General features: G+C 72.9%; 97 protein-coding genes, 2 pseudogenes and 1 riboswitch (1 of these 100 cut by a window edge). Of the genes and pseudogenes, 46 read left to right on the top strand and 53 right to left on the bottom strand.

Annotated elements, in window-relative coordinates; all coding sequences use genetic code 11:
* Positions 1-51: 51 nt before the first annotated feature.
* Entirely contained in the window at positions 52-621 is a 570-nt protein-coding gene (locus ACZ4Z4_RS10055; protein WP_468324817.1) for a hypothetical protein, read from the bottom strand.
* A gap of 169 nt (positions 622-790) precedes the next feature.
* On the opposite strand from ACZ4Z4_RS10055, the gene ACZ4Z4_RS10050 reads away from it, so the two are divergent.
* Entirely contained in the window at positions 791-1,423 is a 633-nt protein-coding gene (locus tag ACZ4Z4_RS10050) for a hypothetical protein (protein ID WP_468324814.1), read from the top strand.
* Here the strand turns inward: ACZ4Z4_RS10050 and ACZ4Z4_RS10045 are convergent.
* A complete protein-coding gene (locus tag ACZ4Z4_RS10045; RefSeq protein ID WP_468324812.1) occupies positions 1,401-1,862 on the bottom strand; it encodes an ATP-binding protein in 462 nt (153 codons plus the stop codon). The two genes, ACZ4Z4_RS10050 and ACZ4Z4_RS10045, sit on opposite strands and share 23 nt — an antisense overlap.
* Before the next feature lie 126 nt (positions 1,863-1,988).
* On the opposite strand from ACZ4Z4_RS10045, the gene ACZ4Z4_RS10040 reads away from it, so the two are divergent.
* Together ACZ4Z4_RS10040 and ACZ4Z4_RS10035 are read left to right on the top strand one after the other, a co-directional pair.
* Positions 1,989-2,774 carry a helix-turn-helix domain-containing protein gene (locus ACZ4Z4_RS10040; protein ID WP_468324809.1) on the top strand — a complete coding sequence of 262 codons (786 nt, stop codon included), beginning with the start codon at positions 1,989-1,991 and terminating at the stop codon, positions 2,772-2,774.
* Positions 2,771-3,031: a DUF397 domain-containing protein gene (locus tag ACZ4Z4_RS10035; protein WP_468324806.1), complete on the top strand. Its 261-nt coding sequence runs from the start codon at positions 2,771-2,773 to the stop codon at positions 3,029-3,031. The genes ACZ4Z4_RS10040 and ACZ4Z4_RS10035 overlap by 4 nt, the downstream gene beginning before the upstream one ends.
* Here the strand turns inward: ACZ4Z4_RS10035 and ACZ4Z4_RS10030 are convergent.
* Complete coding sequence (locus tag ACZ4Z4_RS10030; RefSeq protein WP_468324803.1) at positions 3,016-3,474, bottom strand: carboxymuconolactone decarboxylase family protein; 459 nt, start codon at positions 3,472-3,474, stop codon at positions 3,016-3,018. The two genes, ACZ4Z4_RS10035 and ACZ4Z4_RS10030, sit on opposite strands and share 16 nt — an antisense overlap.
* A gap of 86 nt (positions 3,475-3,560) precedes the next feature.
* Here ACZ4Z4_RS10030 and ACZ4Z4_RS10025 point away from each other — a divergent pair, with 86 nt between their 5' ends.
* A complete protein-coding gene (locus ACZ4Z4_RS10025; protein WP_468324800.1) occupies positions 3,561-4,451 on the top strand; it encodes a sigma-70 family RNA polymerase sigma factor in 891 nt (296 codons plus the stop codon).
* A gap of 110 nt (positions 4,452-4,561) precedes the next feature.
* Here ACZ4Z4_RS10025 and ACZ4Z4_RS10020 read toward each other — a convergent pair whose 3' ends face one another.
* Both ACZ4Z4_RS10020 and ACZ4Z4_RS10015 read right to left on the bottom strand, forming a co-directional pair.
* On the bottom strand, positions 4,562-5,725 hold the full coding sequence (locus ACZ4Z4_RS10020) for a S1 family peptidase (protein ID WP_468324798.1): 1,164 nt from the start codon (positions 5,723-5,725) through the stop codon (positions 4,562-4,564).
* Positions 5,726-6,233: 508 nt separating this feature from the next.
* Positions 6,234-7,676 (bottom strand): MFS transporter, encoded by a 1,443-nt coding sequence (locus ACZ4Z4_RS10015; RefSeq protein WP_468324795.1) that lies wholly within the window; start codon positions 7,674-7,676, stop codon positions 6,234-6,236.
* 162 nt (positions 7,677-7,838) lie between these two features.
* Here ACZ4Z4_RS10015 and ACZ4Z4_RS10010 point away from each other — a divergent pair, with 162 nt between their 5' ends.
* From ACZ4Z4_RS10010 to ACZ4Z4_RS10000, 3 genes are all read left to right on the top strand, one after another.
* Positions 7,839-8,156, top strand: coding sequence for an ArsR/SmtB family transcription factor (locus tag ACZ4Z4_RS10010; RefSeq protein WP_468324792.1), 318 nt, complete (start codon positions 7,839-7,841; stop codon positions 8,154-8,156).
* 179 nt (positions 8,157-8,335) lie between these two features.
* Positions 8,336-9,673, top strand: a complete 1,338-nt coding sequence (locus ACZ4Z4_RS10005) for an MFS transporter (protein ID WP_468324790.1) — start codon at positions 8,336-8,338, stop codon at positions 9,671-9,673.
* 79 nt (positions 9,674-9,752) lie between these two features.
* Entirely contained in the window at positions 9,753-10,145 is a 393-nt protein-coding gene (locus ACZ4Z4_RS10000) for a VOC family protein (RefSeq protein ID WP_468324787.1), read from the top strand.
* Between the two features lie 133 nt (positions 10,146-10,278).
* On the opposite strand, the gene acnA is transcribed toward ACZ4Z4_RS10000, so the two are convergent.
* Positions 10,279-12,993 carry an aconitate hydratase AcnA gene (gene acnA / locus ACZ4Z4_RS09995; RefSeq protein ID WP_468324785.1) on the bottom strand — a complete coding sequence of 905 codons (2,715 nt, stop codon included), beginning with the start codon at positions 12,991-12,993 and terminating at the stop codon, positions 10,279-10,281.
* A 148-nt stretch (positions 12,994-13,141) separates the two neighbouring features.
* Complete coding sequence (locus tag ACZ4Z4_RS09990; RefSeq protein WP_468324783.1) at positions 13,142-13,993, bottom strand: class I SAM-dependent methyltransferase; 852 nt, start codon at positions 13,991-13,993, stop codon at positions 13,142-13,144.
* A gap of 78 nt (positions 13,994-14,071) precedes the next feature.
* On the opposite strand from ACZ4Z4_RS09990, the gene ACZ4Z4_RS09985 reads away from it, so the two are divergent.
* Positions 14,072-14,662 carry a TetR/AcrR family transcriptional regulator gene (locus tag ACZ4Z4_RS09985; RefSeq protein ID WP_468324781.1) on the top strand — a complete coding sequence of 197 codons (591 nt, stop codon included), beginning with the start codon at positions 14,072-14,074 and terminating at the stop codon, positions 14,660-14,662.
* Here ACZ4Z4_RS09985 and ACZ4Z4_RS09980 read toward each other — a convergent pair.
* Entirely contained in the window at positions 14,584-15,672 is a 1,089-nt protein-coding gene (locus ACZ4Z4_RS09980; protein WP_468324779.1) for a LacI family DNA-binding transcriptional regulator, read from the bottom strand. The two genes, ACZ4Z4_RS09985 and ACZ4Z4_RS09980, sit on opposite strands and share 79 nt — an antisense overlap.
* A 114-nt stretch (positions 15,673-15,786) precedes the next feature.
* Here ACZ4Z4_RS09980 and ACZ4Z4_RS09975 point away from each other — a divergent pair, with 114 nt between their 5' ends.
* Complete coding sequence (locus ACZ4Z4_RS09975; protein ID WP_468324776.1) at positions 15,787-17,682, top strand: amidohydrolase; 1,896 nt, start codon at positions 15,787-15,789, stop codon at positions 17,680-17,682.
* A 94-nt stretch (positions 17,683-17,776) separates the two neighbouring features.
* Entirely contained in the window at positions 17,777-19,306 is a 1,530-nt protein-coding gene (locus ACZ4Z4_RS09970) for a helix-turn-helix domain-containing protein (protein ID WP_468324773.1), read from the top strand.
* Positions 19,307-19,379: 73 nt separating this feature from the next.
* Here the strand turns inward: ACZ4Z4_RS09970 and ACZ4Z4_RS09965 are convergent, their stop codons facing one another.
* The 4 genes from ACZ4Z4_RS09965 to ACZ4Z4_RS09950 form a co-directional block, all read right to left on the bottom strand.
* Entirely contained in the window at positions 19,380-20,414 is a 1,035-nt protein-coding gene (locus tag ACZ4Z4_RS09965) for a hypothetical protein (protein WP_468324770.1), read from the bottom strand.
* An 86-nt stretch (positions 20,415-20,500) separates the two neighbouring features.
* Positions 20,501-21,208: a hypothetical protein gene (locus ACZ4Z4_RS09960; RefSeq protein WP_468324768.1), complete on the bottom strand. Its 708-nt coding sequence runs from the start codon at positions 21,206-21,208 to the stop codon at positions 20,501-20,503.
* 147 nt (positions 21,209-21,355) lie between these two features.
* A complete protein-coding gene (locus tag ACZ4Z4_RS09955) occupies positions 21,356-21,757 on the bottom strand; it encodes a RidA family protein (RefSeq protein WP_468324765.1) in 402 nt (133 codons plus the stop codon).
* Positions 21,754-23,010, bottom strand: a complete 1,257-nt coding sequence (locus tag ACZ4Z4_RS09950) for an acyl-CoA dehydrogenase family protein (RefSeq protein ID WP_468324762.1) — start codon at positions 23,008-23,010, stop codon at positions 21,754-21,756. The genes ACZ4Z4_RS09955 and ACZ4Z4_RS09950 overlap by 4 nt, the downstream gene beginning before the upstream one ends.
* Positions 23,011-23,118: 108 nt before the next feature.
* Here ACZ4Z4_RS09950 and ACZ4Z4_RS09945 point away from each other — a divergent pair, with 108 nt between their 5' ends.
* The 3 genes from ACZ4Z4_RS09945 (at position 23,119) to ACZ4Z4_RS09935 (ending at position 26,230) form a co-directional block, all read left to right on the top strand.
* Complete coding sequence (locus ACZ4Z4_RS09945) at positions 23,119-24,768, top strand: AMP-binding protein (protein WP_468324759.1); 1,650 nt, start codon at positions 23,119-23,121, stop codon at positions 24,766-24,768.
* Between the two features lie 9 nt (positions 24,769-24,777).
* Positions 24,778-25,593 (top strand): PaaX family transcriptional regulator, encoded by an 816-nt coding sequence (locus ACZ4Z4_RS09940; RefSeq protein WP_468324756.1) that lies wholly within the window; start codon positions 24,778-24,780, stop codon positions 25,591-25,593.
* Positions 25,594-25,666: 73 nt separating this feature from the next.
* Positions 25,667-26,230: a HutD/Ves family protein gene (locus tag ACZ4Z4_RS09935; protein WP_468324753.1), complete on the top strand. Its 564-nt coding sequence runs from the start codon at positions 25,667-25,669 to the stop codon at positions 26,228-26,230.
* Positions 26,231-26,239: 9 nt separating this feature from the next.
* Here the strand turns inward: ACZ4Z4_RS09935 and ACZ4Z4_RS09930 are convergent, their stop codons facing one another.
* Both ACZ4Z4_RS09930 and ACZ4Z4_RS09925 read right to left on the bottom strand, forming a co-directional pair.
* On the bottom strand, positions 26,240-28,543 hold the full coding sequence (locus ACZ4Z4_RS09930; RefSeq protein ID WP_468324750.1) for a bifunctional salicylyl-CoA 5-hydroxylase/oxidoreductase: 2,304 nt from the start codon (positions 28,541-28,543) through the stop codon (positions 26,240-26,242).
* Positions 28,528-29,355, bottom strand: a complete 828-nt coding sequence (locus tag ACZ4Z4_RS09925; protein WP_468324748.1) for an enoyl-CoA hydratase family protein — start codon at positions 29,353-29,355, stop codon at positions 28,528-28,530. The genes ACZ4Z4_RS09930 and ACZ4Z4_RS09925 overlap by 16 nt, the downstream gene beginning before the upstream one ends.
* 226 nt (positions 29,356-29,581) lie before the next feature.
* Here ACZ4Z4_RS09925 and ACZ4Z4_RS09920 point away from each other — a divergent pair, with 226 nt between their 5' ends.
* The gene (locus tag ACZ4Z4_RS09920; protein WP_468325750.1) at positions 29,582-30,031 is read left to right on the top strand and encodes an ATP-binding protein; all 450 of its coding nucleotides are present in this window, start codon (positions 29,582-29,584) and stop codon (positions 30,029-30,031) included.
* Here ACZ4Z4_RS09920 and ACZ4Z4_RS09915 read toward each other — a convergent pair.
* From ACZ4Z4_RS09915 to ACZ4Z4_RS09885, 7 genes are all read right to left on the bottom strand, one after another.
* Positions 29,994-31,451, bottom strand: a complete 1,458-nt coding sequence (locus ACZ4Z4_RS09915; protein ID WP_468324745.1) for an amino acid permease — start codon at positions 31,449-31,451, stop codon at positions 29,994-29,996. The genes ACZ4Z4_RS09920 and ACZ4Z4_RS09915 overlap by 38 nt on opposite strands.
* A 67-nt stretch (positions 31,452-31,518) precedes the next feature.
* On the bottom strand, positions 31,519-32,517 hold the full coding sequence (argF, locus tag ACZ4Z4_RS09910; RefSeq protein WP_468324743.1) for an ornithine carbamoyltransferase: 999 nt from the start codon (positions 32,515-32,517) through the stop codon (positions 31,519-31,521).
* Between the two features lie 148 nt (positions 32,518-32,665).
* A complete protein-coding gene (locus ACZ4Z4_RS09905) occupies positions 32,666-33,898 on the bottom strand; it encodes an arginine deiminase (protein WP_468324741.1) in 1,233 nt (410 codons plus the stop codon).
* Positions 33,899-33,964: 66 nt separating this feature from the next.
* On the bottom strand, positions 33,965-36,556 hold the full coding sequence (locus ACZ4Z4_RS09900; RefSeq protein ID WP_468324738.1) for a polynucleotide kinase-phosphatase: 2,592 nt from the start codon (positions 36,554-36,556) through the stop codon (positions 33,965-33,967).
* A complete protein-coding gene (locus ACZ4Z4_RS09895) occupies positions 36,553-38,028 on the bottom strand; it encodes a 3' terminal RNA ribose 2'-O-methyltransferase Hen1 (protein ID WP_468324736.1) in 1,476 nt (491 codons plus the stop codon). The genes ACZ4Z4_RS09900 and ACZ4Z4_RS09895 overlap by 4 nt, the downstream gene beginning before the upstream one ends.
* A 103-nt stretch (positions 38,029-38,131) precedes the next feature.
* Positions 38,132-39,142, bottom strand: a complete 1,011-nt coding sequence (gene ligD / locus ACZ4Z4_RS09890) for a non-homologous end-joining DNA ligase (protein ID WP_468324734.1) — start codon at positions 39,140-39,142, stop codon at positions 38,132-38,134.
* A complete protein-coding gene (locus ACZ4Z4_RS09885) occupies positions 39,139-39,882 on the bottom strand; it encodes a DNA polymerase ligase N-terminal domain-containing protein (RefSeq protein ID WP_468324731.1) in 744 nt (247 codons plus the stop codon). Before ACZ4Z4_RS09885 ends, ligD begins: the two co-directional genes overlap by 4 nt.
* A 423-nt stretch (positions 39,883-40,305) precedes the next feature.
* Between ACZ4Z4_RS09885 and ACZ4Z4_RS09880 the strand changes: the two genes are divergently transcribed.
* Positions 40,306-41,127, top strand: a complete 822-nt coding sequence (locus tag ACZ4Z4_RS09880) for a hypothetical protein (protein ID WP_468324729.1) — start codon at positions 40,306-40,308, stop codon at positions 41,125-41,127.
* A gap of 31 nt (positions 41,128-41,158) precedes the next feature.
* Here the strand turns inward: ACZ4Z4_RS09880 and ACZ4Z4_RS09875 are convergent, their stop codons facing one another.
* A complete protein-coding gene (locus tag ACZ4Z4_RS09875; RefSeq protein ID WP_468324726.1) occupies positions 41,159-41,425 on the bottom strand; it encodes a helix-turn-helix domain-containing protein in 267 nt (88 codons plus the stop codon).
* A 471-nt stretch (positions 41,426-41,896) separates the two neighbouring features.
* Between ACZ4Z4_RS09875 and ACZ4Z4_RS09870 the strand changes: the two genes are divergently transcribed.
* Genes ACZ4Z4_RS09870 through ACZ4Z4_RS09860 form a run of 3 tightly spaced genes read left to right on the top strand, consistent with a single transcriptional unit; the run spans position 41,897 to position 45,286 of the window.
* Positions 41,897-42,559 (top strand): response regulator transcription factor, encoded by a 663-nt coding sequence (locus ACZ4Z4_RS09870; protein WP_468325747.1) that lies wholly within the window; start codon positions 41,897-41,899, stop codon positions 42,557-42,559.
* Between the two features lie 46 nt (positions 42,560-42,605).
* Positions 42,606-43,253, top strand: coding sequence for a Pvc16 family protein (locus tag ACZ4Z4_RS09865; protein ID WP_468324723.1), 648 nt, complete (start codon positions 42,606-42,608; stop codon positions 43,251-43,253).
* 23 nt (positions 43,254-43,276) lie between these two features.
* On the top strand, positions 43,277-45,286 hold the full coding sequence (locus ACZ4Z4_RS09860) for an ATP-binding protein (RefSeq protein WP_468324721.1): 2,010 nt from the start codon (positions 43,277-43,279) through the stop codon (positions 45,284-45,286).
* A 6-nt stretch (positions 45,287-45,292) separates the two neighbouring features.
* Here the strand turns inward: ACZ4Z4_RS09860 and ACZ4Z4_RS09855 are convergent, their stop codons facing one another.
* Both ACZ4Z4_RS09855 and ACZ4Z4_RS09850 read right to left on the bottom strand, forming a co-directional pair.
* On the bottom strand, positions 45,293-46,279 hold the full coding sequence (locus tag ACZ4Z4_RS09855; RefSeq protein WP_468324718.1) for a GlxA family transcriptional regulator: 987 nt from the start codon (positions 46,277-46,279) through the stop codon (positions 45,293-45,295).
* 79 nt (positions 46,280-46,358) lie between these two features.
* Positions 46,359-47,219, bottom strand: a complete 861-nt coding sequence (locus ACZ4Z4_RS09850; protein ID WP_468324716.1) for a S1 family peptidase — start codon at positions 47,217-47,219, stop codon at positions 46,359-46,361.
* 141 nt (positions 47,220-47,360) lie between these two features.
* On the opposite strand from ACZ4Z4_RS09850, the gene ACZ4Z4_RS09845 reads away from it, so the two are divergent.
* Positions 47,361-48,398 (top strand): GlxA family transcriptional regulator, encoded by a 1,038-nt coding sequence (locus tag ACZ4Z4_RS09845; RefSeq protein ID WP_468324714.1) that lies wholly within the window; start codon positions 47,361-47,363, stop codon positions 48,396-48,398.
* A gap of 37 nt (positions 48,399-48,435) precedes the next feature.
* Here the strand turns inward: ACZ4Z4_RS09845 and ACZ4Z4_RS09840 are convergent, their stop codons facing one another.
* The 3 genes from ACZ4Z4_RS09840 to ACZ4Z4_RS09830 form a co-directional block, all read right to left on the bottom strand.
* On the bottom strand, positions 48,436-49,815 hold the full coding sequence (locus ACZ4Z4_RS09840) for an RICIN domain-containing protein (protein ID WP_468324712.1): 1,380 nt from the start codon (positions 49,813-49,815) through the stop codon (positions 48,436-48,438).
* A 5-nt stretch (positions 49,816-49,820) separates the two neighbouring features.
* Positions 49,821-51,446 carry a peptidoglycan-binding protein gene (locus ACZ4Z4_RS09835; protein ID WP_468324709.1) on the bottom strand — a complete coding sequence of 542 codons (1,626 nt, stop codon included), beginning with the start codon at positions 51,444-51,446 and terminating at the stop codon, positions 49,821-49,823.
* Between the two features lie 104 nt (positions 51,447-51,550).
* Positions 51,551-55,918, bottom strand: a complete 4,368-nt coding sequence (locus ACZ4Z4_RS09830) for a BTAD domain-containing putative transcriptional regulator (RefSeq protein WP_468324707.1) — start codon at positions 55,916-55,918, stop codon at positions 51,551-51,553.
* 470 nt (positions 55,919-56,388) lie between these two features.
* Between ACZ4Z4_RS09830 and ACZ4Z4_RS09825 the strand changes: the two genes are divergently transcribed.
* The 12 genes from ACZ4Z4_RS09825 to ACZ4Z4_RS09770 all read left to right on the top strand — a co-directional run bounded on the left by ACZ4Z4_RS09825 (position 56,389) and on the right by ACZ4Z4_RS09770 (position 70,027).
* A complete protein-coding gene (locus ACZ4Z4_RS09825) occupies positions 56,389-57,975 on the top strand; it encodes a phage tail sheath family protein (protein WP_468324704.1) in 1,587 nt (528 codons plus the stop codon).
* A 57-nt stretch (positions 57,976-58,032) separates the two neighbouring features.
* Positions 58,033-58,476, top strand: coding sequence for a phage tail protein (locus tag ACZ4Z4_RS09820; protein ID WP_468324702.1), 444 nt, complete (start codon positions 58,033-58,035; stop codon positions 58,474-58,476).
* Positions 58,476-58,934, top strand: a complete 459-nt coding sequence (locus ACZ4Z4_RS09815; RefSeq protein WP_468324700.1) for a hypothetical protein — start codon at positions 58,476-58,478, stop codon at positions 58,932-58,934. The genes ACZ4Z4_RS09820 and ACZ4Z4_RS09815 overlap by 1 nt, the downstream gene beginning before the upstream one ends.
* Positions 58,931-59,089 (top strand): DUF6760 family protein, encoded by a 159-nt coding sequence (locus ACZ4Z4_RS09810; RefSeq protein ID WP_468324698.1) that lies wholly within the window; start codon positions 58,931-58,933, stop codon positions 59,087-59,089. Before ACZ4Z4_RS09815 ends, ACZ4Z4_RS09810 begins: the two co-directional genes overlap by 4 nt.
* A gap of 256 nt (positions 59,090-59,345) precedes the next feature.
* Positions 59,346-62,645 (top strand): hypothetical protein, encoded by a 3,300-nt coding sequence (locus tag ACZ4Z4_RS09805; RefSeq protein WP_468324696.1) that lies wholly within the window; start codon positions 59,346-59,348, stop codon positions 62,643-62,645.
* Positions 62,646-62,707: 62 nt separating this feature from the next.
* Entirely contained in the window at positions 62,708-63,145 is a 438-nt protein-coding gene (locus ACZ4Z4_RS09800; protein ID WP_362991594.1) for a phage tail protein, read from the top strand.
* Position 63,146: 1 nt separating this feature from the next.
* Positions 63,147-63,911 carry a CIS tube protein gene (locus tag ACZ4Z4_RS09795; protein ID WP_468324693.1) on the top strand — a complete coding sequence of 255 codons (765 nt, stop codon included), beginning with the start codon at positions 63,147-63,149 and terminating at the stop codon, positions 63,909-63,911.
* Positions 63,908-65,827, top strand: coding sequence for a VgrG-related protein (locus ACZ4Z4_RS09790; protein ID WP_468324690.1), 1,920 nt, complete (start codon positions 63,908-63,910; stop codon positions 65,825-65,827). The genes ACZ4Z4_RS09795 and ACZ4Z4_RS09790 overlap by 4 nt, the downstream gene beginning before the upstream one ends.
* An 11-nt stretch (positions 65,828-65,838) precedes the next feature.
* Complete coding sequence (locus tag ACZ4Z4_RS09785) at positions 65,839-66,252, top strand: GPW/gp25 family protein (protein WP_468324688.1); 414 nt, start codon at positions 65,839-65,841, stop codon at positions 66,250-66,252.
* Between the two features lie 6 nt (positions 66,253-66,258).
* Complete coding sequence (locus ACZ4Z4_RS09780; RefSeq protein ID WP_468324685.1) at positions 66,259-68,220, top strand: putative baseplate assembly protein; 1,962 nt, start codon at positions 66,259-66,261, stop codon at positions 68,218-68,220.
* Positions 68,217-68,813: a phage tail protein gene (locus ACZ4Z4_RS09775; RefSeq protein ID WP_468324683.1), complete on the top strand. Its 597-nt coding sequence runs from the start codon at positions 68,217-68,219 to the stop codon at positions 68,811-68,813. Before ACZ4Z4_RS09780 ends, ACZ4Z4_RS09775 begins: the two co-directional genes overlap by 4 nt.
* Positions 68,814-68,815: 2 nt before the next feature.
* Positions 68,816-70,027, top strand: a complete 1,212-nt coding sequence (locus tag ACZ4Z4_RS09770; RefSeq protein ID WP_468324680.1) for a discoidin domain-containing protein — start codon at positions 68,816-68,818, stop codon at positions 70,025-70,027.
* Between the two features lie 68 nt (positions 70,028-70,095).
* Here ACZ4Z4_RS09770 and ACZ4Z4_RS09765 read toward each other — a convergent pair whose 3' ends face one another.
* The 4 genes and pseudogenes from ACZ4Z4_RS09765 to ACZ4Z4_RS09750 all read right to left on the bottom strand — a co-directional run bounded on the left by ACZ4Z4_RS09765 (position 70,096) and on the right by ACZ4Z4_RS09750 (position 74,746).
* Positions 70,096-70,974, bottom strand: coding sequence for a geranyl diphosphate 2-C-methyltransferase (locus ACZ4Z4_RS09765; protein ID WP_468324677.1), 879 nt, complete (start codon positions 70,972-70,974; stop codon positions 70,096-70,098).
* Positions 70,975-70,990: 16 nt separating this feature from the next.
* Positions 70,991-72,247 (bottom strand): annotated as a pseudogene (locus ACZ4Z4_RS09760) (family 2 encapsulin nanocompartment cargo protein terpene cyclase); the annotation flags it as partial.
* The gene (locus ACZ4Z4_RS09755; protein ID WP_468324674.1) at positions 72,168-73,583 is read right to left on the bottom strand and encodes a family 2B encapsulin nanocompartment shell protein; all 1,416 of its coding nucleotides are present in this window, start codon (positions 73,581-73,583) and stop codon (positions 72,168-72,170) included. The gene ACZ4Z4_RS09755 and the pseudogene ACZ4Z4_RS09760, both read right to left, overlap by 80 nt.
* A 239-nt stretch (positions 73,584-73,822) precedes the next feature.
* The gene (locus ACZ4Z4_RS09750) at positions 73,823-74,746 is read right to left on the bottom strand and encodes an LLM class F420-dependent oxidoreductase (protein ID WP_468324672.1); all 924 of its coding nucleotides are present in this window, start codon (positions 74,744-74,746) and stop codon (positions 73,823-73,825) included.
* Between the two features lie 247 nt (positions 74,747-74,993).
* On the opposite strand from ACZ4Z4_RS09750, the gene ACZ4Z4_RS09745 reads away from it, so the two are divergent.
* A complete protein-coding gene (locus ACZ4Z4_RS09745) occupies positions 74,994-75,260 on the top strand; it encodes a hypothetical protein (RefSeq protein WP_468324669.1) in 267 nt (88 codons plus the stop codon).
* A 71-nt stretch (positions 75,261-75,331) separates the two neighbouring features.
* Here the strand turns inward: ACZ4Z4_RS09745 and ACZ4Z4_RS09740 are convergent, their stop codons facing one another.
* From ACZ4Z4_RS09740 to tsaD, 6 genes are all read right to left on the bottom strand, one after another.
* On the bottom strand, positions 75,332-75,832 hold the full coding sequence (locus tag ACZ4Z4_RS09740; RefSeq protein WP_468324666.1) for a DUF6099 family protein: 501 nt from the start codon (positions 75,830-75,832) through the stop codon (positions 75,332-75,334).
* 174 nt (positions 75,833-76,006) lie between these two features.
* Complete coding sequence (locus ACZ4Z4_RS09735; protein WP_468324663.1) at positions 76,007-76,354, bottom strand: nucleotide pyrophosphohydrolase; 348 nt, start codon at positions 76,352-76,354, stop codon at positions 76,007-76,009.
* Positions 76,355-76,384: 30 nt separating this feature from the next.
* The gene (locus ACZ4Z4_RS09730) at positions 76,385-77,551 is read right to left on the bottom strand and encodes an AAA family ATPase (protein WP_468324660.1); all 1,167 of its coding nucleotides are present in this window, start codon (positions 77,549-77,551) and stop codon (positions 76,385-76,387) included.
* 132 nt (positions 77,552-77,683) lie between these two features.
* The gene (locus ACZ4Z4_RS09725; RefSeq protein WP_398305445.1) at positions 77,684-78,076 is read right to left on the bottom strand and encodes a cell division protein SepF; all 393 of its coding nucleotides are present in this window, start codon (positions 78,074-78,076) and stop codon (positions 77,684-77,686) included.
* Between the two features lie 148 nt (positions 78,077-78,224).
* Positions 78,225-78,848 carry a GNAT family N-acetyltransferase gene (locus ACZ4Z4_RS09720; protein WP_468324657.1) on the bottom strand — a complete coding sequence of 208 codons (624 nt, stop codon included), beginning with the start codon at positions 78,846-78,848 and terminating at the stop codon, positions 78,225-78,227.
* Between the two features lie 41 nt (positions 78,849-78,889).
* A complete protein-coding gene (gene tsaD, locus ACZ4Z4_RS09715; RefSeq protein WP_468324654.1) occupies positions 78,890-79,960 on the bottom strand; it encodes a tRNA (adenosine(37)-N6)-threonylcarbamoyltransferase complex transferase subunit TsaD in 1,071 nt (356 codons plus the stop codon).
* Between the two features lie 156 nt (positions 79,961-80,116).
* Between tsaD and cbiE the strand changes: the two genes are divergently transcribed.
* Positions 80,117-81,376, top strand: coding sequence for a precorrin-6y C5,15-methyltransferase (decarboxylating) subunit CbiE (cbiE, locus tag ACZ4Z4_RS09710; RefSeq protein WP_468324651.1), 1,260 nt, complete (start codon positions 80,117-80,119; stop codon positions 81,374-81,376).
* Between the two features lie 6 nt (positions 81,377-81,382).
* Positions 81,383-82,132, top strand: a complete 750-nt coding sequence (cobM, locus tag ACZ4Z4_RS09705; protein WP_362991562.1) for a precorrin-4 C(11)-methyltransferase — start codon at positions 81,383-81,385, stop codon at positions 82,130-82,132.
* A 14-nt stretch (positions 82,133-82,146) separates the two neighbouring features.
* On the opposite strand, the gene ACZ4Z4_RS09700 is transcribed toward cobM, so the two are convergent.
* Entirely contained in the window at positions 82,147-83,280 is a 1,134-nt protein-coding gene (locus ACZ4Z4_RS09700) for a cobalt-precorrin-5B (C(1))-methyltransferase (protein WP_468324647.1), read from the bottom strand.
* A gap of 30 nt (positions 83,281-83,310) precedes the next feature.
* Here ACZ4Z4_RS09700 and ACZ4Z4_RS09695 point away from each other — a divergent pair, with 30 nt between their 5' ends.
* The gene (locus tag ACZ4Z4_RS09695) at positions 83,311-84,060 is read left to right on the top strand and encodes a cobalt-precorrin-6A reductase (RefSeq protein WP_468324645.1); all 750 of its coding nucleotides are present in this window, start codon (positions 83,311-83,313) and stop codon (positions 84,058-84,060) included.
* Positions 84,061-84,181: 121 nt separating this feature from the next.
* Here ACZ4Z4_RS09695 and ACZ4Z4_RS09690 read toward each other — a convergent pair whose 3' ends face one another.
* The 3 genes from ACZ4Z4_RS09690 to ACZ4Z4_RS09680 are packed head-to-tail and all read right to left on the bottom strand — an operon-like array spanning position 84,182 to position 87,623.
* Entirely contained in the window at positions 84,182-85,708 is a 1,527-nt protein-coding gene (locus ACZ4Z4_RS09690) for a precorrin-2 C(20)-methyltransferase (RefSeq protein ID WP_468324642.1), read from the bottom strand.
* Positions 85,705-86,346 (bottom strand): precorrin-8X methylmutase, encoded by a 642-nt coding sequence (locus ACZ4Z4_RS09685; RefSeq protein ID WP_468324640.1) that lies wholly within the window; start codon positions 86,344-86,346, stop codon positions 85,705-85,707. Before ACZ4Z4_RS09685 ends, ACZ4Z4_RS09690 begins: the two co-directional genes overlap by 4 nt.
* Complete coding sequence (locus ACZ4Z4_RS09680) at positions 86,343-87,623, bottom strand: cobalamin biosynthesis protein CobG (RefSeq protein ID WP_468325746.1); 1,281 nt, start codon at positions 87,621-87,623, stop codon at positions 86,343-86,345. The genes ACZ4Z4_RS09685 and ACZ4Z4_RS09680 overlap by 4 nt, the downstream gene beginning before the upstream one ends.
* Before the next feature lie 108 nt (positions 87,624-87,731).
* A riboswitch (cobalamin riboswitch) is annotated at positions 87,732-87,863 on the top strand.
* A 37-nt stretch (positions 87,864-87,900) separates the two neighbouring features.
* Between ACZ4Z4_RS09680 and cobN the strand changes: the two genes are divergently transcribed.
* Entirely contained in the window at positions 87,901-91,518 is a 3,618-nt protein-coding gene (gene cobN / locus ACZ4Z4_RS09675; protein WP_468324637.1) for a cobaltochelatase subunit CobN, read from the top strand.
* On the opposite strand, the gene ACZ4Z4_RS09670 is transcribed toward cobN, so the two are convergent.
* Positions 91,470-92,774 carry an amidohydrolase gene (locus ACZ4Z4_RS09670; protein ID WP_468324635.1) on the bottom strand — a complete coding sequence of 435 codons (1,305 nt, stop codon included), beginning with the start codon at positions 92,772-92,774 and terminating at the stop codon, positions 91,470-91,472. The two genes, cobN and ACZ4Z4_RS09670, sit on opposite strands and share 49 nt — an antisense overlap.
* 126 nt (positions 92,775-92,900) lie before the next feature.
* On the opposite strand from ACZ4Z4_RS09670, the gene ACZ4Z4_RS09665 reads away from it, so the two are divergent.
* Positions 92,901-93,545, top strand: coding sequence for a histidine phosphatase family protein (locus tag ACZ4Z4_RS09665; protein ID WP_468324632.1), 645 nt, complete (start codon positions 92,901-92,903; stop codon positions 93,543-93,545).
* Between the two features lie 7 nt (positions 93,546-93,552).
* Here the strand turns inward: ACZ4Z4_RS09665 and ACZ4Z4_RS09660 are convergent, their stop codons facing one another.
* The gene (locus ACZ4Z4_RS09660; RefSeq protein WP_468324630.1) at positions 93,553-93,738 is read right to left on the bottom strand and encodes a hypothetical protein; all 186 of its coding nucleotides are present in this window, start codon (positions 93,736-93,738) and stop codon (positions 93,553-93,555) included.
* A 178-nt stretch (positions 93,739-93,916) separates the two neighbouring features.
* On the opposite strand from ACZ4Z4_RS09660, the gene ACZ4Z4_RS09655 reads away from it, so the two are divergent.
* Positions 93,917-94,117 carry a hypothetical protein gene (locus ACZ4Z4_RS09655; protein ID WP_468325744.1) on the top strand — a complete coding sequence of 67 codons (201 nt, stop codon included), beginning with the start codon at positions 93,917-93,919 and terminating at the stop codon, positions 94,115-94,117.
* A gap of 108 nt (positions 94,118-94,225) precedes the next feature.
* Here the strand turns inward: ACZ4Z4_RS09655 and ACZ4Z4_RS09650 are convergent, their stop codons facing one another.
* From ACZ4Z4_RS09650 to ACZ4Z4_RS09640, 3 genes are all read right to left on the bottom strand, one after another.
* Positions 94,226-94,423 carry a hypothetical protein gene (locus tag ACZ4Z4_RS09650; protein WP_468324628.1) on the bottom strand — a complete coding sequence of 66 codons (198 nt, stop codon included), beginning with the start codon at positions 94,421-94,423 and terminating at the stop codon, positions 94,226-94,228.
* 124 nt (positions 94,424-94,547) lie between these two features.
* Positions 94,548-94,925 carry an STAS domain-containing protein gene (locus tag ACZ4Z4_RS09645; protein ID WP_468324626.1) on the bottom strand — a complete coding sequence of 126 codons (378 nt, stop codon included), beginning with the start codon at positions 94,923-94,925 and terminating at the stop codon, positions 94,548-94,550.
* A gap of 158 nt (positions 94,926-95,083) precedes the next feature.
* Positions 95,084-95,824 carry a GAF and ANTAR domain-containing protein gene (locus ACZ4Z4_RS09640; protein WP_468324624.1) on the bottom strand — a complete coding sequence of 247 codons (741 nt, stop codon included), beginning with the start codon at positions 95,822-95,824 and terminating at the stop codon, positions 95,084-95,086.
* Between the two features lie 294 nt (positions 95,825-96,118).
* Between ACZ4Z4_RS09640 and ACZ4Z4_RS09635 the strand changes: the two genes are divergently transcribed.
* From ACZ4Z4_RS09635 to ACZ4Z4_RS09610, 6 genes are all read left to right on the top strand, one after another.
* Positions 96,119-96,865 carry an ANTAR domain-containing protein gene (locus tag ACZ4Z4_RS09635; protein WP_468324622.1) on the top strand — a complete coding sequence of 249 codons (747 nt, stop codon included), beginning with the start codon at positions 96,119-96,121 and terminating at the stop codon, positions 96,863-96,865.
* Positions 96,862-97,590 (top strand): ANTAR domain-containing protein, encoded by a 729-nt coding sequence (locus ACZ4Z4_RS09630; RefSeq protein WP_468324620.1) that lies wholly within the window; start codon positions 96,862-96,864, stop codon positions 97,588-97,590. The genes ACZ4Z4_RS09635 and ACZ4Z4_RS09630 overlap by 4 nt, the downstream gene beginning before the upstream one ends.
* Positions 97,591-97,711: 121 nt before the next feature.
* The gene (locus ACZ4Z4_RS09625) at positions 97,712-98,398 is read left to right on the top strand and encodes a GAF and ANTAR domain-containing protein (RefSeq protein ID WP_468324617.1); all 687 of its coding nucleotides are present in this window, start codon (positions 97,712-97,714) and stop codon (positions 98,396-98,398) included.
* A gap of 162 nt (positions 98,399-98,560) precedes the next feature.
* Positions 98,561-100,405, top strand: coding sequence for a thiamine pyrophosphate-requiring protein (locus ACZ4Z4_RS09620; RefSeq protein ID WP_468324615.1), 1,845 nt, complete (start codon positions 98,561-98,563; stop codon positions 100,403-100,405).
* 208 nt (positions 100,406-100,613) lie between these two features.
* Positions 100,614-100,940, top strand: coding sequence for a plasmid stabilization protein (locus tag ACZ4Z4_RS09615; RefSeq protein WP_468324612.1), 327 nt, complete (start codon positions 100,614-100,616; stop codon positions 100,938-100,940).
* A gap of 14 nt (positions 100,941-100,954) precedes the next feature.
* The gene (locus tag ACZ4Z4_RS09610; protein ID WP_468324610.1) at positions 100,955-101,368 is read left to right on the top strand and encodes an SRPBCC family protein; all 414 of its coding nucleotides are present in this window, start codon (positions 100,955-100,957) and stop codon (positions 101,366-101,368) included.
* A gap of 69 nt (positions 101,369-101,437) precedes the next feature.
* On the opposite strand, the gene ACZ4Z4_RS09605 is transcribed toward ACZ4Z4_RS09610, so the two are convergent.
* The 4 genes from ACZ4Z4_RS09605 to ACZ4Z4_RS09590 form a co-directional block, all read right to left on the bottom strand.
* Positions 101,438-102,412 (bottom strand): TIGR03557 family F420-dependent LLM class oxidoreductase, encoded by a 975-nt coding sequence (locus ACZ4Z4_RS09605; protein WP_468324608.1) that lies wholly within the window; start codon positions 102,410-102,412, stop codon positions 101,438-101,440.
* A 162-nt stretch (positions 102,413-102,574) separates the two neighbouring features.
* On the bottom strand, positions 102,575-104,218 hold the full coding sequence (locus ACZ4Z4_RS09600) for a class I adenylate-forming enzyme family protein (RefSeq protein ID WP_468324606.1): 1,644 nt from the start codon (positions 104,216-104,218) through the stop codon (positions 102,575-102,577).
* Positions 104,219-104,346: 128 nt separating this feature from the next.
* On the bottom strand, positions 104,347-105,864 hold the full coding sequence (locus ACZ4Z4_RS09595; RefSeq protein ID WP_468324604.1) for a vanadium-dependent haloperoxidase: 1,518 nt from the start codon (positions 105,862-105,864) through the stop codon (positions 104,347-104,349).
* A gap of 69 nt (positions 105,865-105,933) precedes the next feature.
* Positions 105,934-106,581, bottom strand: coding sequence for an HD domain-containing protein (locus ACZ4Z4_RS09590; protein WP_468324602.1), 648 nt, complete (start codon positions 106,579-106,581; stop codon positions 105,934-105,936).
* 302 nt (positions 106,582-106,883) lie between these two features.
* On the opposite strand from ACZ4Z4_RS09590, the gene ACZ4Z4_RS09585 reads away from it, so the two are divergent.
* Complete coding sequence (locus tag ACZ4Z4_RS09585) at positions 106,884-107,849, top strand: transaldolase family protein (protein ID WP_468324599.1); 966 nt, start codon at positions 106,884-106,886, stop codon at positions 107,847-107,849.
* Positions 107,850-107,908: 59 nt separating this feature from the next.
* On the opposite strand, the gene pabB is transcribed toward ACZ4Z4_RS09585, so the two are convergent.
* Both pabB and ACZ4Z4_RS09575 read right to left on the bottom strand, forming a co-directional pair.
* The gene (pabB, locus tag ACZ4Z4_RS09580; protein WP_468324596.1) at positions 107,909-110,005 is read right to left on the bottom strand and encodes an aminodeoxychorismate synthase component I; all 2,097 of its coding nucleotides are present in this window, start codon (positions 110,003-110,005) and stop codon (positions 107,909-107,911) included.
* Between the two features lie 18 nt (positions 110,006-110,023).
* Positions 110,024-110,749: a 50S ribosomal protein L11 methyltransferase gene (locus ACZ4Z4_RS09575; protein ID WP_468324594.1), complete on the bottom strand. Its 726-nt coding sequence runs from the start codon at positions 110,747-110,749 to the stop codon at positions 110,024-110,026.
* A 275-nt stretch (positions 110,750-111,024) separates the two neighbouring features.
* Between ACZ4Z4_RS09575 and ACZ4Z4_RS09570 the strand changes: the two are divergent.
* Positions 111,025-112,785, top strand: a pseudogene (locus ACZ4Z4_RS09570) (helix-turn-helix domain-containing protein); the annotation flags it as partial.
* On the opposite strand, the gene ACZ4Z4_RS09565 reads toward ACZ4Z4_RS09570, so the two are convergent.
* A protein-coding gene (locus ACZ4Z4_RS09565) for an IS701 family transposase (RefSeq protein ID WP_468324591.1) crosses the window boundary here: on the bottom strand, positions 112,775-113,435 show its 3' portion. 611 nt of this gene lie beyond the right edge of the window; the window shows 661 of its 1,272 coding nt (coding positions 612-1,272); its start codon lies beyond the right edge, outside the window; the stop codon is at positions 112,775-112,777. The pseudogene ACZ4Z4_RS09570 and the gene ACZ4Z4_RS09565 overlap by 11 nt on opposite strands.

Genomic DNA, 113,435 nt, shown 5'->3' with positions numbered 1-113,435 from the left:
TGACCTCACCCCGCGGGGTTCCACCGGCCCGCCGCCCCGGCAGGGCTGAGCTCAGGACGACGGCGACTTCGTGGCGGAGGTCACCTGGCAGGAGTAGACGAGCCGGTCGTTGGTGCTGTGCGAGGCGTGGACCGTGACGGAGCGGTCGCCGCCCGCGGTGACCGTCACCGTCTCGAACCGGGAGCCGATGCTCCTGCTCGCGACGGTGGAGTTCGGATACTGGCCGACCTTGAAGTCCACCGTGAAGTTGTACCGGTAGGCGAAGTCGGTCGACGCGTTCTGGATGTCGACGTCGAAGCTGATCCGCCCGGCGGAGCGCTCGTACCGGCAGTTCTCGCCGATCACTTCGCTGAGCGCGTCCGCGTTGTACGACGGCTGCGCGGTGGGAGTGGAGGTGCTGCCGCCGTAGCCGCCGCCGGAGGAGGTGCCCGGGGCGCTGGGCAGTCCGCTCGGCGGGCTCAGCGTGAACGACGGGTTCGGAGTCGGCATGGACGGCGCCGCGGGCAAGTCGCCGCCGAGGCCGCCGAAGGCCTTGTCGTTCGGATTGTCGGTGCAGCCGGTGAGCACGGCTATGGCGGCGAGAGCGAGAGTGGCGGCGCCGACGGCGCGACGGACACGCATGTGATGATCCCCCGAAAACAGAATGCGCAGATGGTTCGAATGATGTGGGTGGCTGCTCGAAGGGCGAAGAGCCCGGGGCAGGCTACCGGATCGCGCCATGTTGGTACTTTGGGCGCCGCTCGCGCACACCTGCGCGGGGATCGCATTCACCATCGGGGGAAACGGCAACATGAACCAGCCCTGGCAGCCACAGCCGCCGCAGCAGCCACAGCACAACCCGTACGGGCAGCAGCCCGTGCAGCCGCAGCCGGGGTACGGCTACCCGGCCGCCCCGTACCAGCAGCAGCCGCCGATGCAGCCCATGCAGCAGCCCGGCCACCCCTACCCGTACGCCCCGGGCTTCCCGCCCCCCGGCGGCGCACAGCCGGGCAAGGCCTTCTTCCTCGGCCTGCTCGTCGCGGGGGCCGTGGGCACGGCCTACGCGGGCATCCTGCTCGCCTCCAACGAGGACCTGTCCCAGACGGGCCTCCAGGCGAGCTATCTGGTCGTCGCGGCCGTGCTCGCGCTGGCCGTCGGAGCGGTGGTGGGCCGCACCGGCGGCCGCGGGGCAGGACCGCACGTCTGCGCCGCCGTCCTGGCCGCACTGGGCGCGTACCTCGGCGTCGCCAACGGCTACGTCTTCACCCTGCTCGACGCCGGCGGCACGGACCTGCTCGAAGCGATGCTGGAGCACGAGCCCTCGGCCCCGCACCAGTTTTGGTGGGAGCGTGTGGAGAGCGGTATCGCCCTCGTGGGCCTCGTCCTGGCCGCGGCGGGCGCCTACCTCGTGGCCCACTTGATCAGCAAAAAGCAGCCTCACTAGCACCGGTACCAGTACCAGTACCAGCACTAGTACCGGTACTGATCTCGAACCACACGACCTTGCCCGGGTCGCGCTCCGTCACTCCCCACTTGTCCGTCAGCGCGGCGACGAGCAGCAGGCCCCGCCCCGATTCGTCGGCGTCGTCCACGACGCCGCCGCATCGGGGCCAGCCGCCTCCGCTGTCGTGCACCTCGATGCGGAGCACCCCGTCGGCGTGGTTCATGTGCAGGCGAAATCCCCGCCCCGGCGGGACGCCGTGCAGCAGGGCGTTGGTCGCCAGCTCACTGACGCAGAGCGTCACATCGTCCGCGCGCTCGCCGTCGATCCCCCAGTCGACGAGGGCGGCGGCGGCGAAGGCGCGGGCCGCCGGGATGGACTGGCGTTCGCGCCGGTAGAAACTTTCTCGGTTCACGGGACGATAGTCACCCTCCGTGGCCATGATGGAGCACTGCGTAAACCCGTACAGCTGGTATGTACGGGTTCACTGTGTGAAGGCACGGCTTTTGGTGGGGAGTTGAACCGTATGAGCAGCCCAAAGCGACGGTCACGCAGGAACGCGTCGGCGATGAAGATGGTGGGCGCGCTGCTCGCCGTCCACAGGGAGGCGGCCGGGTACACCCAGCGGGCGCTGGCCCAGCAGTTGCTCATCAGCGAGGAGCTGATCGCGTCCATCGAGCAGGGTCGGCGCCCCCTGAAGATGGACTTGGCGGTGCAGCTGGACGACTTCCTCGGCACGAACCGGACGTTGCAGACGGCGGTCGAGCACATGCCGGAGGTGGACCTGGTCCCGAGGTGGGCGGAGGAGTATCTGGACTGCGAGCGGGAGGCGATTGCGATCTCGTCGTACGAGAACCAAGTCCTCCCGGGGCAGTTGCAGACCGAAGGGTACGCCCGAGCAGTGTTCCGGAGCCGTGTACCGGTCTTCGACGAGGACGAGATCGAGCAGTTTGTTTCGACGCGGGTGGAACGTCAAGTGATCCTGCACCGCAGGGTCCCACCGACCACCAGCTTCGTGATCTGGGAAGCAGTACTACGCGACCGTCTCGGCGGTCCACAGGTCTACGTCGAACAGCTGCGCCGCCTACGCGAGTACGCGGAACTGCCGGGACTTGCCTTGCAGGTCTTGCCTTTCGGACGCTCCACTCACGCGGCCCTCGACGGCCCGTTCGTGCTGCTTGAGACCCCTGAACACCAGCGGCTTGCCTACACCGAAAGCCAGCGTGGGAGCCAACTGATCGCTGATCCGGACGAGGTGGCGATCCTGACGCAGAAATGTGCGATGCTGCGGACGCAGGCCCTAAATCCCGAGGACACCAGGGACTTGCTGGACCGTCTGCTAGGAGAGCAATGAGCGGCACCGCGCTTACGTGGTTCAAGTCGACCTACAGCGGCAGCGAAGGCGGCAATTGCCTCGAAGTCGCGTACAACTGGCGGAAGTCGAGTTACAGCAATGGCGAAGGCGGCGCCTGCGTCGAAATCGCCGCCCACCCCACCGCCGTACACATCCGTGACTCCAAGAACCCGGACGGCCCGCACTTCACGGTCTCGCCCGAGACCTGGACCGCCTTTCTGCCCCTACAGCGTCACGCCGGTCAGCCCCAGGTCTGACCGGCCGGTTCCTTGACCGTGCGGTTGAGGCGGTTGAAGAAGTTGGTCAGCGCGATCTCCAGGTTGATCGCGCCGATCTGCTCCTCGGTGAAGTGGACGTTAACCTCGTCCCAGATCGCGTCGGTGACACCTTCCGCGCCGTCCTGGAGGCGGGTGGCGCCCTCGGTCAGCGCCAAGGCCGCGCGCTCCGCGTCGGTGTAGAAGGGCGCCTCCCGCCACGCGACCACGTTGTGCAGCCGGTCGTCGGTCTCGCCGGCCTTCTTGCCGCCGGTGACACTGGCGTGAACACAGGCCGAGCAGCCGTTGATCTGGCTGGCGCGCAGGTGGACCAGGGTGAGCAGCTTCGGGTCGACGCCTCCGGCGCCGATCGCCTTGTGGAGGTGCTGGATGGCGGTCCACAGGTCGGGGTTGTGCGTGTTCTTGTTCTTGAGACGGTTTTCCATGTGAGCGTGCTCCTCGTCGTCGCGTTACGTTCCCGGGCTCGTGCCCGTCACCCCTATGACGGAGCGGCTTCGAGAGAGGTAACGACATGACCGGCGCCCAGCCCACGGACACCCTGCCCACGGACTCGATCGCCGAGGCCTTCGAGGCGCAGCGCGACCGGCTCCGGGCCGTCGCCCACCGCGTGCTCGGGTCGCATGCCGACGCGGAGGACGTGGTCCAGGAGGCGTGGCTGCGGCTCTCCCGGCAGGACGCCGGCACCATCGACAACCTCGGCGGCTGGCTGACCACCGTGGTCGGCCGCATCAGCCTGGACGTGCTGCGGTCGGGCCGGACCCGCCCGGAAGTCCCGCTCGACGACCAGCTGTCGGAGTACACCGTGACGCTCGACGACGCGCCCGCTCCGGATGACGTCGTGGCGCTCGGGGACTCCGTCGGCCTCGCGCTCCTCACGGTCCTCGACTCGCTGCGTCCGGACGAACGGCTGGCGTTCGTGCTGCACGACGTGTTCGCCGTACCGCACGGAGAGATAGGCACGATTCTCGGCAAGTCCGCCGACGCGACCAAGATGCTCACCAGCCGTGCCCGCAGGAAGGTGCGCGGCGCCCAGCGGTCGGAGAGCGCCGGACCGCGACAGCGCGAGGTGGTACGGGCCTTCCTGGCCGCGGCGGGCGAAGGGCGGTTCGAAGGGCTGCTTCAAGTCCTGCACCCCGAGGTGGAGTTCACCGTCCACACCCCGCAGGGCCGGTTCGTCACGCTCGGTGCCACCGAGGTCGCCACGCGCGCGCGGGTGGCGCGCAGCGTGACACGTGCCCACCCGGTGACCGTCAACGGGTGCCCCGGCGTCATCTCCTGGAGCGCGGAGGGCACGCCTCTCTCCCTTCTCGCCTTCACCGTCGCTGACGGCCTCATCACCGGGATCACCGCCGTGGTCGACCCGGCCGCCCTCGCGGAGATGGACCTTCCCGCCCCGGTGTGACTCCGGTGCGGGTCCCTCACCCAGCGCGGCCGCAAGGCCGGTTCGTCGGCAAGCCCGACTACTACCGCGTGGGTGCGCCCGGCGGTCGTACGCGCCGGGCGCACCTCGGCTCACGCGGTGTGCAGCCTCAGCCCGTACCGCTGAAGGATCTCGTTCACCGGCTGGTACCACGTCTCGCCGCCGCTGGTGCAGTTGCCCCAGCCGCCGGACGTCACGCCCTGGGCCTGGTCGCCGCTGATGAACGAGCCGCCCGAGTCGCCGCCCTCGGCGCAGACGCTGGTCTTGGTCAGCTGGCGGACGACGGCGCCGCCCGAGTAGTTGACCGTCTCGTTCTTGGCGAGGAGAGTGCCGCAGTGCCACTTCGTGGTGGAGCCGGAGCGGCAGATCGACGAGCCGACCGGCGCCTCCGCCGAGCCGCGCACGAGCCGGTCCGGGATGGCGCCCCAGCCGAGCACGACCGGCACGGTCCACCAGCCGTTGCCGACCGACACCCACGCGTAGTCGTTGTCGGGAAACGAGGAGCCCTGGAACGAGCCGATGGCGGAGCCGTCCCAGCCGCGCACGCCCGCGCCCACGCCGCCGCAGTGCCCCGCCGTGACGAAGCCGCCGTGCACCGAGAAGCCGATGGAGCAGCGGACGTTGCCGGTGTAGTACGGGTCGCCGCCCACGGTTCCCGCGGCGAAGGTGCTCGGGCCCTCGGGGACCGTGTCGACGCGGACGGGTGCGAGGGCGCGGGCGCGGCGCAGGAAGGTGGTGACATCGTTGTCGGCGCGGTGGCCCTCGACGACGTCGACGACGACGCGGTTGGCCTTCGGGTCGACACGCCAGCTGGCCACGTGGGCGGGGGCCTTGAGCTTGTCGACCCGCTTCTTCGCCGCGTCGAGGCGTGCGGCGCTGTGCTCGACGAACCGGACGTCGGCGCCGGCTTCGCGCACGCCTGCGGCCGCTTCCCGCCCGGTCACGGCGACGGTGAGCCGGCCGCGCCCGGCGTCGAACCAGGATCCGCCGTACGCCGCGCCCGCCGCCTTCCGCGCGGCGCGCTCGGTCTTGCCTGCCTGCTTCTCGTCGGCGAGCCGCTCGCGCGCGGCGGCGGGGGTGAGCCCGAGGTCGCGCTCCATCGCCCGGAGGAGGCCGTCGGAGGCGGGCGCCCTCTCGGAGCCGGCGGAGGTGGTGCCCGGGTCGGCGGCAGCGGCGGGGACGAGCGCGGTGCCGACACAGGCGGTCGCTAGCAGTAACGCGGACAGGCCGAGACGTGTGCTGGTCTTGCGTCTCACAGGGGGACCTCTCGTCGTTCCAACAGGGGTGGGGTGGGCCGGAGTTGCGAGGGATCGCGCGGGGTGAGAGCGCTCTCACCCTGCGGTGCGGCTGAGCGTAGAGAGCCCGCGCGGACAAGTCCAGGCCCGCCCGGGTCACATATCAGCCGTTCCGCCCCGCCGACGCGCCGCCCCCGCCGGCACCCCGCCCCGACGTCACCGCCTCCGTGCGGGCCTTGAGGCTCGGGGTGCGGAGGCCCGCTGTGACGGCGAGTCTTCGTCGGGGAGGGTGAACGCGCGGCTGCCCGCGCCCAGCGAGGCTCGGGGCGAGGAGGCCCGCTGCGGGTGGTGAAGTCCTCGCCGAGGCGGGCGAAGGCGCGGGTGCGGGCGGGGCGGGAAGCGGTGCGTTGGCGGCGTCCAACGCCTGCGGATGCGGATGCGGGCGAGGCGGGGGCCGGAAGCGGTGGCGTTGAGGGTGGCCGGCGCCTGCTGGATCAGCCCACGGACACGTGGGGCACGGGCACTCCCCCTACGACGTCACCCGCACCCCACCACCACCCCTCCGTCGCCCCGCCCCCAGCAGCGCGGCGACCGTTACGCCGAGTACCGCGCAGGTGGCCGCCAGACCCCACAGCACCAGGTGGAACGCGTCGTCGTACGAGCGTGAGGCGGTGAGTGTCGTGAGTACCGAGCCGTACAGCGCGACCGCGACCGCCTCGCTGCCGAGCCGCAGCGTGTTGAGGAAGCCCGCGGCCATGCCCGCCTTCTCCGGGGCGACCAGCTCCAGGGCCTGGCCGTCGACCAGCCCGGCGGCGAGCGCCATGCCCGCCCCGGTGACGATCATCGGCAGCGCGACCACCCCGACCGGGACGTCGGGGCCGAACACCGTCAGGGCGGCGTCGCCCACCACGAGGGCGCCGAGGCTGACGTAGATGATGGTGAGGGCGGAGACGCCACGGGCCACCAACTGCGCGGCGAGCAGCGGGAAGACGAGCATCGGCGCGGTCAGCAGCACCATCAGCAGGCCCGCGGCGCCCGTGCCGCGCCCGGTCACCTCCGTCAGATAGGTCGGCAGATACGTGAGCATCGTGACGAAGCCGAACGAGCCCGCGACCGGCACCAGGCAGAGCGCGAGGAAGCGGCGGTCGCGGACCAGGCTCAGGTCGAGCAGGGGGTGCGCGCGGCGCTTCTCGACCGCGCCGAAGACGAGCAGCGCGACGACCGCTCCGGCAAAGAGCCCGAGCACGCCGGGGCTCGCCCAGCCCCACTGCGAACCCTGCACGATGGCCGTGGTGAGCAGCACCATCGCGAGGACGAAAACGGCGCTGCCCGGCACGTCGATCCGCGCGCCCGCACGGGGCGTCGGGGGCACCGCACGCGCGATGACCGGCACGGCCAGCAGGACGACGGCGAGCGCCACGGCGTGCAGCCCGAAGACCCAGCGCCAGCTGACCGTCTGGAGCAGCGCCCCGGAGAGGGAGGGCCCGGCCGCGACGCCGACGCCCGCGACGGTCCCGAAGAGCGCGAACGCCTTGGCGCGCGCCGGCCCTTCGTACGCGGTCGACAGGATCGCGGAACCGCAGGAGAAGATCGCGGCGCCGCCGACGCCGGCGAGCGCGCGGGCCGCGTCCAGCAGGAGCACGTCGGAGGCGAGCGCGCTGCCGAGCGAGCCGACGGCGTAGACGGCGGCGCCCGCCGCGAAGGCCCTGGCGCGGCCGACGACGTCGGCGACCGAGCCCCAGACGAGCGTGCAGCAGGCGAACGCGACGTTGAAGGCGTTGACCACCCATTGCAGGGGTGCCGCCCCCGCGTGGGTGTCGGCGCCGATGCCCGGGAGGGCGACTGCGGTGCCGGAGATGGACATCGGGACGACGAAGACCGCGAGCAGGATCGCGGCGAGCGGCAGCAGCGGCGGTTTCGGCGCCGCCGCGCCGGGCGTCGCGGGCGCGGGCAGTGTGCGTGATCCGGGCATGGCTGAGAGACCCCCGAGAGTCGAACGGAGAGAAGGCCGGAAGGTGGAAGGCGGGAGGTTCGGGTTTGATCGAACCTTGGCCCTGACCCTGGCACGCCCAGGAGGTACGATGCAAGTCGAACCTGAAGTCACGGTCCCCGAACCTGGAACCGGAGGAGCCCCATGCCGGACGACGAGGGACACCCGCTCCCCGAGGAGATGGACCTGCGCACGGTCCTGCACGCCCTCGCCGATCCCCTGCGCTTCGGCGTGATCGCCCGGTTCCTGCGCGAACCCGAGGGCGCCGAACGGACCTGCGCCTCCTTCCAGTTGCCCGTGTCGAAGTCCACGACCTCGCACCACTTCAAGGTGATGCGCGAGGCCGGCCTGCTGCGGATGGTCGACCGCGGGAACAGCCGGACGGCCGTCCTGCGCAGGAAGGAACTGGACGAGCGCTTCCCGGGACTGCTCGCCCTGGTCCGCGCCGAACAGGCCGAATAACCGAACAGGCCGAATAATCGCGTGCGTCCCGCCACTCCCGCCCGTTAAGGTCCCCGCGTGTCCGTGACCGAGTAGCTCCAGGTGCCCACCCGCCTCCGCGCGGGTCCGCGGCACGGAAGCGTCCGTCTTCCTCAGCCCCCGCCGCACACCGGCCAGGGGCCGACCTGGAGTGCCCTCCCATGAACACCCGCACCGATCACCGCACGCGTACGCTCAGCCTCGCGCTGCTCTCCCTCCTCCAGTTCCTCATCGCCATCGACGTGACCGTCGTCAACATCGCGCTGCCCGCCATCGGCGACCGTTTCGATGCGGGCCCCGCTCCCCTGTCCTGGGTCGTCACCGGCTACACCCTCGTCGGCGGCGGGCTCCTGCTGCTCGGCGGGCGGCTCACCGATCTGCTCGGCAGGCGGCGGATGTTCCTGCTCGGCGCCGCGCTCTTCGCCCTGGCGTCGCTGGCCGCCGGGCTCGCGCCGAACCTGGAGACACTGGTCGCCGCCCGCTTCGCACAGGGCGCGGGCGAAGCGCTCGCCTCGCCCGCCGCGATGTCACTGATCGCGCTCCTCTACCCGGGCCCGGAGGAGCGCGCCAAGGCCCTCGGCGTCTGGGGCGCGATCTCCGCGAGCGGCCTCGTCGTCGGTGTCCTGCTGTCCGGCGCGATCGTCCAACTCCTCGACTGGCGCTGGATCTTCGGCATCAACGTGCCGCTGGCCGCGGTCGTACTCCTGGCCACCCCCGCCCTCGTACGACCCGACGAACCGCGTCGCGGCCCGCGCGGGCTCGACCTGCCCGGAGCCGCGCTCCTCACAGCAGGCCCCCTGCTGCTCGTCTTCGGCTTGCTGCGCCACTCCGCGCCCGCCGTCGCCGCCGGATGCGCGCTCCTCGGCGCCTTCGTGCTCGTCGAGCGGCGCGCGAAGAGCCCGCTCGTCCCGCTCTCGTTCTTCACGCACCGGACCCGGGCGCTCGCGAACGCGGCGACGGTCCCGCTCAGCGCCGCACTCTCCACCACCTTCTTCCTGGCCACCTTGTACATGCAGGACGTCCTCGAACTCAGCCCCGTGCAGGCCGGGTTGGCGTACCTGCCGTTCTGTGCCGCGCTCCTGATCGCGGTCTCCGCGGTGGGCCGGATCGTCCGGGCGCTCGGCACGGCGTACGCGGCGGTGGCCGGTCTGCTCCTGACGGCCGCGGGGCTCGGCCGGCTCGCCCGGCTGCCCGACCGGGGCAGCCTGTGGGTGGACGTCCTGCCCGGCATGGCCGCCGTCGCCGCCGGCATGGGCATCGGCCTGATCGCCCTCCAGCACGCGGCGCTGTCCGACGTGACGGAGGCCGACGCGGGCACCGCCTCCGGCGTACAGCGCTCCGTCGACCAGCTCGGCGGCTCACTCGGCCTCGCGGTCCTGGTGGGCGGGGTGTTCGGCAGCACGGCCCAAGGAGCCGATTTCCGGGCGGCGTTCGCGTGGGCGGCGCTCGGGGTGCTGGTCGCGGCGGTGGCGGTGGCGCCGGCGGGGCGGCGCACGTAAGATCCACCGCGGCATCGCGTGTCGGTCACCGGCCGGGTGAGACATGGAGGTGCCAGGACATGCCTGTTGGAGGCATTCCTTGTCGGTACAGCTGAATCACACGATCGTCCACGCCCGGGACAACCGGGAGTCCGCCGAGTTCTTCGCGGAGCTGCTGGGCCTCGAAATCACCGCCGAATGGGGCCCGTTCATCGCGGTGGCCCTGAGCAACGACGTCACGCTCGACTTCGCCACCATCCCCGCCGAGCACATCACCCCGCAGCACTACGCCTTCCTCGTCACGGAGGCGGAGTTCGACGCGGCGTACGACAAGATCCGCGCCCGCGGCATCCGGCACTGGGCCGACCCGCACCAGAAGCAGCCGGACGAGATCAACCGCAACGACGGCGGCAAGGGCGTCTACTTCCTGGACCCGTCGAGCCATGCCATGGAGCTCATCACGGTCCCGTACGGGGGCTGGCCGCGGCCCTAGGGAGCGCCCCGGGAGGGGCGCTTTCAGGGGCGCGGGGAACTGCGCGACCAGCCCCCACGGCCCGCGGACAGACGACGAGGGCCGCACCCCGTACAAAACGGGGTGCGGCCCTCAACTACCGCGTACCGTGACCCTACTTGCGGATCAGGCTGCGCAGCACGTACTGCATGATGCCACCGTTGCGGTAGTAGTCCGCCTCACCGGGCGTGTCGATGCGGACGACCGCGTCGAACTCCACACCAGTGTCGGTGGTGACCTTGACCGTGCGCGGGGTCGAGCCGTTGTTCAGCTCGGTCACGCCGGTGAAGGAGAAGGTCTCCTCGCCGGTCAGGCCGAGGGACGAGGCGCTCTGGCCCTCCGGGTACTGGAGCGGCAGGACGCCCATGCCGATGAGGTTCGAGCGGTGGATGCGCTCGTACGACTCGGCGATGACGGCCTTGACGCCGAGGAGCGCGGTGCCCTTGGCGGCCCAGTCGCGGGACGAGCCCGAGCCGTACTCCTTGCCCGCGAGGACGACCAGCGGGATGCCCTGGTCGATGTAGTTGCGCGAGGCGTCGTAGATGAACGAGACCGGCGCGTCCTCCTGCGTGAAGTCACGCGTGAAGCCGCCCTCGGTGCCCGGCGCGATCTGGTTGCGCAGGCGGATGTTGGCGAACGTGCCGCGGATCATCACCTCGTGGTTGCCGCGGCGCGAGCCGTACGAGTTGAAGTCGCGGCGCTGCACGCCGTGCTCCGTCAAGTACTTGCCGGCCGGGGTGTCGGCCTTGATCGCACCGGCCGGGGAGATGTGGTCGGTGGTGACCGAGTCGCCCAGCTTGGCGAGGACGCGGGCGCCCGTGATGTCGGAGACCGGGGTGGTCTCCATCGTCATGCCCTCGAAGTAGGGGGGCTTGCGGACGTACGTCGACTCGGTGTCCCACTCGAAGGTGTTGCCGGTCGGGATGGAGAGGGCCTGCCACTGGGCGTCGCCCGCGAAGACGTCCTGGTAGGACTTGTTGAACATGTCCTCGCCGATGGAGTTGGCGACGACGTCGTTGACCTCGGCCTCGGAGGGCCAGACGTCCTTGAGGTAGACCGGGTTGCCGTCCTGGTCGACGCCGAGGGCCTCGGTGGTGATGTCGATCTTCATCGAGCCGGCGAGGGCGTAGGCGACGACGAGCGGCGGGGACGCCAGGTAGTTCATCTTGACGTCGGGGTTGATGCGGCCCTCGAAGTTCCGGTTGCCGGAGAGGACCGAGGTCACGGCGAGGTCGTGCTCGTTGACGGCCTTCGATACCTCCTCGGGCAGCGGGCCCGAGTTGCCGATGCAGGTGGTGCAGCCGTAGCCGACGAGGTTGAAGCCGACCTTGTCGAGGTACGGGGTGAGGCCAGCCTTGTCGAAGTAGTCGGTGACGACCTTGGAGCCCGGGGCGAGGGTGGTCTTGACCCACGGCTTGCGGGTCAGGCCCTTCTCGACGGCCTTCTTCGCGACGAGCGCGGCGGCGACCATCACGTACGGGTTCGAGGTGTTGGTGCAGGAGGTGATGGCCGCGACCGTCACCGCGCCGTGGTCCAGCTCGTACGTCGAGCCGTCGGGGGCGGTCACGAGGACCGGGTTCGACGGGACGCCGTTCGTGGTGGCCGGGGCGTCGGAGGCCGGGAAGGACTCCTTGCCCGCCTCGTCGACCGAGTCGACGTAGTTGCGGACGTCGGTCTTGAACTGCTCGGCGGCGTTGGCGAGGACGATGCGGTCCTGCGGACGCTTCGGACCGGCGATCGACGGGACGACCGTGGAGAGGTCGAGCTCCAGCTTCTCGGAGAAGTCGGGCTCGGCGGCCGGGTCCAGCCAGAGGCCCTGCTCCTTGGCGTACGCCTCGACGAGCGCGACCTGCTGCTCGTCACGGCCGGTCAGGCGCAGGTACTTCAGCGTCTCGTCGTCGATCGGGAAGATCGCGGCGGTGGAGCCGAACTCGGGCGACATGTTGCCGATGGTGGCGCGGTTCGCGAGGGAGGTGGCGGCGACGCCCTCACCGTAGAACTCGACGAACTTGCCGACGACGCCGTGCTTGCGCAGCATCTCGGTGATGGTCAGCACCAGGTCGGTGGCGGTGGTGCCGGCGGGCAGCTCGCCGGTCAGCTTGAAGCCGACGACGCGCGGGATGAGCATGGAGACCGGCTGGCCCAGCATCGCGGCCTCGGCCTCGATGCCGCCGACGCCCCAGCCGAGGACGCCCAGGCCGTTGACCATCGTGGTGTGCGAGTCGGTGCCGACCAGGGTGTCGGGGTAGGCCTGGCCGTTGCGGACCATGACCGTACGCGCGAGCTTCTCGATGTTGACCTGGTGGACGATGCCGGTGCCCGGGGGGACGACCTTGAACTCGTCGAACGCGGTCTGGCCCCAGCGCAGGAACTGGTAGCGCTCCTTGTTGCGGCCGTACTCCAGCTCGACGTTCTGGCCGAACGCGTCGGCGGTGCCGAACTTGTCGGCGATGACGGAGTGGTCGATGACCAGCTCGGCCGGGGCCAGCGGGTTGATCTTCGCCGGGTCGCCGCCGAGCTCCTTCACGGCCTCACGCATGGTCGCCAGGTCCACGACGCACGGGACGCCGGTGAAGTCCTGCATGATCACGCGGGCCGGGGTGAACTGGATCTCCTGCGACGGCTGGGCCTGGGAGTCCCAGTTGCCGAGCGCGCGGATGTGGTCGGCGGTGATGTTCGCGCCGTCCTCGGTACGGAGCAGGTTCTCCAGCAGCACCTTCAGGCTGTAGGGAAGGCGTGCGGAGCCCTCGACCTTGTCCAGCTTGAAGATCTCGTACGACTCGTCGCCCACGCGCAGCGTGCTGCGGGCGTCGAAGCTGTTCGCCGACACGACAGTCTCCTTCATTTTTGTGCGCGTTCCGTCACATCCTGCCGCCACGACTCCTCGTCGATCCGCTAAGGTAAGGCTTAGTTAGGTAACCCTTACCGAGTGGCGGCTTCTGGTGCGCCTCGGCAGATATCTCGATGTCGAGATAACTCTAGTACATCACCCCTGCGCGCGACGAGGCACTCCCGCCTGCCCGGGCCCGGCGCTCCGCCGCGAGCGCCACCGTCGTGTACCGCATCGGGAAGCCGCCACCCATCGCGTCGACGGCCGCGCCGACCGCGTCGAGGACCCGGGACACATCGTCCGCCGGGAGGCGCGTGAGGGCACCCTGGGTCGGCAGCTGGTCCAGCCAGGCATCCCTTGTGTACGTCGCCTCCCAGGTGAAGCGCCACTGCTCGGGCTCCCCGAACGCGTCCGTCCCGCGGATGCCGTCGGCGGCCTTGGTGAGCAGCGACCAGTAGCCGTCCCCGGCCTGCTGCGGTGTCGCGCGGACGTCGAAGGGTGCGTCGGGAGCCACGCTCTCGTAGGCCGCGGCGAACGCCTCCGCGACGGCGGGCGGGGGCTCCGGCACGTTCCAGAACGCCACGATCCGGCCGCCGGGCCGCAGCACCCGCGCGGCCTTGGCCGCCCCCGCGGCCGGATCGACCCAGTGCCACGACTGGCCCGCGGCCACCACGTCGAACTCCCGGCCCGCCGGGTCCCAGGCCTCGAACGTCGCCACCTCGGCCGGCACACCCGACCGCCGCGCGAACTCCGCCATCCGCTCGTCCGGCTCCACCCCGAGCACGGTGCAGCCCGCCGCGCGGAACTGCCGGGCGGCGATGCCGGTGCCGCAGCCGACGTCGAGGACGGCGGGCCCGGAGCCGGGGCCAGCCGGGACGATCCGGTCCACCAGGGCGTCGGGGTAGCGGGGCCGCGTCCGGTCGTACCGCTCGGCGTCCACGCCGAAGGACTCGGCCGTCCGGCGGTGCCGGTGGGGTTCGTTCCCCTCATGAGTGGGCATGCGCCCACTATGGTGGGCACCTGCCCACTCGTCAACGGGTCGAGGGGTTGCCGGAACCACGCGACAGGGAGGTCCCACGTGCCGACAGGAGTGGCCATCCGCGATGTGCGCGAGCAGCTGTTCGCCGCCGCCGAGCGCGTCCTGCTCCGGGCCGGGCCGAACGCGCTGACCAGCCGTGCGGTCACCACGGAGGCGGGCTGCGCCAAGGGCGTCCTGCACCGGCACTTCGCCGACTTCGACGCGTTCCTCGCCGAGCTGGTGCTCGACCGGCTGCGTGGCGTCGAGAGCCGGGGCGCCGCGCTGCGGGCGGCCGCGGGCACGGGCACCGTCGCCGACAACGTCACCGCCGCGCTCACGGAGCTGTTCGGGCCCCTCGCCCTCGGCATCCTCGGCCTGATCACCGCACGGGACGAGCTCCGCGCCCGGCTGCGGCGGACCACGCCGGCCGGCATCCCCCTCCTCACCGAGGGGGCCGGCGCACTCGCCGGCTACCTCGCCGCGGAGCGCGACCTCGGCCGCATCGCCCGGGACGCCGACGCCGACACGCTCGCATTCACCCTCGTCGGGAGCGGGCACCTGCTCTTCGCCGGTCAGCCGGACGGTGTCCCGCCGGACGCCGTCCGGAAGGTCGTGGACTCGGTCGTCGCGGGGGCCGTACGGGAGCCGTGAGTCCGGGGCCCGCGGCCCGACGACGCGCGGACCAGCAGGCGCGCGGGTACGACCACCGGACCGGGAACCGCCGCGCCGCCGTCCTCCACCAGGTCGACGAGGAGCGTGACGGCGGTGCGGGCGGTCCGCTCCGGGTCGAGGGTCACCGTGGTCACGGGCGGTTCGGTCGCCGCGTACGCGAGGTCCTCGCTCGCGCACACCACGCGCAGGTCGTCCGGGACGCGCAGGCCGTGCCGGGCCGCGGCGGCGAGCAGCTGGCGGCCGCCCGGATCGTAGGCGGCGTAGACGGCGTCGGGGCGGTCCCGGCGGCCGGTGTCGCGCTCCAGCAGCGCGTCGAACGCGTGCCCTTGGGCGTCGGCCGCGTCGAAGGGCACGACCAGCGGGGCCGCCCCGCGCTCGCCGCACCACCGCTCGTACGCCGCCGTCACCGCGTGGGCGTAGTGCTCGTCACCGCTCCCGGACTGGAGGGCGATCCGGCGGGCGCCGGCGGCGGCGAGGTGGTCGAGGACCGTGCGAGTGGTCGCGTCGTGGTCGTTGTCGACCCAGTGGTCGCCCGGGCGCGGGTCGCCGGGCACGCCGTCGAAGACGAGCGGGATGCCGCGGGCGCGCAGCGCGCGGACCATCGGGTCGCCGCGCGGACTGTCCATGATCAGCATGCCGTCGACGGCGAGGCCGTGCCAGGAGTCGTCGGCGGCGCGGTCGGCGGGGAGCGTGGTGAGGGCGTAGCCGCGCGCGTGGGCCGCGGAGGTGGCGGCCGTGACGGCACGTGAGAAGTACGCGATCTCCGTGTAGTTCCAGGCGGTGGCGAACGTGGTGACGGCGATGCCGAGGGTGCGGCGGCGCCGCGGGCCCGGGACGGCGTAGCCGAGCCGTGCCGCGGTCTCGCGGACGCGGCGGCGGGTGGCTTCGCCGACCCTGCCGGTGCCGTTGAGGGCGTGCGAGACCGTCGCCGTCGAGACCTCCGCGGCGCGGGCTATGTCGGCGAGAGTCGGCCCTGGCACGCGGCACATCGTACGGAATCCGTCGTCGGCGGCGGGTTCTGGTTAACGGATTACTCGTCGAGGGTTCCCTGCACACCTAGGGCCTGTGTCCTAGCCGTCACCGCTATGCGTTGGAGTGTGGTCGTGTCCCAGTCGTACGCGTCTTCGTCCTCTGCCCTCCCCCGGCGCGGCCTCTTGGCCGCCGCGGGGGCCGCGGGCGCTGCCGTCGCCGTCGGTGCGCCCGGCGCCGCAGCCTCGTCCCCGCGCCGTTCCGCCGCCCTCGTCGTGCACAACGCCCGTGTGTTCACCGGCACTTCGGGCCGCGCCCGGCACGAGGCGGTGGCCGTCGGGCGGGACGGGCGGATCCTCGCCGTCGGCACGGACGCCGCCGTCAAGCGCTTCGTCGGACGTGACACCGAGGTGGTGGACGCGCAAGGCGGCACCGTCATGAGCGGCATCCACGACGGGCACGCCCACCCGATGGACGCCGCGAGCCGTTCGCTGCGGCCCTCGCTGGCCGGCGCCGAGCAGACGGTGGAGGAGTTGCAGAAGACGCTGACGGGGTTCCTCAAGGACTCGGCGGAACAGGAGCCGGACGGGTGGCTGGTCGTGGAGGACTGGAACCCGGTCGGGCTCCTGCCGCACGGCACCGCCCCGCACCACACCATGCTCGACGCCCTGCCGACGCGGCGCCCCGTCGCGCTGCGCGGCGGCGACGGGCACAACCTGTGGGCCAATCAGCGCGCCCTGGACATCGCGGGGATCACGCCGTCCACCCCGGACCCGGTCGGCGGCAGGATCGTGAAGGGTGCGGACGGCAAGCCGACCGGGGTGCTCAAGGACGACGCCCAGCCGCTCGTCTCCCGGCACATCCCCGAGCCCGACGAGACCCAGTTGGCGCAAGCGGCGGCGAAGACTCTCGCGGAGGCCGCCGCGTCCGGTGTCACCACCTTCATGGAAGCCGTGGTGGGGCGGCCGGAGCTGAGGCTCTATCAGCGGCTGGCCGAGTCGGGGCGGCTGCTCCAGCGCATCGCGCCCGCCCTGCGCGTCGAGACCGACCTGACGAAGGACCCGGCGGCCGCGGTGGCGTACGCGAAGGAGCTGCGCGCGGAGTTCGCGGACGTCCGCGGAGTGCGCTTCGGCACGGTGAAGGTCTTCCTCGACGGCGTCATCGAGCACCCCGCGCAGACCGCCGCGCTCCTGAAGCCCTACCTCGACAAGGACGGCAGGCCGACCGGCCACCGCGGCGACCTGTACGTCTCGGCCGCCGACTACGGACGGCTGAGCGCCGCCTTCAACGCCGAGGGCTGGCAGATGCACGCCCACGCCATCGGCGACCGCGCCGTGCGCACCGCCCTCGACGGATACGCGTACGCCCTGCGGAAGACGGGCCGCCGTGATCTCCGCAACACCGTGGCGCACCTCCAACTCGTCGATCCCGCCGACCTCCCCCGCTTCGCCGCGCTCGGCGTCGTCGCCTGTCTGCAACTCCAGTGGGCCGCCCGCAACACCTGGACCATGGACGCCCTGCTGCCCTACATCGGCGCGGAGCGGCACCGTTGGCAGTACCCGGCGCGCAGCCTTGAGAAGCGGCGCGCGGCGCTCGCGGGTGGCTCGGACTGGCCGGTCGACCCCCTACAGGTCTGGAACCAGATACGCACCGCGATCGACCGCGAGGGCATGGAGGGCGAGGGCGACCTCTACCGCGCGCAGGAAGGCATCAGTCGTACGTCTTCCCTGCTCATGCACACCGCGGGCACCGCACGCCAACTTCGGACGGACCATGTCACCGGGACCGTCGAGAGGGGGAAGGCGGCCGATCTCGTGGTGCTCGACCGTGATGTGACGCGGTGTCCGGTGGCGGATATCAGCTCCGTCGACGTGCGCCTCACGCTCGTCGGGGGCACAGTGGTCCACGACGCGCAGTCGTCGGCAGGGCGCGCGGCCGCCGCCCGGGTGACGCGGGCGGCGGCGGGGCCCCGGCCCACGGCGTACGCGTCGGTGCACGGCGGGCGGCACGCCTCGTGCGGCTGCGGCTGAACTTCCGGGTGAGCTGAGGTCCCCCGGACGGCGGCTCCTCGAATGGCTCACCCCAGCGCGCGCTTCATCTCATATCTGAGATAGCCTGCGACTCATGGCAGACGACTACCTCGTACGCATCGGCAAGCTCATCCGTGACGCCCGGCAGCACCGGGGCTGGACACAGACGCAGCTCGCCGAGGCGCTCTCCACCAGCCAGAGCGCCGTGAACCGCATCGAGCGGGGCAACCAGAACATCAGCCTTGAGATGATCGCCCGAATCGGCGAGGCTCTCGACAGTGAAATCGTCTCGCTCGGGTACGCGGGCCCCATGCATCTGCGAGTCGTCGGCGGCCGCCGGCTCTCCGGCTCCATCGACGTCAAGACGAGCAAGAACGCGTGCGTGGCGCTGCTCTGCGCGTCCCTCCTCAACAAGGGCCGCACGGTGCTGCGCCGCGTCGCCCGCATCGAGGAGGTGTACCGCCTCCTGGAGGTGCTCAACTCCATCGGCGTGCGCACCCGTTGGATCAACGACGGCGTCGACCTGGAGATCGTGCCGCCCGCCACGCTGGAGATGGACGCCATCGACGCGGAGGCGGCGCGCCGCACCCGCTCGATCATCATGTTCCTCGGCCCGCTGCTGCACCGCATGGACCACTTCAAGCTGCCCTACGCGGGCGGCTGCGACCTCGGCACCCGCACGATCGAGCCACACATGATCGCGCTGCGCCGGTTCGGCCTGGACATCGCGGCGACCGAGGGGCTGTACCACGCCGAGGTGGCGCGCGACGTCTCCCCCGACCGCCCCATCGTCCTCACCGAGCGCGGGGACACCGTCACCGAGAACGCCCTGCTCGCCGCCGCGCGCAGCGCCGGCACGACGGTGATCCGCAACGCCTCGTCGAACTACATGGTCCAGGACCTCTGCTTCTTCCTGGAGGCGCTGGGCGTCGAGGTCGAGGGCATCGGCACGACCACGCTGACCGTGCACGGCGTGCCCACCATCGACGTCGACGTCGACTACTGCCCCTCCGAGGACCCGGTCGAGGCGATGAGCCTGCTGGCGGCCGCCGTCGTCACGGAGTCCGAGCTGACGGTGCGCCGGGTGCCGATCGAGTTCCTGGAGATCGAGCTCGCGGTTCTGGAGGAGATGGGCCTCGACCACGACCGGTCGGCGGAGTACGCGGCGGACAACGGCCGCACCCGCCTCATCGATCTCACCGTGCGCCCCTCCAAGCTGGAAGCGCCCATCGACAAGATCCACCCGATGCCGTTCCCCGGCCTGAACATCGACAACGTCCCCTTCTTCGCGGCCATCGCGGCGGCGGCGCAGGGCAAGACGCTGATCCACGACTGGGTCTACGACAACCGGGCGATCTACCTCACGGACCTCAACCGCCTCGGCGGCCGCCTCCAACTCCTCGACCCGCACCGGGTCCTGGTCGAAGGCCCCACCCGCTGGCGCGCCGCCGAAATGATGTGCCCACCGGCGCTGCGCCCCGCAGTGGTCGTCCTGCTCGCCATGATGGCGGCGGAGGGCACCTCGGTCCTGCGCAACGTGTACGTGATCAACCGCGGTTACGAGGACCTGGCGGAGCGGCTGAACTCGGTGGGGGCGCAGATCGAGACGTTCCGGGACATCTGACCGACGGGTGCCGCCGCACTCCTCCGGCCCGCACGGGCGCGGATTCCACGGAGGGTGCGGCGGCTCGCCGGTCTCACCGCTGTCTCTTCGACCAGTACGCGGCCCGCACCTGTCCCTCCGCGAAGTCCTCGCGGGGCAGGCGCAGGCCGAGGGACGTCTCCAAGGCGTGGAAGTACAGCTGGAAGGTGCTGGTCAGTTCGGGGTGGTCGAGCTCGGCGCGGCGCAGGGCGCGGTTGAGGAATTCCAGCTCGCCGCCCCGCCGATAGGGAGCGCGGCCGCGCTCGTACCAGATCAGCTCCATCACGCCCCCGTCGTCGACACGGCGGCCGTCCCGCATGTAGTCGAAGGTGTAGATCGCCTTCGCGGAGGTGGCGGTCAGCCACACGCTCTCCTTGACGCCGAGCGCTTCGTACGCCTCCATGCCCATGAAGGAGCCAGGCGGCGTGTCGTGGTGCAGCAGGAAGGTCCACCCGCCCGCCTGCCCGAAACAGCAGCTCTCCCACTGGCGGTCCCAGTGGGCCCGGCCGCCGTCCACGGCCCGGAGGTCCCGCAGGCGCGTACCGGCCGAGACCTGTGCGGGGTCGGCCCCGAACACCAGGGCCAGCCGCTCGGCATCGATGCTGTGTCCGGGCGCCGCGCGGAAGAAGGCGAGCTTGGTGTACGGGTCCTGTTCGCGCCAGGACTCGGCTATCCAGGCGAGACCCTCCAACGGGTCGCGTCCGCACGCCTCGACCGTCCCCGTGCCGTCCAGAGCGCCGCTGCGAAACCGTCTGCCCCACACCGGATCGATCTGCTCCAGCGCGTCGGCCACCTCCTCGATGGCGCCACCGCGCCCGCGTATCGCGGACTCGGCGATCAGATACAGCACCTGGTCGAGGTCGCGGACGTCGAAGGCGTCCTGGGTGAGAGCGTGCCGTCCGTGCACCGTGCCGTCCTCGTCCAGCAGCAGGCACAGGCCGGGGTCCTCCGTCTCCTCCGCGCGGTCGAGACACTCGTCCAGTTCGTCGTCCGAGAGTGCCACGGGTGGCAGCTCGACCCCCGCGAGCAGGGGGTGTCGCGCGGCCGTCCGCTGCCACGCCTCCGCGAGTCTCCGCTCGGTGATCTCCATGGCGGCAATATAGGAGGGGGCACTGACAATCGGCCGTGCCGATGCCGGTGCCCCCGACCGTGTGAGCGTGGATCTCTGCTGAGCGGCTACTGCCCCGACGCCGCCACTTCCTTGAGGTCCACCGTCTCGTCCTTGGCCGGCGTCTTCGGGCGGACCGGCTTGTCGTAGTCGCCGAACGTCGCGTCGTTCGGGGTGTCGCCGCCCTTGACGGAGATGCGCAGGATGTACGGCTTGCCCTCCGTGGCGACGTACAGCGTGTTCGTCTCGCCGCCGGAGCCCTTCTTCGTCAGGGCGATGGCCTCCTTGCCGTCGACGGTCGTCGTGTCGCCCTTCTTCATGCCCTTGCGTTCGGACTTGTCCTCGTCCATCGAGGCGACCAGGCCCTGCTTGTCGCAGAGGCCGGCGGTGGAGGCGTCGTCGGCGGGCATCTTGACCCACTTGTCGGCGACCTTGGACACCGCCTTCTGCGCGCCGGGCTGGGACTTGAGCGTGGCCTTCCAGTACTGCTCGTTGCCGCGCAGGTACAGCGTCCCGTCCGTGTGCCGCACCTCGGCCTTCGAGCCCTCGGTGCCGATCGTCCCCTCGCAGTTCTTCGCCTGGTCGACCGCGATGTCCAGGCTCACCGGCTTGCCGTCCTGCCGCATGTCGCCCTTGATGCGCATGGAGTCGGCGCCCTTGGTGGCCTTCACCGCCTTGGCGGCGATCTTGTCGGCGCTGTCCCCGGCGAACGGCTTGTCCGACTCACCTCCGTCGTCGCCGCAGCTCGTCAGCAGCGCCGTCGACAGCACGGTCACTCCGATGACACCCGTAACCCTTCTCGAACGCACGTGGTCATCCCTCCCGCGGAACACTCGGACGTTCCGTCATCCGCGGCCCCGGTGGCCGCGGTCGTCGTCGAGTACCCGCGGAATTCGCGTGCTCACCCGGAATGCGGCATTCGCTCAGTCGAGCACGGCCACCCCGTCCAGCTCCACCAGCGCGGAGTCGTCCCACAGGCGCACGGCGCCCACCACCGCCATCGCCGGGTAGTCGCGGCCCGCCAACCGGTGCCAGACGCGGCCGAGTTCGGGGGCGTGGGCGCGGTAGTCGGCGACGTCCGTGGCGTAGACGGTGACGCGGGCGAGGTCGGCGGGGGTGCCGCCCACGTGGCGCAGGGCCGTGAGGAGGTTCGTCAGGGCTTTCTCGAACTGCTCGGGCAGGGTCGTTCCGGTGACCTCGCCCTCGCTGTCCAGCGCGGTCTGGCCCGCGAGGAAGACCAGGCGGGAGCCGGTCGCGGTGACGGCGTGCGAGAAGCCCTTGGGCGGGGAGAGTTCGGCGGGGTTGACGCGGTGCAGGCTGCTCATGCGGGCGGCTCCTGTGCGGGGGTGGAGGCGGGGTGCGGCAGGTCGGCGGCGTACAGCTCCTTCGCGATGATCGTGCGCTGGACCTCGCTCGCCCCCTCGTAGATGCGGGGCGCGCGCACCTCGCGGTAGAGGTGCTCCAGCAGGTGTCCGCGGCGCAGCGCGCGGGCCCCGTGCAGCTGGACGGCCGCGTCGATCACGTACTGGGCGGTCTCCGTGGCGATGAGTTTCGCCATCGCGGCGCGTCGGGCGATGCCGGGCGCCTGCGGCCCTTCCCGGTCGTACGCCGCCGCTGCCGCGTACACCATCAGGCGGGCCGCCTCCGTGCGCGTGGCCATCTCGGCGACCTGGTGGGCGACAGCTTGGAGCTCCTTCAACGGGCCGCCGAACGCGGTCCGTTCGGCGGTGTGGGCCAGCGTGGCGTCGAGCGCGGCCTGCGCCATGCCGACCGCGAACGCGCCGACGCTCGGCCGGAACCGGTTGAGCGTGGTCATCGCGACCCGGAAGCCGCGGTCCACCTCGCCGAGCACGTCGTCCGCGGTGACCCGCACGCCGTCGAAGGCGAGGGCGCCGATCGGGTGCGGGGAGAGCATGTCGAGGGGGGTGCCGGCGAGGCCGGGGCGGTCGGCGGGGACCAGGAAGGCGGTGACGCCGCGGGCGCCCGCGCCGGGGGACGTACGGGCGAAGACGGTGTAGAAGTCGGCTTCGGGGGCGTTCGAGATCCAGCACTTCTCGCCGGTGAGGCGCCAGCCGCCGGAGCGGTCGGGGGTCGCGGCGAGGTTCAGGGCCGCCGCGTCGGAGCCGGCGTCCGGCTCGGAGAGCGCGAAGGCCGCGATGGCGTGGCCGCGGCGGACCTGCGGCAGCCACTGTTCCCGCTGGGCGGGGGTGCCGTGGGTGTGGACGGGGTGGGCGCCGAGGCCTTGCAGGGCGAAGGCGGTTTCCGCCTCTGTGCAGGCGTAGGCGAGGGATTCTCGGGTGAGGCAGAGGTCGAGTGTGCGGGACGCTTCGCTGGGGGGGCCGGTTTGTTTCTGCGGGCCGGAGGGGGCTGGGCGCGCAGTTCCCCGCGCCCCTGGGGGAGCTCCACCCCCCTCGAACAGCGCGTCGAGCAGGCCGAGTTCGCCCAGCGCCCTCACTAGTGGGCGGTTCACGTGGCCCGGCTCGCCCTTCTCCGCCAAGGGGCGCAGCCGCTCGGCGGCGAGGGTGCGGAGCTCCGCGCAGCGGGCGGTTTGTGCGGGATCGAGCGAGAATGCCGTCATCCGGTCCTCTCCTTTATCGCGCACCGTTGACTGTCGTCACCGTCACGATACGCTCATGGAGCGAGCCCACCACAGCGCCCGACCGGCAGGCAAGGGGGCAGAGCCGCCATGGAACCCACCGGCAATCCGGCCGATCCGGGGCTGACACCGTCCGGCCACGTCGACACGTTCACCCGGGACCACCTTCCGCCGCGCGAGCGGTGGCCCGCGCTGGTCCACGACCGTCCCGAGCTGCGCTACCCCGCCCGTCTCAACTGCGGCGCGGAGCTCGTGGACCACACCGCCGAGCGGTGCGGCGACGGGCGCCCCGCCTTCCACACCGCGTCCGGCGACACCTGGACGTACGGTCTGCTGCGGCAGCACGTCGACCGGATCGCGCACGTCCTGAGCGACGAGCTCGGCGTGCGGCCCGGTCAGCGTGTCCTGCTGCGCGGGCCCACCACACCGTGGCTGGCGGCCTGCTGGCTCGCCGTGATGAAGGCGGGCGCGGTCGCCGTGACCGTCCTCGCCCAGCAGCGCGCGCAGGAGCTCGCCACCATGTGCGGCATCGCCGAGGTGCGGCACGCGCTCTGCGACGTGCGGTCGGTGGACGACCTGATCAAGGCCGGGGTGCCGGGGCTGAGCGTCACCACGTACGGCGGAGAGGGCCCCGACGACCTCATCGCGCGCGCCGCCCGGCAGCCGACGGTCTACGAGGCGGTCGACACGGCCGCCGACGACGTCGCGCTCATCGCGTTCACCTCCGGCACGACGGGGCGGCCCAAGGGGTGCATGCACTTCCACCGCGACGTGCTCGCCATCGCCGACACCTTCGCGCGGCACATCCTCAAGCCGGTGCCCGACGACGTCTTCGCGGGCAGCCCGCCGCTCGGCTTCACCTTCGGGCTCGGCGGTCTCGTCATCTTCCCGCTGCGCTTCGGCGCGTCGTCCGTCCTGCTCGAACAGGCCGGCCCCAAGCAGCTGCTGCCCGCCGTCGGACGGCACGGGATCTCGGTGCTCTTCACCGCCCCGACCGCGTACCGCACGATGCTGGACCAGCTCGACGGGCAGGACCTCTCTTCGCTGCGCCGCTGCGTCTCGGCCGGGGAGAACCTGCCCGCGGCCACCTGGCAGGCCTGGCACCTGCGCACCGGCCACCGCATCATCAACGGCATCGGCGCGACGGAGCTGCTGCACATCTTCATCTCCGCCGCCGACGACGACATCAGGCCCGGCACGACGGGACGCCCCGTGCCGGGGTGGCAGGCGCGCGTGGTCGACGATTCCGGTGCCCCGGTGCCGGACGGCGAGCCCGGACTGCTCGCCGTGCGCGGCCCGGTGGGCTGCCGGTACCTCGCCGACGACCGCCAGCTCCAGTACGTACGGCACGGCTGGAACATCACCGGCGACACCTACGTCCGCGACGCCGACGGCTACTTCCGCTATGTCGCCCGCGCCGACGACATGATCATCTCGGCGGGGTACAACGTCGCGGGCCCCGAGGTCGAGGAGGCCCTGCTCCGCCACCCCGACGTCGCCGAGACCGCGGTCGTGGGGCGCCCCGACGAGCGGCGCGGCCAGGTCGTCGTGGCCCACGTGGTCCTGCGCGCAGGGGCGACGCCCGACGCCGACCGGCTGCGCGAGTTCGTCAAGGGAGAGCTCGTGCCGTACAAGTGCCCGCGCGAGATCGTCTTCCTGGACGCCCTGCCGAGGACGGCGACGGGGAAGCTCCAGCGGTTCCGGCTGCGCGCCGGGCCGCCGGCGGAACCGGGCCCGTAGAGTGATCACGTGTCCGAGCAGCACACCCCACGGTCCCTGATCGTCACCTTCTACGGCGCCTACGGCCGGGCCGCACCCGGCCCCGTCCCGGTGGCCGAGCTGGTGCGCCTCCTCGCGCCGGTCGGCGTGGACGCGCCGTCGGTGCGGTCGTCGGTGTCCCGGCTCAAGCGGCGCGGCCTGCTGGTGCCCGCGCGCACGGCGGCGGGCGCCGCGGGCTACGCGCTCTCGCCCGACGCGCGCCAGCTCCTGGAGGACGGCGACCGCCGCATCTACGGCACCGAGGCCGCGCGGCGGGGTGGCGGCTGGGTCCTCGCCGTCTTCTCCGTGCCCGAGGTGGAGCGCCAGAAGCGGCACGTGCTGCGCTCCCGCCTCGCGGGCCTCGGCTTCGGCACGGCGGCGCCGGGCGTCTGGATCGCCCCCGCGCACCTCTACGAGGAGACCCGGCACACCCTGGAGCGGCTCCAACTCTCCCCGTACGTCGACCTGTTCCGCGGCGAGCACCTGGGCTTCGCGCCGACGGCGGAGGCGGTCGCCCGCTGGTGGGACCTCTCGTCCCTGGCCAAACAGCACGAGGCGTTCCTGGACCGCCACGAGCCGGTGCTGCGCTCCTGGGAGACCCGCAAGGGCGCTCCCCCGCCGCCCGAGGAGGCGTACCGCGATTATCTCCTCGCTCTCGACTCCTGGCGCCAACTCCCCTACGCGGACCCGGGCCTGCCCGCCGACCTGCGCCCCGCGGACTGGCCGGGGGACCGCTCCGCCGCGGTCTTCGCGGCGCTGGACGGCTGGCTGCGGGAGGCCGGGGCGCTGTTCGTGCGTTCCGCATAGGGTTCATGCGCCGCGCATAGGCTGACCCCCGGATTCGGTGATCATGTGTCGGCTGTCGGAGCGGAGGCGGCGGGTGGGCGAGGACGTGTTGCGCTGGAGCGGGTACCGCGTCGTGCCGTGGAAGAACGGCGGCGGTACGACCAGGGAGGTCGCGGAGGGCGCCGACTGGCGGGTGAGCGTCGCGGACGTGGCCGGGGACGGCCCCTTCTCGGTGTTTCCCGGGACCGACCGCGTGATCACCCCGGTCGAGGGCGACGGCATGCTGCTGACCGTGGGCGGGGCCGCACCGCGGCAGGTCGAGCCGCTGTGCCCCTTCGTCTTTCCCGGTGACGCGGCGACGGACTGCCGGCTGGTGGCGGGCGCGGTGCGCAATCTGAACGTCATGACCCGCAGGGGCCGCGCGACGGCCGAGGTGCGGATCGTCGGCGTCACGGCCGCAGGGGAGGCGGCGACGGTGTGCGCGGCGGGCCAGGTCCTGCTGGTCGTGGCCGTCACGGAAGGCGTCGCCGTCGGTGGACAGGACGGGCCGGGGAATCCGCTCGGCCGCCTCGACTGCGTACGCCGGGACGGCCCCGGAGCGCTGGCGCTGCGCGGTGACGGCACGGTGGCCGAGGTCAGGATCACCGCGCCGCACTGAGGCGGGCACTCAGCCGTCCAGCGTCAGCCTCGGTTTCGGCACGTCCGTGCGTCCCGTCCGGGGCCGCCGGCTGCCCGCGCGGTACTGCACGGGCCAGCTCACGCCCGGCCCCGCGTAGCCCTGTTCGGCGGCGGCGTGCAGGGTCCAGTGCGGGTCGTAGAGGTGCGGGCGGGCGAGGGCGCAGAGGTCCGCGCGGCCCGCGAGGAGCAGGGAGTTGACGTCGTCCCAGGAGGAGACGGCGCCGACCGTGATCACCGGGATGCCGGTGCGGTTGCGGATGCGGTCGGCGTACGGCGTCTGGTAGGAGCGGCCGAAGTCGGGGCGCTCGTCGGAGACGACCTGGCCCGTCGACACGTCGATCGCGTCGGCCCCGTGCGCCGCGAACGCGCGGGCGATCTCGACGGCGTCGGCCGCCGTGGTGCCGCCGTCGGCCCAGTCGGTGGCGGAGATGCGGACCGTCATGGGCCTGCCGTCCGGCCACACCTCCCGTACGGCGTCGAAGACTTCGAGGGGGAAGCGGAGACGGGCCGCCAGTGGACCGCCGTACGCGTCCGTGCGGTGGTTGGTGAGCGGGGAGAGGAAGCCGGAGAGCAGATAGCCGTGGGCACAGTGCAGTTCGAGGAGGTCGAAGCCGGCGTGGGCGGCGCGCCGGGCCGCCGTGACGAACTGTTCGCGGATCTCGGTCAGTCCGGCGCGGGAGAGTTCGCGGGGGGTCTGGCTGCCCGGCTTGTACGGGAGCGGTGAGGCGGCGTCGAGCGGCCAGTTGCCGTCGGGCAGCGGCTCGTCGATGCCTTCCCACATGAGGCGCGTGGAGCCTTTGCGGCCCGAGTGGCCGAGCTGGACGCCGATCGCCGTGCCGGGCGCCTGCGTGTGCACGAAGTCGGTGACGCGGCGCCAGGCTTCGGCCTGTTCGGCGGTGTAGAGGCCGGCGCAGCCCGGCGTGATGCGGCCGCGCTCGCTGACGCACACCATCTCGGTCATGACCAGGCCCGCGCCGCCGAGGGCCCGCGCGCCCAGGTGCACCAGGTGGAAGTCGCCGGGGACGCCGTCCACGGCGGAGTACATGTCCATCGGGGAGACGACGACGCGGTTGCGCAGGGTCAGGTCGCGCAGCCGGAAGGGCGTGAACATCGGCGGGGTGCCTTCGGGGCAGCCGAAGTCGCGCTCGACGGCGCGGGTGAACTCCGCGTCGCGCAGCCGCAGGTTGTCGTGGGTGACGCGGCGGCTGCGGGTGAGGAGGTTGAACGCGAACTGCCGGGGTGGCTGGTCCAGGTGGTCCGGCAGCCGCTCGAACCACTCCAGGCTGGCGCGGGCCGCCCGCTGTGTGGAGGCGACGACGGGGCGGCGTTCGCTCTCGTACGCCGTGAGGGCGCTCGGGATGTCGGGCTGTTCCCGGAGGCAGGCGGCGAGGGCGAGGGCGTCCTCGACGGCGAGCTTGGTGCCGGAGCCGATGGAGAAGTGGGCGGTGTGTGCGGCGTCGCCAAGGAGCACCGTGTTGCCGTGGGACCAGCGGTCGTTGACGACGGTGCGGAAGTTGATCCAGGTGGAATTGTTGCCGCGCAGCGGGCGGCCGCCGAGGGCGTCGGCGAAGATCTTGGCGCAGCGTTCGGTGGACTCGTGCTCGTCGAGCTCCGCGAAGCCCGCGGCCTCCCAGACCTCCTCGCGCATCTCGACGATGACGGTGGAGGCGTCGGGGTCGCGGGAGTACGGATAGCCGTGCAGCTGCATGACGCCGTGCTCGGTCTCGGCGATCTCGAACCGGAACGCGTCGAAGGCGAAGTCCGCGGCCAGCCAGATGTAGCGGCAGCGGTGCGTCGTGAGGCTCGGCCGGAAGATGTCGGCGTGTGCCTCGCGGGTGAGGCTGTGCACGCCGTCCGCGGCGATCACCAGGTCGTACGCCGTGGACAGCTCGGCGGCGGGCGGCGCCCCGGTGCGGAAGCGGAGCTCGACGCCGAGGCCGCGGCAGCGCTCGTGCAGGATCTCCAGGAGCCTGCGGCGGCCGAGCGCCGCGAAGCCGTGGCCGCCGGAGGTGTGGCGTCGGTCGCGGTGCACGATGTCGATGTCGTCCCAGCGCACGAACTCGGCCCGCAGGGCCGCGTACACGGCGGGGTCGGCGTGCTCGATGCCGCCGAGGGTCTCGTCGGAGAGCACGACGCCGAAGCCGAAGGTGTCGTCGGGCGCGTTGCGCTCCCAGACGGTCACCTCGCGGCCGGGGTCGAGCCGCTTGAGCAGCGCAGCGGCGTAGAGCCCGCCGGGGCCGCCGCCGATGACGGCGATGCGGTGCGCGGTGGCCACGGTCACCGCCCCTGCCACTTCGGCGGGCGCTTCTCCGTGAAGGCCGCGTGGAACTCGGCGTAGTCCTCGCCGTTCATGAGGAGGGCCTGCGTGGCCGCGTCCAGTTCGACGGAGGCGGCGAGCGGCATGTCCAGCTCGGCGGTGAGCAGCGCCTTCGTCTGGGCGTGGGCGAGGGCGGGGCCGTCGGCGAGGCGGCGTGCCAGGGCCCGCGCGGCCTCGGGGGCCCTGCCTTCCTCCGTCAACTCGCTGATGAGGCCGAGCCGTTCGGCCTCGGGGGCGCGCACCGGTTCGCCCAGCATGAGGAGGCGGGTGGCGTGGCCGAGGCCGACGACGCGCGGCAGCAGGTAGGCGGCGCCCATGTCGCCGCCGGAGAGGCCGACCCGGGTGAAGAGGAAGGAGAAGCGGGCGGAGGGGTCCGCGACGCGGAAGTCCGCGGCGAGGGCGAGGACCGCGCCGGCGCCCGCCGCCACCCCGTGCACGGCGGCGATCACCGGGAAGGGGCACTCGCGGATCGCCCGGACGACCTGGCCGGTCATGCGGTTGAAGTCGAGGAGCTGGGCCGTGTCCATGGCGAGCGTGGCGCCGATGATCTCGTCGACGTCGCCGCCCGAGCAGAAGCCGCGGCCCTCGCCGCCGAGGACGAGGGCGCGCACGGACTTGTCGCGGGAGAGCTCGGCGAGCAAGTCGCGCAGGTCGGCGTAGGCGCCGAAGGTGAGGGCGTTGAGCTTGTCGGGGCGGGCGAGGGTGACCGTGGCGACCCCTTCGTCGACGGCGAGTCGCAGGTGCCGCCAGTCGGGGGTGCGGGTCGCGGAGCCGGTGAAGGGACTCATCAGGTGCGGCCTCCTCGGCCTGAGGACTGGCTGAGCGGGCTGGCTGAGTGCGCGGGCTACTCATGAAGCTATCACCCTTCTCTGACCGTCGTCACGAGTGCGCGATACGCCGACGCCACCACACCGGGGACGGCGCAGGTCGTACGTCCCGGGAACGCCCGACCGTCGACCCTGCCGCCGTAGCGCTTAGGATTCGTACGGTTGAAAGCAGGACCGCTTGCTTGCCCTGAACGGACCCGCCTTGCACGAGCTCCCCTCCCCCGCCTCCTGGCGCATCGCCCTGCCGCACACCGCGGCGGCCGTGCCGGTCGCGCGCGCCCTGGTCCGTACGGCGCTCAACGACATCGAGACGTCCGCCGACACCGACACCGCCGAGCTCCTCACCGCGGAGCTGGTCGCGAACGCCGTCGAGCACACCGCCGGGCAGGACCCCATAGAGCTGGTGATCGAGCTCCTGCCGACCGGCTGCCAGGTCGAGGTGCACGACTCCAACCCGCTGCCGCCCGGCGACCTCTGTGCCCCCGAGCCGCCCGGCGAGCCGGACCCCTGGCAGGAGCACGGGCGCGGCCTGCTCCTGATCCGCACCCTCAGCTCGTCCTGCGGCCACCGCCCCACCGCGTCCGGCAAGGCGGTCTGGTTCACCCTTCCCGCTGCTCCCCCGCGGCCCCGGCACTGACGGGGGCCTCGCCCCGGCCGAGGCGCGAGTGGCCGCGGCCATAGAGCGCGTAGACCAACGCCCCGACAGCGAGGAACACGGCGAACTGGAGCCACGTCGTCCAGCCCGTGCCCCAGATCAGATAGAGGCAGAAGCCCACGCCGAGGACCGGGCTGAGGGGGTACAGCGGGACGCGGAAGGTGCGGCGCAGGGCCGGGGCCGAGCGGCGCAGCGCGAGGACCGCGATGTTCACCACGGCCATGACGGTCAGGGTGCCGATGGTGGTCAGGTTGACGACGACGTCGAGCGACGAGAACGCGGCGGGCACGGCGACGACCGCCGCGACGATCCACGTGTTGGCGACCGGTGTCGCCGTCCGCGGCGAGACGCGTTCGAAGACGCGCGGCATGAGGCCGTCGCGGGACATCGACATCAGGATGCGGGTCTGGCCGTACATGACGGCGAGCACCACGGAGGCGATGGCGACGACCGCGCCGAAGGCGATGACGCCGCCGCCGACGGTCGAGTCGGTGACCTGGTCGACGACGAGCGAGAGGGCGGCGGGCTTGTCCGCGACGGCGTCGGAGCCGAGCGCGCCGATGGCCGCGAGCGCCACGGCGACGTAGAGCAGGGTGACGACGCCGATGCAGATCAGGATGGCGAGGGGGATGTTGCGCCGCGGGTTCTTCACCTCCTCGCCGGCCGTGGTGACCGCGTCGAAGCCGATGAAGGAGAAGAAGGCGAGCGAGGCGCCCGCGGTGATGCCGGAGACGCCCGCGCCCGCGAAGGGCGTGAGGTTGCCGTCCTCGAACGCGGTGAACGCGACGGCCAGGAAGAGCAGCAGGATGCCGATCTTCAGCACCGCCATGGCCGCGGTGGCGCCGGCGCTCTCGCGGATGCCGCGCACCAGGAGGACGGCGGCGAGCAGGATGACGACGACGGCCGGCAGGTTCAGCACGCCGCCCTCACCGGGTCCGGCGGAGAGCGCGGCGGGCAGCTGCCGGCCGGTGAGGCTGTGCAGCAGCTGGTTCAGGTACTGGCTCCAGCCGACCGCGACGGCGGAGACCGAGACGCCGTACTCCAGGAGCAGGCACCAGCCGACGAGGAACGCGGTGCGCTCACCCAGTGAGGCGTACGCGAAGGAGTACGAGCTGCCGGAGACCGGGATCGCGCCGCCCAGCTCCGCGAACGAGAACGCGGTGAAGATGCAGGTCACGGCGGCGAGGACATAGGAGACGGCGACGGCGGGGCCGGCCTCGGCGACCGAGTCGGAGAGGCCGACGAAGATGCCGGTGCCGACGATCGCGCCGACGCCGAAGCAGACGAGCTGGAAGAGCCCCATGGTGCGCCTGAGGCCGTGGCCTTCGAGGTCCGCCCCCGATTCGGCGACGAGCTGGTCGGGGGACTTGATGCGAAGCCCATTGGTGCGGGTGGGGCTCATGGGGTGGTTCTCGTTTCCGGTGGTGCGTGGAGCGCGGTGCGTGGTGCGTGGTGCGGGGTGCGGGGTGTCAGGTCAGTGTCGCGACCAGGACCGCCTTGATGGTGTGCATACGGTTCTCAGCCTCGTCGAAGACGACGGAGTGTGCCGACTCGAAGACCTCGTCGGTGACCTCCAGGGCCTCCAGGCCATACGTCTCGTGGACCTCGCGTCCGACCTGGGTGCCCAGGTCGTGGAAGGCGGGCAGGCAGTGCAGGAACTTCACGTCGGCGTTGCCGGTGGCGCGCAGGACGTCCATCGTCACCGTGTAGGGCGCGAGGGCGGCTATGCGCTCGGCCCACACCTCCTTGGGCTCCCCCATCGACACCCAGACGTCGGTGCCGACGAAGTCGGCGCCCCGGACGCCTTCCTCGACGTCCTCGGTGAGCGTGAGGCGGGCGCCGCTGGCGCCGGCGAGCTCGTGGGCCCGCGCGACGATCTCCTCGGCGGGCCAGTAGGCGCGGGGCGCGACGATGCGGACGTCCATGCCGAGCAGGGCGCCGGTGATCAGGTACGAGTTGCCCATGTTGAAGCGGGCGTCACCCAGGTAGGCGAAGGCGGTGCCGGTGAGGGGCTTGGTGCTGTGCTCGGTCATGGTGAGCATGTCGGCGAGCATCTGGGTGGGGTGCCAGGTGTCGGTCAGGCCGTTGTAGACGGGGACGCCCGCGTGGGCGGCGAGCGTCTCGACGGTGTCCTGCGCGTCCCCGCGGAACTCGATGGCGTCGAACATCCGGCCGAGCACCCGGGCGGTGTCCTTCGACGACTCCTTCTTGCCGATGTGGGAGCCGGACGGGTCGATGTACACCGTCGAGGCGCCCTGGTCGGCGGCGGCCACCTCGAAGGCGCAGCGGGTCCTGGTCGAGCTCTTCTCGAAGATCAGCGCGATGTTCTTGCCCGCCAGCCGCCGCGTCTCGGCCCCGGCCTTCTTGGCCGCCTTCAGCTCGGCGGCCAGCTCGATCAGGCCGCGGAACTCGTCGGCGGTGAAGTCCAGCTCCTTGACGAAGTGGCGGCCGGTGAGGTCTGTGGCCATGAGGCGCTCCAGGAATACGGAAAGGGGGTACGGGACACGGTGACCTTGGAACTATATACGACGCTCCACATTTATATACAGAGCCCCGGCTCCCCCGCCTGACCGGACGCGGCTCCCCCACCTGGCCGGGGGGCTTCGCCACCCGGGCTCAGGCCCCCGGCACCGCGTCCCGCTGCACCGGGCAGCTCATGCACCGCGGGCCGCCCCGGCCGCGCCCCAGCTCGCTCCCCAGGATCTCGATCACCTCGATGCCCTGTTTGCGCAGATGCGTGTTGGTCGTCGAGTTCCGCTCGTACGCGACGACGACACCGGGCTCCACCGCGAGGACGTTGCAGCCGTCGTCCCACTGCTCGCGCTCGGCCGCGTGCACGTCCTGGGTGGCCGTGAGCACCCGGATGCCGTCGAGGCCGAGCGCCGCGGCGATCGCCCGGTGCATGTGCTCGGGCGGATGGTCGGTCACCTTCAACTCCCGCTCCCCGACGCCCGGTTCGATGGTGTACGAGCGGAGCATGCCGAGCCCCGCGTACTGCGTGAAGGTGTCGCCGTCGACCATCGTCATCACCGTGTCGAGGTGCATGAAGGCGCGCCGCTTCGGCATGTCCAGGGCCACGATCGTCTGCGCGGAGCCCGCCGCGAACAGCTTGTGCGCGAGCATCTCGACGGCCTGCGGCGTGGTGCGCTCGCTCATGCCGATGAGCACCGCCCCCTTGCCGATCACCAGGACGTCACCGCCCTCGATGGTCGAGGGGTAGTCCGCCTGCCCCTGCGACCAGACGTTGAAGCTCTCGCTCCGGAACAGCGGGTGGTGCTGGTAGATCGCCTCGAAGTGCACGGTCTCGCGCTGCCGGGCGGGCCAGCGCATCGCGTTGATGGAGACGCCGTCGTAGATCCAGGCGGAGGTGTCGCGGGTGAAGAGGTGGTTGGGCAGCGGGCCGAGCAGGAAGTCGTCGAGGTCCATGCAGTGGAAGCGCACGGACGTCGGCTCGGCGTGCCGCTCCAGGAACTCCCGCTTCGTCATCCCGCCCACCAGCGCCTCGGCGAGCTCGGCCGACGGCATCGTGGCGAAGACGGCCCGCAGGTGGTCGGTGGCCAGCGGGCCGTACTCCTTCTCGTCGAAGACGCGGTCCAGGACCAGGAGGCGGGCCGCCGGCACGTCCAGGGTCTCGGTCAGCAGGTCGCCGAAGAGGTGGACGGCCACGCCCCGGTCGCGCAGCACGTCCGCGAAGCCGTCGTGCTCCTGGCGGGCCCTGCGCACCCACAGGACGTCGTCGAAGAGGAGGGTGTCCTTATTGCTCGGAGTCAGCCGCTTGAGCTCCAGATCGGGGCGGTGCAGTATGACGCGGCGCAGCCGCCCGGCCTCGGAGTCGACGTGGAATCCCATGGGGTCCATCTTTCCCCGGCCGGACGGCCGACGCCCATCGTTGGCCGAAGCCGTGCGGGTCGCTTGCTAGAGCCGCGGGTCCACCGGCTCCGACTCCAGAGCGAGGACCGCGAAGACCGCCTCGTGCACGCGCCACAGCGGCTCGCCGTCCGCGAGGCGGTCCAGGGCCTCCAGGCCGAGCGCGTACTCCCGGACGGCGAGGGAGCGCTTGTGGCCGAGGGAGCGCTCGCGCAGCTTGGCCAGGTTCTCCGGGCGGGTGTACTCCGGGCCGTAGACGATCCGCAGGTACTCGCGGCCGCGGCACTTGACGCCGGGCTGGACGAGCCTGCCCTGCCCGTCCCTGACCAGCGCCCCGACCGGCTTGACGACCATGCCCTCGCCGCCCCGGCTGGTCATCTCCAGCCACCAGTCGATACCCGCGCGGACCGACTCCGGGTCGCCGGTGTCGACGTAGAGGCGGCGGGTGGTCTGAAGCAGGTCCGAGCCCTGGCCGCCGTCGTGCTCCACCATGCGGTCGATCAGGGCCAGCTGCTCGTCGTGCGGCAGCCCGGCGAGGCTGCGGCCCTGGACCGCCAGGATCTGGAACGGCGCGAGCCGCACGCCTTCCAGGCCCTCGGTCGGCCAGCAGTAGCGGCGGTAGGCGTCGGTGAACGCGGCGGCGTCCGCGGCGCGCTCCCGCTGGCGGGCGAGGAGCTCGCCCGCGTCGACACCGCGCGCCGTCGCGGCCTCCAGCGCGGCGATCGCGCCGGGGAAGACGGCACCGGAGGCGGCGCCCACTGCGGCGTACTGGGTGCGGAGCAGGCCGGACGCCTTCAGTGACCAGGGCATCAGCTCCGCGTCGAGCAGCAGCCAGTCCGTCCGCAGCTCCTCCCACAGGCCCGCCTCGGTGGCGGCGTCACGGACGCGGCCGAGCACCTCCTCGGTGACGGCCGGGTCGGCGAAGAAGGGGCGGCCGGTGCGGGTGCAGAGTGACCCTGTGGCACCTTCGACGCCGAAGCGCTCGCGGGCCGCGGCGGCGTCCCGGCAGACCAGGACCACCGCACGGGACCCCATGTGCTTCTCCTCGCACACGACGCGCGCGACGCCGTCCCGCGCGTACGCGGCGAAGGCCTCCGCCGGGTGCTCCAGATAGCCCTCGCGCCGCGATGTCGCGGTCGGCGCCATCGTCGGCGGCAGGTACGGCAGCAGGCGCGGGTCGACGGCGAAGCGGCTCATGACCTCCAGGGCCGCCGCCGCGTTCTCCTCGCGCACGGCGACGCGGCCGGCGTGCCGGGTCTCCACCACGCGGCGGCCGTGCACGTCGCCCAGGTCGAGCGGCCGCCCGTCGTGGCCGCCCGGCGCCTCGGTGCGCAGCGGCTTGGCCGGTTCGTACCAGACGCGTTCCGCCGGTACGTCGACGAGCTCGCGCTCCGGCCAGCGCAGCGCGGTCAGCCTGCCGCCGAAGACGGCGCCGGTGTCCAGGCAGATGGTGTTGTTGAGCCAGGTGGCGGTGGGCACCGGCGTGTGGCCGTAGACGACGGCGGCCCTGCCGCGGTACTCCTCCGCCCACGGGTAGCGCACGGGCAGGCCGAACTCGTCGGTCTCGCCGGTCGTGTCGCCGTACAGGGCGTGCGAGCGCACCCGGCCCGACGTGCGGCCGTGGTACTTCTCGGGCAGGCCCGCGTGGCAGACGACGAGCCGGCCCCCGTCGAGGACGTAGTGGGAGACGAGCCCGTCGACGAACTCCCGCACCTGCGCGCGGAACTCCTCGCTCTCGCGCTCCAACTGCTCGATGGTCTCGGCCAGTCCGTGGGTGTGCCGGACGGTGCGGCCCTTCAGATGGCGGCCGAGCTTGTTCTCGTGGTTGCCGGGAACGCAGAGCGCGGTGCCGCGCGCGACCATCGCCATCACGCGGCGCAGCACGCCGGGGGTGTCGGGGCCGCGGTCGACGAGGTCGCCGACGAAGACGGCCGTGCGGCCCTCGGGGTGGACGCCGTCGGCATAGCCGAGCTTGTCGAGCAGGGTCTCCAGTTCGGCGGCGCAGCCGTGGATGTCGCCGATGATGTCGAAGGGGCCCGTGAGGTGGGAGAGGTCGTTGTAGCGCTTCTCGGTGACGACGGCGGCGCTCTCGATCTCGTCCGCCCCGCGCAGGACGTGCACCTTCCTGAAGCCCTCGCGCTCCAGGTGCTTCAGGGAGCGGCGGAGTTCGCGCTGGTGGCGCTGGATGACGCGGCGCGGCAGGCCCGCGCGGTCCTCGCGGGTGGCGTTGCGGGCGGCGCAGACCTCTTCGGGCACGTCGAGCACGATGGCGACGGGCAGCACGTCGTACTGTCTCGCCAGCTCGATCAGCTGCTTGCGGCTGTCGCTCTGCACATTGGTCGCGTCGACGACGGTGCGGCGGCCCGCGGCGAGGCGCTTGCCCGCGATGTAGTGCAGCACGTCGAAGGCGTCACGGCTGGCGCTCTGGTCGTTCTCGTCGTCGGCGACGAGCCCGCGGCAGAAGTCGCTGGAGATGACCTCGGTGGCCTTGAAGTGCCGGTGCGCGAAGGTCGACTTGCCGGAGCCGGTGGCGCCGATCAGGATGACGAGGGACAGGTCGGTGACGGGCAGCACGCGGCGCGGGCCCCCGTCCTCCGTGCCGGTACTGCTGTCGCTGTCGCTGCTGGTGTCGTTCGTCATGCGGCCCGCACCTCCTCTCCGGTGGTCCTGGTGAACACGGCCATCTGTGTCGGCGGCCCCACCTCGGGGTCGTCGTCGCCCACGGGCACGAACTCGACGTCGTACGCGTGCCGTCCGGCGACCGTGCGGGCCCAGTCGCGGAACTCCTCCCGCGTCCACTCGAAGCGGTGGTCGCCGTGGCGCGCATGTCCGGCGGGGAGTGTCTCCCACCGGACGTTGTACTCGGCGTTCGGCGTCGTGACGAGGACGGTGCGGGGGCGTGCCGAGCCGAACACCGCGTACTCCAGGGCGGGCAGGCGGGCCAGGTCGAGGTGCTCGACGACCTCGCTGAGCACCGCCGCGTCGTACCCCTTGAGCCGCTTGTCGGTGTACGCGAGGGAGCCCTGGAGGAGGGTGACGCGCTCCGCCAGGCGCTCGCCCATGCGGTCGAGCCGCAGCCGCCGCGCGGCGACGGTCAGCGCGCGCACGGACACGTCGAGGCCGACGATCTCGGTGAACCGCGCGTCCTTGAGCAGTTCCTGCACCAACTGGCCCTGCCCGCACCCGAGGTCGAGGACCCGGGCCGCCCCGGCGGCGGTGAGCGCCGCGAGGATCGCCTCGCGGCGGCGCACGGCGAGCGGCACCGGCCTGGCGTCGGTGTCGGACTCCTCGTCGACGGCGTTGTCGAGCTCCTCGACGGCCGTGTCGTCGGCGTCGGCGAGCCGCACCAGCTCCAGGCGCTCCGTCGCCTCGCGGGTCAGGGACCGGCGCCGCGCGAGGTAACGGCTGGTGATGACCTCCCGCTCCGGGTGGTCCGCGAGCCATCCGTCGCCCGCCCGCAGCAGCTTGTCGACCTCGTCCGGCGACACCCAGTAGTGCTTGGCGTCGTCGAGGACGGGGAGCAGCACGTAGAGGTGGCGGAGTGCCTCGCCCAGGGTCAGCTTTCCGTCGGGCACTTCGAGGACGAGCTGTACGTACCGCGAGTCGCCCCAGGCGGGGAACCGCACGTCCAGCGGGACGGGTGTCGCCGTCACCGTCCAGCCGAGCGGCTCGAACAGCGCCCGCACCAGGCCGGCGCCGCCGCTCGCGGGCAGGGCGGGCACCTCGACGCGCAGCGGCAGCGGCCGGGCGGCCCGCTCGGAGCGGGCGGCGCACACGCCGCGCAGCGCGCTGGAGAAGACCGCGCTCAGCGCCACGGCGAGCAGGGAGGAGGCCGCGTACGGCCGGTCGTTCACGTACTGCGCCAGCGCCGCGTCGGGTGCGCCGCCGCGCCCCTTGCCCTTCCCCTTGCCGCGCCGCACGAGCGCGACGGGGTCGACTTCGAGAAGCAGCGCGGCGGTGCAGCGCTCGGTGGCCGCCTCGGGGTAGAAGACGTGGGCGGTGCCGTGGGAAGTGGCGAACGCCTGCGTCCTGTCGGGATGCTTGTGCAGCAGGAATCCCAGGTCGGTCGCCGGGTTCCGCGCGTCGCCGTAGGTCGAGATCGTCAGGAACACGTGGTCGAGTATCGTCGCGCCGGATGGCGAAGGCCACGGAATTTGCACTCGCCGGTCAGGGCTGCGCACGTGTGCTGCGGTCAAGGTCCCGCACGCAGCGCGCTCAGGGCTCCCCGCGCTCCCGGACGACGGACGCCGGGTCCTTGTCGTCCCGCAGCCCCTGGTAGCGGGGGTGGCGCAGCAGGCCGTCGCGGGTCCACTCCGTGAAGGCGATCTGGGCCACGAGCTCCGGCTCGACCCAGCGGGCGGCGCGTTCCGCGACCCGGCTCGCGAACGGGGAGCGGGGTGTCCGGAGCCCGTCGAGCCGCTCGCGCAGGGCGAGGAGGGTGCGCCGGTCGAAGCCGGTGCCGACCTTGCCGGCGTAGCGCAGTCGCCCGTCGTCGTAGTGGCCGATGAGCAGCGCGCCGATGCCGACCCGACTGCCCGCGGGCTCGGTGAAACCGCCCACCACGAACTCCTGGCCCCGGGAGCACTTCAGCTTGAGCCAGTCGTCGGAGCGGCGCGTCCGGTACGCGCTGTCGGCGCGTTGGGCGATGAGCCCCTCCCAGCCGCGCCGGCACGCGTCGGCGAGGAGTTCTGGGCCGCCCTCGTTGCGGTGGGTGCAGAAGCGCAGCGGGGGCGTGAAGGTGATGGCGCGCCGCAGCAGGGACTTGCGGGTGCGCAGCGGCAGCCGTCGCACGTCCACGCCGTCCAGGCGCAGGAGGTCGAAGACGTAGTACGTGACGGCGACGCCGCTCGCCTCGACGTCGGCCCGCCGGGTGAGTCCCATGCGCTGCTGGAGGCGCGCGAAGTCGGTCCGGCCGTGGGAGTACGCGACGATCTCGCCGTCGACGGTGAAGTCCGCGCTGTCCTGCGCGGTGAGGGCGTCGACGATCTCCGGGTACGTGGCGTCGAGCCGCCGTCCGCTGCGGGAGCGGAGCGTCACCTCGCCGTTCTCGCGGACGGCGAGGACGCGGATGCCGTCCAGCTTCCGCTCGAAGATCCAGCCCTGCGGGAAGTCACGCCGGTCGCTGAGGGTCGCCGGCATCGGCGCGGCCGCGAGTTCGACGCCGGGTGCGGCCTCGCGGGTGCGGGCGTGCAGCTCGGGCGGGAGCGTGTCCAGCAGGCCGGTCACCCCTTGTCACCGCCGTCCGGCTCCCATCTGAGGGCATCCTCACCGCCGTCCGGCTCCCATCTGGGGGCGTCCGGCGCCTCGGCGACCTGACGCAGGGTGCGGCCGCTGCGCACGGAACGGGCACGCCGCGGATCGGGAGTCCCACCACTCTTCCCCCCACCCTTTTCCGTGCTCTTCCGCACGAGGAGCCAGGTCGAATTGGCGGAGCCGCCGCTCCGCTCCTCGCGGCCGTGGAACCGGGTGAGCGCGTACTGTCCGCGCAGTTTCTCGCCGTGCAGCTCGAACGTGGCGTGCCCGTTCTCCAGAGCCTCGCCGAACGGCACGGGGCGCTTCTTCTTGTCGTGGCTCATCGGCCGATAGGTGCCGTGGTCCCAGACGATGACGGTCCCGCCGCCGTACTCGCCCTCGGGAATCACGCCCTCGAAGTCCCGGTACGCCATGGGGTGGTCCTCGGTGGGGAGGGCGAGCCGCTTGTCGTGCGGGTCGGTGGAGGGCCCCTTGGGCACCGACCAGGACTTGAGCACCCCGTCGACCTCCAGACGGAAGTCGAAGTGCATGCTGCTCGCATCGTGAATCTGCACGACGAAAACGGGCTCCCCGTCCCGCCCCGGCCCTCCGCCGCCCTCCCGGTCCGGCGCGGCCCCGTCCCGCCGCCGCGTCGTATGCTCACCGCTCGGCTCGCGCGTCCTGTCGAAGTGCCGCTTCCCGCGATAGGTCCGCAGCTTGTCCTCCTCACTCACGGAGGCCCCTTTCCTTCGGGTGGCTGATCCGTCCGGCCGCCCGGGTACCCGTGACCGTCGCCACCGGCACGCACTGGCGCACGCCGGGCTCTCGCCCTACCTCCGACGGTACGGGAGAGGACGGAGGTCGGCACGGCACCGACAGGGGCGCCAGTGACAAGCACGGTCCGGTTCGGCGCACCACCGGGGCGGGCGCCGGCCGCGTCGGCCGCCGATGCGGGGCGCATAGCCCGATCGAATATGGCGGGATGTCGTCCGTGACTGCCGGATCTGGTTCCGTTTCCGCCTCGACGTGCTGGCGCCGGTGGGACCATCCTGCTGTGACCGCGGCGGGACGCTGCGTGACAACTGGGCGACTCGTGGCGGGAGTTGGCCTGGAGGTCGGCAGTCCGCCGCACAGGGGGACGGGAGCGAGGGGGCGCAATGACGGGTGAAGAATGGTGGCTGCCGATCGCCGCGTGCGCGGGGGTCGCGTGGCTGGCACTTCTGGTGCGCTTCTGGAATCAGGGCCGGCTCCTGGGAAGCAGGACATCCGGGCGGTGCGCCCTGTTCGTCGCCGCGTGGACGGCGGGAGTGGCAGGACTGACGAGCTCGCTGCTCATGCCGCACGCCTCTCGTGTACCGCCGGTACTGGTCGCCGCGATCGCAGCTTGGGCACTGGTCTCCCTGGTCGGCCGGGAGGAGGAGAGGCAACTACAGTCCGTCCCCCTGCTGCGACTGTTCACCCTGTACGGTTCCGTCCTGCTGGAGCGGCTGTCCGAGCAGATACGGTACGACGAGTCCCAGTGGTGCCTACGTCTGGCCCGCGGCTTCTGCAATGGCCTGGAGCTGCAACGCTTCGTCAACGACGTCCATTACATCCTGGAGCTTCGGGTGGACGTGCCGGGTCGACCGGTCGCGCGTCGCACCCAGCTGAGGGAGGACATCACCGAAATGCACCAGGAGGCGCAGGCCGCCGTGGACAAGTGGCTGAAGCAGGAACGGGCCCTGGAGAAGCACTTCGGAGATCCGGACGAGCGCGCCGTGGCAGCGGCGGAGGGCAAGTGCCGCGACGCCCGCGCCCAGGCGGAGCAGCGCTGCTGCTTCCTGCTGGCCATCGCCTACAAGTCGGGACGAGGCTCGACCGACCGCCAGATCGTCGAGGTCAAGCAGAGCATCGCGCATGACGGCATGGACCACGCGGGGAAGTCCGACGCCATGCCGGGGCGGATCCCGGGGCCGCGGAGCACGTACCAGCAGCCCTGAGAGCCCCGGGAGGCGGCGCCCGCCCTCGCGGCTACGACTGCACGGGCGCGTACGGGCGGATGGGCCCACCCTCCACCCTGACCTGCGGAATTGCCTGCTCCGCCTGCGGCGGGGCACCGAAGCAGACCTCGACGTCCACCTCCAGGGATGCGGCGATGGTCGCCAGCGAACGCAGCGTGAGGTTCTCGTCGCCCGAGAGGATCTGGCTGACGCGCCCGGCGGACACACCCATGCGGTCGGCCAGCTGTGTGCGGGTGATGTCCCGCTCGGCCAGCAGGCCGCATAGGGATGCCGTCACCTGCCGGGCCAGCCGCCTTCCGGCTAACGCCTCCGAGCGCCTCCTGTCGGTATCCGCACGCCAACCCATAACTACCCCCAGTGATTGCGGCATCACTCAAACGCTTACGGAGAGCATCCCACGTTTAGGCAGACCTAAAAGGCCTTCACGGACAAAGATTTGACTGCCCGTCAGCCTGGGATGATCGAGTCCTCCGTGACCAGCGACAACACCCCGACCATCGAAATCCGGCCATTTACGCGATGGAATTGCCCATAGGGACGCCGCACATCGCGGGTGCACCCACATCACCCGAGCCGCTCGAGCCACGGCCCGAAGCGCTTGCGACCGATGAAAATTCCCGCTCCATACGCCACTGAACGTCCACGTTGATTCGTTGGCAATCATTTATTGATCGACGTCGATCACCCTGTGCCCGTCGCTACTCGGGGGAAGACAGGAAAACGTCAGTTGTCGGATACACGTATATCGGTGGCCGTGCACGCCACCGATCCCCTCAGCCGCGCCGGAGTCATCAGCCACCTCCGGCACGAGCCCACCGTCGAACTGGTGGACCGTGCCGCGGACGGCTCCCAGACGCCCCCGCCCGGACCGGCGACCGGCCCCGGCCGGGAACGCGTCGCCGTCATGCTCGTGGACCGGCTCGACGACCTGGCGGGCAGCGAACTGCGCCGGCTGACCAGGTCCGCCGAGCAGCGCGTCGTCCTGATCGCCAGCGAGCTGCGCGAGCCGGAGCTGCTGGCCGTCGTCGAGTACGGCGTGCGGGCCATCCTGTGGCGGCACCAGGCGACCCCGCAGAAGCTGCTGCGTGCCGTGCACAGCGCGGCGCGCGGCGAGGGCGAGCTGCCGCCCGACCTGATCAACCGGCTCATGACGCAGCTGGGCCGCCTGCGGCTCTCGGCGCTCGACGGGTCGCCGTCCGCCGCCGCCCTCGTGCCGACGCTGGGCATGGCGCCCCGCGAGGTCGACGTGGTGCGGCTGATCGCGGAGGGGCTGGACACCAAGCAGATCTCTGAAAAGCTTGCCTACTCCGAACGCACCGTCAAGAACGTCCTGCACGCGCTCATGACGCGCCTGCAATTGCAGAACCGCGCGCATGCCGTCGCGTACGCGCTGCGGGAGGGATACATCTGATGCGGCACCCGTACCATCTCCCCGTTCCTGCCCGGGGAGCCCGCCCGTGATCCACGAAGTCGACGAGGCGCTGCGCGCGCTGCTGCGCGGCGCGCTTCCCGAGGGGACCGGCGAGGTCGTCTTCGAGGCGCCGACCCGCGACTGGGCCGCGCGGCGCAACGCCCCCACTCTCAACTCGTACCTGTACGACATCCGGGAGGACGTCGCCCGGCGCGAGCGCGGCGCGTACGCCGAGCGCGGGCCGGACGGCGCGGTGCTGCGCAGGCGGCAGCCGCCCCGCTGGTTCCGGCTCTCCTATCTGCTCACCGCCTGGACCAACCGGCCGGAGGACGAGCACCGGCTGCTCTCCGCGGCCCTCGGCACCCTGCTCGCGCACGAGCTGCTGCCGCCCGACGCCCTGCCGGACGCGCTCGCCGCGCTGCGGGCGCCGCTGCCGCTGACCGTCGCGGTGCCGCCCGCCGAGTCCCGGTCCCTCGCGGACGTGTGGTCGGCGCTCGGCGGTGAGCTCAAGCCGTCCCTGGACGTCGTGGTCACCGTGCCGTTCCCGGTGTCGCCGACGTATCCCGTGGCGCCGCCGGTCACCGAGGGCGCGGTCGTGGGTGTCCGCGGCATCGACGGCGAGCCCGGCGACTCGCGGCCCCGGATGCTCCGCAAGCAGCGGGACGTGTCGGGCAGCGGGACGGGTGAGCGGTGAGCTCCGGCGACGTGATGGACGCAATGGACGCAATAGATAGCGCGATACCGGCGCGGTTGGAGTCGTTGCGCCGCCGCGTGGCCGAGCTCGTCGCGCGGCGCGGCGCGGACGACCCGACCGCGGCGGACCCGCTGCGCGGGCTGTACGTGACCCCGGAGACCGCGCACCGGCTGGCCACCGCGCCCCCGCCGGAGCCCGCCCCCGCACCGGAGGACGAGGGAGCCGAAGTCGCCGGGACGCTGGGCGAGTTGGCGCGGGCCTTCGGGCTGAGCGCGCTCGACCGGCACATCCTGCTCGCCGCCCTCGCCCCCGACGTGGACCGCCGCTTCGAGCCGCTGTACGGCTATCTCAACGACGACGTCGGGCGCCGCAGGGCCACGGTCGCGCTCGCCCTCGACCTCGCGGGCACGGGACCGCACGACCCGCTCGCCCGCGCCCGCTTCCACCCGCTGGCGCCGCTGCGCGCCGGCGGCCTGCTCGCCGTGGAGGACGAGGACCGGCCACTGCCGGGGCGGGCCCTGCGCGTACCGGAGCGCGTGGTGTCTCACCTGCTCGGCGACGACGCGCTGGATCCTGAACTCGTCGGCAGTAGCGTTGAGTTGCTGCTAGAGGAGAGGGCTGATCCCGGCCAGCCCCTCGCCGGGCGGATCGCCGCCCTCGCCGCCGAGCGGCCCCTCGCCGTCCATCTGCGCGAGCGCAGAGAGGGCACCGCCGCAGGACCCGTGACCGACGCGCTGCGGGCGGCCGGTCTGCCCGTGCTGTTGCACAGGCCCCCGCACCGGACGGGCGACGACACGGCCGCGGTGGCCGTCGCGCTCGTCCGCGAGGCGCGGCTGCGGCGGGCCGCGCTCGTCGTGGGCCCGCTGCCGTCCGAACCGGGCGCTCTCATAAGGGCGTTGGCTACCGGCGACGTACCGGTGGTGTTCTTCGGGAGCGAGCCGTACGACCCCGGGTGGGCGCCGGACGCCGGGCTGCTCGCGCTGGACGCGCCGCAGGACGGCGTCGACACCGCCCGCGCCTGGCAGACCGAACTGGCTCTGCACACCCCGTCGTACGAACCGGACTTCGACCTCGGCGAGGCCGTCGCGCCGTACCGGCTCAGCCAGCCGCAGATCCGCCGCGCGGCACGGGACGCCACCGGCCTCGCCGCGTTCGACGGGACCCCGCCGACCGCCGCGCACGTGCAGCACAGCGCCCGGTTGCAGTCCGCGCCGCTGCTCGACAAGCACGCCCGGCGGATCCGGCCCGCGGTCGGCTTCGACGACCTCGTCCTGCCGGACCGGCCCCTGGCCATGCTGCGGGAGCTGACGATGCGCGCCCGGCACCGCGACAAGGTGCTCGGCGAGTGGCGGCTGCGCACCGGCGGCGGGCGCGGGCGCGGCGTGGTCGCGCTGTTCGCCGGGGACTCCGGCACCGGCAAGACGCTGTCGGCCGAGGTCGTGGCCGGTGAACTCGGCCTTGATCTGTACGTGGTGGACCTGTCGGCGGTCGTCGACAAGTACATCGGCGAGACGGAGAAGAACCTGGAGCGGATCTTCGCCGAGGCGGACCGCACGGACGCGGTGCTGCTCTTCGACGAGGCCGACGCCGTCTTCGGCAAGCGCTCGGAGGTCAAGAGCTCGCACGACCGGTACGCGAACCTGGAGAGCGCGTATCTGCTCCAGCGTCTTGAGGCGTTCGACGGGATCGCCGTGCTGACGACCAACCTGCGGGCCAACATCGACGACGCGTTCACGCGCCGCCTCGACCTGGTGGTGGACTTCCCCTTCCCGGACGTCGAGCTGCGCCTCACGCTGTGGCGCGGCTGTCTGGCGGGCACGCCCTGCGCTCCGGACCTCGACGCCGAACTGGCCGTCTGCGCCAAGGAGTTCGAGCTGGCCGGCGGCGGCATCCGGTCGGCGGCCGTGACCGCCGCCTATCTGGCGGCGGGGCACGGCGGCCCGGTGACGGGCGAGGACGTGCGGGCGGGGGCGCGGCGCGAGTACCGCAAGATGGGCCGCCTCGAACCGGGGACGACGCTGCCCTGGCAGTAGGCGCGGTCATCGGCCCGGGGGGCCGCTACCGTCCTCAGGGCCCGAAGAAGCGTGCGTGCGGCGGTAGTCGCGGGGCGTGGTGCCGGTGAGGGCACGGAAGTGGTGGCGCAGCGCCGCGGGCGAGGTGAAGCCCGTGGCGCCCGCGATCTCCTCGACGGGCGTGCCGGTCTCCCGCAGGAGCCGCATCGCCTCGTGCAGGCGCGCACGCAGCACGTACTGGAGCGGGCTGAGCCCGGTGCGGTCGTGGAAGCGGCGCGTCACGCTGCTGGTGGAGGTGCGCGCGTGGGCGGCGATCTCGGGGAGGGTGAGCGGGAGGTGGAGGTGCGTGTCGATCCACTGCAAGGTCGGTTCGAGCCCCGTGCTCTCGGCGACCTCCCTGTCGATGGTCTCCTGGACGCTGTCCGCGTCCACGTGCAGCGGCGTGATCAGCTCCCGTGACGTCTCGCCCGCGACCCGGCGGCCGTGGTCGCGGGCGAGCAGCCGCAGACAGACGTCCATGCCTCCGAAGACCCCGGCCGCCGTCCAGAACGGGCCGTCCTCGACGACCGTGCCGACCGGGTCGACGTCGATCCGGGGGTGCAGCCGGGCCAGTTCCGCCACGTGCCGCCAGCCGGTCGTGGCCCGCCGCCCGTCGAGCAGCCCGGTCGCCGCGAGCGTGAACGTACCGGTGCTGACGGCGGCGACGCGGCCGCCCCTGTCCGCCGTGGCACGCAGGGCGGCGGCGACGCCCTCGGGGGGCTGTCCGGCGCGGGGTCCCGCGTGCCCGGGGATCAGGACGACATCGGCGTCGGCCAGGCCTTCGAGGCCGTGCGGCGGGCGGACGGCGAGCGCGGGCCCCGGGCCGCCGGTCGCCCGGAAGCCGGGGGCCGCGCAGAGCCTGACCTCGTAGGACACGCCGGGGTGCTCGCGGCAGGCGGTGCCGAAGACGAGGCCGGGCGTGGTGAGGTGGTGGCCCGGGGCCCCGTCGAGGGCGAGGACGGCGATCACTGACATGTCGGGAATCCAACCATCCGTGCGGCCCGGCCGGTGGCAGCCGCCCTCGTGAGCCGCGGACCGGCCGTGCGGGTGCGGATCAGCCGCTCTTGTGGATCGTCTTGTGGATCCAGTCCTTGAAGGCGGGCACGTTGGAGTAGAGGCCGGGGCCCGTGCCGCAGCCCTCACGGAGGCTGCCGGGGCCGGACGTGGCGCCGATCAGCTCCCAGCGGCCGTTCTTCCCGCGCTGGATCTGCGGGCCGCCGGAGTCACCGTTGCACGCCATGGCCTTCGGCTTCTGGCTGACCGTGCACAGCCGCGTCTTGCCCGCCCAGCCGGGGCCGCACTCGCTCACCGCGCCCCGGCGCGTGTCGAGCTCCTGGAGGCGGTTCGGGAACTTCGCGTCCTCCAGCGTCGGCGCCTCGACGACCGTGCCGTAGCCGAGGATGCGGGTGGGCGTACCGACCGGGCCCGCCTTCTCGGCGATGCGGATGGGCTTCTGGGAGACGGGGCGGTCCAGGCGTATCAGCGCGAGGTCGTTCTTGTTGTACGTCGTGCCCGTCATGTCCTGCACGTAGCCGGGCGCGGTGACGATCTTGTCGATGTTCCGGACGGAGCCGCCGGTCGTGCGGTGGTCGCTGCCGACGCGGATCTTGCCGGTCAGGGTGGCCAGCTCGGGGTTGACGCAGTGCGCGGCCGTGAGCACCCACCGCTTGTCGACCAGCGTCGCGCCGCACTGGGCGCCGTACTCCTTGATCGGCACCGTCGCCATGAACGGGTAGTGCTGCGTGGCGTCCCCGCCGTTCACGATGGCGCTCGCGCTGCCGGTCATCACCGTGACGCCGAGGAGCGCGGTCGCGCCGAGGGCCGCGGCGCCCCGGGCGAGCAGCCGGCGCGGGGCACGGCCGGAGCGGTCGGCGGAGGTGGTCCCGGGGGCGGGGGTGGTGTCCGTGTGGTGCATGAACGGGCCTTTCGCAGAGAGTGCGGGTGCGGTGCGCGGACGGGACTCCTGTCCGTCTCCGTCCGGCCGCTCTGCGATCTTCCTTCGCGGACGGGCCCCGCAAACAGCGGCCGCGATGTCACCCTCGGCTAAATTCTGGACATGTCAGTGATCGCCGTCCTCGCCCTCGACGGGGTGCCGGGACATCAGCTCTCCGCCCCCGGGCTCGCCTTCGCCACGGCGGCCAGGCACCACCACCCGGTCGAGTACGAGGTGCGGATCTGTGCGGGGCCCGGGTTCCGGAGCACGGGCGGGCCCGCGCCCTTCGGCGTCGAGACGCCCTGGGGCCTTGAGGGTCTCGACGCCGCCGACACGGTGCTGCTGCCGGGGCACGAGGGTTTCCGTGCCGCGCCGCCGCCCGGCGTCGCGGACGCCCTGCGGGGCGTGGTGGCGCGCGGGGGCCGTATCGGCACGGTCGGCACCGGCACGTTCACGCTCGCGGCCACCGGTCTGCTGGACGGGCGCCGCGCGGCCACCAGCCGGCGGCACACGCGGGAACTGGCCCGGCTGCACCCCCGTGTCGACGTGGACCCGGAGGGTTCCGCGGTGGCCGACGGCCCCTTCCACAGCGCGGCCGGGGTGCTCGGAGGCATCGACCTGTGCCTGCACCTGATCACCCTGGACCATGGGGAGGTCGTGGCCATCGAGACGGAGCGGCAGCTCTTCCTGCATCTGCACGCCGAGCCGCAGGACACCGAGGGGACGCCCCCGGGGGCCGGTGCGCAGGCGGCTCACGGTGCTCTCGCGGAGGCCGCGTACAACGCCGTCACCCCGCCCGGCAGCAGCCTCGAACCGGTGACGCGGTGGATGGAGGCCAACCTGCACCGCCCGCTGACCCTGGAGGACATCGCGGCCCGGGCGGGGCTCGGCGTGCGCAGCCTCACCCGCCGCTTCCGTGCCGAGACGGGGCTCACCCCGCTCCAGTACCTGCTCCGCACGCGGCTCCAGAGCGCCCAGCGGCTCCTGGAGCGCACCGACGACCCGGTGGAGCGCATCGCGGCCCGCACCGGCCTCGGCACCCCGGCCAACCTGCGCCACCACTTCCAGCGCTCCACCGGCACCAGCCCCTCGACCTACCGCACGGCGTTCCGCGCGGTGGTCTCGGGCATGACCTGGCCGGAACGCGACGACCAGCCGTGACGGCGGCCGACGGGCGGACGGGCAGGCGGTGCGTCGACTACTCAGGCCAGTCGGAGATCGTCCAGCCCATGCTCTTGCGGTCGTCGCACTTCCACGTGACGGCGCTCGTGTCGTTCTGCATGTCGACGAGGCACTCGCCGGAGCCGACGGCGACGATCCGCGTCAGCCCGTCGTCGCGCCTCTCCAGCTTCCACTTCTGGTTGTCCGGCAGCCGACCGGTCTTGATGTTCTCCGGCGGCGCGTGGAAGATCTGCGCGATGTTCGTGTTGACCTTCTGGTCCAGGACGGTGCCCGGGGCGCTTGCGGGCTCCAGGGCGTAGGTGTCGGACTCCGGGTAGTGGTGCAGGATCCAGTTCTGGTTCTCGCCGAACTCGTCCGTGAGCTCGGGGTTCTGCCCGACGTAGGTGCCGTCGGCCTGCTCGCCCTTCTTGACCTCCAGGTACCAGCCGCTGCCCTCGCTGCTGCGGATGGTGTGCGTCTTGGGGCCCTTGGGCTCGTCGTCCTTCTTCTCGCCGCCGCCCGGCTTCGACTTCGGAGCGTCGTCCTTCTTCTCCGGCGGCGGCGCGGGCTCCTCCTTCTCCTTCTCCTCGGTGTCGCTCGGCTTCGGGCTCGGCGCCTGCTTCATGCCGTCCGTCTGCGGCAGCTCCTGCTGCTTCCCCGGCTTCTCCCTCGCCTGGGTGGACATGCTCGGCTTGTGCTGGAACCAGAGCACGGCGAACGCGAGGCCCAGCGCGAACAGCACCGAGAACACCGCCATCGCCCAGCGCGGGATCACCGACGGCTGTACGTACGTGCCGCGCAGCTCCACCGGCTCGGGCACCCCGGCCCGCAGCACGGAGACGGTGAACGGATGCTTGGTGGTGCCGCCCACCCAGCTCACCGCGCCCGGCTTGAGCCGCAGCTCCGCGAAGCCGGCGCGGCCGGGGGCGACCTGCACGGAGCCGGGCTCGGCCTCGACCTCCAGCGCGTCGCCGTTCTCACGGCCGGAGAAGGAGGCCGTCAGCTGCTGGTTGCCGAGGTTGTCGACGGCCACCGACGCCTTGGCGCTGAGGCGGCCGCTGACGACCAGCGGCAGGAGTTCCGTGCGCAGTTCGGCGAAGGGGGTGATGGTGACCTGGCCCTCGGCCACGTCCGCCGCGTGCGCGGCCTCGCGGGGCTGCACCCGGACACCGAACGGCGTCGGGCCCGCCTGCGCGTCCGGGGTCCTCGGCGGTGCGAGCTCGACCTGGGCGGTGCCCTCCGCTCCCGGGTACAGGCGCAGTACGTCGGGTTGTACGCGGGCCCATCCCGCGGCGGCGCCGACGACCTGGAGGCGGTACTCCTCGACGGTGTCGCCGGTGTTGCGCACGCGCAGCCGTACGCTCGTGGTGGAGCCGGGTTCCACGGTGGTCGCGGAGGGTTCGAGTGCGGTCCACATGTGGCTCAACGCCCCTTCACGCCGGGGTTCTTGACGCTGCCGCCGACCATGGCTTGCAGGGTCCTGCTGTCGGCGACGCCGGTCGCCGGGAGGCCGACGGACGCCTGGTACTCCTTGATGTGGGCGGCCGTGTTGCTGTTGTACCTCGCCGTGACGGGCGCGCGGCGGCCGTTCTCGAAGTAGGCGACGCCGTGCTCGGCGTAGGCCCGGTCGCGGTCCAGGTCCCCGTCGCTGATGCCGGCCTGCGAGGCCCACCAGAACGCCGCCTGCACCTGCATGACCTCCCAGTTGTCCGCTCCGGAGCGGACGTGGTCGGGGCGGACGCCCTGCGCCCACAGCGAGGTGAGGGTGGCCCGGCCGAGCTCGCCGAGATCGTCCGTCTCGAAGATCTGCGCGGTGTTCTTGCCGGAGGTCTGGCCGGAGTGGACCACCGCTTGCTGGTAACAGATCAACTTGTCCTCGGTCTTGGCGTCGATGACGCCGGGGGTGTAGGAGCCGGTGAGGGTGCACGGGTTGTTCGAGCCGAGGGCCGCGAGGCGGCGCTGGGCGTACTCGACGACGACGTCGGACTTGTAGCCGCGCTTCCAGGGCGGGCCGCTGCGGGCGGGCCCGCGGTCCGACACCGGCTTCTCGTCGCCACCGCCGCCGTCGCCGTCCCGGCCGCCACCGCCCCCGCCGCCGGACGAGCCGCCGCCTCCGGTGCCGGATCCCGAGCCGGAGCCCGGGCCCGAGCCGCCCTTGCCGCCGCCTCCGTCGCCCGCACCGCGCACGTCGTCGCCGCCCGCCTTCTCCTTGGGAGGCGGCGGGGCGTCCGCGAGCTTCTCCTTCTCGCCGCCCTGCGGGACCGCGTCGGGCGCGGCGGCCGCCTGGTTCTCGCGGGCCGACCCGCTGAACTTGGGGGCGTACGAGAACCAGACCACCATGAAGGCGATGCCGAGGGCGGCGACGACACTGCCGAGCGCGAGGAGCCAGCGGGGCAGGACAGGGCGCTGGTCGAAGCTGCCCGGCAGCTCGTGGGCCTGCTCGTCACCGGAGCGGCGCACGGCGACGGTGAGCGGGTGCGCCTGCGCGGACCCCGTCCACTGCACCTGCTGCGGACGTACGGTGAAACGGGCGAACGCGGCGCGGCCCGGGGCCACTTGGATCGCCGTGGGCGTGACGTCGAAGGCGAGCCGGCCCGCGTCGTCGCGGACGGTGAGCGACGCGGTCAGCGGGGTGTTGCCGAGGTTGTCCACGGCGACCGACGCCCGGCCGCGGAAGCGTCCGACGATGGTGGGCGGCAGGAGCTCGGCCCGTACCTCCGAGAAGGGCGTGACGGTGACCTGGCCCTCGACGACGTCGCGTGCCTCGGGGTGCTCGGTCGGCTCGACGCGGATGCCGAAGGGCGTGGGTCCGGCCTTCGTGTCGGACGAGCGGGGCGGCGCGAAGGACACCTCGGCGGTGCCCTCGCTGCCCGGGTAGAGCCGCAGCACCTCGGGTTCGACGCGGGCCCAGCCGGCGGGCGCGCCGACGATTCCCAGGCGGAACTCCTCGACCGTGTCTCCCGTATTGCGTATGCGAAGCCGTACGGTCGCTCGGCCACCGGGATCCACGGTCACCGCGGCCGGGTCAAGGGAGTTCCACCACGTCATACGGGCACGGTAGAAGGCACCTCGCCCATTCTCCTGGTACGAAAGGGCGAAGCCGAGGGCAGTGCTCCCTGCCCGAGCGGTCGAGCGGACGCGCCGATGGGGCGTCAGCAGAGCGCGGACAGCGCGGACTTCGCCGACTTCGCCGACTTCGCGGGCTTCGGGATCGCGGGACGCTGACAGCGGGACAGCAGGGCGGCCGTCTCCGTGGCCTCCGCGGCGCCGCGGCGCTCCAGGACGCGGTGGGCGATCCGGAGCGCGGCCCTGGCCCGGTCGAGGTCGCCGAGGGCCAGGAGGGCCCGGCCGCGCGCGGCCATCGCGAGGGCGTGGCAGAACGCGTCACCCAGCTCCCCCTCGACGGCGAGCGCCGCGTCGGCGCAGCGCATCGCCTCGCCGGGCCGGTTCTCCTCAAGTTCGCAGTAGGCGAGGCGGGCCCAGCAGAGGGCCTCCCAGCGCGGGTCCCGGGTGCGGCCGTGCAGACGCTGTGCCTCGCGCAGCCGCTCCGCCGCCGCGGCCGCCCGGCCGTCCCCGAGCAGCGCGCAGCCCGCCTGGTAGAGGACGTGCGCGAGCGTCGACGTGCTGCCGGAGCGGCGTGCCTGGCGCACCGACTCGACGAGCGCGGTGTCGGCCGCCGCGCGCCGGCCCAGGCCGACGTAGGCCCGCGCCATGTGCGACAGGATGCGAATCCGGTCGTCGTCTCCGCCGAGCGCGCCGAACCTCGCGTACGCGAGCCGCAGTTGCTCCAACGCCTCTTCGTACCGCCCCGTACCCATCAGCACGATGCCCAGCTCGTGCCCGCCCTCGGCCCCGACCAGCAGGTCACCGGTACCCGCGGCGAGCCGCAACGCCTCCCGCAACGCACGCTCGGCACGGCCGAAGGTCTCCGTGCCGTAGTGCGGGGCCCCGAGAAGCCGCAACGCGCGCCCGGCGGACCGGTCGTCCCCGTGACTGCGCGCGGTGCGCAGGGCCAGCTCGGCGAGCGGCTCCAGATCACGGTGCCGGGTGGTACCGACCACGAGGTGGGACCAGGCAGTGAGCAGGTCTACGGTGGGGCGCAGGCCGGGTGGGCCGTCGGACGCGCCGTCCAGCGGGGGGTTGGTGGTGTTGGGCGGGGGGCTGGTGGTGTTGGGCGGGTGGCTGGCGCCGGGCGCGTGGCCGACGTCGGGTGCGTGGCCGACGTCGGGTGCGTGGCCGACGTCGGGTGCGTGGCGGGTGTCGGGTGCGTGGCCGGTATCCACCGGCCGGTGGCCTGCGCCAGGCCGGTGGCCGACGCCGGGTGTGTGGGCCGTGTCCGGGGCGTGTCCTGCGACGGACGCGTAGCTCGCGTCAGGCGCGTGGCCTTCACCAAGCCGGTAGTTACCGTCCCACGCGCGGCCCGCACCGGACGCGCGGCCCGCGTCCAGCGCGTGGCCCGTGCCGGAGGCGTGGCCGGCATCTACCGGCCAGTGGCCCGCACCGGATGCGTGGGCCGCACCCGAGGCGTAGCCCGCGTCGGGCGCACGGCCTGCACCAGGCCGGTGGTTGCCGTCCGGCGCGCGGCCCGCACCGGACGTATGGCCCGCGTCAAGCGCGTGGCCTGTGCCGGGCGCGTGGCTCGCCTCAAGCGCGTGGGCCGTGTCGGGGGCCTGGCCGGTATCCACCGGCCGGTGGCCTGCACCAGGACGGTGGGCGATGCCGCCGGGTGCCTGGGGCGAAGTTGTGGGCGGGTGGTGGTGGGGGGTGGGCTCTGGGACGTGGCGGAGGGCTTCCTCCGCTGCGGCGCACAGCCGGGAGTGCGCGACGACCAGCCAGTCGCGCGCAGCGGCCTCGTCGGGCAGGTCCTTGCCCGGGGAGGCGGGGCTGTGCAGCAGCCGCGGCAGCACACTGTGCGGCTTCGTGCGGCGGATCGCGGTGATGACGGTGGCCACGACATAGTCGAGGAAGCGGAGCCGCGCGGCGGCGCGCTCCGCCTCGCTCTCGCGGAGCTCGCACTGCTGCCGCGCGAAGAGCCGCACCAGGTCGTGGAACCGGTACCGGTCCTCCCCGTACAGCTCCATGAGCCCGGCGTCGACGAGGCGTTCCACCAGCGCCTCCGCCTCCTCGTCGCTCACGTCGAGCAGCGCGCCAGCGGCACCGCGGCAGAAGGACGGCATGTAGCAGAGCGACACCACGCGGAAGGCGCGGGCGAGCTCCGGCTCCAGTGCTTCGTAGCCGAGCCGGAACGTGGCCTCGACGCCCATGTCGTCCACCCGCAGCTCGTCCAGCCTGCGGCGCTCGTCGCGCAGCCGCGCCGTGAGGTCGGCGACCGGACGCCCCGGCCTGGCGGCGAGGCGCGCGGCGGCGATACGGACGGCGAGCGGCAGGCCGCCGCAGATCGCGACGAGTTCGCGCGCGGCCTCCGGTTCGGCGGCCACGCGCCGGCCGCCGGCCATGGCGGAGAGCAGGCCGAGCGCCTGCGGCTCGTCCATCGTCTCGACGTCGACGAGGCGCGCGCCGGGCAGGGTGATGGTCCGCCAGCGGCTGGTCACGAGGACGGCGCAGCCCGGGGTGCCGGGCAGCAGGGGCCGCACCTGGGCGGTGTCGCGGGCGTTGTCGAGGAGTACGAGGACGCGGCGCCCGGCGAGGAGCGAGCGGTAGAGCGCGGTCTGCTGGTCGAGTCCGTCGGGCAGAGCGCTCTCAGGGATGCCGAGGGCGCGCAGGAATCCGGTGAGCGCGCTGCCGCTGTCGACGCCGGGCGCCGGGTCGGCGCCGCGCAGGTCGACGTACAGCTGCCCGTCGGGGAACTCCTCGCGTAAGGCGTGTGCGACGTGCACCGCGAGTGCGGTCTTGCCGACGCCGCCGAGGCCGGTGAGCGTCGCCACGGCCATCGTGCGGCCGGAGCTGGCGGTGCGCAGGATCTCGGTGAGCAGCCGCGCCTCGGCCTCCCGGCCCGCGAAGTCGGTCACGTCGGGGAGGAGTTGGGCGGGGACGAGGGGGGTGGGAGTGGGAGTGGAGGTACGGGCAGGGGCCGGGGAGGTCCCGTTCAGGGGTAGGGGACGGGTCGCCACCCGGTCCGCGCGGGCGGGCGGGGGCGGGGGAAGGGGCGGGGCCGTGCTTTGGTACCTCTGCGCGAGCATGTGCGGCTCGGCGTGCGCGTACGGCTCGGCGTGCGTATGCGGCTGCGCATGCAGGTGCGGCTCCGCGTGCATGTACGGCGCCGCATGCGCGGGCGACTCCCCGTGCAAGCGCGGCTCCGCACGCGTGTGCGGCTGCACATGCAGGTGCGGCTCCATGTGCGTGTACGGCGCCGCATGCGCCTGCGGCTCCCCGTGCAACTGCGGCTCCGCATTCGCCTGCGGCTCCCCGTGCCTGCGCGGCACCGCATCCGCGTGCCGCGCCATGTGCGCGTGCAGCTGCGCATGCGGCTGCCCCCACGCCTCGGCCCGCCCCTGCACCTGCTCCCGCGCCTGCCCCTGCACCCGTGCCTGCGCCGACGCCTGCCCCTGTCCCTGTCCCTGTCCCTGTCCCTGTCCCCCACTATCATCCGGCCGTACATCCGGCCGCACAGACATGCGGTACTGCTGCCCGCCGACCCGCGGTGGCGCAGCGTACGGCGAAGACAGAGCAGACTGCGGGGCCTGCGGGGAGCGCGGGGAGTGCGGGACCGGCCGCGGGACGGCGGCCGCGGGCAGCGGTGTGCCCCGCAGCAGCCCGTCGTGCAGCGTGGTGAGTTCCTTGCCCGGGTCGACGCCGAGCTCGTTGGCGAGCGTGCGGCGCGTCGTCTCGTACACGGCGAGGGCGTCCGCGCGCCGCCCACCGCGGTCGAGGGCCAGCATCAACAGGGCCTGCGCGCGCTCCCGCAGCGGATGTTCGGCGGCGAAGACACGCAGGGGCGCAGTCGTCTCGCTGTGGCAGCCCAGTTCGAGCGCGCAGGCGAAGAACTCCTCCTGCGCGGTGACGGACAGTTCGGTGAGCCGGTCCCGCTGGCGCCGGGCGTACGGGCCGGGCAGCCCGGCCAGCGGGGCACCGTCGGAGAGCGCGAGCGCCGCGGTCAGCTCCGCATAGGCCTCGGCGTGTTCCCCGGCGGCCCGCATCGCGCGCGCCGCGGCCACCCGGTCCTCCAGCTCGGACGCGTCGACGGCGCCGGGCGGCAGCCGCAGGGCATACCCGTCGCCGGCCGACACCAGGATCCTGGCCTGTTCGCGGGCGCGCCGGTCGGGTTCGAGGAGGGCGCGGAGCCGGGAGACGTACGTACGGAGCGTGCCGACCGCACGCGGCGGCGGTTCCTCGTCCCACAACGCGTCGACCAGCTCGGACGCGGACGCCGGGTGCCCGCCGCGCAGCAGCAGGGCCGCCAGGGTCGCGCGCTGCTGCGGCGGCCCGAGCACGAGGGGCTGCCCGGCCCGCCACGCCCGCACCGGCCCGAGGACCTGGAACCACAGCGCCCCGCCCGGATCGTCCGGGCCGGCTCCCCGCTCGCCGTCCCGGCCCGGCCGGCCGCCCGCGTCACCCCGCATCGTCAGCCCCGCACCCCTTGCCCCGTGACGCACCTGGAAGTGCCCGTTCATACCGGCCACGCGTGACCGTACGCACCAAACGTTACGTCAGCCCCACGGGGGTCCCGCCACGCGTGGGGCACTTGCGCCACCTTGTTGACCAGGTATTGACGCTGTGGACACCCGGGGCGTGGCATATGCGCCAACGACCACCGACATTCGGCCGGGGGCGGCGAGCGCCCCGTGCCGCGCGCCGCGGGGGTGACCGGACGGGCAACCCGCGCCGGCCCGCCGCCCCCCCGACCCGCGGGCCGGCGCGCACGCGCGGGTCGGCGGCTGTCGTCCGACGGCTGAACGGGCAGCGGCATCTGCCCTCACGGACGTCCGTCCGTCTCTACGCACCGGCCCGCGCGTGGGACATCGTCGACACGGTACGAATCCGTGCCGGCTGTGCGCCGGTCCCGCACCTCGAAAACTTGGAGCACAGCAGCATGCCCAACTACCTGTCCCCCGGCGTCTACATCGAGGAAGTCGCCAGCGGTTCACGCCCCATCGAAGGGGTCGGCACGTCCGTTGCGGCCTTCGTCGGCCTGGCACCGCGGGGACCGCTCAACGAGCCGACGCTGGTGACCAACTGGTCCCAGTACGTGGCCGCGTTCGGCGAGTTCACGGACGGGTACTACCTGGCGCACTCCGTGTACGGGTTCTTCAACAACGGCGGCTCCGCCGCGTACATCGTGCGGGTCGGCGGCACCGACGGCGCCGAGCCCCGGGAGCGGTCCGCGGCGCCCGCGCAGGCGCCCAAGGAGCTCACCGCGGGCGAGCCCGTTGCGCTCGGCAACTTCTCGGTCTCCGCGATCACCGCGGGCACCGCGAACGGCGGGGCCCTGACCGTCGAGGTGCAGGACGGCGAGGGCGAGGGCACCGCCGACCGCTTCAAGCTGATCGTCAAGGACGGCGACAAGGTCGTCGAGAGCTTCGACGTCAGCGCGAAGAAGACCGCCCGGAACTACGTCGTCACCCAGGTCAAGCAGCGCTCCAAGACCATCGCCCTGGAGGAGGCCGCGGCGGGCGGCCAGCTGGCCAGGCCCGACGCGCAGACCGTGACGCTCGCGCCGCCGGCCCCCGCCACGCCCGGCGTGCCCGCGTCCAACGGTGCCGTCGACCGCGTCGAGACCGCCCAGTTCATTGGTGACTCCGCGGACCGCACCGGCTTCGGCGGCCTGGAGGCCCTGGACGAGGTCAACATGGTGGCCGTCCCCGACCTGATGGCCGCCTACCAGCAGGGCCTGATCGACGAGGAGCAGGTCAAGGCGGTCCAGCTCGGTCTCATCGCGCACTGCGAGCTCATGGGCGACCGGATGGCCATCATCGACCCGCCGCCGTCGCTCAACGCCCGCCAGGTCCGCCAGTGGCGGCAGGAGCTGGCCGGCTACGACTCGCGCTACGCCGCGCTCTACTACCCCTGGATCAAGTCCTTCGACCCGGCGTCCGGCCAGTCGGTGGTCGTGCCGCCGTCCGGCCACATGGCCGGCATCTGGGCGCGCAACGACGCCGAGCGCGGCGTCCACAAGGCGCCCGCCAACGAGATCGTGCGCGGCGCCGTCGACCTGGAGCTCCAGATCACCCGCGGCGAGCAGGACCTGCTCAACCCGGTCGGCGTGAACTGCATCCGCGCGTTCCCCGGCCGCGGCATCCGCGTGTGGGGCGCGCGCACCATGGCGTCGGACCCGGCCTGGCGCTACCTGAACGTGCGCCGCTACTTCAACTACCTCGAAGAGTCGATCCTCATCGGCACCCAGTGGGTCGTCTTCGAGCCGAACGACCACGCCCTGTGGGCGCGCATCCGCCGCAACGTCTCGGCGTTCCTCGTCAACGAGTGGCGCTCCGGCGCGCTGTTCGGCTCGCGCCCCGAGGACGCGTTCTACGTGAAGTGCGACGAGGAGACCAACCCCGCCGAGTCGGTCGACCTCGGCCGGGTCGTCTGCGAGATCGGCATCGCGCCGGTCAAGCCCGCCGAGTTCGTGGTGTTCCGGCTCGCCCAGTTCTCCGGCGGGGGCGGCGAACTGGAGGAGTAATCCGTCCGCGTACGCGCGTCAGGCCCCCGAGAAACATCCCAACAGGAGTGAAACCCCTTGTCTTTGCAGCCCGGTGACGCCCTCACCACACACAATTTCGGCCTCCAGATCGACGGCGTCATGGTCGAGTACCTCCAGGAGGTCAGCGGCCTCTCCATGGAGCAGGACGTCATCGAGTACCAGCAGGTGTCGGCCGACGGCAAGCCCGTCGTGAAGAAGATGCCCGGCGTGAAGAAGGCCGGTCAGTGCACCGTCACCCGCGGTATGACGCAGAGCCCCGTCTTCAGCGAGTGGATCAACAAGTCCATCGCGGGCGACATGGGTTCGGCGCGCAAGAACGCGACGATCATGATGATGGACTACCAGAACAACCCGGTGAAGCGTTACAACCTGCGCAACGCCTGGTGCAGCAAGGTGGAGACCAGCGGGGTCAAGGCGGGCGACGCCGCCGCGCTGACCGAGCAGGTCACCATCGTCTTCGAAGAGCTGGTCATCGAGTAATGCGGCGCGAAGGCCCGGCGGGGGTGAGCACGGGGGCGGTGCCCGGCACGGCGGCGCCCGGCGCAGCGGCGGCCGCGACGCGTGAACCGTTGCGCACGGAGTTCGAGTTCGAGTTGCCGCGCGGCTTCGTGGACGAGTCGGGCACCGTGCACCGCAACGGCGCGATGCGGCTCGCGACGGCACGCGACGAACTGGTGCCGCTGCGGGACGTCCGCGTGCGCGAGAACCCCGCCTACCTGTCCGTGGTGCTGCTGGGCCGGGTCATCACCCGGCTCGGCACGCTCGGCTCCGTCCACGACGGCACGGTGGAGAACATGTTCGCCTCCGACCTGGCCTTCCTCCAGGACTTCTACCGGCAGATCAACGCGGAGGGCCACACCCGCGCGGCCGTGGCCTGCCCGCACTGCTCGGAGTCCTTCGAGGTGGAGCTGGCCGGGAGCCGCCTGGGGGAATCGTGACGTACGCGGCCGACCGCATCGAGGAGGAAGTCGCGTACCTCGCCTACCACTTCCACTGGGGCATGGACGACATCCTCGACCTCGAACACGCGGACCGGCGCGCGTACGTGGCGCGGACCGGAAAGCTGGTGGAGCAGGCGGAGGCGAGGCAGTGACGGTCGGTGGGGGTCGGTGGGGTCAGTGGGGTCGGTGGGGTGACCGGTAGCGGTCGGTGAGTCGAGGCAGTCGAGGTAAGTGATGGGCTTGTTCAGGTGGCGGCGGGGGTCGCGGGGCGACGCGCCTGCGGGTGACTTCGGTACCGATGGCGGTGCTGAGGCTGAGGCTGGTGCGGCGGCTGAGGCCGGTGCCGGGGTCGGTGCAGGTGCGGGTGCGGGTGCGGGTTCTCGTGCTGGTGACGGTGGGTGGGCTGCCGTGCCGCCGGTCCAGCGTGTGCTCGCGGCGCCGCGTACGGTCGCGGAACAGGGCTTCGGCGCGATGCTCGCCACCCATCAGAACCCCTCCTTCGGCGGCGAGTTGGGCCACGCGGTGCGGGCCTCGGCCCCCGGGGGCCTGCTGCACGGCGTGCTCACGCCGGTCGCCGGCCGCCCGGGCGACCTCGACCTGCCGCCGCTGAGGCTGCCGGTGCGGGGCCGGGCGGAGGAGGGGCAGGACGAGCCGTTCGCGCCGTTCGAGCCGGTTGCACGACCGACGTTCCCCACGACGAGCTCCGCCGCGCCAGCTCCCGGTGATGCCGTACAGCGTGCGACGTCGGCCGCGAAGGATGCGGTACGGGGTGGCAGTCGTACGGCCACCGGTGCGCAGCCTGCCCGCGAAACGGGCGTACGCCACGTGGCCGCCCCGGCGGAGGAGCCCCAGGGCCACGGTTCGGCCACGACGTCGCCGAGCCGTGTTCAGGATGCACCGCGTGCCACTCGTACGAACGCGCCTGCCCCGGCAGCAGCGACCCCCGCCCCCGCCCCAGCTCCAGCGCCAGGAGGCCAGCCTCCCCGTACCGCCTCCCCGAAGAGCCCCGGGGCAGAAGCCCCCCGGAACAGCGGCGCGCCCACTCCCCCGGTCCAGCGCAGCACCAGCACCACCCCCACCACGACGCCGGGCCGCAAGAACCAGGCCCCCCGCGACAACAGCCGCGCCGACGCGCCCCCGACCGCACCCCTGCTCGGCGACGCGCCTCCCCCCGCGCCAACAACTCCTGCCCCTTCCCCTGCCCCGTTCCCTGCGGCTGCGCCGGGACCTCAGACCCCCCGAACCACCTCGCCCGCGCCCCACGCGGACCACCCGGTCCAGCGCCGCACGACCACACCCCCGCCCCCTCAGCACGCCACACCGCAAGCCCCCACCCCGGCGCACCCCAGGACCGACCCGAACCACCCCGTCCAACCCCGGACCGCCACCACCACGTCGCCGAGTTCCGCGACCCAGCCCCCGCGCGACGATCACACCGCCACACCCGCGACCAAGCCCCTGCTCGGCGACGCGGACAGCCCCGTCCAACGACAGGCCGCCAATCCGACGACCCCGAGCCCCGAGACCGGCAAGCCCCCGCAGGCGCCAGCGCCGTCCACCCCGGACCGCCCCGTCCAACGCCGGACCCCCACCCAGGCGCACCCCAAGGCCGACACACCAGGCCGCAGCGCCACCACCACGCCGCCGAGTTCCGGCGCCCAGACGCCGCGCGGCGATCGCACCGCCGCACCCGCCACCAAGCCCCTGCTCGGAGACGCGGACACCCCCGTCCAGCGACCGACCGCCACTCCGGCGAGCCCGAGCCCCGAGGTCGGCAAGCCCCCGCAGGGAGCAGCGCCGTCCGCCCCGAACCGCCCCGTCCAACGACCGACCGCCACTCCGGCGAGCCCGAGCCCCGAGGGCAGCAAGCCCCCGCAGGGAGCAGCGCCGTCCACCGCGGACCGCCCCGTCCAGCGGCGTACGCAGACGCCCCCGTCGCTCGGCGAGACGGCGACCGCCCCGGCGGCGGCCACCACGCCTGCCGCCCAGCCGGAGCGTGACGCGCGCAGCGACGGGCCCCGCGGCTCCCGCGAGAGTGCCGTGCCGAGCACCGGCGCACCCGCGCCCGGCTCCGCCAAGGCCGACCGCTCCCCCTCCGCGCGCCGGACCGCCACGACCGCGACCCCAACCACGTCCGGCACCGCGCCGCTCAGCAGCGCCCGGACCATCCCCGTGCCCGGCACGGGCAGCACCCCGTCGGCCGGCGGCTCGGCGCGGGCCGGTTCCCCCGCCGTACCCGTGGTGCAGCGGGCACGGACAGGGCGTTCCCCGCTCGTGTCGGCCGCGCCCGCCGTGGTGCCGGAGCGGCGGATCTTCCCCGTGGGGGCCACACGTACGACGCCGCCTGCCACCAGCCCGACCGCCGACAGCCCGACCGCAGACAGTGCGGCTGCCGTCGCCGACTCCGCCGTCGACACGTCGGCGAGCAACAGCTCACCCGTCAGCAAGTCGTCCGCAGCCACCTCCACCGGCGCCACTGAGCCCGCCGCCACCACACCCGGCGCCGCCCCCTCCAGCCCTGCCCTGCCGGACGCCGCCGCCCGCGTCCGGCCCACCGATGTCCCCGGACCGGTGCCCCCCACCGGTCCGGGGACGCACGCCGCGTCCGCGGCCCCGAACCCCGTCGCTGTGCGGGCGAATTCCCCCGTTCAGCCCGTACAGCGACGGCCTCTCGTACGCCGGGTCCGGCGCGCGCAGGACGGCGGTGGCGCACCCTCTGGCGCGCCCCGGCCGGGCCTCGGCCAGCCCCTGAGCCAGCAGCCCTCGCCCGCCTCCTCCGCGTACAGCGCCCCGGCGCCGCAGGACCGTCCGCGCCGGACTCCGATCGGCGCCCCGGTCACCCCCGTGCAGAAGTCGGCGACCGCCCCCGCCACACCCACGCCTGCCTCAGCACCCACACCCATCCCTGATCCCACCCCCGGGCCCACACCAGCGCCTCAGCAGACACAGCCGCACGCGCAGGCGCAACCGCAACCGCAACCCCCGGCCCAGCCCCTCCCCGTCGTCCCCGTGAACCGCCGCATCGCCCCCGGCAGTTACCGGCCCGCAGCGCCCGCCACCACCGGCCTGGCCCTCCCCCTCTCCCCCTCCCGAAGCCTGACGACCCACACCCCGGCGACGGGTGGGGCGACAACACCGCTCACGCCGCGCGGAGTTGGCGCCAACCCGGCCAAGCCGGTCACCCCCGCCCCCGCCCCCTCACCCGTCCCCCTCCAACAGTCAGCGCTCACCACACCCCACCCCAGCAACGGCAACGGCAACCACACCAGCGCCCCCCGCACCACCCCCATCGTCGTCCCGCTCAAAACCCCCGGCGGCCCCCACACACCCCGCCCGACCCCCACACCCGCCCCCTCCCCGGCCCCCGTGCGCCCCCGCACCGTCCAGCGAAGCGCCCCCACACCCCCGGCCACCCCCGCACCGGCCCCCGCCCCCACCCAAGCCCCGCAGCCATCACCCGCTCCAACCACCCCACCCCGCCAAAGCCCCACCCCCACCCCCGCCCAACGCACCCACACCCCGCCCACTCCCGCACCCGCCACCACCCCCGAAGCCCAGTCCGCACCCACCCCCGCATCCGCCGAAGCCACCCCCGCCGACCTCGACGACCTGGCGCGGCGGCTCCTCGCTCCCCTCTCGCGGCTGCTCCGCGCGGAGCTGCGCAGCGACCGTGAGCGGGTCGGCCGGCTGCGCGACCACGGCCGCTAGCCACCACGCGCCCCGCAACCCCCGCCCCCCCGTCACCGTCACCTCCACAGCAAAGAGAACCCATGCCCTCGACACTGGACCCAGGCTCGACCGTCTTCTTCAAGCTCACCATCGACGGCCAGGACCTCGGCCTGTTCAACGGGTGCGACGGGCTCTCCTCCGAGGTGGAGGTGGAGCAGCGGCAGGAGGGCGGCAACAACGGGTTCGTCTGGCAGTTGCCGACCCGCGTGACCTTCTCCACCATCCGGCTCACCCGGCCCCTGACCGCCGACACGTCCCGCGTGGCCGCCTGGATCTCGTCCATCGCGACGGGGATCTCGCGGCCCACGGCGCAGATCGCGGCGCTGCGCGCGGACGGTTCCGTCGTCGCGCAGTGGGGGCTCGTCGAGGTGCTGCCCGTGCGCTGGCAGGGGCCGAGCCTCAGCCCGGACAGTCCGTCCGTGGCGACGGAGACGCTGGAGATCGCGCATCACGGCTTCACCGACGCGGGGGGTGCCTGAGATGGCCGCGCCGACCGGTGGCCGGGCCGGTGCGAGCCTGGTGCGTGCCGCGCTCGCCATCCACCAGCCGCCGACCGACCTCGGCGGTTCGATGGGCGGGCGGATCGGTGAGGTGGAGTTCCAGTTCAATCCGACGCAGCTTCAGATGGGGCGGTCGGCCGAGTGGCGTACGCAGCGCGCCGTCGCCTACACGCGCGGCGCCCCGCCGAAGTTCACCGGCGCCGCCCCGGCCACCCTCAAGCTGGAGGTGTTCCTCGACTCGTCGGGCACGCCCAACGCGGGGAAGGTGCAGAAGCAGGTCGAGATGCTGCTGTCGTGTTGTGAGGTGACACCGCAGAGCGTCACCTCGAAGCGGCCTTCGCCGCCGTGGGTGCGGTTCTCGTGGGGGTCGTTCAACACCGTGCAGTTCGTGGCGTACGTGACCGACGTCAGTGCCACGTACACCCTGTTCAATCCGACCGGTGAGCCGATCCGCGCCACCTGTTCGCTCTCGCTCACCGAGGTCGCGATGCCCACCAAGGGGCAGAACCCGACCTCGGGCGCGCTCTCCGCGCGCCGCGTGCACCGCACGGTCGCCGGTGACTCGCTGGCGTCGCTGGCGTGGCGGGAGTACGGGGACGCCACCCGCTGGCGGCTGATCGCGGAGGCCAACGACATCGACGACCCGATGCGGCTGCGGCCCGGCACCGAGCTGCTGCTGCCCGCCGCCGACGAGGCCCGCCCCGGCGGCCCCGCCGCCGTCCCCAAGCCGATGGAGTCCGCATGAGTGAGAAGACGTACACGAGCGTCCTGCACGCCGAGATCGGCGGGTCCGTGCTGCCCGACAAGCTCGCCGTGCTGCTCGTCGAGGGCTGGGTGGACTCCAGTGTGAACGTGCCGTCCGCCTTCCAGCTGACCTTCGCCGACACGGGCGGGGACATCCTGGAGAAGTTCCCGCAGATCAAGGTGGGTGCGAAGGCGGTGCTCAGCCCGTTCACGGACGGGGTGCGCGGCAAGCCGATGCTGACCGGTGAGGTCACCGCCCTGGAGGTGGACGCGGACGGGGGCGGCAAGTCCCTCGTCGTGCGCGGCTACGACCCGGGGCACCGGCTGCTGCGCAACCGCCGCGTGCAGGGCTATCCGAACATGACGGCGTCGGACATCGTGCGCCGCGTCGCCGGGCTCAGCAGGCTCAAGCTCGGCAGGATCGAGTCGACGCCGACGGTGTACGAGCTGGCCACCCAGCCGAACATCACCGACTGGGACTTCCTCTCCCGGCTCGCCCAGGAGAACGACGTCCACCTGTCCTTCGACGAGGACGGGAAGCTCTGCTTCGGCAAGCTGAAGCCCGCCGCGGGCGCGCCGTCCGACACGACGCCGGCCGCGCAGAGCCCGTACGTGCTCGAATTCGGGCACAACGCGCTGCACAGCCGGGTCGCGGTGACGGCGGCCGGGCAGGTCGCCACCGCCGGCGTGCGCGGCTGGGACATGCGGGCCAAGCGTGCGCTGTCCGCGCAGTCCCCGGCCGTCACGAGCAAGGACATCGTCGCCGACATCACGCCCGCGCAGCTCTCGCAGCCGTTCGGCAGGGCCGAGCTGACGGAGACCGGGACGCCGTACACCGCGCAGGCCCAAGTGACGCATGCCGCGCGGGCGTTGGCCGACGACGTGGCGGGGTCGTTCGCGGAGGTCGAGGTCGCGGTCACCGGCAATCCGGAGCTGCGGCCGGGGCAGCCCGTGGCGCTGAAGGGCGCCGGGTTCCCGTTCGAGGGGAAGTACACGGCGACCGGGGTGCGGCATCTCTTCGAGTCGGGGCGGCAGTTCACGACGTGGTTGACCGTGTCGGGGCGGCAGTTCCGGTCCCTGTACGGTCTCGCCTCCGGCGGCGCTGACGCGGCGCCGCCGATGCCGGGCGTCGCGATGGCGCTGGTCAGCAACGCCAAGGACCCGCTCAGGCTGAACCGTGTGAAGCTGCGCTTCCCGTGGCTCTCGGACACGTACGAGAGCGACTGGTGCCGCATCGCTCAGCTGGGCGGGGTGCGGGGCGGCGGTCTGATGCTGCCCGAGGTGGGCGACGAGGTGCTCGTCGCCTTCGACCGGGGGTCGCTGGAGCATCCGTATGTACTTGCGGGGCTGTACAACGGCGTGGACAAGCCGACGCCCAACACGGACGGGCTCCAGCCGGTCGATCCGACCAGCGGCCAGGTCAACTGGCGCTCGATGGCCTCGCGCAGCGGGCACACCGTGGAGCTCGTGGACGCCAAGTCCCGTATGAAGAGCGGTATCCGGCTCCAGACCGGCAACGGCCGCCTCACCGTCCACATGGACGAGGCACGGACCAGCGTGACCATCCGCAGCGACGGCTCCGTGTCGATCCAGGGGACGCGCAACGTCAGCATCCGGGCGGGCGGCAATCTGTCGCTGACCGCGGGCGGTTCGCTGACGATGAGCGCGGGCGGCGCGGTCGACATCAAGGCGGGCGCGAAGTTCGGCGTCAACGCGGGCGGCATGGCGGACATCAACGCGACCGGCGTCGTCAGCCTCAAGTCGGCGGGCGCGGTCGCCGTGAACGCGGTCGGCGCGGTCTCCGTCACCGCCGCCGGCGCGGTCGCCGTCAACGCGGGCGCCGCGGCCGCCATCACCTCGCCGGCGACGGTCACGCTGACCGCGCCGGCCGTACTGCGCAACGGCATTCCGTTCTAAGGGGGGCAGACATGAGTGAGCAGTTCGTCGGGGCGGGCTGGACGTTCCCGCTGCGCACGGACGCCGGCGGCGGCATCGCGCTGGCGCGCCGCGAGCGCGAGATCGAGGAGGCGATCCGGCTGGTGCTCGCCACCGCGCCGGGCGAGCGCCCGATGCGGCCGGAGTTCGGCTGCGCCGTCCACGACCTGGTGTTCGCGCCGGTCAACGAGGCGACGGCGGGCCGCATCCGGTACGAGGTGCGGTCCTCGCTCGACCGCTGGGAGCCGCGCATCGAGGTCCTGGACGTCGAGGTGAGCCCGGCCCCCGACGAGCCGTCCGTCCTGTTCATCGACGTGAGCTACACCGTGCGCGGCACCAACAACCCGCGCTCTCTCGTCTTCCCCTTCTACGTGATCCCGTCCACGGAATCAGAGAGCGGAGTCTGAAGTCCGATGGCCCTGCCCGCACCCCACCTCGACGACCGGCGCTTCCAGCAGTTCGTCGACGACGCCAAGCGCTACATCCAGCAGCGCTGCCCGGAGTGGACCGACCACAACGTCTCCGACCCGGGAGTCACCCTCGTCGAGGCGGTCGCGCACATGGCCGACCAGATCGTGTACCGGCTCAACCGCGTGCCGGAGAAGAACCACCTGGCCTTCCTCGACCTGCTCGGCGTCACCCTCTTCCCGCCCTCCGCGGCCCGCGCCGACGTCACGTTCTGGCTGTCGGCGCCGCAGGCCGAGCCGGTGGTGCTGCCCGCGGGCACGGAGGTGGCGACCGGCCGCACCGAGACCGAGGAGGCGGTGGCCTTCGCGACCGAGGCGGACCTGACCGTGGTGCCCTGCGAGCTCTCCGCCGTCCTGCGGCAGGAGGAGGGCGGCACCCCGCAGGACGTCGGACAGGACGTCTTCGGCGGCCGCGACGTGGCGGCCTTCGCGGCCGCGCCGCGCCCCGGCGACACGCTGCTCTTCGGGCTGAGCGCCGCGGTGCCGCGCTGCGCGGCCGTGCTCCAGCTGGACAGCCGCGTGGACGGTGTCGGCGTCGACCCGCGCCAGCCGCCGCTGGTGTGGGAGGCGTGGACCGCGGACGGCTGGGCCGAGTGCGAGGTGGACGAGGACTCCACCGGCGGCCTCAACCGGCCCGGCGAGGTCGTCCTGCACGTCCCCGCCGGGCACATCGTCTCCCGCGTGGGGCGGCTCGACGCGGGCTGGGTGCGCTGCCGGGTGGTCGAGGCCGCCAAGGGCCAGCCGTTCTACAGCGCGTCGCCGACCGTGCGGTCCGCGTCCGCGTTCACCATCGGCGGCACGACCGTCGTCGCGCACGCGGACGTCGTACGCGACGAACTCCTCGGCGACTCCACGGGTGTGCCCGGACAGCGCGTCCGGCTCGCCCAGGCGCCGGTGGTCGCGGACCGGCCGCCGCTGATCCTCGAAGTCTCCGACGGCGAGGGCGCGGGCTGGGCCGAGTGGCAGGTCGTGGAGGACTTCGCCGCATCGGGACCGTACGACCCGCACGTCACCCTGGACGCGACGACCGGCGAGATCGCCTTCGGGCCCGCCGTCCGCGAACCGGACGGCTCCCTGCGGCAGTTCGGCGCGGTGCCCGAGAAGGGCGCGGCGATCCGCGCGACCCGCTACCGCACGGGCGGCGGCCGCACCGGCAACGTGGCCCGCGGCGCCATCCAGGTCCTGCGCAGCTCCATTCCGTACGTCGCCCGGGTGGAGAACCGCGAGGCGGCGCGCGGCGGCGTGGACGGCGAGACGGTGCAGGAGGCCAAGGTGCGCGCGCCGATCGCGCTGCGCGCCCAGGAACGTGCGGTGACGGCGCGCGACTACGAGGAGCTGGCGCGGCGGGCCGCCCCCGAGACGGCCCGCATCCACTGCCTGGCCGCGGACTCCGCGGAGGCCGGGGAGAACGCCGTACGGGTCCTCGTCGTCCCCCAGGCCGTGCCCGACCGGGGCGGCCGGCTCCGCTTCGAGCAGCTGGTGCCCGGCGAGGAACTCCTCTCCCGCGTCACCCACTTCCTCGACGACCGCCGCCCGCTCGGCACCCGCCTCTCCGTCGGGCCGCCGTTCTACCAGGGCGTCACCGTCGTCGCCACGCTGCACTCCTTCCGGGCCGCGCAGGCCGAGCGGGTGCGGACCGAGGCGCTCGACGCGCTGTACGCCTACCTCGACCCGCTGACCGGTGGCGCGCACGGCGAGGGCTGGCCGTTCGGCCGGCCGCTGCGCGCCGGTGAGATCTTCGCCGCGCTTCAGCGGGTGCCCGGCGTGGAGCTGGTCGACGAGGTCCTGCTGCACCCCGCCGACCCCCTCACGGGCCGCCGCGGCGACGCCACGGACCGCATCGACCTGGCCCCCTCCGCGCTCCTCTTCCCCTTCGACCACCGCGTCCGCGTGATCGAGGCGCGATGACGAGCCTGGAGAAGAGCGCCGCACCGGCGCGGGGCTTCCGGGGCGCGCTGCCGGAGGTGCGGTCCGCGCACCCCATCGGGGAGCAGCTGCCCGCCGTCTTCGCCGACGACGACTTCGCGCTGCGTTTCGTCTCCGGCCTCGACGTCGTGCTCGCGCCCGTCTTCACCGTCCTCGACAGCCTGGAGGCGTACTTCACACCGTCCCTGGCGCCCGAGGACTTCCTCGGCTGGCTGACGGAGTGGGTCGGCACGGAGCTCGACGGCACCGAACCGCTGCGGACGCGCAGGCACGCCGTCGCCTCCGCCGTCGACCTGCACCGCGTCCGCGGCACCCGCCGCGGCCTGTCCGCTGCCGTCGAACTCGCCTTCGGGGTACGTCCGGAGATCGTGGAGAGCGGCGGCGCGACGTGGTCCGCGCGCCCGCTCGGCGCCTTCCCCGGCACCCCGCGCCCCGCGCTGCACGTCACGCTGCGCGTGCACGACGCGGCATCGGTGGACCCGCACCGGCTGCGGTCCGTCGTCGCGGCGGCCCGCCCCGCACACCTCCCCTTCACGGCCGAGGTGACGTCCACACCTGCCCCCGAAGGGACCTAGAGATGTCCGCCGAGCCCGACCGACCCCCGACGACCGACCAGCCCTCACCCACCCACCAGCCCGGGACCAACGAGATGCCGAACTCCTCCGCCACCACGCGCCCGTGCCCCGAGTGCGGCACCCCGGCCCGCCAGCACGGCCAGTCCTTCTGCGACTCCTGCGGCGCCTTCCTGCGCTGGGACTCCCCGGCCGGCACCGCCGGCCCCGCACCCGCACCCAAGCCCGCCTCCGACGGTCCGGACACGCCGTCCCCCGCCCCGGCCGGAGCCACGGACACCACCGTCCCCCTCCCGTCCACCGGCCCCACGGAGCCCGCGCCCACGCCCTCTTCCCCGCCCGCCCCCTCGTCCGCGCCTTCGTCCTCCTCCGACACGGCCATCCGGTCGCTGCTCGTGCCGGTGCCCGAGGGTGAGACGGTCGCGCCGCCGGAGACGCCGGGCAGCGTGCTGCCGGGCAGGCCCGAGGCGGCCCGGCCGCGCGTACGGCAGGCCGCCGTGCCCGCGGAACCGGAGTCCGGGGCGCCGTGCCCGAGCTGCGGAACGCCCAACGCCCCCCGCCGGCACTTCTGCCGCAGCTGCGCCAACCCCCTCAAGGACTCCGCCGCCCCGGCCGCCGAGGGTCCGTACGCCGGTCAGCGGCCCCGGCTGCACCGCGACCGCACCCGCTGGATCGCCCGGGCCGTGGGCATCGCGGCCGTCGCGGGCCTCGTGCTGGGCGGCATCTTCGGCGGGCCGCCGGCCGCCCGCGCCGTGCAGGACCACTTCGCCAAGCGGGTGCCCGTCCACCCGACGGACTCCAGCGCGTCGCACTCCGCCCCCAAGCAGGCGGCGAAGCTCGCCTTCGACGGCTACTCCAACACCTGGTGGGGCACCGGCTACGCGGGCGACTCGGCGGGCCAGTGGCTACAGGCCGACTTCGGCCAGCCCACCGACCTGCTCAACCTCCTGATCACCCCGGGCACCTCGCCGCGCAGCGCGCAGGCCGCCGCGCAGGCGAGGCCGATGGAGTTCGACCTGGTGGTCAGCGACTCGGCGGGCAAGGAGCACACGATGCACCGCCGGATCAACGACGGCGGCGTGCAGAAAGTCGACGTCCGCGTGCGGGACGCGGTGAGCGCCCGGCTGATCCTGCGCTCCGCGTACGGCGCGGGCAAGGGCCGCCAAGTCGCCGTCGCGGAGCTGGAGTTCTTCGGCCGCTCCTCCACCGGGCAGTGACGGCGGGGCCGGGACCGGTGCGCACCACCGGCCCCGGCCCTGTCATTCACCGCTCGGCGCCCGGCCGGTCAGACGCGGTCGGCCGCGATCAGCAGATACTGGAACGAGCCGTCCCTGTACGAGTTGATGAAGGCCTCCTCGATGCCGGTGACCAGCGACGACGTCGCGCGCAGCTCCCAGTAGGGCAGGGTCGCGTCGGTCAGGTCGACGATCGCCTGCGGTACGAGACGGTTGTCGGCCATGGCCTTCAGGTACTCCCGGCGGGAGTGGATGTTGCACTCGAAGTGCGCGTTGATCTGGGAGACCCACTTCGAGGGCTGTCCGTACCGCGGGTTCCAGCAGCCGGTGATGGTCACGTAGCGGCCGCCGGGCGCGAGGATGCGGGAGTGCTCGGCGAAGAGGTCGTCCAGGTCGACGTACATGCTCGACTCGTTGTTCCACGACGCCCTGGCCTGGCCCGTGTCGAAGGGCGTGGCCAGCATGTTGCACACGCGGGCGTGGACGTGGTCCTCGATGCCGAGTTCCCTGGCGCGCCGGTTGGCGAACTCGGCCTGCTTGGCCGAGAGCGTGACGCCCTCGGCCTTGCACCCGAAGCGCTGGTGCGCCATGACCATCGAGCCGCCCCGGCCGCAGCCGGCGTCCACGACCGTGTCGTCACGCCCGACGGGGCCGAGCTGCTCCAGGAGGACGTCGGTCTGCGCCGACTCCAGCCGGTGGAGCTCGGCGATGAGCCTCTTCTCGTAACCGCTGTCGTCGACGTTCCCGAGGGCCTCGTGGTCGACGTCGCCGATGCCGTAGTGGTGGTGGTAGAGCCCGTCGACGTCGCCGAGGCGCAGGTTCACCGGCCTGGCCTCGCCGTCCCAGTAGCGGGCGATGTCGCCCTGGTAGGGGGAGGCGGGGGCGGGGATGGGCAGGGACGTGGCGTTGGCGAATTCGGTGCTGGTCACAGTGGTGTCGGCTCCTTTACCAGAAGTCGGGCAGGCGGTAGCGGTAGGTGTTGGTCCGGTGCCAGTAGTGGTTGCCGTCGACCCACACGGCGACGCCCCGGAGGAAACGCAGCACGCTCGGGACGGGGCAGGCGGCCGCCAGGGCGGCGGCCTCGGCTTCGAAGTCGTGCATGAGGTCGTTGTGGACCTCGACCGCCTTCAGATAGGCGTCCTTGTCGGATACGCCCTCCCGTTCGGCGATCACCACCGGCAGATTCAGGTGGCGGCCGGGGCTGTCCAGTTCCTTCATGTAGGAGTACAGGTCGTTCACGATGGTGGTGGCGTTGCCCGCGAGGGCGATGACCCGCTGCATGGCGTGCTGGGCGTGCAGGTCGGCGGGGAGTTCATAGCCACCGACGGTGTCGGTGATCGTGGGGCAGGGGCGGAAGTTGTTGAACTGGCGCATCGCCAGGTACTCCCACACCTCGGGCACGTGGTCCGTCTCGGCCCACGCGGCCTCGGCGAGATAGCCGAGGTGGAGCCGCGCCATGTCGTGCCGGAACCGGTCGGCCTGTGAGGCGGTGGCGTGCTGGAGGAAGTACGCCATGGCCGAGCGGTAGGCGCGCCGCGGCGCGTCCGAGTGGAGCGACTCCGTCCACTGCGGCTCGTACTCCTTCGTCGTGTGCAGCGGGTCGAGGGCCGTGTGGGCCAGCAGGAGACGGCTGCCGAGCCCGATGGGCGATCCGCCGTGGTCCTCGCAGTAGCAGTCGTCGACCGCGTTCTCCGCGACCATCAGCCGGGTGGCGATCATGAGGTGGTCGACGGTGGGGGCGTCCGGATGGCAGGCGACCATGTAGCGCCCGACGGAGAAGCCGTCGAACTGGTCCTCCCACTCCGGCGGGAACGCCTGCACCTCGTCCACCGCCCACTCCTTGATCCGGCGGCTGACCTCCGCCACCCGCGCCTCGTCGGGCGGCGGCACGGGGTGGTGGTAGAGCCCCGGGATCGCCTTGCCCTCGGCCGGCTCCTCGGCCTCCGGCGCGAGTTCCGCGGATACGGGGGCGGGCGGTGCTTCGGACGCGGGGGCGGGCGGCTCCTCGGACCGGCTCAGGTACAGGCCCGCCGTGCCGAGGCCGCTCGGGCCGCGCAGGATTCTTTCCAGATCAGGCATCCGTGGCTCCTGGGTCACTGGGTGCGTACCGGGGGGCGGCGGGCTAGCCACGGCCGCGGGCGATCTGCACGTTCTCCAGCACGCCGAGGGCGTCGGGCAGCAGAACGGCGGCCGAGTAGTAGGCGGTGACGAGGTAGGAGATGATCGCCTGCTCGCTCATGCCCATGAAGCGCACCGAGAGGCCCGGCTCGTACTCCTCGGGCAGGCCGGTCTGGTGCAGGCCGATGACGCCCTGGTTCTTCTCGCCCGTACGCATCGCGAGGATGGAGCTGGTGTTCTGCTCGGTGATGGGGATCTTGTTGCAGGGCAGGATCGGGACGCCGCGCCAGGCGGGGACCTGCTGGCCGCCGAGGTCGACGTTGTCCGGGTAGAGCCCGCAGGCGGTGAAGCCCCGGCCGATGGCCGCGATCGTCCTGGGGTGGGCGAGGAAGAACTTGGTGCCGCGGCGACGGCAGAGCAGTTCGTCGAGGTCGTCGGGGGTGGGCGGGCCCGAGTGTGGCTGGATCCGCTGCTTGAAGGCGGCGTTGTGGAGGAGACCGAACTCCCGGTTGTTGATCAGCTCGTGCTCCTGGCGCTCGCGCAGCGCCTCGATGGTGAGCCTGAGCTGTTCCTCGGTCTGGTTCATCGGCCCGTTGTAGAGGTCGGCGACCCTCGTGTGGACCCGCAGCACGGTCTGGGCGACGGAGAGTTCGTACTCCCGCGGGTGCAGTTCGTAGTCCACGAAGGTGCCCGGGAGCGGGGCCTCGCCGGTGTGTCCGGCGGACATCGCGATCTCCGCCTCGCCGTGCCGGGTCTGCCGCGGCACGGACCGCGAGGTGAACTGCCGCAGGTGGGCCCGGAGCTGCGGCGCCGTGGCCAGCACGGCCTCGAAGTCGGCGCGCGACAGGGTGAGCAGGGTGCCCGCGGTCTTGGCGGTGGCCGTGAAGTTCCACCTGGCACCGGCACCCCCCAGCAGGGCGTCCTCACCGAACCGGCCTCCGTCGGCAAGTACGGCGACGTCGACCTCGTCGCCGTACTTGCCGACGGAGGTCTGGCTGATCCGGCCGTGCGCGATCAGATGGAGCCGCTCGGCGGGGGTGCCGCGCGCGACCAGGACCTCACCGGCGCGGAAGTCGTGCTGCTCGAACCGGTCGGCGAGCGCGGTCAGCACCTCGTCGTCGTCGAAGCCGCGCAGCAGGGCCAGCTCCCCGAGCTCGCGGGGCACCACCCGGACGTCGGCGCCGTCCTGGAGGAACTCGATGCACCCGTCGCCGACGGTGTAGGTCAGCCGCCGGTTCACCCGGTAGGTGCCGCCCTTGGTCTCCACCCACGGCAGCATCCGCAGCAGCCACCGGGAGGTGATCTCCTGCATCTGGGGAGCGGACTTGGTCGTCGTGGCGAGATTGCGGGCCGCCGCTGTGCTCAGGCTGGACTGCCGGGGCGGCTCCAGCCGCTCGTCCGGGCTGGTCTCAACGGTCATCAGGCGGGTTCTCCTTCGTGACGTATCCGTCCAGATCCACGGGAAAGCTAACGGCCGCCACGGCCAACTCGCCTGAGAAAGCTGTGCAGTTACTTCGATGCAGCGATCTTGCCTCGCATCAGGTTTATCCGGATGTCGGGTTTATCCGGCCACCGGGCCGGAAACCGACACCACACGAAGTGACCGCCGGGCACCGGAGGGGTGCGCCCGGCGGCCACGGACCGGAGTCGGCCGTCGGGCTACGACAGCTGCGACTGCACCTGTGAGGAGATGAGCTCCAGGTGGTCCAGGTCGGCCAGGTCCAGGCACTGGAGGTAGATGCGGCTCGCGCCGATCGCCTCGTACCGCCCGATCTTGTCGACGACCTCCGCGGGGGAACCCGCCAGGCCGTTCGCCTTGAGCTCGTCGACCTCGCGGCCGATGGCGGCGGCCCGCCGGGCGACCTCCGCGTCGTCCTTGCCGACGCAGACCACCAGCGCGCTGGAGTACACCAGATCGCCGCCCTTGCGCCCGGCCTGCTCGGCGGCCGCCCGGACCCGCCCGAACTGCCGCTCGCTGTCCTCGATCGAGGCGAAGGGGATGTTGAACTCGTCGGCGAACTGCGCGGCGAGGCGCGGGGTGCGTGTCGCGCCGTGGCCGCCGATCAGGACCGGCACCTTCTCCTGTGCGGGCTTCGGCAGGGCCGGACAATCCGTGAGCCGGTAGTGCTTGCCGTCGTGGTTGAAGGTCTTGCCGACCTCCGTCGCCCAGAGCCCGGTGACGATCTCCAGCTGCTCTTCGAGGCGGGCGAACTTCTCCTTGGGGAAGGGGATGCCGTACGCCTTGTGCTCGTCCTCGAACCAGCCCGCGCCGAGGCCCAGTTCGACCCGGCCGCCCGACATCTGGTCGACCTGCGCCACCTGGATGGCGAGGACACCGGGCAGCCTGAACGTGCCGGCCGTCATGAGGGTGCCGAGCCTGATCCGCTTGGTCTCACGGGCGAGACCGGCGAGCGTGATCCACGCGTCCGTGGGCCCCGGCAGACCGTCGGCGGACCCCATGCGGAGGTAGTGGTCCGAGCGGAAGAAGGCGTCGAAGCCGAGGTCCTCGGCGGCCTGGGCGACGGTGAGAAGGGTGTCGTAGGTGGCCCCCTGCTGGGGCTCCGTGAAGATTCGAAGATCCATGGCTCCATCCTGCACGCTCGAACGGCTGTCGACCCCGCCGGTGCCGCCGGTCCCCCGCCGCCCCGGTCGGGTGAAATACCGTCAACCCGGCGGCGGCGCGCGCCGGGCACAGTGACCATGCCCATCGGGGGGTCGTTGGCTCGGGCGGAGCCGGGCCGCCCGGCATCCGCGCCGGCGGTCGCAGCCGGCGCGTCGACCGTGTCGACCGCCTTCCCCGCGCGGGAGGGCCAGGGCCGAGGAGGCCGCCATGTCCCAGGAAGCCGTGCCCGAGCAGAGGGCCGCGCAGGATCAGGAGGCCGCGCAGGATCCGGCCGCGCACGATCCGGCCGTGCAGGACCGCGCCGTGCCCGCACAGCAGGGTGCGCCCAAGGGCCTGTTGCAGCAGATGGAGGAGCTGATGGCGGCGCTCAACGCGGATCTGACCCGGCTCGACGCCGACCTTCAGCAGTCCACGTCCGCCGGAGCCCCCGCCGGCACCCACCAGCAGGGCGACGACGAGCCCGGCCACCCCTGACCGCACCGGACCACCTCCGCGGCCCGCGCGACCCTGCTCCCTCTCCCTCGCGGGGTCGGCACGGAGCCACCTCATGGCGGGCCCGCCGCCCCCGCCGGACCCGCCGCCGAATCGGCCCCGGGCAGGCTCTCCTCCCGGACCGCGAGTCTGCGCAGCATCTCGAGGACCCGGTCCCTCGACTCGTCGGCGGCGTCGATCGCCTCCATGCACTGCCAGTACACCCCCTCCTCCTCGGCGCCCATCGCGACGCCCACCAGCGCGATGCCGACCTCGCCGAGGAGCCTGCCGAGGCCGAGCAGGACCTGCTGCGCGTCGCCCGTCTCCGTCAGCCGCGCCGCCCGTATGTCCTCGGTGCCGAGCCGCGGGGCGTCGAGCACTCCGCAGGCTCTGCCGCCCACTTCGCTCAGGCCCAGCGCCTCGCCCCGTAACTCCGGCGGGCCCGCGACCGCGAGGTGGCTGCCGATCGCCTGCGCCAGCGCCTGCGACTGCCAGACCTCCACGACGATGTCCGCGGGCTCCTGACTGCGCGCCAGGGCGCGACGGTTCGCCTCGATGAGCCGCATGGCGTTCATGTCCGACCCCCTCCCTGTCCACTACCCAGAGTGATGCCCATCGGGGCGAAAAGCCAGGGGAAGCCGGAATTCTGTGGACAAGTAATCGAGTTTGGACAAGGCATCCACTCCGGAGAGTGACGAAAATATCGGAACGATCAGCTCCGGTGTGCTGGGAAGGGCGCCGGGAAGGCCTCAGGGACCGTCCGTGGAAGGATCCGGCACCGGAAAGCGCCGCTCGTTCCGTTCGATCTTCGCGGCGAGCGCCGCCAGCACATCGATCCCCAGCACCTCGCAGAACTGGAGCAGATACGCGAGGACATCGGCCACCTCGTCCGCCACCCGTGGCGCCCGATCGGGGTCCGCCATCACGCGCGCGGACTCCTCGGGCGTCAGCCACTGGAAGATCTCCACCAGTTCCGACGCCTCCACGCTGAGCGCCGCGGCCAGGTTCTTCGGGGTGTGGTACTGCTCCCAGTCGCGCGCCGCCGCGAACTCGGCCAGCCTGCGCTGCAATACCGCCACGTCAAGTCGTTCCGTCACGGCCACAGGTCTACCACCGAGGCCGCCGCGTCACGGCTTCAGGTCCACCACCGAGCTTCCCGCGGCGTCGGCCGCCCAGGACGCGTCCCCCACCGCGCCCACCAGCCGGATGTGCCCGCGCTCGCAGGTGCGCGCCGCCAGCTCGCCGAGGGCCCGCGACTGCCGCGCGTCGAGGCGCCGGTCCAGGCCGTCGGCGAGGACCGTGAGGGTCTGGTAGGCCTGCGGCACCTCGGCCACCGTGTCGACGGCGAGCACGCCGGGCCCGGTGAGCAGCACCAGCGCCAGCGCGAGGTAGCGCAACTCGCCGTCCCCGAGGCGCGCGAGAGGCGTGCGCACCCCGCCGCCCCGGTCGATGAAGGCGTGCACCGTGCCGTCCTCCACCTCCTCGGCGACGACGTCGGCGACCGGGCCCGCGCAGCCGGCACGCACCGCGGAGACGAGCATCGCGTGGCGCGTCGCGCACTCCGAGCGGGTCCGCCACAGCACTTCGGCGAGGTTGTCGCAGCCGCCCAGGAGGCGGCCCGTGCCGATCAGGCCGGCCGGGACGGGGGCGCGCATACGGCTGGGCCGCGGGTCGCAGGCGTACGCCGAGCGCAGCGCGACCACGACCTGTTCCGCCGCCGCGAGGACCAGCCGCTGCCCTTCGGTCTTGCCCGCCACGCGCAGCGGCACGAGCGCCGTGCCGAGCCGGTCGTCGGGCATCGGGGCCCGCGTCACGGGCGATGTGCCCGCGGTGTGCCAGGCCGCCTGGACCACGCGCCGGCCCGGGTCGCGCAGCGCCGTCTCCAGGAGGACGAGGCCGTCGCGGGTCAGCCGCTCGCCCACGACGCGCAGTTCGGGCTCGGCCTGCACGGCGAGGTCGAGCCGGACGCTGCCCGCGGGGCCCTCGACCGTGCAGCCGATGCGGAAGCCGCGCCGCCGCTGACCGTCGGCGCGGGCGCGTTCGGGCACGCACGCCACGGGGTCCGCGAAGACGTCGGGCAGCTCCGCGCCGGCGCAGAGCCGCGCCAGTGCCTCGTACGCGCCGAGGGCGCTGGACTTGCCGCTGCCGCTCGGCCCCGTGAGCAGGGTCATCGGGCCGAAGGGGAGCACCGCGGCGCGGTGTCCGGCGAAGGCGGACAGCCGCAATTCGGTGACCTGCGGCCGGTCCTGGCCCGCCGGCGACTCCGCGACCGCGATCCGGGAATGCACCGTCATGCCCGGAACGTAAGCGGCGGGCGTCCCGGCGAACCGTTACGCCCAACCGACCTTCCTACGATCGTGGGATTACCCCTGAAGAAGGCCCGCACCGGCCGCCGAAGGGCTATGGCCGGTGCGGTGCCCGGGGCGTCACGGCTGCGCGACCGCTTCCACCAGGCCCTGGACCTCGGTGCCGGGCGGCGCGAGGAGGAAGACGTTCTTGTCGACCCGGTGCATGCCGCAGCCGAGGCCGAGGACCACGCCGCTGCTGAAGTCCAGGACGCGCTTGGCGACTTCGGTCTCGGCGCCCGTCAGGTCCAGCAGGACCGGGATCTGCGCCATCACGGTCTCGGCGACCTCGCGGGCGTCCGAGAAGACGTTGACCCGCATCACCACGAAGCGGCGGCGCGTCTCGGTCTCCGCGTCGGGCAGCGCGCGGTGTCCCGGCCACGAGGGCCACTCGTTGCGGCTGCGCAGCGGTACGACCTGGGCGAGCCCTTCCCACTGTTCATCGGTGACGTCGTGGCGCTGACTGCTGCTCACTTGCCCACCCCGTCCTGGCTCGCACTTGTTCTCTGCACCGGCCAATTCTTACGCCAAGTCACCCGTTCAGCCCAACAGCGACACGGTCGCCCGGCGTCGCCGCGGGCCCACAGGCTCTCAGGTGGCGGGTGCCCGTTCAGTCCGGTGTTCAACTCCGTGAGCTTCGCCACCCTCCGGCTTCGGCGAGGGCCGGGTGGTCCGGTCCGAGGAAGACCGCCACGTCCCGGCTGTCCGGGGCGGGGTGGGCGACCTGGTGCCAGCCGATACGTCGGTAGAACCGGGCCGCGTCGGTGGCGCGGGCCGCGGTCAGCAGCCAGCAGCGGCCCTCGGGGGCGTCCCGTGTCACCGCCGTGAGCAGGGCGCGGCCCGCGCCGAGGCCGTGGGCGGTGGGCCGGACGGCGAGTTCGTCGACTTGCAGCGCACCGCCGAGCCAGTCGTGGGCGCGGGGCCCGAGGGCCGCGGTGACCAGGGGGTACGAACGGGTGCTGGGGAGCGGGGTGGTGGTCGTCCAGGCGGTCGTGAAGCCGATGAGGCGCGGTGGCCGGTCCGCGCCGGGCGCGTGGATGCCGGGCATGGGCGCGCCGGGCGCGTGCGCGCCGTCGTCGAGGGCGACCGCCGCGGTGAATCCGGGGCGTACGGCGTCGTCCGCGAGGCGTTCCAGGTACCGGTCCGCCTCTGCGGGGTCCTCGTTCCAGGGCGGTTGCGCGAAGGCCTCCGCGTAGACGGAACGTATGCCTTCGGCGTGGTGCGTGAGCAGTTCGATGCCGGTCACCCGTCGGACGACGAGCCGCGGCGACGGCTCCCGCCGCCCGGTCACGCCGCCCGCCCGAAGGCCGCGCCGACGGGGTGGAGCGAGGCGGACTCCAGGGGTGCCGAGGGGTCGATCGAGACGTGCAGGGGTGCGGGCTCCGCGCCCGCGCGCACCAGCAGGTCGCCGACCGCCGCGATCATCGCGCCGTTGTCGGTGCAGAGCCGCGGCGGCGGCACGCGGAGCGCGATGCCCGCCGCCCGGCAGCGCTCCTCGGCGAGCGCGCGCACGCGGGAGTTGGCCGCGACGCCGCCGACCACGACGAGCGTGCCGACGCCGTGCTCGCGGCAGGCGGCGACCGCCTTGCGGGTGAGGACGTCGGCGACGGCCTCCTGGAGCGACGCCGCCCCGTCGGCGACCGGGAGCGGCCGCCCCGCGTGCCCCTCGGCCCAGCGCGCGGCGGCCGTCTTCAGCCCGGAGAAGGAGAAGGAGTGGGCGTGCGCGGTGTCGCGCGGGCCGGTCAGCGGGCGGGGGAAGGGAACGGCGGACGGGTCTCCGTCGCGGGCCGCCCTGTCGATGGCGGGGCCGCCCGGGTAGGGCAGTCCGAAGACCCGCGCGACCTTGTCGAAGCACTCGCCCGCCGCGTCGTCGAGCGTGTCGCCGAGGTGGACGATCGGGTCGCGCGCGAGGTCGCGTACGAGAAGGAGGGAGGTGTGGCCGCCGGAGACGACGAGGACCATGCAGGGGTCCGGGAGCGGGCCGTGCTCCAGGGTGTCGGCGGCCACGTGCCCGGCCAGGTGGTGCACGCCGTACAGCGGTACGTCCAGGGCGTACGCGAGGGTCTTGGCGCCGGCGAGGCTGACCTGGAGGGCGCCGGAGAGGCCGGGGCCCGTGGTGACGGCGACGGCGCCGATGTCGGACAACCGCAGGCCCGCCTCGGCCAGGGCGCGGCGGACCACCGGGGTGAGCGCGTGGACGTGGGCGCGGGCGGCGATCTCGGGGACGACGCCGCCGTAGCGGGCGTGTTCGTCCATGCTCGACGCCACCGCGTGGCCGAGCAGCCGTCCGGCGCGGACGAGGCCCGCGCCCGTCTCGTCGCAGGACGACTCGATGCCGAGCACCACGGGAGAGTCCATCGCGGGTTGGCCTTTCTGCCCTGGGGAGCCGCACGGCACGGCCGTATGGCTTATGACTAGTAACTGCAACTGATACGCAATAAGGGTACGCCGCCGGGTCCCCAGTAGAGTGCGGCTGCGCAGTCTCCCCCCGAACCCCGAGGTCAGGTACCAGCAGTGACCCCCGCACCCCCCGCAGGAACACCGGCCGTCGCCGTCGTCGGGATCGGGGCCGACGGCTGGGACGGGCTTCCGGCCGCGTCACGGGCCGCGCTCGCGGAGGCCGATGTCCTCATCGGCGGAGCCCGCCAGCTGGAGCTGCTGCCCGCCGGTCTGTGCCCCGGCGAGCGCGTCCGCTGGCCCTCGCCGCTGCGGCCCGCCGTGCCCGGCCTGCTCGCCGCCCACGCGGGGCGCCGCGTCGCCGTGCTCGCCAGCGGCGACCCCATGTTCTACGGCATCGGACGCGCCCTCACCGAGGAGCTCGGCGCCGCCGCGCTGCGCGTCCTCCCGCACCCGTCCGCCGTCTCCCTCGCCTGCGCGCGCCTCGGCTGGCCCGTCGAGGACACCGAGGTCGTCACGGTCGTCGGCCGCCCGGCCGCCCGCGTCGCCGCCGCGCTGCACGACGGGCGCCGCCTCCTCGTGCTCAGCGCCAACGCGGCCACGCCCGCCGAGATCGCCGCCCTGCTGCGCGAGCGCGGCTTCGGCCCGAGCCGGCTGCGCGTCCTCGAACAGCTCGGCGGCGAGCGCGAGTCGATGTACGAGGGCGTCGCCGACACCTGGTCGCACGAGCCGGGCGACGCGCTGAACGTCGTCGCGGTCGAGTGCCGCCGCTCCCCCGACGCGCTGCGGCTCGGCACCGTGCCGGGGCTGCCCGACGCCGCGTACGAGAGCGACGGGCAGCTCACCAAGCGGTACGTCCGCGCCGCCACGCTCGCCGCACTCGCGCCCGCACCCGGCGAACTGCTCTGGGACGTCGGCGGCGGCTCAGGATCGATCGCCGTGGAGTGGCTGCGGGCGCACCCGTCGTGCCGTGCCGTCACCATCGAGAAGAACCCCGTGCGCGCCGAGCGGATCACCCGCAACGCCGAGCGGCTCGGCGTGCCGGGCCTGCGCGTCGTCACCGGCGCGGCGCCCGCGGCGCTCGCCGGACTGCCCACGCCCGACGCCGTGTTCATCGGCGGCGGCCTCACCGCCCCCGGTCTCCTCGACGCCGGATGGGACGCGCTGCCGCCCGGCGGACGCCTCGTCGCCAACACCGTCACGCTGGAGTCGGAGGCGCTGCTCACCCAGTGGTACCGGCGCCACGGCGGCGAGCTGGTGCGGCTCGCGGTCGCGCAGGCCGTCCCCGTGGGCGGCTTCACCGGCTGGCGGCAGGCCATGCCGGTCACCCAGTGGTCCGTCACCAAATCCGTCCAAGCCCCGGCAAGCAGGAGTTGACCAGAGATGACCGTGTACTTCATCGGCGCGGGACCCGGCGCCGCCGACCTGATCACGGTCCGCGGCGCGCGGCGGATCGCGAGCTGCCAGGTCTGCCTGTACGCGGGCAGCCTGGTGCCGCGCGAACTGCTCGCCGAGTGCCCGGACGGGGCGCAGCTCGTCGACACCGCGCAGCTCAACCTCGACCAGATCACCGAGAAGCTGGTGCACGCGCACGAGCAGGGGCTCGACGTGGCGCGGCTGCACTCCGGCGACCCGTCGGTGTTCAGCGCGGTGGCCGAGCAGATGCGGCGGCTCGACGCGGCCGGGGTGCCCTACGAAGTGGTGCCCGGCGTCCCCGCGTTCGCCGCGGCGGCGGCCGCGCTGAAGCGGGAGCTGACCGTGCCGACCGTCGGCCAGACCGTCATCCTCACCCGCGTCGCCCAGCGCGCGACGGCCATGCCCGAGGGCGAGGACCTGGCCACGCTCGGCCGCAGCGGCGCACTGCTCGTCCTGCACCTGGCCACGGGGTACGTCGACCGTGTGGTCGACGAACTCCTGCCGCACTACGGCGCCGACTGCCCCGCCGCGGTGGTCGCCCTCGCGAGCCGGCCCGACGAGGTGGTCCTGCGGGGCACGCTGGAGTCCATCGCGGGCCAGGTGAAGGAGGCGGGCATCGTGCGGACCGCCGTCATCATGGTGGGGCGGACGCTGGGCGCCTCGCAGTTCCGCGACAGCCACCTGTACTCGGCGGAGCGGGACCGGCACGTCTGCTGACCGCGGTCCCGGCGCTACCGCGGGGCGCTGCGGCCCACGACCGTGCCGGCCCGGTCGATGCAGATGACGTCGACCACCACCGGCGCACCGCGCAGCACGGCGAGCGCCTCGTCGCGGGCCTTCTCGGCCACCAGGTCACCGAGCGGCACGCCCGCCGCCGCGCACAACTGAAGTGCCGCGAGGCCCGTGTTGGCGGCGGCGACCTCACCGGCGAGCTCGGCGGAGGCGCCGCCGCGGCGGGCCAGCTCCGCGAGGAAGCCCTTGTCGACCTGGGAGCGGGCCGAGTGCAGGTCGAGGTGGCCCGCCGCGAGCTTCGACAGCTTGGCGAAGCCGCCGCAGACGGTGAGCCGGTCGACGGGATGGCGGCGCACGTACTTCAGGACGGCGCCCGCGAAGTCCCCCATGTCGAGGAGCGCGTCCTCCGGCAGCCCGTACTCGGCGACGACCGTCTTCTCCGACGTCGATCCGGTGCACCCGGCGACGTGCGTGCGCCCGGCCGCCCGCGCCACGTCGACGCCGCGCCGGATCGAGTCGATCCACGCCGAGCAGGAGTACGGCACGACGATGCCGGTCGTCCCGAGGATGGAGAGGCCGCCGAGGATGCCGAGCCGCGGGTTCCAGGTGGAACGGGCGATCTCCTCGCCGTGGTCCACGGAGACGGTGATCTCGACGTCCGGCGCGGCCTCGGCCCGCTCCGCCACCAGCGCCACGTGGTCGCGCATCAGCTGCCGCGGCACGGGGTTGATCGCGGGCTCGCCGACGTCGAGCGGCAGCCCGGGGCGGGTCACGGTGCCCACGCCGGGGCCCGCCTTGAAGACGACGCCGGAGCCGGGCGGCAGCCGCCGCACCGTCGACCGCACGAGCGCGCCGTGCGTGACGTCCGGGTCGTCGCCCGCGTCCTTGACGACGCCCGCCATGGCGTACGCGTCCGTCAGCTCCTCGGCGGCGAGCGCGAAGGCCGGCGTCTGCCCCTTGGGCAGCGTGATGGTCACCGGGTCGGGAAAGTCGCCGGTGAGCAGCGCCGTGTACGCGGCCGTCGTGGCGGCGGTCGCACAGGCGCCGGTCGTCCAGCCGGGCCGCAGACCGGTGTGCTTGAGTTGGGCGCTGCGCCCGCCCTCGGCCTGGCCCGGCCCGCTTGCCTTACTCATGTGCCTTACTCATGAAGGGAACCGAACTCCGTGCACGTACTGATTCTGGGGGGAACGACCGAGGCCCGCCGCCTGGCGGAGCTCCTCGCGACCGAGCCGGGGCTGCGGGTGACCAGTTCCCTGGCGGGACGGGTCGCGGCGCCGCGCATGCCGCCCGGCGAGGTCCGCGTGGGCGGCTTCGGCGGGGCCGAGGGGCTGGCGGCGTGGCTGACCGCACACCACGTGGACGCGCTCATCGACGCCACCCATCCTTTCGCAGGGACGATCTCGTTCAACGCGGCGCGGGCCGCCGCCACGGCCCATGTTCCCCTGCTCGCCCTGCGCCGCCCCGGCTGGGTCGCGGAAGACGCGGACGACTGGCATCCGGTCGACTCCCTGGAGCAGGCGGCACGGGTGCTGCCCGCCCTGGGCGAGCGGGTCTTCCTCACCACCGGGCGGATGGGCCTCGCGGCGTTCGCCGGGGATCCGGAGCTGGACGCGCGCTGGTTCCTCGTACGCTCCGTCGACGCGCCCGAGCCGCCGTTCCCCGCCCGCATGGAGGTGCTCCTCGACCGGGGCCCGTTCACGCTCGACGGGGAGCGCGAACTGCTCCGTACGCACCGGATCGACGTCCTGGTGACGAAGGACAGCGGGGGCGTGGCCACTGCGCCGAAACTTGTCGCTGCGCGCGAGGCGGGGATTCCCGTCGTGGTGGTCCGGCGCCCTGCCCTTCCGACGGCTGTGCCCACGGTCGCCACCCCGGAGGAGGCCGTCGACCGGGTGCGTGCCGCTGCGCGGTGAGGTGCGGGTGTGTGGGGGCCGAGCGCGCAGTTCCCCGCGCCCCTGACGGGGGCGCAGCCCCGTTTTTCAGGGGCGCGGGGAACTGCGCGACCAGCCACGACGCACCCGCAGACGAAGACGCCTACCCCTCGGGATACCTGCGCGGCGTCCAGACGATCTGCTCGCCCCCGCCCCGCCGCGACACCCGCGTCTGCGACGAGCCGACGATCAGCAGCGTCCGCATGTCGACCTCGGCCGGGTCGAGGTCCCCGAGGCGTACGACGCGCACGCTCTCCTCGGGTCCGCCGACGTCCCGCCCGAGGACGACCGGCGTGTCCGGCGCCCGGTGCTCGAGGAGCAGCTCGCGCGCCTTGCCGACCTGCCAGGTGCGGCTGCGCGAGCCCGGGTTGTAGAGCGCGAGGACGAGGTCCGCGGCGGCCGCCGCGGCCAGGCGCTCCGCGATGACCTCCCAGGGCTTGAGCCGGTCGGAGAGCGAGATGGTCGCGTAGTCGTGGCCGAGCGGGGCGCCCGCTCGGGCCGCCGCCGCGTTCGCAGCCGTCACACCGGGCAGCACCCGCACGGGAACGTCCGCGTACGCGTCCTGCGAAGCCGCCTCAAGGACCGCCGTGGCCATCGCGAAGACGCCGGGGTCGCCGCCCGACACGACGGCCACGCGCCGCCCGCGCCGCGCCAGCTCAAGGGCGAACTCGGCGCGTTCGGACTCCACGCGGTTGTCGGAGCCGTGCCGCCGCTGCCCGGCGCGGTGCGGCACGCGGTCGACGTAGGTGGTGTAGCCGACGAGGTCGTCGGCGGCGGCGAGCGCGCCGCGCGTCTCGGGGGTCAGCCAGAGCGGCCCGGCGGGGCCCGTGCCGACCACGACGACCTCGCCACGGGGCTCCGCGGGCGGTTGTGGCGCGGGCCCGCCCGTCAGCGGCGCCACCCGGCTCGGCAGCACCGCCACGGAGAAGTACGGCACCGAGTCGGGGTCCACGTCGGCGAGGCGGCCGGTGCGCTCGCCCTCCATGGTGGCCCGCTCGACATAGCGGGCCTCGTCGAGCCGGCCCGCGCTCTCCAGGGCGCCGCGCACCTTCCCGAACGTACGCCCGAGCTTCATGACGACCGCCGAGTCCGTCGCCGCGAGGCGGGCGGCCAGCTCCTCCTCCGGGAGCGTGCCCGGCAGGATCGTGAGCACCTCCTCGGCCTCCACCAGGGGCTCGCCGAGCCGGGCCGCCGCCGCGCTCACCGAGGTGACGCCGGGGATCACCTCGGTCGGATAGCGGTGCGCGAGGCGCTTGTGCATGTGCTGGTAGGAGCCGTAGAAGAGCGGGTCCCCCTCGGCGAGGACGGCGACCGTGCGGCCCGCGTCGAGGTGGGCGGCGAGGCGGGCCGCCGCCTCCTCGTAGAACTCGTCGAGGGCGCCGCGGTAACCGCCGGGGTGATCGGTGGTCTCCGTGGTGACGGGGTAGACCAGCGGCTCCTCGATGTGGTCGTCCCTGAGGTGCTTCGCCGCGATGGAGCGGGCGATGGAGCGGCCGTGCCGGGCCGAGTGGTACGCGATCACGTCGGCGGACGCGATCACCTCGACGGCGCGCACGGTCATCAGGGAGGGGTCGCCGGGGCCGAGCCCGACTCCGTAGAGCCGCCCCTGCGGGATCTGTCCGGTGTTCACTCCGCCTCGCTCGCAATCGCGTTGATCGCCGCCGCGGCCATCGCGCTGCCGCCGCGCCGCCCCCGTACGACCAGGTACTCCAGGCCGGAGGAGTGCTCGGCCAGCGCGTCCTTGGACTCGGCGGCGCCGACGAAGCCGACCGGGATGCCGAGGACTGCGGCCGGGCGCGGCGCGCCTTCCTCGATCATCTCCAGGAGGCGGAAGAGCGCGGTGGGCGCGTTGCCGATGGCGACAACGGAGCCTTCGAGGCGGTCGCGCCAGAGCTCCATGGCGGCGGCGCTGCGGGTGGTGCCGAGCTCGGCGGCGAGGTCCGGCACGGACGGGTCGGCGAGGGTGCAGATCACGTCGTTGTCGGCGGGCAGCCGCTTGCGGGTGACGCCGCTCGCGACCATGTTCGCGTCGCAGAGGATCGGCGCGCCGTCGCGCAGCGCCTTGCGGGCGTCGGCGATCACCCGCGGGCTGTAGGCGAGGTCCTTCACGAGATCCACCATCCCGCAGGCGTGGATCATCCGGACCGCGACCTGGCTGACGTCGGCGGGCAGGCCGCGGAGGTCCGCCTCCGCGCGGATGGTGGCAAAGGACTCGCGGTAGATCGCCGCGCCGTCCTTCTCGTAGTCGAACACTGTGCTCTCGCTCATCTCGTGGCCGTTGGTTTCGTGGTGTTACGTGCCGTGGTGACCGTCTCGGTCAAGGTGTTGCCCGTCACGGGCGCCGGGTCCTCGCCGGCCCTGCGCACCGTCACCGCGTAACTCCCGTCGCCGGTGGCGAGGACGTCGACCCAGTCGCCGTGCGGGTGCCCGCAGCGCCGCTCGCAGCCGGACCAGTGGACGGGCAGACCGCCGGGGCCGGGGACGGCGTCGGCGCGTACGTCGGCCAGGGACTTGGCGCAGCCGGGGCGTCCGGTGCAGGCGCCGACGCCGAGCCAGGGGGAGTCGGGTGCGGTGACGTACCGGGCGGCGGCCAGCGCGGCCAGCCGTTCGCGGGCCGCCGCGCCGTCCGGGAAGCCGGGGAGCACGAAGCCGCGCCAGGGCGTGACCCGCAGCTCGTCGGCGGGGAGCGGGAGGAGGGCCCGCCACTGGGCCGCGCTCACACGGCCGAGGGGGGCGTGGACCACCACGGCGCGGCCGACGACGCCCGGGGCGGGCGGCGCGGTGACCTGTGGCGTCGGGGCTTCGGCGGGCGTGGCGGCGACATCGGCCCGGACCAGCGCTCCCGCGAGGTCGGCGGTCGTCCCTGCGGGCAGTTCGCGCACCCGCCAGGCGCCGTTGCCCGCCTCGCGCGCGGCGTCGAGGAAGGCGCCGGCGACGGCACGGGCGGCGCGCGGGGCGTCGGCCGCGGCGATGCGGAGGGCCTGGCCCCCGAGACGTACGACCGCGGTCCCGCCCGATTCTGCGATCAAGGTCACATCGCCGCCGAGCCCGGCCACGTCCCCGCGGCCGTCGTCCAGGGCGAACAGGAAGCGCCCCGAGAGCTCCGCGGTCCACTCCTCGGAGCACAGGAGTCCGTCCAGCTCACGGGCCCACAACTGCACGTCGGCGTGGCCGAGTCCGTCGGTGCCCGCGAGCGGGGACGCCACCACGTTCCGCACCCGCTCGTGCCGCTCGGAGGGCAGCAGCCCCGCGTCCGCGAGCAGCCGGGAGAGTTCGCCGCCGCACGCGTCGCCGAGGCCGCGCAGCTCGATGTTGCCGCGCGAGGTGACGCTGAGGTTCCCGTCCGCGAGACGCTCCGCCGCGGCGGCCAGCACGGCGACCTGATGCCCCGTCAAAAGGCCGCCGGGCAGCCGGAGTCGGGCGAGGCGCCCGTCGTCCGCGAGGTGCAGGCGGAGGGCTCCGGGGCAGGCGTCGCCCCGGTCGCGTATGAGGGATTCGCCCTGGTCTGGGGATGGTGCTCGGGTGGGCGGCATGGCGGCGAGCATACCCACGCGGATCCGGCCGGTCCCCTCCCGAGACGGGCCGTCCCGGCAGGTGCCCGCCCCATCCGCGGCGGGCAGGACTTACTATGCAGGCGGCGGACCGCCAGGTCCGTCGACGCCAGCGACGGCGTGGGTCCACCAGGACCCGAGGGAGGAAGCCCGGTGCGAATCCGGCGCGGTCCCGCCACTGTGAGTCCCACCCGCGTGGGGTGAGCCAGGAACTCCTGCCGTCCATACGACCACCCGGGGCGCGGACACCCCGAGGAAGGCCTGCGCCCGCATGCTTCTGCTGTTGTCGACCTCCGACACCGACCTGCTCAGCGCCCGCGCGGCGGGCGGCCCCGTCGACTACCGGTTCGCCAACCCGTCCCGTCTCGACCTGGACGGGCTGCCCGCCCTGCTCGACGGCGTCGACCTCGTCGTCGTGCGCCTCCTCGGCGGCGTCCGCGCCTGGCAGGACGGCCTGGACCAGCTCATCGCCACCGGCCTCCCGGTCGTCGTGCTCACCGGCGAGCAGGCGCCCGACGCCCAGTTGATGGCCTCCTCGACCGTGCCGATCGGCATCGCCGCCGAGGCGCACGCCTACCTCGCGCACGGCGGCCCCGCCAACCTGGAGCAGCTGGCCCGCTTCCTCTCCGACACCGTGCTGCTCACCGGCCACGGCTTCGAGCCGCCCGCCGCCGCACCCTCCTGGGGCCCGCTGGAGCGCACGGCCCGCGCAGGCGTCGAGGGCCCCACGGTCGCGGTGCTCTACTACCGCGCCCACCACATGAGCGGCAACACCGCCTTCGTGGACGCGCTGTGCGGCGCGATCGAGGACGCGGGCGCCCGCGCGATGCCGCTGTACGTGGCCTCGCTGCGCGCCCCGGAGCCCGAGCTGATCGACGAGCTGCGCGCCGCCGACGCCATCGTGACGACCGTCCTCGCGGCGGGCGGCACCAAGCCCGCCGAGGCGTCGGCGGGCGGCGACGACGAGTCGTGGGACGCGGGCGCGCTGACCGGCCTCGACGTGCCGATCCTCCAGGCGCTCTGCCTGACCGGGTCGCGCTCCGCGTGGGAGGAGAACGACGAGGGCGTCTCGCCGCTGGACGCCGCGAGCCAGATCGCGGTGCCGGAGTTCGACGGGCGCCTGATCACGGTCCCCTTCTCCTTCAAGGAGATCGACGAGGACGGCCTGCCCGCGTACGTGGCCGACGCCGAGCGGGCGGCCCGGGTCGCCGGCATCGCCGTACGGCACGCGCGTCTGAAGCACATCCCGGCCGCCGACAAGCGCCTCGCGCTGGTGCTCTCCGCCTACCCGACCAAGCACTCCCGCATCGGCAACGCGGTGGGCCTCGACACGCCCGCGTCCGCCGTCGCGCTCCTGCGCAGGCTCATCGCCGAGGGCTACGACTTCGGCCCCGAGGCCGACATCCCGGGCCTCGTCTCCGGCGACGGCGACGAGCTGATCCGCGCGCTCATCGACGCGGGCGGCCACGACCAGGACTGGCTCACCGAGGAGCAGCTCGCCGCCAACCCGGTGCGCATCCCGGCCGCCGGCTACAAGCGCTGGTACGCGACGCTGCCCGAGGAACTGCGCGAGTCGGTCGAGCGGCACTGGGGGCCGCCGCCCGGCGAGATGTTCCTCGACCGCTCCCGCGTGGGGAACGGCGGCGACCCCGAGGGCGACATCGTGCTCGCCGCGCTGCGCCGCGGGAACCTGCTCATCCTCATCCAGCCGCCGCGCGGCTTCGGCGAGAACCCCATCGCGATCTACCACGACCCGGACCTGCCGCCGTCGCACCACTATCTGGCGGCGTACCGCTGGATCGCGGCGTCCGCGTCGGACGGCGGCTTCGGCGCCGACGCGATGATCCACCTCGGCAAGCACGGCAACCTGGAGTGGCTGCCCGGCAAGAACGCGGGCCTGTCCGCCGCCTGCGGCCCGGACGCCGCGCTCGGCGACCTGCCGCTGATCTACCCCTTCCTGGTCAACGACCCGGGCGAGGGCACCCAGGCCAAGCGCCGCGTGCACGCCACGCTCATCGACCACCTGGTGCCGCCGATGGCGCGCGCCGACTCCTACGGCGACATCGCGCGCCTGGAGCAGCTCCTCGACGAGTACGCGCAGATCAGCTCCATGGACCCGGCGAAGCTTCCGGCGATCCGCGCGCAGATCTGGACGCTCATCCAGGCCGCGAAGCTCGACCACGACCTGGGCCTGGAGGACCGCCCGGACGACGACGGCTTCGACGACTTCCTGCTGCACGTCGACGGCTGGCTCTGCGAGATCAAGGACGCGCAGATCCGCGACGGCCTGCACGTCCTCGGCACGGCTCCGGCCGCCGGTGACCGCGTCAACCTCGTCCTCGCGATCCTGCGGGCCCGCCAGATCTGGGGCGGCACGAGCGCCCTGCCCGGTCTGCGCGAAGCCCTCGGCCTCGACGAGTCCGCGGCGACGCGCACCACCGCCGACGCGGCCGAGGAGCAGGCCCGCGCGCTGGTCCAGGCGATGGACGACGCGGACTGGGACCTCTCCGCCGTCCCGCGCGACCAGGGTGAACAGGTCGCCGCGGTCCTGGAGTTCGCGGCCCGCGAGGTGGTCCCGCGCCTCGCCGCCACCACCGCCGAGCTCGACCACTCCGTGCACGCTCTGAACGGCGGCTTCGTCCCTGCCGGGCCCTCCGGTTCGCCCCTGCGCGGCCTGGTCAACGTCCTGCCTACCGGCCGCAACTTCTACTCGGTCGACCCGAAGGCCGTCCCGTCGCGCCTCGCGTGGGAGACGGGCCAGGCCCTCGCCGACTCCCTGATCGAGCGGTACAGGTCCGACAACGGCGAGTACCCCACCTCCGTGGGCCTCTCCCTGTGGGGCACCAGCGCGATGCGCACCGCGGGCGACGACGTCGCCGAGGCCATGGCGCTGCTCGGCGTCCGCCCGGTCTGGGACGACGCGTCGCGCCGCGTCACGGGCCTGGAGGCCATCCCGTACGAGGAGCTCGGCCGCCCCCGCATCGACGTGACGCTGCGCATCTCGGGCTTCTTCCGCGACGCGTTCCCGCACACGATCGGCCTGCTCGACGACGCGGTGCGGCTCGCCGCCTCGCTCGACGAGCCCGCCGACCGGAACTATGTACGCGCCCACGCGCAGGCCGACCTCGCCGAGCACGGCGACGAGCGCCGGGCCACCACCCGCATCTTCGGCTCGCGCCCCGGCACGTACGGCGCGGGCCTGCTCCAGCTCATCGACTCCCGCGACTGGCGCACCGACGCGGACCTCGCCGAGGTGTACACGGTGTGGGGCGGTTACGCGTACGGCCGCGGGCTCGAAGGCCGCCCGGCGCGCGCCGAGATGGAGACCGCGTACAAGCGCATCGCGGTGGCCGCGAAGAACACCGACACCCGCGAGCACGACATCGCGGACTCGGACGACTACTTCCAGTACCACGGCGGCATGGTGGCGACCGTGCGCGCGCTGCGGGGCACGGCCCCGGAGGCGTACATCGGCGACTCCACGCGCCCCGAGACGGTCCGCACGCGCACCCTGGTCGAGGAGACCTCGCGCGTCTTCCGCGCCCGCGTCGTCAACCCCAAGTGGATCGAGGCGATGCGCCGCCACGGCTACAAGGGCGCCTTCGAACTCGCCGCCACGGTGGACTACTTGTTCGGCTACGACGCCACGACGGGCGTCGTCGCCGACTGGATGTACGACAAGCTCACCGAGACGTACGTCCTGGACCCGACCAACCGGCAGTTCCTCCAGGAGGCCAACCCCTGGGCCCTGCACGGCATCGCGGAACGCCTCCTGGAGGCGGAGTCGCGCGGCATGTGGGCCAAGCCGGACCCCGCGGTGCTCGAAGCGCTGCGGCAGGCCTACCTGGAGACCGAGGGCGACTTGGAGGACGGCGGCGACGAGGGCTGAGCGCCTGTCCCCGAACCTCCGAGCCAGGCGAGTGCGGCCGTCGTCAGCGCCGTGACACCGGTGGTGACGGCCGGCTCGACCAGCGGGGCGAAGAACGGCGAGTGGTTGGACGGGATGTCGCGCTCGAAGGTCCCCGCCTGCCGCGCGGCGGCCACCTCCGCCGGGTCGGCGCCGCCGAACAGCCAGTAGCAGAGCGGGACTTCGCGATCCGCGCAGGTCGCGAAGTACCCGACGTCCTCGCTGCCGGTCACCGGACCCGGGTCGAGGATCCGGTCCTCGCCGAGCACCGCGCCGATCGCCGCCATCGTCCGCTCGACGGCGGCCGCGTCGTTGTCGAGGACGGGGAACGAGTCGATCTCCGTGATCTCGGGTTCCCGCTCCGCGCCCGCCGTGGCCGCCTCGCCCTTGACGATGCGCTCGACGGCGGCGAGGACCCGGGTGCGGACCTCGGGCGTGTACGTCCGGATATTGATCTTCAGCTCGGCCTCGTCCGGGATGATGTTGTCCTTCGTGCCCGCCTGGAGCGAGCCGACGGTGACCACGGCCGTCTCGCCGCCCGCGATCTCCCGGGACACGACCGTCTGCAACCGCATCACGGTCGCGGCGGCCATCACCACGGGGTCGATCGACGCCTCGGGGCGCGAGCCGTGCGCGCCCTTGCCGAACATCCGCACGCGCCAGGCGTCGGTCGCCGCGAAGGCGTGCCCCGGGTGCGCCGCGACCATGCCGGCGGGGAGCGGCGCGACGTGCTGCCCGAGCACGACGTCCGGGACGCCGAACCGCTCGTAGAAGCCGTCCTCGACCATCGCCCGCGCACCCTGCGCGGTCTCCTCGGCGGGCTGGAAGACCCCGACGATCCGGCCCGCCCAGTCGGCGCGGGCGTCCGCGAGCAGCCGCAGCGCGCCCAGCAGACAGGTGACGTGCATGTCGTGGCCGCAGGCGTGCATCACACCGTCGTTGACGGACGCGTACGGCAGCCCCGTGCGCTCCGTCACGGGCAGCGCGTCGAAGTCGGCGCGCAGCAGGACGGTCGGGCCCTCGCCGTTCGCCAGGACGGCGACCACACCGGTGCGGCCGACGCCGGTCGTGACCTCGTACCCGTACGAGGAGGCGCGACGGGCGACCTCGGCGGCGGTGCGGTGCTCCTCGAAGGACAGCTCGGGGTGGGCGTGCAGATCGCGGTAGAGATCGGCGAGCTCGCCCTTGATGGCGTCGAGGCCCCGCAGGGCGGAGGCGTTCCGTTCGGCGGCGGTCATGTCACGCTCCTCGTCTGTCGTACTCCCGCCACCCTACGTACGGCGTTCCCGTCACGCCCGGAACCGGTCACCTCGCGAGCACGTCACCCCTGTCACCACCGAAGATCGGAAAGGGACCGCCGCGCCATGCCCACACCACCCCCGACCACCCCGCAGACCACGCGGCACCTCTACATCGCCCGGCACGGCGAGGCCACGCCGGACGAGAGCGGGCTGACGGAGGGCGGCCTCAGACAGGCGGTTCTCCTCGGCGAGCGCCTGCGGAGCGTGCCCCTGGCGGCGATCCACCACGGCCCGCTCCCCCGCGCCGAGCAGACCGCCCGCCTGGTCGCCGACCAGCTGAACGGCGCCGTCCCGCTGCACCGCTCGGCCCCGGCGGGCGACTACCTCCCCCACCTCCCGCACCGGGACGAACTGCCGCCCGAGACGGCCGACGCGACGCTCACACGCCTGGCCGCCTTCCCCGAGGCCGAGCGCGCGGACGGCCCCGCCCTGGCCCAGGACGCCCTCGCCCGCTTCACCGGCCCGGTCCCCGGCGACGAGCCGCGCCACGAACTGCTCGTCACCCACAACTTCCTGATCGGCTGGCTGGTCCGCGCCGCGCTGGAGGCCCCGCCGGCGCGCTGGCTCGGCCTCAACCACTGCAACGCGGCCCTGACGGCCATCCGCTACACGCCGGGCCGCCCCGCCGCCCTGGTGTTCTACAACGACATGCGCCACCTCCCCGATGAACTGCGCTGGACCGGCTTCCCCCCGGAGCTGCGCGCCTGAGCACGCGTTACCGTGGCCCGCCCGGCAGCACGATGTTGTTGATCAGCGGCCCCTCGACGGAGACCCCCTCGTTGACCAGCGTGTCGACGACGGGCAGCGGAATGGGATTCGCCGCGGCAGTCGCTGCTGTTGCCCCGGAGAGGACGAGGGCGGCGGCGAGAGCGATGACGGCTATGACGTGCCAAGACGACATACAACAGCCTTCCTGTGGAGGAGGGTTGGGCGAGCCGAGAAGCGGGCGACAACCCGCTCGTATGATCGCCGGTGACTTCCTGCCCGCCCAGGGGTTACACAGGGCGGACGGGCCGTGTCCGACGGCCCGGCGCGCACCTTTCAAGGAGGCCGCAGTGAACGGCAGTTGGGCACGGAAGATGTCCCGTTGGGCGCTGGTCGCGGCGGTGACGGCCACGCCGGCCGTCCTGTGCTCCGGCACGGCGCACGCCGACGAGGAGAACCACAACGCGCACAACGGACACAGGGTCGGGCTGATCAACACCGGCCAGGTCGACGACCCCCTGGAAGACGTGCTGGAACACACCCTGAACTTCGGCGACGGCTACCGGTGGGGCTGACGGCCGAGCGGTGCGCCCCACGAGCGCCACACTCCGGGGGGGCCGACCCGCACTCGCGCGCCCCGGCTCGGGAAACGCAAGTGCGGTGCGGGTGAGGGCGCGGTCAGGTCACGGCGCGAGACACCCCGTGACCGGAATCTCCGTGGGGAGGCCGGGGCTCGCCGGGTCGACGAGCGCCGTGATGTCCCCGGGCGTCTGGGCCAGGCAGCCGACGGTCGCGACGGGGTCCGGCACGGCGCTCGCGGGCGCCGCGAGGACTCCCAGCAACGCGACGGCACCGAGGATGACGGCGGCGGAACGGCGCATGTGAACTCTCCTTCAGGTCAACGAAGTTGCCTCCGGCTCGACGATCGGCGCGAGCCGCTCCGTGACTCCCCAGCCCGGGAACCCGATACGCCCCTTATCACCCGTACGTGAAAGAGGTAACGATTCACCTGCCGTGCCGGGTCCGGGTGTCGCCGCGCCGCCGGGCCACTGTCCGCGGCGCCGGGAGACGGTCCAAAATCTCGAAGTGCAGACGCAGGCTCGGGTGGTGGAGCAGCCGCAGGGTGATCGACTGTGTGCAGATCAGGCGCAGTCGCCCGCCCTGTCTGGCGCGGGCGCGGGTCAGAACCCGTACACCGGAACCGTCCATGAAGGTGACATGCCGCAGGTCGATCAGCAGATCGGCGCGGGGCGCGGGCGTCAGAGTGTCGAGGTACGAGGTGATGGCGGGCGCGGTGGAGACGTCCATCTCCCCCCGCAGGCTGACCACGAGATCGGGCCCGTGCGCGTGCAGGGATTCGATGCAGGACGTCGTGGGCGTCATAGACGGCATGACCCTCATTCGGCCGAGTACGGTGCGTCCCCCGGGGGACCGGTCGCGGGCGGGGTCTGGGCCGGCGCTTCACGGTACTGGCCGGGAAGCGCCTGTCGCGGCGGTTCAGCCGATTCTCCGCGCGGCCCGCCCCGCACCTGGTAATGGGCCTAACGGTCGTCGGTGGGGTCGGAGGTGGGCGGGTCGGGGAGGGTCAGGCGCTCGTGGACGATGGCGTGGGCGAGGGTCGTCAGGTCGATCTCCTCGGCGTGGGCGTGAGCCCGCAGCAGGGCCAGGGCCTGGTTGCCGGTGAGCGAGTGGCGGTAGCTGATCATGCCGACGGCCTGGTGCACCACGGCGTCGACGGGCAGCAGCCAGGCGTTGGCGAGGTCGTCCTCGGCCGGCAGGGGGGCGGCGAGGAGCAGGAGGTCGGCGGCGTCGGCATGGTTCTGGGCGGTGTGCAGGTCGGCGTCCGAGATCGGGCCGGGGTGGTGCCGGTAGAGGGTGAGGACGAGACCGGCCTGCCGTGCCGGGTCGCTGCCGTCCAGGACGGGCAGGGCGAAGACCGCGCGGATGTGATGAGCCTTGGCGTCGTGGGCATACAGGGGCCACTCGCGGGTGATGTCCGGGTCGTCGAGGTCGCCGGCGAGCACTCGGGTGCGCCGGTCGAGGGCCTGCACGCAGGGCCCTTCTCCGAGGTTGACCTGCAACGCCTCGCCCTGGGCGGCCAGCGGGCCGACGGCACTGAGCGACACCCGCTGCGCCAGGGCGGCGTCGACCGCCAGCGTGAGGCCCACCGAATAGGCGTCGCGCAGGGCTGAACGGCACGACGCGGCGATGCGGCCCGCCGGGTCGGCGTGGCCCGTGTGACGGGCGGCGAGGAAGACGGCTTCAGGCCGTGGGGCGGTCATCGGGGCTCGATGCGAGACCGTGCGGACGAACCACCCCCGTGATACGCGGGCATCTCGGTGTCCGATCTCCGGCATTCACCGCCGACGCTACCCGGATCGGAAGTCAATGACAGGGAGGCGGGAGGCTTGCGCCTACGGGTCGCTTGCGTCGTTCAGCCTACTCCCGTTCCTGTCCCCCCGCACAGGAGTCCGGCGTCCGTATCCGCCGGGCTGTCCCTACACTGATCCTGACCGGAGTGTGCCCCGCACCGCGGGGGCGCTCCCCAATGCGGCCGCATCGGGAGGTGAAGAGCCGTGGGCACCGACGATCTGGCCGCCGTGCTGGAGAGCCTGCGTCCCTCCCCCTTCCATGGGGGGCTGATCGGTGCCGACCCGAACCTGTGCGCACAGATCCTGCGGATGGACGGCATAGCGGTCTCCGCGACGACGGACAGCGGGCTGAGCGAATTGCTGTGGTCCACCGCGGGCCCCAGCACACGGCTGGAGGACTTGCAGTTCACCCTGGGCGAGGGACCGGGGCTCGACGTGACCGCCTCCGTCAAGCCCGTCCTCGTACCGGATCTGTCGTCCCTGCCCGCCGACCGCTGGCCCGCGCTGTCGCCCGAAGCGACGGCGCTGGGTATCGGCGCGATCTTCTGCTTCCCGCTGTCCCTCGGCTCCGCCTGTCTCGGCACCATGACCTTGCAGCGCGGGACGCCCGGGCCGATCGCGGCCGGCACCATGACCGACGTCCTGCTCGTGGCCAACGCCCTGGTCGCCGTCCTCGTCGAAGGCGGTCCGCAGCAGGCCGCCTTCGACGACGCCGACGACGCCGACTCCTCGGACTTCTACCGGGCCGCCGTGCACCAGGCCAGCGGCATGATCAGTGTGCAGGCCGGGATCTCCCTGGCCCAGGCGCTCCTCCGGCTGCGCGCCCACGCCTACCGGCACGGGCGGCCCGTGGTCGAGGTCGCCGAGGACGTTGTAGCCAGACGGCTGAGCTTCCAGAATGATGAAAACGGGCCGGACAAACCTGCCGGCGAAGGGACTGAAGGGCCATGACACGTGAAGAGCAACTGCTGGCAGCCATGGTCGAGGCCGTAGACACCCTCGTCGACGACTTCGAGCTGATCGACTTCCTGCACCAGCTGTGCGACCGGTGCAACGACCTGCTCGACGTCTCCGCCGTGGGCGTCATGCTCGCCGACCCCGCCGGCGGTCTGCAACTGATCGCCGCGTCCGACGAGCACACCCGGCTGCTGGAGCTCTTCTCCCTGCAGAGTGACCAGGGGCCGTGCGTGGAGTGCTACCGCGACGGCACCGCCCAGCTCAACATCAACCTGACGTCACCGGTGCATACAGCCGGCTTCCCGCTCTTCGCGGAGCGCGCCCGTCAGGAGGGCTTCGTCACCACCCACGCCCTGCCGATGCGCATGCGGCAGCAGGTCGTCGGCGCGCTGAACCTCTTCGACGTCCGCGACCAGAAGCTCAGCGAACGTGACGCGGGGGTGGCGCAGGCGCTGGCCGATGTGGCGACCATCGCCGTCCTGCAACACCGCACCATCGTGCACGGCAACGTCGAGCGTGCTCAACTGCGGTCCGCTCTGTCCAGCCGTATCGTCATCGAGCAGGCCAAGGGAATACTCGCCGAACGCTGGAGCACCACCCTCGACGAGTCGTTCGACGCCCTGCGCCGGCACGCCCGCAGCCACCAGCAGTCCCTGACCGAGCTGTGCCGTCAGATCATCGACGGCACCCTCGACTCCTCCGTCATCCACCGTCCCTGACCACCCGCCCCCGCGCACGCCCGCTGCCCCACCCCCATCTTCCGTATCCGCCCCGGCCCCCGGCGGAAGGACATGTCCCTTTCGCTGCCCGCCGGGCACGTACCAGTCAGAGGGACGACTCGTGAACCAGGACCATCACACCGCGGCCTGGCAGCGGGTCAGCGCCGCCACCGGCAGCCCCACGCTCGCCGCCGGCTGCCGGGCCTGCGCCGACGATCTGGAAGCCGACTTCGCCGGGGCGATCCTCGTGACCGCCGGCGAACTGCGCCTGCTGGGCGCGGCCACCGACGAGCGCGCCCGGCTGGTCGAGGACCTCCAACTGGTCACCGGGGAAGGGCCGTGCACCGACGCCTTCACCCGCCGTGCCCCCGTCGAAGTGCAGGACTTGCACCGCCTGGCCGACCGATGGCCCGCCTACACCCCCGGCGCCTGCGAGCAGGGCGTCCGCAGCGTCCTCGCGCTGCCTCTCGCCATCGGCACGCTCGCCATCGGCGCGCTTGACCTCTGCCGCAGCGCGCCCGGCCGGTTCACCCCCGCGCAGCGGGAGCGGGCCGACGCCTACGCCCGCGTCCTGGCCGTCCTCGCCCTGTACGAACACCCCCACCTGCTCACCACGGGGGTCCGGCTCACCCGGCCCGGGCCGCAGGGCTACCCGCCGACCGTCCACATGGCCGCCGGTGTCCTCGCCGCCAAGTACGGGCTCAGCGCCGACGACGCCCTGGCCCGCCTCCGGGCGCACGCCTTCCGGCACAACCAGCCCCTGCTGCGCACCGCCGAACACGTCCTCGACCACCAGCGGCTCGACTGACCGGCTCGCCGGCTCACGCCTGTGCGTGCTGGCCCACATGGCGGGCCCGGTGTCATCCGTTCCCCGGTCGGTGCCGTCGCGGCGGATTCCCGCATGTCACCCGGTGTTAGGGGTACAGGGCGGCCAATACCGCTCATAACGACATGACACCGGAGATTCCGCATGGCCACCACGAAGGTTTCCGACTACATCCTCCAGCGCCTGCGCGAGTGGGACGTGGAGCACGTCTTCGCCTACGCCGGGGACGGGATCAACGGTCTGCTCGCGGCATGGGGGCGGGCCGACAACAGGCCGAGGTTCGTGCAGGCCCGCCACGAGGAGATGGCGGCCTTCCAAGCGGTGGGGTACGCCAAGTTCTCCGGCAAGGTCGGCGTGTGTGCCGCGACGTCGGGGCCGGGCGCGATCCACCTGCTGAACGGCCTGTACGACGCGAAGCTCGACCACGTCCCGGTCGTGGCGCTGGTCGGCCAGACCAACCGCAGCGCCATGGGCGGCTCCTACCAGCAGGAAGTGGACCTCGCGAGTTTGTACAAGGACGTCGCGTCCGACTTCTGCGAGACCGTGACGGTTCCCGAGCAGCTGCCCAACGTCATCGACCGCGCGATGCGCACGGCCTACGCCAAGCGCACGGTCACGGCGGTCATCATCCCCGCCGACGTGCAGGAGCTGGAGTACTCCCCGCCGACGCACGCGTTCAAGATGGTGCCCTCAAGCCTCGGCCTCGGGCGGTACGCACCCGTGCCCGCGGACGAGGACATCGCGCGCGCGGCCGAGGTCCTGAACGCCGGCGAGAAGGTGGCCGTCCTCATCGGGCAGGGTGCGCGCGGCGCCCGCGACGAGGTCGAGCGGCTCGCGGACGTGCTCGGCGCGGGCGTCGCCAAGGCGCTGCTCGGCAAGGACGCGCTGCCGGACGACCTGCCCTACGTCACGGGCGCGATCGGGCTGCTCGGCACGAGGCCGTCGTACGAGCTGATGCAGGAGTGCGACACCCTGCTGATGATCGGCTCCAGCTTCCCCTACGCGCAGTTCCTGCCCGACTTCGACCAGGCGCGGGCGGTGCAGATCGACATCGACCCGCACATGATCGGTCTGCGGTATCCGTTCGAGGTGAACCTCGTCGGCGACGCGCGCGAGACGCTGCAACGCCTCCTGCCGCGCCTGCACCGCAAGGAGAGCCGGGCCTGGCGCGAGAAGGTCGAGAAGGACGTCGCGCGGTGGTGGGAGGTCATGCAGCGCCGTGCCGCGGTGGACGCCGACCCGATCAACCCGGAGTACGTGGTCCACGCCCTGGACGGCAAACTGCCCGGCGACGCGATCCTCTCCGCGGACTCCGGCTCCGCCGCCAACTGGTACGCCCGGCACCTGCGGCTGCGCGGCACCATGCGCGGTTCGCTCTCCGGCACGCTGGCGACGATGGGGCCGGGCGTGCCCTACGCCATCGGCGCCAAGTTCGCCCACCCGGACCGGCCGGCGATCGCCATCGTCGGCGACGGCGCCATGCAGATGAACGGCATGATGGAGATGGTCACCGCCGCGAAGTACCACCACGAGTGGTCCGACCCGCGCCTGATCGTGGCCGTCCTGAACAACGGCGACCTCAACCAGGTCACCTGGGAGATGCGGGCGATGTCGGGCGCCCCGCAGTTCGAGGAGTCGCAGCACCTGCCCGATCTGCCCTACGCCGACCTCGCACGCTCCATGGGCCTCGGCGGCGTACGGGTGGAGAAGCCCGAGCAGGTCGAGGCCGCCTGGGACCAGGCGCTCGCCGCGGACCGGCCCTTCGTCATCGACTTCCGCACCGACCCGGCCGTCCCGCCGATCCCGCCGCACGCCTCGCTGGACCAGATCGAGGCCGCCGCCTCGGCGATCCTGCACGGGGACAGCGACCGCGGCTCCGTGCTCAAGCAGGGCTTCAAGGCCAAGGTGCAGGAGATGCTGCCGGGCAGCCGGCACCGCGGCGACCGGCCCGGCGCCGCGGAGGGCGACAGCAGCGAGAAGGACAGGTGACCGGCCGGCTCCGGGGCGCCTCCTCATCCGTTCGGTCGCCGTCTGCTCGCACACCTCCTGCGCCGCGCATCAGATGGATTGCAGCCGGTCTGCCCGGATTTTCCGGCTTTCCGGGATTCCCGGATGAGTAGCCGACCGTCGGGTACGCGAGAAGTCACCGTGAAGCGGATGCGGTCAAGCAGCCCATCCGGTCTGGAAGGAGCACACCATGCCGCAGGGTTCCAGCCCGAAGCGAGAGCGTCAGTACGAGCACATCAAGGAGAGCGCCGAGAAGCGCGGCACCTCCAAGGGCCGCGCGAAGGAGATCGCCGCGCGCACCGTGAACAAGGAACGGGCCCGCTCCGGTGAGTCGAAGACCGCGAGCAAGACGTCCACCCAGGACCGCAAGTCCGCCCCGCAACGCGGGGGCGAGCGCTCGCACAGCGGCTCCCAGGGGCCGACGAAGGACCAGCTGTACGCGGAGGCGAAGAAGCGCAACATCGACGGCCGTTCGTCGATGAACAAGGACGAACTCGCCAAGGCCCTCGGCCGCTGACGGCGGCGTACGCGATGACCGAGTACGAACGTTCACGCACGATGCCCGCGCTGCCGGAGCACGTCTTCGATCAGGCCTCCGACGTCGGCCAGATGGACGCGTGGCTGCCGCAGGACCTGCACGTGGACGCCGGGGAGCCGCCCGCCGTCACCGTGCACGAGGACCGCACCGACCAGGACGTCTCCGCCCAGCTGCGGGCCCGCCGCGACCAGCTGCGGCTGGAGTGGGGCACCCGCGAGCAGGGCGGCTACACCGGCTGGCTCCAGGTGGCCGGCCTGGACAGCGGGACCAGTGAGGTCACGGTGCACCTGTCCTTCTTCGAGGAGGGGCACGACCCGGGTGAAGAGGCCGTGCACACCGCTCTCGACCGCAGCCTTCAGCGGCTGGAGGAACAGGTGCGGCTGCGCGTCGACAACGCGGCGGGCTGACGCACGCCGAGGCCGGCCGCGTGCTCCACGCGGCCGGCCTCGGCGTGGTCTTCTGTGCGGTCGGCGGCGCTACGCGTCGCTCGGCCGCAACTGGCGCATACGGCCGTCGAGTTCGCGCTGGTAGAAGTCGATGAAGCCGTCGGGGTCGGGCCCGGCGTTCTGCATGACCAGCCTGTCGAATCCCGCGTCGACGAACTTCTGCGCCACCTCGACGTACCGCGCGGGGTCCGTGCCGCAGGCGAACTTCTCCCGGATGTCCTCCTCGCGCACGGTCGTGGTCGCGGCGTCGAAGTTGACCGGATTGGGCAGCTCGCTCATGACCTTCCACCCGGTCATGGCCCAACGCGACGTCTCCAGGGCGGCCTTGGCCCCGGTGTGCTCGTCGGGCGCCCACGCCATCGGCACCTCCGCGTACCGCGGACCGGTGCCGCCCGCCTCCCGGTACTGCCGGACGATCTCGGGCTTGTCCTCCGTGGCGAACAGGCCGTCGCCCAGCTCCGCGGCGAGCGCCGTCGAGGCCTTGCCGCTGGCGGCCACCGCGATCAGCGGAAGTGTCTCTGGCAGGTCGAACACGCGGGCGTCCGTGAGCCGCAGGTGCTTTCCCTCGTACGACCGGTAGCCGCCGCTCCACAGCAGCCTGATGATCTCCAGGGCCTCCCTGAACATCTCGTGCCGGGTGGAGACGGCGTCCGGGAAACCGACGCCGGTGACGTGCTCGTTGAGCCGCTCGCCCGAACCGAGTCCGAGCACGAAACGGCCCTCCGACAGCAGGGCGAGGGTGGCGGCCGCCTGCGCGATGATCGCCGGGTGGTAGCGCACCGTCGGGCACGTCACGCCGGTCGCCAGCTCGATCCGTTCCGTCTTGGCCGCGATGCTGCCGAGCACCGTCCAGGCGAACGGCGAATGCCCCTGGTTGTCGAGCCAGGGATGGTAGTGATCGCTGATCTCGACGAAGTCGAAGCCCGCCTGCTCGGCCAGCACCGCCTGGCGCACCAGTTCCGCCGGGCCGAAGGCCTCGGCGGCGAGCTTGTAACCGATCTGCATGTGCGTCCCGTCTCCTTGCGTCCTCTGGCCCTTTGACTCTTCAGCCCTTTGGCCCTTTTGCCCGCATAGAGGTACCCGTCGACATCCGGGCATAACGCACACATCCGCCGAGGCCACGCCGACGCCGCCGAAGGTCACCCGCCCGGTCCGCGCCGACAGCGCCTACGCGGCGCCGGTGACCGCCCCCGCCACCCACGCGGCACGCAACGCCTTCTTGTCCACCTTGCCGACCTTCGTCGTCGGCAGCCGGTCGAGCAGGACCGTCTTCCGGGGCGTGTACAGCTCCCCCAGCTCGGCGGTGACCGCCGCGCCGACGGCCTCCGGGTCGACGTCGGCGTCCTCGGCCGTGGCCAGGAAGACCTGCACGGCCTCCCCGTACTCCTCGTCCGGCACACCGAGCGCCGCCGCGTTGCGCACCCCGGGCAGCGTGAGCAGGAAGTCCTCGAGGACGCGGGAGTAGACGTTGTCGCTGGTGCTGCCGGTGACGATGATGTCCTTGGCCCGGTCGACGAGGAAGAGGTGCCCCTCGGCGTCGAGATAGCCCAGGTCCCCGGTGCGCAGCCAGCCGTCCTGGAGCGCCTGCGCGGTGCGCTCCGGATCCTCGTAATAACCGAGCATCACCGTCTCGCCCCGCACGCACACCTCGCCGACCTGCCGGACGGGCAGCGCCACGGCGCTGTCCTCGGCGCGGATCTCGATCTCGGTGTCGGATATCGCGCGTCCGCAGCTGCGCCAGAGTTCGGGCCGCCCGGCGCTCTCCGAGGCGAGCTCCTCCGCGCCGAACGCGGCGATGCCGAGCGCCTCCGACTGCCCGTACCCCTGGCTGATCACGGGTCCGAAGACCTCGACCGCCTGCTGGAGCCTGCTGGGCGAGGAGGCCGCGCCGCCCACCACGATCCGCCGCAGCGCGGGAAGCACGCCCGGCTCGCACTCGGGGTGGTCGAGGAGCGCGTACAGCATCGGCGGTACGAACATGGTGGCGGTGATCCGCTCCTCCCGCAGCACCGCGAGCGCCGCACCCGCTTCGAACTCGGGCAGCACGACGAGGACGGAACCGGTCACCAGGGCCTGGATCGAGGTGAGGTGACCGCTGCCGTGCGTCAGCAGCGTGGCGGCGAGCACGCGGTCCGTGCTCCCCGCCGGGGCCTCGGCCGGGAGCCCCACGGGACCGAGCCCCTTCTCCCTGTCCTCCGCCAGGTCCACCAGCGCGTCGTAGAGCCGGTGGCTGTGCGCGGCGAGCTTGGGACGGCCGAGGGTGCCGCCGGTGTAGAGCACGGTGACGGCCTCGTCGGCGCCCGGGGCGGGCGCGCGCTCGGGCCGCACGTCCGGGCACTCCTCGGCGACGGCCAGCAGATCCACGGCCTCCTCCCCCGTCCCCTCACAGGGCCCGAGGCTCAGCAGCACGGGGGCACGGACGCTGCGGCCGGCCGCGTCGGCGGCCCGCCGCGCGAAGAGCGGATCGGTGACGACGGCACGGGCCCGGGACTGCTCGACCAGCGCGGCGAGTTCGCCCGGTCCGGGCTCGGGCGGCAGGAACACGACGCGGCAGCCGATGAGGTGGACGGCGAGCTGCACCAGTACGGAGTCGACCCGGTTGGCCAGGAACAGTCCCACTCCGTCACCGGGCGAGAGCCCCTGCCGACGCAGCGCGTGCCCCAGCCCGAACAACCGCCGCCGAGCCTGCCCCCGCGTCAACCGCCGCTCCCCCTGCACGAGCGCCTCGACGCCGTCGTCCCTGTGCCAGTGGTCGAGGATGCGGTCCACGTACGTCCGGGGCTCGGACGTGTCCGGTACGTAAACGATCATGAGCATATGCAAACATGCTGCTCGCCCACGGTGATCCGAGAGGGGGTGGGTTCGGCCATGGGCGGGCGGAGTAACATGCCCCGGCTCGGGGGCGGCTCATGTGTCCGGCGGAGGCTCCGGACGGGGGATCAGGCGTCCGGGTGGGTGCCGTCGAAGTACTGCTGGGACTCCGTCCAGACGTCGCGGGCGAGTTCGCGGGCCTGGGTGTCGGCCTCGGTGTGGTCGAACTCCCAGTGCACGCCGCCCCACAGGCGCGACTCGCCCACCTGCTGGGCCGCTTCGGAGAACGTGTCCCACTTGAGGGCGAGGTCCTTCGACGGCATGCCGGTCTCGATGCCCGAGCTGCCCGCCTTGATGACGCCCGTCCCGCCGTACTCGTCGGAGCCGGTGAACCGCTGGAGGATCTCCGCCCCGGCGGCGGTGAAGCCGGTGTGACCGGAGCCGTAGGCCGCGAAGGCCGGCGTCTTCAGGTACGGCTGCCACTTGGCGCCGTCGATCACCTTGGTGCCCTGGCCGGGGCCCGCGTAGCCGCGGATCTTCTTTCCGTCCATCGCGTAGCGGATCATGGTGATCGGACGGCCGTAGTCGAAGTGGACCTTGGTCTTCCAGTCGACGACCGCCTCATCGCCCTCCGCGATGTTCAGGGCGAAGAACAGCTTCACGTCCTCGTCGAGGCCGTGGTGGTCGCGCTTGGACACGAAGGCCGCCCACTCCTGCGGGATGGACGAGGACGAGGTGTCCCGGTACTGCCAGTACTCGGCCAGGGCCTTCTGGCGCTCCGTCAGATTGGCGTTGATGCGCATCTGCTGGGCTATGGCGCGCTTCGAGGCGGGGCTGCCGTACTTCGGTGGCGCCGGCGGCAGGTAGCTGTTCACGTCGTTGATGACGAACGGCTTCGCCGCCGCGAAGTGCGGGGTGAGGAAGTTGTGCGTCATGCCGTTCATGGTCAGCGGCGCCCACCGGCTCGGGTCGACGATCTTGCTCTTGTCGAAGTCGTTCACGTCCTGCGCCGGGTTGACCGGCTTGTAGAAGCCCTCCGGCGACGTGTACGGCGGGGTGCCCAGCTGGTTGGAGCCGTCCTGGTGGCGGACCTCGAGCAGCGCGTCGGTCGCCTCGACCGCCACGGCGGCGGGCGTTCCCGCCGCCGCGGTGCCGGCCTCGGCCGCGTCGTAGCCGAGCGCCGCGAGCTTGGCGTCGAACGTCGCCCGCTGCTTGGGGAACAGGTCGCTCAGCGCGCGGTGCGCCGCGAAGCTGACCGCCTTGCGCTTGTTGGCCTCGGTGCGCTCCGCCGCGGGGCGGCGCAGGTCGCCGCCGAGCTGGGTGCCGACGGCCTTCTCGTCGTACGCGGCCCAGGCGTCGTACATCGCGTTGTGCACGACGGCGAGCGTCCGGCCGCCGACCGGCGGCGGAGTGGGGTGCATGGAGCCCTGGTTGTTCACCGCCATGGCTTCGCTGATCAGCTTGTTCCACTGCACGACGACGTTGTCGCCGTCGGCCCGCGCCTGGACGGCGAGCGGAGTCGCCGCGGCGTCGCCGGCCGCCGCGGACGCGGGACCGGTGACCGTGGTGGCGAGGCTCAGGGCGGTGAGCGAGCCGAAGACCGCCCAGCGCTTGAGGGAGTCGGTGTGGAGACGGATGGACTTCATGACGGTGTCACGGAGCCTTTCTCGGTGGGTGACGAGTGGTGACGAGTGGGGTGGGCGGCCGTCGGTGGGCTACTCGGGCCAGCGCGATTCCGTGATGACGTCGACGAAGTTCGGTCGCACGTATCCCTCGGTGTAGCGCGCGAGGACGTCGGCCTTGATGTTGCCGAAGGTGGTGTCGGGGCGGTGCGCGATGCCGTCGTTGAAGGCCTGGAGGATCCGGCGCTTGAAGTCGGGGCGGGGGTGCGCCGCGACGACGGCGGCCCGCTGCTCGTCATCGATGTCGTCGTAGCCGATGCCGAGGACGTCGAGCTCGACACCGGCCGTGACCAGGGCGATCTCCGGGGCCATGTGGGTGGGGATCTCGGGGGTGGTGTGCAGGGCGACGGCCTCCCAGACCACCCGGGCCGCGTCCTCGGTGACGCCGCGCGCCAGCAGGAACTCCTTGGCGTCCTCGGCGCCGTCGATCTCGAAGCGGCGGGTGGACGTGCGGTGCTTCTCGGTGAGGCCGAGGTCGTGGAACATGGCGCCGACGTAGAGCAGTTCGGCGTCGTAGGACAGACCGCGCCGGTTCCCCTGAAGCGCGCCGAAGAGGTACACGCGGCGGGAGTGATGGAAGATCAGTTCGTCGGCCGTGTCCCGGACCAGCTCGGTGGCCTCCTTGGCCAGGACGCTGTCGGGCACCTTGATGTCGGCGATGGTCGTGGGTGCGGTGGGCATGTGTGCTCCTGTGGGCAGGTTCATGGGCGGGTTCAGCCGAAGGGGAGACGCGGCGCGCCGTGGTGGGCGGCTTCGGAGCGCGGCCCGGGCAGGTGTCCGGCGCATGCTCTCGGCGACGGGCAAGACAGTAGGTACGCGACGGGTGACCGCACAGGTCGCGGGGCGTGACTTCGTCAACTGGGGTGTGAGCGGGCGGGGTTCGGCCCGGTCTTCTCCGTGAGTCGCGCCCGCTGTCCCGAAGACCTGACAGAGCCTGCGGGGGCCGCTGTTCCGGCGGCGCGGCCCTCTTTAGGATCCGCCGCATGATGAGCCAACGGGCCGTCGGCCTCGTGGAACAACTCGCCGCCGAAGGAGTCCAGTCGTGGCTGGCCGTGGAAGGCGCACCACCCCTCGCCGTCCCGGACCGCCTCCCGCGCACCCTCCGGTCCCCGGCCGGTGTGCTGCTCCCCGCTCACGTACCGCCCGACCCGCAGGCGGTGCGGCACCTGTGCGAGCGGGTGCGGACCACGGCGGCGTCCCCGCTCGGCGGGCCGTCGCCCGGCCTTGTGTCGGCCCCGGTCGATCCCGCGTACGCCGATGACGCTCCGTCCCTCGTACGGGCCGCCCGGTCGCTCCGGGCACGCGTGGAGCGGTCGAACCTGCTGGTCCAGATTCCGGCCACCGAGGCGGGTCTGGAGGCGATGAGCGAGTGCCTCGCCCTGGGCATCGGCGTCGACGCCACGCTGGTCTGCACGGTGGAGCAGGCCGACCGGGTCTTCGACGCGCTGCTCGACGGCATGGAGCGCGCCTTGGTCGCGGGCGCCGCTCCGCTGGCGACCCCCGTCTGCCTGACCTGTCCGGTCGGCCTCCTGGACGACGTCCGCGCACCGGTCGCCGACGTACCGACCGCCGACGCACCGGCCGCCGGCGTGGCGATGGCCCGCCTCCTCTACGCACTCCGCGAACGACGTCTGAGGAACACCTGGTGGCGGGTGCTGCGGGCCGGCAGTGTCGCTCCCCCGACACTTCTGTGGTCGGCACTCCGGCCGCACCACCTGCCCCGGCTGATCGGCTGGAACACCGGGGTGGCCCTCACCGCCCCGGAGCTCGAAGCGGCGGCATCGGGCGTGGAGTTGCGGGGCGACGTCATGCCGGGCCTGCGGGAGGGCGAGGAGGAACTGCTGCTGTGCGGCGCGGGTGGTGGCGGGCCCGGCCCCCGGACGGCCTCGGATCTGCTCGTGGCGGAGCTGACCCGGTGCCGGCACGCCTGGCACGCCGCCGCCCACTGACCGGCAAGGGCCCGGGGACACGGGGGACACGCGAGGGACGGGGGACGGGTCGGTCCTCCTCAGCCGTCCGTCCGCGCGGGGAGCCCCGCCCCCGTCAGGCTCCGCAGCGGTGCCGCCTTCACCATCGTCTCCTCGAACTCCTCGTCCGGGTCGGACAGCGTGACGATCGCTCCGCCGACTCCATAGGTGACCCGGTCGTCGGTGACCACCGCGGTCCGGATGACGACACTCAGGTCGGCGGCTCCCGACAGGGAGAAGTAGCCGAGCGCGCCGGAGTAGACACCGCGCGCCCCGCCTTCGAGCCGGTCGAGTATGCGCATCGTGCGCACCTTCGGGGCGCCGGTCATGGAGCCGGCCGGGAAGGCCGCCCGCACGCAGTCCGCGGCGGTGCGGCCCGGGGCCAGCCGCCCCTGCACGGTGCTCACCAGCTGGTGCACGGTGGCGTACGTCTCCACCTCGAACAGCCCGGTGACCCGTACGCTGCCGGGCCGCGCGCAGCGCCCCACGTCGTTGCGGACCAGGTCGACGATCATGAGGTTCTCGGCGCGGTCCTTCTCGCTGCCCAGCAGGTCGGCGACGTGCGCGGCGTCCTGGGCGGGGCCCTCCCCGCGCGGCCTCGTCCCCTTGATGGGCTTCGACTCGATCAGCCCGTCGGACGAGACCGTCAGGAAGCGCTCGGGCGAGGTGCTCAGCACCGAGAAGCCGTCGAACTGGAGCAGGGCGCCGAACGGCGCGGGGTGGGCGCGGCGCAGCAGCCGGTACCCCTCCCACGGGTCGAACCTCCCGTGCACCTCCGCGTGGTTGGTGAGGCACACCTCGTACGTCTCGCCCGCGGCCAGTTCCTCCTGGCACGCGTCGATCAGGCCGAGGTAGGCGGCGCGGTCGTGGCGGAGCCGGAGCTCGTGCGCGCCGGCGGGCGGCACGGGTGCGGCGAGCGGCGGGCCGGGCGCGCCGCGGAGCAGGTCCTCGGTGGCCGTCAGCCAGTCGGTGGCGGCATCCGCCCGGCCGGCCGGTCCGTCCTCGGCCAGGGCCAGCAGATGGGTGAGGCCCGTCAGGTGGTCGAGGACCAGGGCGCGGTCGGCGAAGACCATGACGGCGTCGGGCTGCGGGGAGCGGTGTACCGCCGTACCGCCGCACTGCGCCTTGAGTTCATAGCCGAGATATCCGACCCAGCCGAGCGCGAAGTCGGTCGGCAGGCGCGGGAGTTGCACGCTCGTGCCGCGCAGGTCCCGGTCGAGCCAGTCGAGGAAGGAGCCGCCGACCACCTCCGTGCCCGCGCGCGAGGTCACGGAGACCGTGCCGCTGGCGACGTCGGCGGTGGCCACGCGGGCCAGCGGCCCCGAGGCGTCACCCATGACGGAGAACCGGCCGCGGGCCGGGTCGAAGCGGCTGCTGTCGAGCCAGAAGGCGTGCGCGTTCGGGCGGAAGAGACGGTCGTACGTCTCCTCCGCGCCCCAGCGGGTCGGCAGCCGCCGGGTCAGCACCCGGAGCCTGCGCGGGGTCGGCGCGTCCGGCGCCGCGGGCGGTAGACCGGCGGCCACGCGCCGCCCGACCCACGCGGGAACGGGACGCCCCACCCCACACTCGCGCGACAACTCGGCGAAGTTGCGCATGAGTTGGACGCCGTACTCCGTACAGATGGACTCCGGGTGGAACTGCACTCCCCACATCGGCCTGGTCCGGTGGCGGAGGCCCATCAGCACGCCGTCCGGGGTCCATGCGGTGGCGGCCAGGTCGGCCGGCAGGTCGGTCACCGCCAAGGAGTGGTAGCGGACCGCATCGAGCGGTGAGGGCAGCCCTCGGAACAGGTCACGCCCGTCGTGCAGGACGGGGGAGAGCCGTCCGTGGTGCGGTTCCGGGGCCCGGCCGACCCGGGCGCCGTGGGCCAGTCCGATGCCCTGGTGGCCGAGGCAGATGCCGAGCAGCGGCAGTTCGGTCCGCTCGACGATCTCCCGGCAGATCCCGAAGTCACCCGGGCGGCGGGGGTTTCCGGGGCCCGGCGAGATGATCACGCTGTCGAACCCGGACAGCATGCCGGGGTGCCAGTGGGCGTCGTCGTTGCGGACCACGACGGGTTCGCTGCCGGTCGCCTCGGTGACGTGGTGGAAGAGGTTGTAGGTGAAGGAGTCGTAGTTGTCGACGAGCAGAGTGCGCACGAGTGTCTGTTCCAGGGGTCAGCGGCCGGCGGGGACGACTTCGAGGAGCAGGTGCTCGACGCGGTCGCTGCCGTACACGCCCTCGAGAACGTCGACGGTGGCGACCGTGCGCAGTTCCCGGCCGCACGCGTCGGCGATCCGGCGCAGCGCGTCGAGGTCCCCGCGGGTGCTGAAGTGGAGCAGGGCCCTGCCGTGCGGTGTCAGGCGTGCGGGCGCCTCGGCCAGGAAGCGGCGGTGGGCGCGGTAGCCGACGTCGACGTAGGCGCACTCGTGGACGGAGCGGTACTCGTAACCCTCGGGCGCGAGGACGTAGTTGGAGCTCCAGAAGACCGTGTCGAAGCGCTCGTCCGGGGAGAGTCCGTCGAACATGTCGCTGTGCACCGACCGCACGCGGTCCGCCACGCCGTGCCGGCGGGCGTTGAGGTCCGCGTTGCGCACCGCCCCGCGGTTGATGTCCAGGGCGACGACCCGCTCGGCGCCGGCCAGCGCCGCCTGGACGGCGATGACCCCGGTGCCGGTTCCCACGTCGAGGAAGGACCGCGTCGAGGCCGCCGGGGCGCCTCCGGCGAGGCCGAGGAAGTCCAGGCCGATGCCCGTCGAGGGAGAGTAGACGGGGGCGAACACCTCGTCCAGGAGGTCCCACTCGCGGTCGCAGAGACGGAAGGTACGGGGTCTGTCCTTCCTGGTCAGGGATGCGCGACTGCGTTCGAGGGAGCGTTCATAGTTCTGGACGTGCAGCGTCATCGAGCGCCTCCAAAAAGGGGATTCCGGTGACTCTGCGACAGAGGTCGACCACCGGTTGTGGGCCTCACCCTGCCGCCCCGAAAGTGCCGCGGGAAGGTGCCTCCGCGACAGGCCGAGCCGCCACCAGCGGTGACCCGGCCACCGAGTCCCCGCCCTGACCTGCGTTTTTCACTTCAACAATCTGTTGACCTCCAGTTGACCCTTCTTTATGGTTCTGCGGTTGTGGGCGACGGCACGGCACGGGCCGGGCCGGACGGCCACACGGGGGAGGAACCATGCAGCAGGGCAGCGCGACCGATGAAATCGTGGGGATACTCGACCAGTTGGCCGTGGGAGCGCCGCCCGAGCGGCTGAGGCAGGTGGAGCGGGCCAGGGACCTCGCGCTGCGCGTGCAGGGGCTCATGTCCCAGCAGCACAGCCGGCAGACCGGACTCGCGGCGCTCATCGACACCGCGCGCGAGCTGACCCGCCCCTATGACCTGAGCAGTCTGCTCACCGTCATCGCGCGCCGGGCCCGCTTCCTGCTCGGCCTCGACATGGCCTGGCTGTCGATCCACTCCCCCGCGGGCGGTGAGTCGGTGGTGCACGCGGCGGACGGCCACGTCAGCATGGTCAGCGTGGGGATGCGGGTGCCCACCGCGGGCGGGCTCGGCAATCTGGTGACCGAGCGGGCCGCCCCCGTGTGGACCGCCGACTACCTCAACGAGGAGGAGATCCCGCGCACCGACACCACGCACGGCGCGGTGCGGGCGGAGGGATTGCGTGCCGTGCTCGGGGTGCCGCTGCGCAGGGACGCCGCCATCCTGGGCGTGCTCTACGTCGGGCACCGGCAGGTGCGGTCGTTCACGCCGGACGAGATCACCCTCATGTCGTCGCTCGGCGACCTGGCGGCCGTCGCGATCGAGAAGGCGCAACGCCTCGGCCGGGCGCAGGACGAGGTGAGCGAGCTCCGGCTCGACGCTTCCCGCGCCGAGGACTCGTACGCCTCGGCGCAGCGGCTGAACCTCGTCTACGCCAGGCTCATCGACCTGGTGCTGCGCGGCGGCGATCTCCACACCCTGGTGGACGAGGCGGGCGAACTGCTCGGCGGCACGTTCCTGGTCCGCGACCCGGGCGGCACCGATCTGACGGCCACGCCGGTCCCGGGCCTCGACGAGGCCGAACTCCGCAAGGTCGCCATGGGGGCGCACCCCGGAGGGCGGCCGGTGATGACACCCGGCGGCACCTGGGTGTGCCCGATCCTGGCGGGCGAGGAACCGCTCGGCACGCTGATCCTCGCCACGGACCGGCCGCTCGACGAACAGCAGACCCACATCATCTCCCTGACGGCGCAGGTCGCCGCCGTCTCCCTGCTCCTTCACCAGAGCACGAGCCTCGCCGAACTCCAGGTGCGCAGCGAGGTGTTCCAGGACCTGATCCACGGCGAGCAGCTGTCCGCACGGCAGTTGGCCGACCGCGCCCGCAGACTCGCCGTCGACCTGAGCGTGCCGCATGTGCTCGTCGTGGCCCGTCCCGAGAAGGACCCGCAGGGCAGGGGGGCCTTCTGGGCGTCCTCGTACGCGCATCAGCGCTCCGGCCTGAAGAGCGTGGAGTCGGACGGGATCGTGCTGCTGCTGCCGGGTGCCGACGCCGGGGCCGCCGGGCGGACCGTGGCCGCGGAGTTCGCCGCGGCGCTCGGCCATCCGGTGACGGTGGGCAGCGCGGGGCCCGTCACGTCCGCGGAGGCGCTCTCGGAGGCCTTCCAGGAGGCGCAGCGCTGCCTGGACGCGCTGACCGCGCTCGGCTCGGCGGGCGGCGCCGCCTCCTCGCGCGAACTGGGTTTCCTGGGGCTTCTGTTGTCCGACGAGCCCAACGCGGGCGGGTTCATCGCGGACGCCATCGGCCCGATCCTCGAGTACGACGCCCAGCAGGGCACCGAGCTCACCCGGACCCTGGAGACCTACTTCTCCCTCGGGGGCAGCGCCACCCGCACGGCCGACGCCCTGCACGTCCACCCCAACACGGTGGCCCGCAGGCTGGAGCGGATCACCGAACTGCTCGGTGAGCGCTGGCAGGACTCGACGCAGCGTCTCGAGGTGCAGATCGCGCTCCGGCTGAACCGGATCCGGCACACGGTGCGCGCACGGGGCGGCGGCCTGACGGCACGACGCTGACCCGGCGTCCCAGGACGACCGAGGCGCGGGTCCGGGCCGGCGAGGGGGGCATCTCCGACAGCGCGGCGACGGCGTGCGCGACGGAGGCCAGCGTCATGTGGCGGTGCCAGCCGCTGAAGGACCGGCCTTCGAAGTCCCGCAGGCCGACCCGGGCGCCGACGTTGTCCGCGCCGTGCGCGGTCCAGCCGCTCAGCTTCGTCAGGCGCAGCAGTGCGGGGAGCGGGGTCCGGGTCAGGTCGGTGAGCCAGATGTGGGCCGGCGGCAGCAGCGGGTCTTCCCACTCGCCGACGAGCAGCAGCGGTTGCCGGCCTTCGGGTCCCGCGGGCGCCGCCCCCCGCACGGGGCGGGGCAGAGCCACCGGTACCGCCAGGGCCAGCGAGGTGCGGCGGCGCCCCGAGGCGTGGTCGGTCCACTCCACCGCGCGCCGCAGGCTCTTGACGGACTCCAGGACGTGGCGGGCGGTGAGCGGGCCCGACCCGAAGCCGGGCAGCGCCGGCGCGGCCACTTCGCAGGCGGTCAGCGAGCCGACCCTG

Source organism: Streptomyces sp. NPDC030245 (genome assembly GCF_055572995.1).
Note: the sequence above shows the minus strand (reverse complement) of the source record. Positions and strands in the feature narration are given on the sequence as shown.

Coding starts and splice junctions, on each gene's coding strand:
- ACZ4Z4_RS10055 (WP_468324817.1), bottom strand. CDS start 621: ATGCGTGTCCGTCGCGCCGTCGGCGCCGCCACTCTCGCTCTCGCCGCC.
- ACZ4Z4_RS10050 (WP_468324814.1), top strand. CDS start 791: ATGAACCAGCCCTGGCAGCCACAGCCGCCGCAGCAGCCACAGCACAAC.
- ACZ4Z4_RS10045 (WP_468324812.1), bottom strand. CDS start 1,862: ATGGCCACGGAGGGTGACTATCGTCCCGTGAACCGAGAAAGTTTCTAC.
- ACZ4Z4_RS10040 (WP_468324809.1), top strand. CDS start 1,989: ATGAAGATGGTGGGCGCGCTGCTCGCCGTCCACAGGGAGGCGGCCGGG.
- ACZ4Z4_RS10035 (WP_468324806.1), top strand. CDS start 2,771: ATGAGCGGCACCGCGCTTACGTGGTTCAAGTCGACCTACAGCGGCAGC.
- ACZ4Z4_RS10030 (WP_468324803.1), bottom strand. CDS start 3,474: ATGGAAAACCGTCTCAAGAACAAGAACACGCACAACCCCGACCTGTGG.
- ACZ4Z4_RS10025 (WP_468324800.1), top strand. CDS start 3,561: ATGACCGGCGCCCAGCCCACGGACACCCTGCCCACGGACTCGATCGCC.
- ACZ4Z4_RS10015 (WP_468324795.1), bottom strand. CDS start 7,676: ATGCCCGGATCACGCACACTGCCCGCGCCCGCGACGCCCGGCGCGGCG.
- ACZ4Z4_RS10010 (WP_468324792.1), top strand. CDS start 7,839: ATGCCGGACGACGAGGGACACCCGCTCCCCGAGGAGATGGACCTGCGC.
- ACZ4Z4_RS10005 (WP_468324790.1), top strand. CDS start 8,336: ATGAACACCCGCACCGATCACCGCACGCGTACGCTCAGCCTCGCGCTG.
- ACZ4Z4_RS09990 (WP_468324783.1), bottom strand. CDS start 13,993: ATGCCCACTCATGAGGGGAACGAACCCCACCGGCACCGCCGGACGGCC.
- ACZ4Z4_RS09980 (WP_468324779.1), bottom strand. CDS start 15,672: ATGTGCCGCGTGCCAGGGCCGACTCTCGCCGACATAGCCCGCGCCGCG.
- ACZ4Z4_RS09970 (WP_468324773.1), top strand. CDS start 17,777: ATGGCAGACGACTACCTCGTACGCATCGGCAAGCTCATCCGTGACGCC.
- ACZ4Z4_RS09965 (WP_468324770.1), bottom strand. CDS start 20,414: ATGGAGATCACCGAGCGGAGACTCGCGGAGGCGTGGCAGCGGACGGCC.
- ACZ4Z4_RS09955 (WP_468324765.1), bottom strand. CDS start 21,757: ATGAGCAGCCTGCACCGCGTCAACCCCGCCGAACTCTCCCCGCCCAAG.
- ACZ4Z4_RS09950 (WP_468324762.1), bottom strand. CDS start 23,010: ATGACGGCATTCTCGCTCGATCCCGCACAAACCGCCCGCTGCGCGGAG.
- ACZ4Z4_RS09945 (WP_468324759.1), top strand. CDS start 23,119: ATGGAACCCACCGGCAATCCGGCCGATCCGGGGCTGACACCGTCCGGC.
- ACZ4Z4_RS09925 (WP_468324748.1), bottom strand. CDS start 29,355: ATGAGTCCCTTCACCGGCTCCGCGACCCGCACCCCCGACTGGCGGCAC.
- ACZ4Z4_RS09915 (WP_468324745.1), bottom strand. CDS start 31,451: ATGAGCCCCACCCGCACCAATGGGCTTCGCATCAAGTCCCCCGACCAG.
- argF (WP_468324743.1), bottom strand. CDS start 32,517: ATGGCCACAGACCTCACCGGCCGCCACTTCGTCAAGGAGCTGGACTTC.
- ACZ4Z4_RS09905 (WP_468324741.1), bottom strand. CDS start 33,898: ATGGGATTCCACGTCGACTCCGAGGCCGGGCGGCTGCGCCGCGTCATA.
- ACZ4Z4_RS09900 (WP_468324738.1), bottom strand. CDS start 36,556: ATGACGAACGACACCAGCAGCGACAGCGACAGCAGTACCGGCACGGAG.
- ACZ4Z4_RS09880 (WP_468324729.1), top strand. CDS start 40,306: ATGACGGGTGAAGAATGGTGGCTGCCGATCGCCGCGTGCGCGGGGGTC.
- ACZ4Z4_RS09860 (WP_468324721.1), top strand. CDS start 43,277: ATGGACGCAATAGATAGCGCGATACCGGCGCGGTTGGAGTCGTTGCGC.
- ACZ4Z4_RS09855 (WP_468324718.1), bottom strand. CDS start 46,279: ATGTCAGTGATCGCCGTCCTCGCCCTCGACGGGGCCCCGGGCCACCAC.
- ACZ4Z4_RS09850 (WP_468324716.1), bottom strand. CDS start 47,219: ATGCACCACACGGACACCACCCCCGCCCCCGGGACCACCTCCGCCGAC.
- ACZ4Z4_RS09845 (WP_468324714.1), top strand. CDS start 47,361: ATGTCAGTGATCGCCGTCCTCGCCCTCGACGGGGTGCCGGGACATCAG.
- ACZ4Z4_RS09840 (WP_468324712.1), bottom strand. CDS start 49,815: ATGTGGACCGCACTCGAACCCTCCGCGACCACCGTGGAACCCGGCTCC.
- ACZ4Z4_RS09835 (WP_468324709.1), bottom strand. CDS start 51,446: ATGACGTGGTGGAACTCCCTTGACCCGGCCGCGGTGACCGTGGATCCC.
- ACZ4Z4_RS09830 (WP_468324707.1), bottom strand. CDS start 55,918: ATGCGGGGTGACGCGGGCGGCCGGCCGGGCCGGGACGGCGAGCGGGGA.
- ACZ4Z4_RS09825 (WP_468324704.1), top strand. CDS start 56,389: ATGCCCAACTACCTGTCCCCCGGCGTCTACATCGAGGAAGTCGCCAGC.
- ACZ4Z4_RS09815 (WP_468324700.1), top strand. CDS start 58,476: ATGCGGCGCGAAGGCCCGGCGGGGGTGAGCACGGGGGCGGTGCCCGGC.
- ACZ4Z4_RS09800 (WP_362991594.1), top strand. CDS start 62,708: ATGCCCTCGACACTGGACCCAGGCTCGACCGTCTTCTTCAAGCTCACC.
- ACZ4Z4_RS09795 (WP_468324693.1), top strand. CDS start 63,147: ATGGCCGCGCCGACCGGTGGCCGGGCCGGTGCGAGCCTGGTGCGTGCC.
- ACZ4Z4_RS09790 (WP_468324690.1), top strand. CDS start 63,908: ATGAGTGAGAAGACGTACACGAGCGTCCTGCACGCCGAGATCGGCGGG.
- ACZ4Z4_RS09785 (WP_468324688.1), top strand. CDS start 65,839: ATGAGTGAGCAGTTCGTCGGGGCGGGCTGGACGTTCCCGCTGCGCACG.
- ACZ4Z4_RS09780 (WP_468324685.1), top strand. CDS start 66,259: ATGGCCCTGCCCGCACCCCACCTCGACGACCGGCGCTTCCAGCAGTTC.
- ACZ4Z4_RS09775 (WP_468324683.1), top strand. CDS start 68,217: ATGACGAGCCTGGAGAAGAGCGCCGCACCGGCGCGGGGCTTCCGGGGC.
- ACZ4Z4_RS09770 (WP_468324680.1), top strand. CDS start 68,816: ATGTCCGCCGAGCCCGACCGACCCCCGACGACCGACCAGCCCTCACCC.
- ACZ4Z4_RS09755 (WP_468324674.1), bottom strand. CDS start 73,583: ATGACCGTTGAGACCAGCCCGGACGAGCGGCTGGAGCCGCCCCGGCAG.
- ACZ4Z4_RS09750 (WP_468324672.1), bottom strand. CDS start 74,746: ATGGATCTTCGAATCTTCACGGAGCCCCAGCAGGGGGCCACCTACGAC.
- ACZ4Z4_RS09745 (WP_468324669.1), top strand. CDS start 74,994: ATGTCCCAGGAAGCCGTGCCCGAGCAGAGGGCCGCGCAGGATCAGGAG.
- ACZ4Z4_RS09740 (WP_468324666.1), bottom strand. CDS start 75,832: ATGAACGCCATGCGGCTCATCGAGGCGAACCGTCGCGCCCTGGCGCGC.
- ACZ4Z4_RS09730 (WP_468324660.1), bottom strand. CDS start 77,551: ATGACGGTGCATTCCCGGATCGCGGTCGCGGAGTCGCCGGCGGGCCAG.
- tsaD (WP_468324654.1), bottom strand. CDS start 79,960: ATGGACTCTCCCGTGGTGCTCGGCATCGAGTCGTCCTGCGACGAGACG.
- cobM (WP_362991562.1), top strand. CDS start 81,383: ATGACCGTGTACTTCATCGGCGCGGGACCCGGCGCCGCCGACCTGATC.
- ACZ4Z4_RS09700 (WP_468324647.1), bottom strand. CDS start 83,280: ATGAGTAAGGCAAGCGGGCCGGGCCAGGCCGAGGGCGGGCGCAGCGCC.
- ACZ4Z4_RS09685 (WP_468324640.1), bottom strand. CDS start 86,346: ATGAGCGAGAGCACAGTGTTCGACTACGAGAAGGACGGCGCGGCGATC.
- ACZ4Z4_RS09680 (WP_468325746.1), bottom strand. CDS start 87,623: ATGCTCGCCGCCATGCCGCCCACCCGAGCACCATCCCCAGACCAGGGC.
- cobN (WP_468324637.1), top strand. CDS start 87,901: ATGCTTCTGCTGTTGTCGACCTCCGACACCGACCTGCTCAGCGCCCGC.
- ACZ4Z4_RS09670 (WP_468324635.1), bottom strand. CDS start 92,774: ATGACCGCCGCCGAACGGAACGCCTCCGCCCTGCGGGGCCTCGACGCC.
- ACZ4Z4_RS09665 (WP_468324632.1), top strand. CDS start 92,901: ATGCCCACACCACCCCCGACCACCCCGCAGACCACGCGGCACCTCTAC.
- ACZ4Z4_RS09660 (WP_468324630.1), bottom strand. CDS start 93,738: ATGTCGTCTTGGCACGTCATAGCCGTCATCGCTCTCGCCGCCGCCCTC.
- ACZ4Z4_RS09655 (WP_468325744.1), top strand. CDS start 93,917: ATGTCCCGTTGGGCGCTGGTCGCGGCGGTGACGGCCACGCCGGCCGTC.
- ACZ4Z4_RS09650 (WP_468324628.1), bottom strand. CDS start 94,423: ATGCGCCGTTCCGCCGCCGTCATCCTCGGTGCCGTCGCGTTGCTGGGA.
- ACZ4Z4_RS09645 (WP_468324626.1), bottom strand. CDS start 94,925: ATGACGCCCACGACGTCCTGCATCGAATCCCTGCACGCGCACGGGCCC.
- ACZ4Z4_RS09640 (WP_468324624.1), bottom strand. CDS start 95,824: ATGACCGCCCCACGGCCTGAAGCCGTCTTCCTCGCCGCCCGTCACACG.
- ACZ4Z4_RS09630 (WP_468324620.1), top strand. CDS start 96,862: ATGACACGTGAAGAGCAACTGCTGGCAGCCATGGTCGAGGCCGTAGAC.
- ACZ4Z4_RS09620 (WP_468324615.1), top strand. CDS start 98,561: ATGGCCACCACGAAGGTTTCCGACTACATCCTCCAGCGCCTGCGCGAG.
- ACZ4Z4_RS09615 (WP_468324612.1), top strand. CDS start 100,614: ATGCCGCAGGGTTCCAGCCCGAAGCGAGAGCGTCAGTACGAGCACATC.
- ACZ4Z4_RS09610 (WP_468324610.1), top strand. CDS start 100,955: ATGACCGAGTACGAACGTTCACGCACGATGCCCGCGCTGCCGGAGCAC.
- ACZ4Z4_RS09605 (WP_468324608.1), bottom strand. CDS start 102,412: ATGCAGATCGGTTACAAGCTCGCCGCCGAGGCCTTCGGCCCGGCGGAA.
- ACZ4Z4_RS09600 (WP_468324606.1), bottom strand. CDS start 104,218: ATGATCGTTTACGTACCGGACACGTCCGAGCCCCGGACGTACGTGGAC.
- ACZ4Z4_RS09595 (WP_468324604.1), bottom strand. CDS start 105,864: ATGAAGTCCATCCGTCTCCACACCGACTCCCTCAAGCGCTGGGCGGTC.
- ACZ4Z4_RS09590 (WP_468324602.1), bottom strand. CDS start 106,581: ATGCCCACCGCACCCACGACCATCGCCGACATCAAGGTGCCCGACAGC.
- ACZ4Z4_RS09585 (WP_468324599.1), top strand. CDS start 106,884: ATGATGAGCCAACGGGCCGTCGGCCTCGTGGAACAACTCGCCGCCGAA.
- ACZ4Z4_RS09575 (WP_468324594.1), bottom strand. CDS start 110,749: ATGACGCTGCACGTCCAGAACTATGAACGCTCCCTCGAACGCAGTCGC.